Here is a 111,612-nt window from a genome sequence, read left to right on the forward strand (position 1 = left end):
CAGAGACAAAAAGGCCTTCCTGATGATACCCGCTTGACCAAACTCAACACAGTTGCTCGGACTTGATCCGAGGATCTCGTGTAGGCAAGCCGCGTCGAGAAGCCGAACGGAGTTCGGCCACCCAAGCTCCTCGGATCAAGTCCGAGGATGACGAGCATTTCTTTGAGCGGCTTATTCCGCCGCCGCGCTGCTGGCTTTCAGCGGGGCCGGAGGCGAGAGGATGTCGCGCAGGCGTTCGATCAGCTCATGCCCCTTGGGGGTCAGAGTCACCAGTTTGCGGCGGCGTTCGCGCGGATCTTCCTTGGCTTCGACCAGATCGAGACCGGGTTTGCCAAAAGAATGCCAGGCGCTTAGCGCCGCGACATTGCGCGAGGCTGAGCTTTGGGCGATGTCGAGGCGAGACGCAAGCTCGCCCAGCGACAGGCCCTCGTTCGATGCGAGTGTGAGAAACGACAGCGCATATTGGATGGGCAGGTCGGGGTCGAGCTTGCGGAACTCTTCAAGGACGCGCATCAAAATCGCGATCTCGTCGCGAGAATGCGGTCCAGGATGGGTGTGTTCACCCAGGACAACCGGCCGGGACGTCATTGGACGCCCTCGCGGGCAACCAGCCCGCCGGTGTGTAGATCAGATGCAAGCGACCAAGCCATATCAGGACCTCCCCTGAAGCGCGTCGTGCTTCCCAGAAGGGAGCATCGGACGGCAGACGGGCTACTTCGAGATAAAGCTTACGGCCGCCCGGAAGGCGGAAGAGCGTAGAGATCAACAACATTGGAACACCGACTCGTTTGGAATTGTGCCTGGGACGGGCAAACAGAACGGGCTTGATAAGAAGGCGACATGCGTCGGGCCTTATCGGCGATCGGGTTCATAAAAGTGATCAACATGAGTTTACTCCTTGGAAAAGGTTGGAAGGGACGCCTTAAGGCGTCACCAGCCCAGCTGACTGCCGGACGAGCGGGGAAATCTTCCGATGTCGGAAGAATGAAGGCAAGAAAAATCCCCGTGACGTGCCAATCCCATATCCTTTGCAAGATGGGGATTCAGCTTTTCGGGGTCGAGAAAGGGGACCCGCTGCGAAGAGGCAGCGTTCCGTCCCAGCCAAAGGCGAGACAGCAGCCCCCACAAACCGATGCTCATGGCGAGCTCCTTTTGCGGAAACGATGGGATGAAGATGCTTGAGGGAAATTAAGCGGAAAGGCGCCGTCCTCGCCGACCGCTATGTATCCGATATCGGATATATCCTCTGGTTGCAAGCGATTTCTTCGCGCCGCAATGTCATCCTGTCATAATAAGAAAGCAGGCTAGCCTTGCATTTGCTCCCGCATCGGGTTCTGCTCGGGTCAGCTAAAGTGCCGGACCGACCGGCCAAAAAATCGATGATGGGAAGAGACGAGGAAGATGGACCAAAGCAACCGTAAGGTGACAGACGCCGAAGCCCTGGCTTTTCATGCCCAGGGACGCCCCGGCAAGCTGGAAGTAACGCCGACCAAGGCCCTCACGACGCAGCGCGACCTCTCGCTCGCCTATTCGCCCGGTGTGGCGGTTCCCTGCCTGCGCATCGCCGAGGATCCGTCGACCGCCTATGATTACACGGCCAAGGGCAATCTGGTCGCCGTCGTGTCGAACGGTACCGCCGTGCTGGGCCTGGGCGATCTTGGCGCGCTGGCCTCCAAGCCGGTGATGGAGGGCAAGGGTGTCCTCTTCAAACGGTTTGCAGATATCGATGGCATCGATATCTGCGTCGATACCCGTGACGTCGATGAATTCGTAAATTCGGTGCGTTACCTCAGCCCGTCTTTTGGCGGCATCAATCTCGAAGATATCAAGGCGCCGGAATGTTTCATCATCGAGCAGCGCCTGCGCGAGCTGATGGACATCCCGGTTTTCCATGACGACCAGCACGGTACCGCCATTGTCGCCGCCGCTGGCCTCCTGAACGCCCTGCATCTGACCGGCCGCGACATCAAGTCGGCGCGCATGGTGGTGAATGGCGCGGGCGCGGCCTCGATTGCCTGTGTCGAGCTGATCAAGTCGCTGGGCATGCCGCATGAGAATGTCATCCTCTGCGATACCAAGGGTGTCATCTATCAGGGCCGCACCGAGGGCATGAACCAGTGGAAGTCGGCCCATGCGGTGAAGACCGAAGCGCGGACCCTGGCCGATGCCATGAAGGGCGCCGATATCTTCTTCGGCCTGTCCGCCAAGGGCGCGTTGACCGGACCGATGGTCGCCGGCATGGCCGCCAAGCCGATCATCTTCGCGATGGCCAATCCCGACCCGGAGATCACCCCGGAAGAGGTCGCGGATATCCGCAGCGACGCCATCGTCGCCACCGGCCGTTCGGACTATAACAACCAGGTCAATAACGTCCTGGGCTTCCCCTATATCTTCCGCGGCGCCCTCGATGTGCGCGCCTCGCAGATCAATGACGAGATGAAGATCGCGGCGGTGCATGCCATCGCCCGCCTCGCCCGCGAACCGGCGCCCGAGGAACTGGCCGCCGCCTATGCCGGGCGTAAGCTGATGTACGGGCCGGACTATATTATTCCCGTCCCCTTCGATCCGCGTCTGATCGCCACCGTTCCGCCCGCCGTTGCCAAGGCGGCAATGGACAGTGGCGTCGCCAAGAAGCGCATCGATAATCTCGATGCCTATTCCCGGGGGCTTGCGGCCCGCTTCGACCGTACCGGCGCCGCCCTCCAAGGGCTGTTCGACCGCGTGCGCGACAAGCCGCGCCGCGTTGTCTTCACCGAGGGCGAGGAGGAGCGGGTGATCCGTGCCGCGCTGGCCTTCCGGTCCGCCGGTTTCGGCACGCCGGTGCTGGTCGGGCGCGAAGACCGCGTGCAGGAAACCATCCGCACAGCAGGTCTTCAGGGCGCCGAAGACCTCGAAATCACCAACGCCAAGATCGCCCGCAACAACAAGCGTTATGCGGACTACCTCTATGGCCGTATGCAGCGCCAGGGCTTCATGTTCCGCGACTGCCAACGCATGGTGAACCAGGATCGCAACGTCTTTGGCGGCTGCATGGTCGCGCTCGGCGATGCCGATGCCATGGTGACCGGCGTGACCCGCACCTATACGACGACGCTGGAAGAAGTGCGCCGGGCCATCGACGTGCGTCCGGGCGAGCGGCTGTTCGGCCTGACGCTGGTCCTGATGCGCGGTCAGGCGCTGTTCATTAGCGACACCACGGTGCATGAGCTGCCGACGCCCGAAACCCTGGCGGATATCGCCGTGCAGACGGCGGCGCGGGCGCGCTCGATGGGGCATGAGCCGCGTGTGGCCATGCTCTCCTTCTCCAACTTCGGCAACCCGATGGCGGAAAAGGCCGAGCGTGTGCGCGATGCGGTCAAGCTGCTCGATGGTCGCAAGCTCTACTTCGAATATGACGGCGAAATGTCGGCCGAAGTGGCGCTGGACTATGATCTGATGCGCCAGCTCTATCCGTTCTGCCGCCTGTCGGGTCCGGCCAATGTGCTGGTGATGCCGGCGCTTCACAGCGCCTCCATTGCCTCGCAGCTTCTGGCCAAGCTGGGCGGCGGCGTGGTGATCGGCCCGCTGCTGATGGGGTTGGACAAGCCGGTGCAGATCGTCCCGATGGGCGCCTCTGTCTCAGACATCGTGACCATGGCGGCGATTGCCGCTTCCGAAGTGCGTAGCTAGTAGGGGCGTTGGAATGGCAGGCGATAGTTTTACGCAGACTCGCGGTCGCCTGCCATTCACCCGGATTGCCTTGGGCGTCACCCAACTCGTCGCGCCGATCTTTCTGCTGCTGATCGTCGGGGCTTGGCAGGGGGAGTTCGAGACGGGGACGACCTTTTTGCTCGCGGCGCTTTTTGTCGGCTGGTACACGCTGGTGGCGCGCCGCCACGCCCGCGCGCTTTATGATCTGCGGGATTTCGCCCAGCGCCTAGCCCAGGAACCGGCGTCTATCCCGTCAACCGCCCGCTTCGGCAGTCCGCCAGTCCGTGACCTTGCTCAGGCGGTGGCCGATCTTGTGAGTGACTTCCGCACCCGCACCGGGCAGCTGGAACATCTGCTGATGGCGCGTTCCGATATCCTGGATGCCGTGCCCGATCCTGTCTTTGCCTTCGATGCCCTGGGGCAGATCGTCGTTGCCAACAAGGCGGCGATGGATCAGTTCAAAGCCGGTCCGGGCCGCGACCTCTTTGGCCTGTTCCGGCAGCCCGATATCGTGACGGCCTTGCAGGCGGTCCTGGCGGGCGAGGGGCGGGCGGCTGCGACCTTGACCCTACCCGCCCCGATCGAGCGGGAATTCACCCTGATCGTCAGCAAGCTGGCCGATACCGGGCCCGACGATATGCGCGGCGTTATGACCCTGCATGATGTCACAACCCAGCGTCGGGTGGAGCAGACGCGCGCCGACTTCGTCGCCAATGCCAGCCACGAAATCCGCACTCCCCTGACGACCTTGTTGGGCTTCATCGAAACCCTGCAGGGCCCCGCCCGGGATGATGCCGCCGCGCGCGACAAGTTCCTCGGCATCATGCGCGAGCAGGCCGAACGGATGCGGCGCCTCGTGGTCGATCTTCTATCCTTGTCGCGCATTGAGCAGCGCGAACATGAAATCCCGACCGACAAGGTAATCCTGGACGAGGTGGTGGGCCGTACCGCCGCGGCTCTGCAGCAGATTGCCGCCGCGAAGAATACCACCCTGACCCTCGATCTCGACGGCAAGGCCGTGATTCTGGGGGATGGGGACGAATTGGCGCAGCTTGTGCAGAACCTGATCGACAACGCGATCAAATATGGCCGCACCGGTGGTCAGGTGAAGGTCCGCCTGTCGCAGACAGGTCAGGGGATCGTCCTCAGCGTCACCGACGATGGTGAAGGGATTGCGCGCGAACATCTGCCGCGCCTGACCGAGCGTTTCTATCGCGTCGATCCCGCCCGCTCGCGCTCGGCGGGCGGTACCGGCCTGGGGCTTGCCATCGTGAAACACATCGTCAGCCGCCATCGTGGTCGCCTGACCATTGATAGCGAGGTGGGGAAGGGCACCACCTTCACCATCCTCTTCCCCAAGGGGTAGCGCTCGACCTGAAGAGGCGTCTCTGCCTTTGCCTGCCGAGCTCGGTGCCGTCGCCTCTAAAACCCGCACAAACATGAACCGTCATCCCGGTGCGCGACACCTGGATCTTTCTCTAAATGGCTTCGCCATCCTTATCTGTGTGAAACTATCCAGCTACTTTAGCTTTGGCGGTTCTGCTGGCACCAGTCCGGCCGGGTCGACGGGAGTACGGCGCCAATAGACGCCCCAATGCAGATGCGGGCCGGTGGCGCGCCCGGTCATGCCGATCTTGCCGACGCTCTGCCCACGCTTCACCACATCCCCGACCTGGACGTCCACCGTCGACAGATGGGCGAAGACCGACTGCACGCCTTGGCCATGGTCGATCATGACCGTGCCGCCGGTGAAAAACAGATCCGCCTCTGCCAGCACGATGGTGCCATCCACGGGGCTCAAAGCGGGAGTTCCGGTCGGTGCCGCGACGTCGGTGCCATAGTGCGGCGTGCGCGGCTCGCCATTCAGCACGCGCTGACTGCCATAGACCCCGCTGATACGTCCGGGCGCGGGCCATTGCCACGCCTGGGCAAAGCCGGTTTGGGCGCTTTCCTTTTCGCGCGCGGCCCGGATCTTGGCGGCCTCCGCCGTGATGCGTTCGGTTACCGACGGATCGGGCGTCACCTTGTCCTGGGGCAGCCCGTCGACGCGGTCGATCTTGAAACTGCGGGTTTTGATCTCGTACCGCTTGGTCTCGGCGCCCGCCTTCAAGGTGACGCTGCCCTTGGCGTCGCGCCCGATGCCGAATACGAAATCGCCCGCCGGGCTGACGGTCAGAGGGCCGCCGTCGAGTGTCACCTTGGTACCCGGAGAGACCTTGCCCCGGATCAGCATCCCCTGTTCGGGCACACGGTCGAGATCGAGCGCAAGGGCGGGTGTCGCCAGCAGCACGCCAGCCATAATGGTTTTGAGCATTAGAGCAGGCTCCCCTGGCCTGGCGTTGAAGAGGGGGGCGTTGGAGTAGCGGGGCGCGGTTTTGAAGGAGTACCGCCGACAACCGCCTGCTTGCGTCCGTCCGCCAGTTCGATATCGACCGGCTGCCCGGATTTGAGGGCTGCGACCTCGGTCACCGCATGGCCGTTCGCATCGCGGATGACGGCAAAGCCGCGCGCCAGCGTACCTTTGTAGGAATAGCCTTCCAGCAGGCGGCGCAGCCCGGCCAGCCGTTCCTCCTCCCGCCCCTGCACCTGGGCGACCAGCAGCGGCAGGCGTCCGGCGAGCTTGGCGAGTTTATCCTGTTCGCGGGCGATTTCGGCGCGGATCGGCTCCAGCCGCAGGCGGGCCTGAAGGCCTTCCAGACGCGAGCGCGACAGGGCTAGTTGCGCCTGGGGGTGAGGCAGGCGGGCCGACAGGGTGGCGAGGCGATTACGGGCGTCGCGCGTCAGCCCCGCGACAGCCTGGGCCAGGCGTTCTGCACGGTCGTCCAGGCGCTGACGGGCCGTATCCAGTACGCTCTGCGGATCGGGCAGTCCGCGTGCCAAACCAGCCAGATGAGTTGCCTGCCGCTCCAGCTGGCGGCTGATCGACTGGGTCTGGCGGTGGCCGAGTTCCTGGATATAGCCGCGCAGCTCCGCCCGCACCGGCACCGCCATTTCGGCAGCAGCGGTCGGGGTCGGCGCCCGGCGGTCGGAGGCAAAATCGATCAGCGTCGTATCGGTTTCATGCCCCACGGCGGAGATCAGCGGAATGGCGCTGGCAGCTGCCGCGCGCACCACGATCTCCTCGTTGAAGGCCATCAGGTCCTCGATGCTACCCCCGCCGCGCGCGACGATCAGCACATCGGGCCGGGGGACGCTTCCGCCGACCTCAAGCCGGTTGAAGCCATCGATGGCGGCGGCGATCTGGGATGCTGCCTGCTCGCCCTGGACCAGAACCGGCCAGACCAGCACATGGCGCGGGAAACGGTCGGCGAGGCGGTGCAGGATATCGCGGATGACGGCGCCGGTCGGGGAGGTCACGACGCCGATGACCTTGGGCAGGAACGGCAGCTTCTGTTTGCGCGACGGATCGAACAGACCTTCGGCGGCAAGGCGGCGTTTGCGTTCTTCGATCAGGGCCAGCAGGGCGCCCTTGCCCGCCAGCTCCATCCCATCGACAACCATCTGATATTTCGACTGGCCGGGATATGTCGTCAGCTTGCCGGTGGCGATGACCTCCATGCCGTCTTCGGGTCGCATGGGCAGGCGGGCAGCGACCCCCTTCCAGCAGACCGAGCCCAGGACGGCATCCTGGTCCTTGAGGTTGAAATAGAGATGGCCGGAGGGCGCACGCTTGAAGCCTGAGATTTCGCCGCGCACCCGCACCCGCGCAAAGGCCTGTTCGACCGTGCGCTGCAGGGCGCCGGAAATCTGACCGACGGTGAATTCGGGGACGTTATGGGTAACCTCGGGTTCGCTCATGCCCCTCTTTTAGACCCTCGGACCTCCGAGGTCGAGTTGCAGGCGCTCCTCCACCATCTGAAATCCAAAAGCTTCATAGAGCAGGCAGGCCGACAGATTGTCCTGATTGGTGCCCAGCGTCACCTCGCCGATGCCATCTTCGGCCAAGGTGTTGATCAGGCATGACAGCACCGTCTTGCCCAGGAACCGACCGCGATGGGCGGGGTGGGTCAGGAAATTGCCGATGTTCGCTGCGCCCTTCGCCTGGGCCACGACCCCGCCGCAGGCCAGCAGCTGTCCGTCCTTGAACAGTCCGATGAAGGGCCCCTCCAGCATCCAGGGCGAAAAGATCGCCGCCGGATAGAAACTGTCGAAGAAATGCGACACCAGGGCATGATCCGCCGGGGTCAGGCGACGACACCGGGGATCGACCTCCATCCGTTCCGTCGGACGGGCGTAGTAGCGCAGGCCGCGGGTATTCTTGATCCGCCCGCTCAGCACGGATTTGGCAGCTTCCAGGTGGCGAGCCTCTAGGTGCAGTTCCCCCACCGTCGGCAGATTGGCGAGCGCGCGTATGATATCGTCAGGCAGCTCGCCGATCAGGGTACGGATGCCTTGTTTGGCAAAGCTGATCGCCAGCGCAGCACCCGTGCCATCATCCGAAAGGTATGCCGAACGGTTGCGTTCCCCGGCAGCGACGGCGGCATGGAAATAGAGGCGGAACACCGGGTGGGGCGCCAGCAGGCGCTCCAAGCCGGTCAATGTCGGTGCGGTGAGGTCCGGGAACTCGATCAGCAGGGCGCAATCCTCACGAATGGCAAGACATTCTCAACATCACCCATGCTACAAAGTCGCCCAGCCTGTGGGAAAGCCCAGTCTGCGGAAAAGCCCAGTCTACGGGAAAGCATTGGAAGTGGTGCCGAGATGAAGGTTCTGGTAGTCGGCGGCGGTGGCCGTGAACATGCGTTGGTGTGGAAGCTCAAGGCGTCGCCCCTGGTCAGTTCCCTCTATTGTGCTCCAGGTAACCCCGGCATCGCGAACAGCGCAACCTGTGTACCTATCGCCGCAAGCGATGTGGCTGGTATTGTCGATTTTGCCAAGCAGGAAGGCATCGGTTTCGTGGTGGTTGGGCCGGAAGAGCCGCTGACCCTGGGGATCGTCGATGCGCTGGCAGAGGCTGGTATCCCCGCTTTCGGGCCGGACAAATCGGCCGCCCGCCTCGAGGGCTCAAAAGGGTTCATGAAAGATCTGGCTGCCAAGGCCGGGGTCCCGACCGCAAAATATCAGCGCTTCACCGATGCCGAGGCCGCCAAGGCCTATATCCGGGCCGAGGGCGCCCCCATCGTTGTCAAGGCCGATGGTCTGGCGGCAGGCAAGGGCGTGACCGTGGCGCTGACGGTCGATGAGGCCATCGCTGCTGTCTCGGAAGCCATGGAAGACGGGCGCTTTGGGGCCGCCGGGGCCGAGGTGGTGGTGGAGGAGTTCCTGGAGGGCGAGGAAGTCAGTTTCTTTGCCCTGGTGGACGGCAAGACCGCGCTGCCGCTGATCGGCGCTCAGGATCACAAGCGCGCCTTCGACGGCGACCAGGGGCCGAATACCGGCGGCATGGGCGCCTATTCCCCCGCTCCTATCTTCACGCTGGAGATGGAGCGCCGGACCATGGAGGAGATCGTGCTGCCGACGGTGCGCACGATGGCGGCCGAGGGCTGCGCCTTCAAGGGCGTGCTGTTCGCCGGTCTGATGATCACCAAGGCCGGGCCGAAGCTGATTGAATATAACGTGCGCTTCGGCGATCCCGAATGCGAAGTGCTGATGCGCCGGATGCAGTCCGATCTGTTCCCGCTGCTTGTCGCCTCGCAGAAGGGTACGCTGGGCGATGTCGATGTTCGCTGGTGGGAAGATCCGGCGCTGGTCGTCATCCTGGCGGGCGCAGGCTATCCGGGCGAACCCAAAAAAGGCGGCGAGATCACGGGGATCGAAGCGGCCGATAGTGTTGATGGCGTGATGACGTTCCACGCCGGTACGACCACAAAGGACGGCAAGCTGGTCGCCAATGGCGGGCGCGTGCTGGCCGTGACCGCCATGGCACCGACCCTGGCCGAGGCGCGGACCGCCGCTTACGCCGGTGTCGATAAGATCCAGTGGGCGGACGGCTTCTGCCGTCGCGATATCGCCTGGCGCGCCCTGGGCTGATGTCGATGAGCGATCCAGCCACCGTCGATGTCGTCATTCTGGGCGCCGGTATGGCCGGGGCCTCGCTGGCCTATCATCTGGCGGGCAGGCGGTCGGTCGTGATTCTGGAGCAGGAGCTTGCGCCCGGTTTCCATTCGACGGGCCGGTCGGCGGCGATCTTCACGGAAACCTATGGTCCGGCGGTGATCCGGGCCCTGACCCGTGGCAGCCGCGCCTTCCTGACCACCCCGCCCACGGGCTTTGCCGATCATGCGCTGATCGGACCGCGCGGTGCGCTGGCCATCGCCTTGCCGGAGAAGCGCGCGACCCTCGATGCGTTTTTCGAGATGGGGAAGGCGCATGGCGCGGTGGAGCGGTTCGGTGTGGCCGAAACCCTCTCCATGGTGCCGGTGATCAAGCCGGAATATGCCGACGGCGCGGTTTATGAGCCCGGCGCCCTGGACATGGACGTCAACGGGCTGCACCAGGGTTATCTCAAAGGTGCGAAGGCGGGCGGGGTCGAATTGCGGTGCGAGGCTGCGCCGCGTGCTATCCGCAAGGTGGGCGATCTCTGGGAGTTGGAGCTGGCGAGCGGCATCCTGCGTACGCGGGTGCTGGTCAATGCCGCCGGGGCCTGGGGCGACAAGGTCGCTGAACTGGCGGGCATCGCGACGGTTGGGCTGATCCCCAAGCGGCGCACGGCGCTGCTGTTCGATCCGCCCGACGATGTCAAGTCGGCCAACTGGCCGCTGGTCGATGAGATCGATCAGGAATTCTACTTCAAGCCGGATGCAGGCCGGATCTTTGGCTCACCTGCCGATGAAACCCCGGTCGAGCCCTGCGATGTGCAGCCGGATGAATATGACCTCGCCGTTGCCGCCTATCGCATCGAGGAGGCGACGACCATGCCGATTCGCCGCCTGCTGCACAAATGGGCGGGACTGCGGAGTTTCGTGGCCGACGGTCTGCCGGTGGTCGGGTTCGAGGCGGCTGCACCGGGCTTCTTCTGGCTGGTGGGCCAGGGCGGCTATGGCATCCAGACCGCAGATGGGATGGCGCGTCTCTCGGCAGCCCTGATCCTGGGCGAGGCGGTGCCGGGCGATCTTATCGTTGAAGGGGTCGATCCGGCGGAACTGACCCCGGCCCGTTTCCGGGGGTAGACTTATGTCGGTTTATGACCGCTGGAGCCCAGCCTTCAACTCCACCGACTTCTGTTGCGCGAGCGCGGCTTCCTCAATGGTCAGAGTCGCGCGGATGGTGGTTTCGAACTCGTCGTAGATCTTCTGATCGGCGGCGGGCAGCGTGTCCTTGACGCCTTTAGTCAGCAGCAACCAGGCATAGGCCGTCACCGGATCGCGTGGGCGGCCAAGACCCCGGCCATGGATCTGGGCAATCAGCAGCATGCTCACCTGATAGTCCTGGCGCGCGGCGCGCAGAAACCAGTCGTAAGCGGCAGCGGTGTCCTTGGGAACATCCTTACCGTCGAGATAGATCAGCCCGAGGTTATGCTGGGCCAGCCGGTCGCCCAGCTCGGCAGAGCGGCGCCAGCGGGTGATGGCCTCTTCCTTGTCCACCGGCACACCAAGCCCTGCATAATAGGCGTAGGCCATCAGATTGCGCGCTTCGCCATCTCCCTTGCGGGCGGCGCTTTCCAGCCAGAAGGCGCTTTCGAACGCGTCCTTCTTCACCCCTTCGCCGTTGCGATAGAGCTTACCGAGTTCGCGCTGGGCAACCGGATTGCCGCGGTCGGCCGATTTGGTGACCCAGGCGGCGGCCTGGGCGACGTCGCGCTCAACTCCCTTGCCGGTGTGATAGAGGTGGCCCAGCAGCAGCTCGCCCTGGCTGTCGCCCTGCAGGGCCGCCTTTTCGATCCAGAGGCGCGCCGCGCCGTCATCCTGGGTGACACCTTGCCCATCGAGATACAGCAGGCCCAGATTGCGCTGGCCGACCGGATCGCCTGCCTTGGCTGCTGTGGTGAGCAGGCCGACGGCGCGCTCCAGATCGACCGGCACGCCATCGCCGCGCACAAGGCAGGCCCCCAGCATGGCGGTGGAGGGGATATGACCGAGCGCCGTGGCGCGGCTATAAAGGTCAATGGCGGTCTTGAAGCTCTGCTCGGTCCCGATGCCGAAATAATGCGCCTCGGCCAGCAGGGACATGGCCTCGGGATTACCGGCGGCGACCAGGGGCCGCAGCAGAGCGACCGCCCGTTCGGGATTGGAATCCTGGAACGCCATCTTGGCATCCGACAGACGGTCGGCCAGCGCCGGACCGGCCAGTAGCCCCAGGCATATCAGCAAAACGGCGCCCCCAAGCTTCCCCATCACATCCCTCGTTCCATCGGATGACGAACAAACTTATGGGATGCGCCGTGTAAGTTGAACTGGAAGAATCCAGGGGCTACTTAAGCGTGGCCTTAATGGTCTGGGCCTGCATGATCGCGTTGAACCGGCGGTCCGACGTGATGCGGTCATTTACCAGTTTGTAGACGTCCTGATAGATCTTGGTCTGGCTCGGAGTGAGCTCTGGATCCAGCCCCTCAGAAGCAAGCAGCCAGGCGAAGGCTTCTTGATCGTCGACGGCTTTGCTCACTCCGTTGGCATTCATGAAAGCAACCATGACCATGCTCATCCGATGGCTCTGATGGGCGGCTTTGGTGAACCATCCCAGCGCTTGTTGGAAATCCTTGGCGACACCGAGGCCGTTAAAAAGCATATAGCCGTATCCGAACTGGCTTTGATGGTTGCCGCGTTCTGCTCCGAGCTTGAAAAACTTCAGAGCCTGAGCCTGATCCTCGGGGAGCAGCGGCTTTGAAAGGTTAAAATAATGAAAACCCACGCGAGCGGCAGCGTCCGGTTGGCCGAGTTCGGCTGATTGTCGCCATCGGGCAAGCGCCGCTTCCGGATCTTTGGGAACACCATAGCCATCCGTATAGGCATGTCCCATCCAGTAGAGGGCTTGGACGTCTTGCCGCCGCGCGGCCCGCTCCAACCAGAACACCGCTTCCTGCGGATCCTTTTTCACCCCTGTGCCCATCCAATAGAGCTTGCCGAGTTCCCGCTCGGCTTCGGGCAACTCCTTATCGGCGGCTTTTGTATACCAATGGGCTGCCTGTGCCGGATCTTTCACTCCGCCCCGGCCCAATAGGAAGAAGTTCCCCAGGTGCCACTGTGCGAGTATGTCCCCCTGATCGGCTGCTTTCTGCAGCCATTGCCGGGCGAGCCCGGGATTTTCCTCGACCGCCCGCCCCTCATGATAGGTGATGCCGAGGTTGCGCTGCGCCATGGCAAAGCCGGCATTGGCCGCCTTTTGGAACAGTGCCAAACCTTTCTCGAAATCCGTTGCGACGCCAGTGCCCCGGAAATAGAGAAGTCCCAGCATGGTGGTGCCATAGGGATCGCCCATGTCGCCCGCCTTGCGGAAGTTTTCCGCGGCCGCTTCATAGTTCTGAGCAACTCCGACCCCATAGTAATAAGCGTCAGCCGTCACGCTATAGGCGCGGCCGTCTTTCTGGGCGATCAGCTCTTTCAGAAGCCGCTCGGCCCGGACCACGTCACCTTCGCGATAGGCGATGCGGGCATCATCCAACCGATCAGCAAAGACCGGCGTCGCAAACGGGGTCAGCAAAAGGCCGAGAGCGGCCCAAGTCGGAAATCTCATCATGGTGGATCGCGGGTCTTAGCAGCGGTGTCGGGGTGTATTTTCTACAATCAACGGCTGCAGGATGCTAGCGACCTTCAGCGGGGCGCTATCCGATATAGGGGTTCCGGGCGGGTGCGCCGTTGAGGTCGCTCCAACTGCCGCGCGGATCGGCTTCGTCGTAACGCAGAAGCAATCCATGATCGGGATAGGTGATGGTGTCGGCGGGGATACGCGTGCCGATGACGAGGAAGCGCACCTCGGTTCCGCTTCTGTTTTCGACACGATGGCCGACCGCGTCGCCCGCCTTGAAGGTGGCGGCATCGCCGGGATGCAGCAGGGTTGCGACATCCCCTTCGATGACGGTGACCTCACCGGCCAGGACAAAGATCATTTCATCCTCGCCCGCATGCCAATGCTTCAGGGAAGAACTGGAGCCGGGGGCAAGGATATGGACGAAGGTGCCGAACTGGGTCAGACCACCGGCATCGCCGATGATCAGCTTGCGGCTGGGGCCACAGGGATCGCCGGGGTGCCCATCCTCGACGATCATCTTGTTCGGAGTGATGATCGCCATGCTATCCGCCGATTAGCGCAGAGGATTGGCGGGCAGCGACTTCAGGTACTGAGTGCTGTTGCCGGTGCGGGCGATATCCATGATGCAGAGCGGCGCCGCCGTCTTGTCGCGGGTCAGGAAGCCCCCGTTGACCTCGTTCCCACCCACCAGGAAGGTCAGGACCTTGTTACGGGCATCCTTGACCTTGAAGTCGGGGCGAGTCCGCACGACCACGCGCACCGCCTCGGACCAGCCGATGGGAAGCTGCAGATCCTTGCCGTCGGCACCTTTGTCCCAGACCGAAACGCCGAAGATGCCGTCGATATTGTCCTGCAGGCCGGGGCAGCCCGCAATCAGGGCCTCGCCGCCCTTGCGGTTGCGGACAGGATCCCCGTGGGAGTTGATCGCGATGGCAAAATCCTTTGCCTGGACCAGGGTCGGCAGAGTTGCCAGGGCCAGAGTCAGTGCCAGGATGGTGCGCATCGGTTTTCTTCTCCTGTTCTTGATGATAGTCATCCCGGCCTTAGAGCCGGGATCTCTCTCAAGCGTTACCGCTTCGGATAGACCCCGCATCAAGTGCGGGGTGACGAGGGTTTGTGGCCCTTAAGCGGTCGTATCGACCTTGGTGGCGGTGTCATCGCCCTTGGCAACGCCAACCATGGCGGGGCGCAGCAGACGGTCGTGAATGGTGAAACCGGCCTGGAGGACCTGGACCACGGTCCCAGCGGGTTGGCCGGTGCCGGGGACTTCGAAGACCGCCTCGTGGAGGTTCGGGTCGAACTTCTGACCCATCGGCTCCAGCTTGCTGATGCCGCGACGCTCGAAGGCCGCCAGCAGTTCGCGCTCAGTCGCTTCGACGCCGGTCAGGATGTTGGCCAGGGTCTCGTCGCGGGCATCGGCAGCCGGGGCGGCGGCAATGGCGCGATGCAGATTATCGGCAACCGAAACCAGATCGCGGGCCAGCGAGGCGACGGCATATTTCCCGGCTTCTTCCTTTTCGCGCTCGGCACGGCGGCGGATATTCTCGCCTTCGGCCAGGGCGCGTAGGGCCTGATCCTTCAGCCGCGCCAGTTCTTCTTCCAGCTCGACGATCCGCGCCTCGGGCGAGACGGCGGCCGGTTCAGCAGCGGCAGCGGTATCTGCGGTCTGGTCGGGACGCCCGGTTTCGGGAGTGGTCTCTTCGGTCATAAGGTCTCTCGTTTCCTAATAGGCAAAACCATAAGTCAGCCCAGCATGCGCCCGATAACCTGGGCGGTATAATCCACCATCGGGACGATCCGGGCGTAATTCAACCGGGTCGGTCCGATGATGCCGATGGCACCGACGATCTGTTCGCGACTGTTTCTATACGGGGCAAGCACTACCGAGCAACCCGCCTGGGCAAAGAGCGGGTTTTCCGCCCCGATATAGATCTGCACGCCGTCTGCGGTCTGGGTCGCATCCAGCAGCTTCAGCATGCCGTCCCGTGCTTCCAACGCCTGGAACAACCCCCGGATACGCTCCAGATCCTCCAGCGCCGAGACGTCTTCGAGCAGGTTATGCTGCCCGCGCACGATAAGATAACCCTCGCGGCTGCTCCCCGCCGCTTCAGCCCAGACCGCCAGCCCCTGCTCCACCACACGCGAGGTGATCTCATCAAGAGCGGCGCGCTGATCGGCTGCTTCCTGAACGATGAACTGCCGCGTCTCGGTCAGGGTGCGACCCGCCAGATGGGCATTGAGATAATTGGCGGCGGTGGTGAGGGTGGAGGTCGGCAGTCCCAGCGGAACTTCGATGATCCGGTTCTCAACCAGCCCGTCCTCGGTCACCAGCACGACAAGCGCGCGGCCGGGGGCAAGCTGTACGAACTCGATATGCTTTAGGCCACCGTCGGAGGTCGGCGCCATCACGAGCCCGGCGGAACGGGACAGACCTGCCAAGGTGCTGGAAGCCTCTTCCAGAACCTGGGGCAGCGAGCGGCCGGAAGACACACATTGCGCATCGATCGAGGCGCGTTCGTCATCGGACAGACGCCCGACCTCCAGCAAGCCATCGACGAACAGCCGCAGCCCGGCCTCGGTCGGCAGGCGTCCGGCGGACGTATGGGGCGAGAAAAGCAGGCCCGCGTCTTCCAGGTCCGCCATGACATTGCGGATGGTGGCGGGCGAGAGATGCTGAGCCAGCTTGCGCGACAGGGTGCGGCTGCCAACCGGTTCCCCCGTCTCGACATAAGTGTCGACGATATGCCGGAAGATCTGCCGGGATCGCGCGTTGAGTTGGCTGATGGAGCTCATGGTACGAAGGTAGGGACCGCCATCCCTCCCGTCAACGGGCGCTCGGCGGGAGGGGCCATCTGCGTCGTTATCTGAAATGCTCGGTGCTCACGTACAGTCGTACGCTCCGCGCCTGCGCTCGAAAGCGCCTAGCATCTGACCCCTCCCGCCTTCGCTTCTACACTGAAAAATATCTGTCATCCCGGACCCCGCGCGCGTTGCGCGCTAACAATACGTTGGGCGGCAACGCCGCCGGGCCGGGATCTTGTGTGGACAAACTGCGTCGCCCCTAAGCGACTTCGGTCAGGACGTCCTGGAAGCGGTCGCGGATCGATAGCATGTGGGGCAGGTCGGCCAGGAACAGGTCGATCAGGCGCGGGTCGAAATGTTGGCCTGCGCCTTCTTCGAGCAGGGCGATGATCTTTTCCAGCGGCCAGGCCTTTTTGTAAGGCCGTTCGCTGGAGAGCGCGTCGAACACGTCGCAGACCGCGATGATGCGACCTTCGATGGGGATTTCCTCGCCCTTCAGCCCAGCGGGATAGCCGCTGCCGTCCCATTTCTCATGGTGGGTGATCGCGATCTTATGGGCGAGCTGCAGCAAGGGCGATTCGCTGTCGGCCAGGATCTGACCGCCGATCTCCGCATGCCGCTTCATGATCTCCCACTCGTCGGGGTCAAGCTTGCCGGGTTTCAGCAGAATGGCGTCCGGGATGCCGATCTTGCCCACGTCATGCAGGGGGGCGGCTTCCAGGATCAGCTGGGCATCCTTGGGCGAAAAGCCCGCCAGTTCCGCCAGACGCTGGGCAAAATAGCTCATACGGGTCACATGCTGACCCGTGTCGTTATCGCGGAATTCACCGGCGGTCGCGAGGCGGCTGATGATTTCGTGCCGCGTGCGCTCCAGCTCCGCCGTGCGTTCCTTGACCTTCTGTTCCAGAGTCTCGTTCTGCTCGGACACCTCGCGATAGAGCAGTTCCATCGACAGGGTGTTCTTGACGCGCAGCTGAAGTTCCCACAGCTGCAGCGGCTTAGTCAGGAAGTCGCGTACCCCGGCGGCCAGCGCCCGGCGGCGGGTTTCCTCGTCGATCTGCGCTGTCAGCACCACGACAGGCAGCGGGCGGACTCCATAGAGCGGGGTCGCGCGCTTGATGAACTCGAAACCGTCGATGCGGGGCATGCGGATATCGAGCAGGATCAGGTCGTAGAGCTGCGCCTCGATCATCGCCAGCCCTTCCTCGGGCGAGGTGGTGGTGTCGATAGCGGTATAGCCGGCATCGTCCAGCGCCTCGAAGACGATCTCCACATTATGCGGCGTGTCGTCGACGATCAGGATCCGGCTGCCCAGCAGCCTCTCGGTCCCGGTGAGCGGCATCAGACAGGCTCCTTCATCACCAGGATGTCGTCGATCGCGCCAAGGAAGGTCGGCACGTGCAGCGGTTTGGTCAGATAGCGCTTGAAGCCCAGGCTCAGGCCGCGCTCCACCTCACGCGGCAGGGCAGCCGCCGACAGGGCAATCACCGGGATATCCATGGTCTCGGGCAGTTGCTGCAGCTTCTGCAGAACCTCGAAACCGCTCATGCCCGGCAGATTGATGTCGAGGATGATCAGGTCGGGCTTCAGGCGGCGGGCCAGCTCGATCCCATCAATAGGGGCATTGGCGGTTGCCAGATCGATCCCATCCAAAGTTTCGCAGAGGTCGATCATCAGCTGCAGGTTCGACGGATTATCCTCGACATACAGCAGGCTGCGCGACCCGCTGAGGCGCTGAACCACGGCATCGGCCGCAGGAGCCGCCGACTGGAGGCCCGCCCCGAGGGGGACGGTCAGCGTGAAGGTCGAGCCAACGTCGATGGTGCTTTCCACCGTGATCTTGCCGTCCATCAGCCCCGCCAGACGCTGGGCGATGGTCAGGCCGATGCCAGTCCCCTCGATGGTCGAATGTTCCTGACCAAGGCGGCTGAAGGGCTGGAACAGCTCGCTCAGGCGGTCGGCTGGAATGCCCAGGCCGGTATCGGTCACATGGAACAGCAGGCGCTGGTCCTTGACCTCGGTCGATACCGTGACCGCCCCGCCGGGGCGATTGTACTTCAGGGCGTTGGAGCAGAAGTTCGACAGAATCTGCAGCAGGCGGGTGCGGTCGGCCCGGGCGGTCAGGCCGGGAGCATCCTTGAAGGCGATGGCGATACGATATTCGTCCGACATCGGCTGCAGGGTGGTGCGTAGCTGGTCGAAGAGGGCCGCTACCTCCACTTCTTCCACCGATACCGGCAAGGCGCCCGCTTCGATCTTGGAGAGGTCGAGAATATCGTTGATCAGGCTGAGCAGATGATGGCCCGCGCGGGAGATCTGAGCGACATGTTTGCCCTGCTTGGTGGTCAGGGGCTCTTTCTGGCTCATGGACAGCAGCTGGGTGAAACCCAGGATCGCATTGAGCGGGGTGCGCAGCTCGTGGCTCATGGAGGCCAGGAAGTCGGACTTCGCCTGATTGGCCTGCTCGGCCTTCTCTTTTTCCTCTTCGGCTGCCTGTCGGGCGCGCTCCAGATCCTCGGCCGTGGCGACAAGACGGTTGTTCGCCTCTGCCAGGGCACGGGTCCGCTCGGTTACCCGTGCTTCCAGTTCCTCGCGGGCGGTGCGTAGTTCGGCTTCGACGGCCCGGCGTTCGGCCACTTCATTCATCAGCTTCTGATTGGCCGCGCGCAGAGCCATGGCTTCACGCTCGTTGATCGCTTCGATCCGGCGGTCGATGAAGGCGGACCCCAGGGCAATGATCAGCAGCACGAAGAAGATCCCGGCGACCCCCAGGGCCAGCGTTTCCGGCTTCAGGCTGCCATGGACCGTCACCATCTCCGGCAGATGTTCGACATCGACGGCGGCCATGCCGGTGTAATGCATGCCGCAGACAGCAATCGCCATCACCACGGCGGCGGCCAACTTCTGGGCAACCTTCGACAAGGTGAAGGCCAGATAGAGCGCGGCGGTGGCGGCCACGACCGCGATCAGGACCGACACGATCACAAGCCCGGTGTCGTAATGCAGGCGCCCCGGCAGGCGCAGGGCGGCCATGCCGGTGTAATGCATGGCGGCGACACCCAGACCCACGATGGGGCCAGCGGTCAGCAGGCGGGGCCAGGACAGCTTGTACTTCTCGCCCGAATCGGCGACCAGGGCAAAACCGAAAGCAACAAAGGCGACGGCCAGCAGGAAGGAGACGATAGTAGTCGAGAGGTGGTAATCGACCGGCAGGCCCGTATCGAAGGCCAGCATGCCGATAAAATGCATGGTCCAGATACCGCCGCCCAGGACAAAGGCGCTGCCGTTGAGCCAGAGCAGGCGCGCGCGCCCTTCGGCCCGGCGCAGACGCTCGGCCATATCCAGGGCGGTAAAGGCGGCGAAAGCGGCGACGATGAAGGACAGAAGCACCAGCGGCATCGAATGACTGTGCTGCATCAGATGGCTAATGTTGCTGCCCATTGGGTCCATTCATCGAAGCTGAAACTTAAACGCTGAGAATAGCGCGAAATTCGAAAACGACCATGGGGCGTTTTGCCAGGGTTCGATGCCGAAAACGCAGATCTTCAGATAAAGCTTTCGAGGTCAAAAGATGTGTTTTCTGTCGAAGAAGGCAAGTCCGGCGATAGATTCTAATTTCATCAATCTTTAAATTGTGAATTCAACGCAGTGATTAGGGCTTGATTTACCAAATTCGGCGCTTCGATACTTGGTAAGTGTGCGGTATCCAGATCTACGCATACTGCGTTGGGGATTGTCTTTGCCAGTGCCGCTGTTCGCGCCACTATATGGGGAAAATCGAGCAGACCACTGATCAAGGTGGTCGGGTGTCTGATAAGGTGGAGGCTGCCGAAAGCCGACGGCATTTCCGGCAGCGGAACTGGCGGATGGCGCAGGGCGATGCCGTTCATATCAAGAAACAACGTGCGGGCTGCCCCCTGCACCCGTCCTTCTACTGACTGTGGGCCGTCGAGCCAGAGGTGCGCCTCAAGTTTATTCACCTGGTCCAGATCGCCTGCGGCTTCGGCCACATCAAGGCCGTCGATCAGTTCCTGGATCAGTGAGGGATAGTGGTCGGGGCCGGTCGCGCCGCTGATTGATGGCGCGATCAGGACCAACGAGGCGATCCGCTCGGGATGGGCAAGAGCGGCATCGATGGCGATCCTGCCGCCCTGGGAACAGCCGATCAGGCTTGCCTGCTGGATGTTCAGGTGATCGAGCAGGGCGAACAGATCGTCGAGATAACCCACGACCGAAGCATCGCAGCGCGTCTGGCCAAAGCCGCGCCGGTCATAGGCGATGACGCGGTGGGTGCCGACCAGGGCCTGCATCTGCTGGCGCCACATGCGCTGATCGGCGACACCGGCATGGAGAAACACCACGGGGGGACCGCTCCCCGCCTCTGTCACAAAAAGCTCGGCGCCCTTATGGGGAAACGAAAAGCTGCGGGCCGTCATCGACGGAATTCTCCAGAAAAGAAAAGCCCCCGCAGGAAGGCTGGCTCCATGCGGGGGCTCTTGATCTCGACGGCGTTTGCCTATCGCCCTTCGGGCTACTTGAGGCCGACGCTTAGATGTCGAACAGCAGGCGCTGCGGATCTTCCAGGGCGTCCTTGACCTTGATCAGGAAGGTGACGGCTTCGCGGCCATCGATGATCCGGTGATCGTAGGACAGCGCCAGATACATCATCGGGCGGATTTCGATCCGGTCGCCGCTCTTGTCGCTGATGACGACTGCGCGCTTCTGGATCTTGTGCATGCCGAGGATACCGGACTGCGGCGGGTTCAGGATCGGGGTCGAGAGCAGCGAGCCATAGACACCACCGTTGGAGATAGTGAAGGTGCCGCCCTGCAGCTCGTCCAGGCCCAGCTTGCCGTCGCGGGCACGCTTGCCGAGTTCCGCGATCTTCTTTTCGATCTCGGCATAGCCCAGCTTGTCCGCATCGCGCAGGACCGGAACGACCAGACCCTGTTCGGTGCCGACAGCGATGGCGATGTCGTAGAAGTTCTTATAGACCAGCTCGTCGCCCGAGATCTCGGCATTGACCGCCGGGAGTTCCTTCAGCGCGGCAACGCAGGCCTTCACGAAGATCGACATGAAGCCCAGCTTGGTGCCGTGCTTCTTTTCGAAGGCTTCGTTGTACTGCGCGCGCAGGGCCATCGCAGCCGACATATCCACCTCGTTGAAGGTGGTCAGCATGGCGGCGGTGTTCTGGGCTTCCTTCAGACGCTCGGCGATGCGCTTGCGCAGGCGGGTCATGCGGACGCGCTCTTCACGCGGGCCAGCGGCGACCGGAGCAGCAGCTGCAGCCGGGGCAGCGGCGGGGGCACCGGCCTTTGCAGCCAGGGCGTCGAGCACGTCGCCCTTGGTCACGCGACCGTCCTTGCCCGAACCGGCCAGGGCCGCGGCATTGACGTTATTGTCGGCAGCCAGCTTGGCGGCGGCGGGCATCGGCGCGTGACCTGCCGAAGCAGCCGGAGCTGCGGCGGGAGCCGGTGCGGGCGCAGCGGCGGGAACAGGAGCCGGAGCGGGCTGGGCCGGGGCAGTTGCAACGGCCTTGCCGTCGCCGCCGATGACACCCAGCAGGGCGCCGACGCCGACATTCGCGCCTTCAGGGGCGGCGATGTCGGTCAGCGTGCCGGCGGACGGTGCGTTGACTTCCAGCGTCACCTTGTCGGTTTCGAGTTCAAGCAGGGCTTCGTCCTGCTTTACGACGTCGCCGACCTTCTTGAGCCACTTGGCAACAGTCGCTTCAGAGACCGATTCACCAAGCGTTGGGACTTTGATTTCCGTCGCCATGATTTTCCTCGAATTTACGCGTCAGTTTAAAGGGTGAGAGCGGCGTCGACGAGCGCTGCCTGCTCTTGATTGTGGCGCTTGAGCAGACCGGTGGCCGGAGCTGCGGCATCGGGGCGGCCGACATAGACCGGACGCTTGCTCTTGTGACCCATGGCGATAAGGGCGCTTTCGATACGACGATCGAGGAAGTGCCACGCACCCTGGTTCATCGGCTCTTCCTGGCACCACACAACCTCTGCATTCGGGAACTTCGACAGTTCCTCGGTCAGCGGCTTGTGCGGGAAGGGGTAGAGCTGTTCGACGCGGCTGATCGCGATGTCGGTGAGGCCACGCTTCTCGGCTTCGGCGGCCAGATCGTAATAGACCTTGCCAGTGCAGAGGACGACGCGCTTCACATCGGCGCCCGCGACCGACGAGCTGCGGTCACGCAGCACGCGGTGGAAGGTTTCCGACGGCACGAAATCCTCGAAGTCCGACACGGCTGCCTTGTGGCGCAGCAGGGACTTCGGCGCCATGACGATCAGCGGCTTGCGGAAGTCGCGGCGGATCTGGCGGCGCAGGGCATGGAAGTAGTTGGCCGGGGTCGTGATATTGACCACCTGCATATTGTCTTCCGCGCAGAGCTGCAGGAAACGCTCAGGGCGGGCCGAGCTATGTTCCGGACCCTGGCCTTCATAGCCGTGGGGGAGCAGCATCACGAGGCCGGACATACGCAGCCACTTCGATTCGCCCGACGCGATGAACTGGTCGATCATGACCTGGGCGCCGTTGACGAAATCGCCGAACTGGCCTTCCCACAGCACCAGGGCATGCGGGTCGGCAAGGCTGTAGCCATAGTCGAAGCCCAGGACCGACAATTCTGCCAGCGGGCTGTCGATGACTTCGTAGCGGGCCTGGCCCGGACGGATGTTGTTCAACGGTTCGAAGCGGGTTTCGTTTTCCTGATCGATCAGCACCGAGTGGCGCTGCGAGAAGGTGCCGCGGCCCGAGTCCTGGCCCGACAGGCGGACCGGAACGCCTTCGACCATCAGGGTGCCGAAAGCCAGGGCTTCGGCGGTTGCCCAATCGAGGCCCTTGCCGGTTTCGAACATCTGGCGCTTGGCTTCCAGCTGACGCTGGATCTTGCGGTTGATGTTGAAGCCTTCAGGATATTCCGTGAGCTTGTAGCCAACCTCGCGCAGGATCGACGGATCGAGGCCGGTGGAGCCGCGACGGTCGTCTTCGGGCGCGCGCTTCAGACCGCTCCACGAACCTTCCAGCCAGTCGGCCTTGTTCGGCTTATAGGACTTGGAGGCTTCGAATTCGCGTTCCAGATCGTCGAAGAAGGCGTTCACTTCCTGCTCGGCGCCTTCGCGCGTCAGGTGGCCTTCCTGGATCAGACGATCTTCGTAGATCTGACGGGTCGTCGGATGGGTCGCGATCTTCTTGTACATCAGCGGCTGGGTGAACGCGGGCTCGTCGCCTTCGTTATGGCCGTGACGGCGATAGCAGACGATGTCGATCACGACGTCGCGCTTGAACTGCATGCGGAATTCGGTCGCGATGCGGGTCACATGCACGACCGATTCGGGGTCGTCGCCATTCACGTGGAAAATCGGCGCCTGAACGCCCTTGGCCCAGTCGGTGGGATAGGGGGTGAAGCGCGAATAGGACGGAGCCGTCGTGAAGCCGATCTGATTGTTCACGATGAAATGCACGGTGCCGCCGGTGCGATAACCGCGCAGTTCGGCCAGTGCCAGGGTTTCCGGAACCAGACCCTGACCCGCGAAAGCGGCATCGCCATGGAACAGCATCGCCATGACCTGGGTGCGGTCGGTGTCGTTCTTCTGATTCTGCTTGGCGCGCACCTTGCCCAGGACCACCGGATCGACGGCTTCCAGATGCGAGGGGTTGGCGGTCAGCGACAGATGGACGAACTGGCCGTCGAACTCGCGGTCGGCGGAGGTGCCCAGATGGTACTTCACGTCGCCCGAGCCTTCGACATCGTCGGGGGCGGCGGAATTACCCTGGAATTCGCTGAACAGTGCCTTGAAGGGCTTCAGCATGACGTTGGTCAGGATGTTCAGGCGGCCACGATGGGGCATGCCCAGAACAACTTCGCGCAAGCCCAACTGGCTGCCGCGCTTCAGCACCTGTTCGATCGCCGGGATCAGCGATTCGCCGCCATCCAGACCGAAACGCTTGGTGCCGGTATATTTCTTGTCGAGGAACCGCTCCAGTCCTTCGGCTGCGATCAGGCGGTTATAGATCGCCTTCTTGCCGCGCGGGGTGAAGTCGGTGGTGTTTTCCTGTTCGCCTTCGATGCGCTTCTGGATCCAGGCGCGCTGCTCGGTATCCTGAATGTGCATATATTCCACGCCGATGGTGCGGCTGTAGATGGCACGGGCGCGGGCGACGATTTCCTTGACCGTCGCCGTCTCGAAGCCCAGGGCCCCATTGACGAAGATCGGACGGTCGAGGTCGGCGGCGGTGAAGCCGAAGAATTCGGGCTCCAGCTCGGTATGGGCTTTGCGGGCGTCGAGCTGCAGCGGGTCGAGGGTCGCTGCGAGATGACCGCGCGAGCGGAAGGCGCGGATCAGCATCAGCGCGCGCGCGGTATCCATCGCAGCCTGCCGGGCCGATTCGGTCGAAACTTCGGCCTTGGCGGCATCATTGGCGGCGGGCTTGCCGCCCTTGCCCTTTGCCGGGGCAGCAGCGGTCGGATCTTCGGCGCCGATGATCTTGGAGCGGGACCGAGCCCAGCTTGCGCCTTTCAGTTCCCCTAGGACGCCGCGGGCGTCGTCGTCGAGACCGGCGAAAAAGCCCTGCCAGCTTTCATCGACCGAAGAAGGGTCGACGATATAGCGGGCGAACATTTCCGCGATGAAGGTGGCGTTGCCGCCGAACAGAAAGGAATTCGAAGAGGGCTGGGTTGCCATAGTTAAGATCGGCGGAGCGTCTTCCGCCCCGCCGCCTCGAGTTTGAGGTTAGCCTCGCATACGTTCCAGCATCGCGCTGCCCAGAGCCGCAGGGCTCTCGGCGACGGTGATGCCGCAGGACTTCATGACTTCGACCTTGAAGTCAGCCGTGTCGTTGCCGCCCGAAATGACCGCACCGGCATGACCCATGCGGCGGCCCGGAGGAGCCGTGCGACCGGCGATGAAGCCCACAACCGGCTTGCTGGTCTTGGAGTGCTTAATGAACTCCGCACCCTTGACCTCGGCGTCGCCGCCGATTTCGCCGATCATGATGATGCCTTCGGTTTCCGGGTCGGCCAGGAACATCTCGAGCGAGTCGACGAAGTTCGTGCCGTTGACCGGATCGCCGCCGATGCCGATGCAGGTGGTCTGACCCAGGCCGGCAGCCGTGGTCTGTGCAACAGCTTCATAGGTCAGGGTGCCCGAACGGGATACGATGCCGATCTTGCCACGCTTGTGGATGTGGCCCGGCATGATGCCGATCTTGCACTCGCCCGGCGTGATGACGCCCGGGCAGTTCGGACCGATGAGGCGGGTCTTGGAGCCGAGCAGCGCGCGCTTCACCTTCACCATGTCGAGGACGGGAATGCCCTCGGTGATGCAGACGGCGAGGCGGATTTCCGCGTCGATGGCTTCCAGGATCGCGTCAGCCGCGAAGGGAGGCGGAACATAGATCACGGTGGCATCGGCGCCGGTGATCTTCACCGCGTCGGCAACCGTGTCGAACACGGGCAGGCCCAGATGGGTCGCGCCGCCCTTGCCGGGGGTCACGCCGCCAACCATGCGGGTGCCGTAGGCAATGGCCTGTTCGGAGTGGAAGGTGCCCTGCGCGCCGGTGAAGCCCTGGCAGATGACCTTGGTATTCTTATCGACCAGAACGGCCATGTTATGCGGCCTCCTTCACGGCCTTGACCACCTTTTCGGCGGCGTCGGCGAGGTTGTTGGCGGACAGGATCGGCAGGCCCGATTCGGCCAGGATCTTCTTGCCCAGATCGACGTTGGTGCCTTCGAGACGGACGACCAGCGGCACATGCAGGCTGACTTCACGGGCAGCAGCGACAACGCCTTCGGCGATGACGTCGCAGCGCATGATGCCGCCGAAGATGTTGACCAGGATGCCGCCGACGTTCTTGTCAGCCAGGATGATCTTGAAGGCCGCGGTAACGCGTTCCTTCGTGGCACCGCCGCCGACGTCGAGGAAGTTGGCAGGCTCGCCGCCATAAAGCTTGATGATGTCCATGGTGGCCATCGCGAGACCCGCGCCGTTCACCATGCAACCGATGTTGCCATCGAGCTTCACGTAGTTCAGTTCGTGACGACCGGCTTCGATTTCCAGGGGGTCTTCTTCGTCTTCGTCGCGCAGCTCGGCCACGTCCTTGTGACGGAACAGGGCGTTGTCGTCGAAGTTCATCTTGGCATCAAGGGCGATGACGTCACCCGCGCCGGTGATGACCAGCGGGTTGATTTCGACGATCGAGGCATCGAGCGCGATGAAGGCTTCATACATCGCCAGCACGAACTTGACGCAGGCGCCGACCTGCTTGCCTTCCAGACCCAGAGCAAAGGCAACGCGACGGGCGTGGTGAGCCTGGAGCCCGGCGACCGGATCGATGGCCAGCTTCAGGATCTTTTCCGGATGGTCGTGGGCGACCTCCTCAATCTCCATGCCGCCTTCGGTCGAGGCCATCACGGTGACGCGGCTCGACGCGCGGTCGATCAGCATGCCGAGATACAGCTCGCGCTTAATGTCCGCGCCTTCTTCGATATAGAGGCGCTTAACTTCCTTGCCCGCCGGGCCGGTCTGCTTGGTCACGAGGGTGTGGCCCAGCATCGCCGCTGCGTTGGTCTTCACGTCATCGACGCTCTTGACCACCCGCACGCCGCCCTTGCCGTCCGGATCGCTCGTGAAGCGACCTGCGCCGCGACCACCAGCGTGGATCTGCGACTTGACGACATAGACGGGACCGCCCAGGCCTTTGGCGACTTCCGCCGCCTCATCCGGCGTATAGGCAACACCGCCGCGCGGCACTGCAACGCCAAACTTCGCCAAGAGCTGCTTGGCCTGATATTCGTGGATATTCATTCGTCCCCCCGTTGATCGCGACCGGCTTTTACCGACCGACCACCCCGACAGCGTCGAAGCTGGAGCCTAGAGTTAAGACCCGCCGCGTTGCAGGAAGATTTCCTTCAATGCGGCGAGCCAGAATTTTTCTGTCGCCAACCAGAACAGTCGGCGACGAAGTGACGGTCCGCACCTTACCACCGGGCAGCGACGGCTCATACCGCCTATTGCGTCGGGGCAGGGTTGCGGAACTCGTCATACAAGTTACGCCTTCTTGGCGTCGAGATCCTTGCAGATCTGGACCAGCTGGCGCACCGAATCGCAGCTCTTGTCGAAGCCGGCCTTTTCGGTGGCATCGAGCTGGATTTCCACGATGCGCTCGACACCACCGGCGCCGATGACGGTCGGGACACCGACATAGAGGTCCTTCACGCCATACTGGCCATCGAGGTAGGCGGCGCAGGGCAGAACGCGCTTCTTGTCCTTGAGGTAGGCATCGGCCATCTGGATCGCGGCCGAAGCCGGGGCGTAGAAGGCCGAACCGGTCTTCAGCAGATTGACGATCTCGGCGCCGCCATCACGGGTGCGCTGAACGATCTGGTCGAGCCTTTCCTGGGTGGTCCAGCCCATCTTGACCAGATCCGGCAGCGGAATACCGGCAACGGTCGAGTAGCGCACCGACGGGACCATCGTGTCGCCGTGGCCGCCCAGCACGAAGGCGGTGATGTCTTCGACCGAGACGTTGAATTCTTCGGCCAGGAAGTAGCGGAAACGTGCGCTGTCCAGCACGCCGGCCATGCCGACGACCTTGTTCGCGGGCAGGCCCGACTTCTGCTGCAGAACCCAGACCATCGCGTCGAGCGGGTTGGTAATGCAGATCACGAAGGCGTTCGGGGCATACTTCTTGATGCCTTCGCCGACCTGGGCCATGACGCCCGAATTGATACCGATCAGATCGTCGCGGCTCATGCCCGGCTTACGCGGCACGCCTGCGGTGACGATGATGACGTCGGCGTCCTTGATGACGCTGTAGTCGGAACCGCCCGACATCTTGGCGTCGAAGCCTTCGACGGGCGAGGCTTCGGCGATGTCGAGGGCCTTACCCTGGGGAACGCCGTCAGCGATATCGAACATGACGATATCGCCCAGTTCCTTGAGGCCAGCCAACAATGCCAGGGTGCCGCCGATATTGCCGCTGCCGACTAGCGCAATCTTATTCCGTGCCATGATGGAAACCTCGCCTTGAAATGCGATGGAAAAGGAGGGCCGCACAGGAGGCCCAGCCTTTGGTGCCGGACGTTGTCCGACACGGTCCACTAGGCTTCCCAGACGGGGGCTGACTACCCCGAATCAGGGGCTGAACGCAAGGAAAAGCAGGCATTGCCGCCATGCAAAAAGCGGGACGTGTTGTCGCGCCTTTCGCACTACATACCTGCTGCCGCTTATTTGTGCTTATAGACCGGGGCGCGCTTTTCGGAAAAAGCGTTCATGCCTTCCTTCTGATCCTCGAGCGCGAAGGTGGAATGGAACAGCCGCTTTTCCGCCCGCAGCCCTTCTGTCAGCGTGGTGTCGAAGGCGCGATTCACGGCCTCCTTGGCCATCATGACGACGGGGCGCGAGAAGGAGGCGATCTTTTCGGCGGCGGCCAGTGCCTCTTCCAGCAGCTTGTCCGCCGGGACGATGCGGGAGACGAGATTGCAGCGCTCGGCTTCTTGCGCATCCATCATGCGGCCAGTCAGAATCAGATCCATCGCTTTGGATTTGCCGATGGCGCGGGTCATGCGCTGGCTGCCGCCGGCTCCCGGAATGGTGCCGATGGTGATTTCTGGCTGGCCGAACTTGGCGGTATCGGCGGCGATGATGAAGTCGCACATCATGGCAACCTCGCACCCGCCACCCAGGGCGTAACCGGCGACGGCGGCGATGACCGGTTTGCGGCACAGGGTCACGCGCTCCCAGTCCAGCATGCCGATGAAGTTCTCGGCATAGGCCTCCTGGAAAGTCTTGTCCTTCATTTCCTTGATGTCGGCCCCGGCGGCAAAGGCGCGCTCGGACCCGGTCAGGACAAGGCAACCGATCTCCGGGTCGCTATCGAAACTCGCCAGCGCCTCGGCCAGTTCGGCGATCAGCTGCTTGCAGAGCGCATTCAGCGCCTTGGGGCGATTGAGGGTGATGAGGCCGACGCCTCCACGCTTCTCCGTCAGGATCATTTCGTAGGGCATAAGTCCTCCTCTTTATGTTGGCCTACCGCCCTTCGGGCTACTTGAGGCCGGGCTTTTTCTTTATGGCGCGGGTGCGATGGTGAAGCGCACGGTCAGGGCTTGGGGCGAGCCGCCGAAATCGAGGCGCAGGGTCTCCCCCTCGCGCTTGAAGGCAGAGGCTTCGCTGCGTTTCCAACCCAGCTGGGGCAGGCTGACGGCATAGAAGGCCAGCACGGCGGCTTCCGTGACGGGACCCTTGGCAAAGGCAACGACGATGCGGCCTTGCGGGCTATCGAAGGAGGTGCCGCCATCGACGGCCAGCAGGCCCGGCGCCAGCGGTACATCCTCGACCCCCGTCACATAGGTCTGGGCGGCCATCGCGGGCGTTGCGATCAGAAGCAGGGCGGCGAGCAGGGCGCGGATCATCGACATGACTATCGGTCTACCTGAGGGGGGTGACGCTGGCAACGGGTCTTAAGTGGGCTGGCAACTGCGGCAGAAAAAGGTGGTACGGCCGGTCTGTACCATCTGCTTGATGGGGCTGGTACAGGTGCGGCAAGGCTCGCCCGTCCGGCCATAGACCGTCCATTCATGCTGGAAATAGCCAAGCTCGCCATTGGGCTGCACATGGTCACGCAGGGTCGATCCGCCCACCTCGATAGCGCGGGCCAGCACCTGCTTGATGCAGATCGCCAGCAGATCGCAGTCGGCGCGGGAGAGCAGATTGGCCGGGCGGTCCGGCGCGATCTTCGCTTTATGGAGCGCCTCGGACGCATAGATATTGCCGATCCCGGCGACCACGGTCTGATCCAGGATCACGGCCTTGATCGGGCTGCGGCGGTTCTTGATCGCCTCGGCGAGCACCCCGCCGTCGAAACTATCCTCCAGCGGTTCCGGGCCGATATCCTTGATCAGCGGATGGTTCGGCCAGTCCTTGGAGGTGGTCAGATCGACGAGGCCGAAGCGACGGGCATCGTTGAACCGTAGGTTCCAGCCGCTGGCGCTTTCGAAGATCAGATGATCGTGCTTCTCGTAGGCATTCGGGCGGCCATAACTCATGACGACGCGACCGGACATGCCGAGATGCAGGATCATCACCTGCCCATCGTCGAGATCGACCAGCAGATATTTCGCCCGCCGCCGCACAGCCAGTACCTTGCGGCCGGTCAGGCGCTTGCCGAAATCCTTTGGAATCGGGAAGCGCAGGGTGTCGCGGCGCGCTTCCACATGGGTCAGGACATGGCCTTCCAGCGGTTGGATCAGGCCCCGGCGGACGGTTTCTACTTCGGGTAATTCAGGCATGGCGACAGTCTGCCGTTATCGGATCTGCGTGTCGAGACGGGTCGCCAGGGCCTTGAGCATCCGGGCGATGGCAGGCTCGGTCTGGGCGGCGAACTCATCTTCTTTCCACAGCACCGAAACGCCTGAGGCGACGACGCCGATCCGGGTCTTGGAGCCGCCATCGGCCGCAAGATCCACGCGGATGAAAAAGAGCCTGTCGAACCAGCGACCGAGCCCCGGCTTCACTTCCCAGGCCAGCCGGCCCGGCCGGGCTTCGATCCAGGTGCCGTTCAGAGGTTCGTCGGTGCCGTCTTCCTGGATGAAGACAAAATCCAGCGGGCCACGCACGACGGGCGGACCTTCCATCCAGGTCAGGGTCGGGTTCCAGCTGCGATAGTCGGAGGTTTCCGAGATCACCGCCCAGACCTGGGCCGGGGTGGCGGCGAGATCGATCTCCACATCCACCCGACGCTGCCAGTTGGCAAGACTCGCCAGCAGTCCGACCAGCAGAAAGGCCGCCAGCGTCTGGAGTGTCCCCCGCATCAGGTGCGGGGGGCGTGCTTGGCGAGGATGCGCTGCAGAGTGCGGCGATGCATGCGCAGGCGGCGGGCGGTTTCAGACACGTTCCGCTCGCACTGTTCGAACACACGCTGGATATGTTCCCAGCGCACCCGTTCGGCCGACATCGGCAGTTCGGGCGGCGCGGGCAGGCTGTCGGTGCTGTCCAGCAGAGCCGCCGTGATCGCGTCGGCATCGGCGGGCTTGGGCAGATAATCGACGGCGCCCGCTTTCACGGCAGCGACGGCGGTCGCGATATTGCCATAGCCGGTCAGCATGACGATGCGCATATCGGCGCGGGCTTGACGCAGGGCCGCGACGACATCGAGGCCGCTACCATCGGCAAGACGCAGATCGACCACGGCATAATCGGGCGGTGCTTCGTCGGCCTGGCGCACCCCTTCGGCCACGCTGGAGGCGGTATGGACAATGAAGCCACGCTTCTCCATCGCCCGGGCAAGGCGGTTCAGGAGGGGCTGGTCATCATCGACCAGCAATAGCGAACGGGCAGGCGCGTCACTCATCGGCAGCGATCCCTCAACTTCATTCTTATGCTCGTTAATTAGCCGGATTTGGTCGCAAACGCAGCAACTCGATGCGTGACCGTTCCCAGGTGATCAGAACGCGGGCGCCGCCTTCCTCGCGATTGAAGAACTGCACACGCCCGCCGGAATGGCTTAGCAGCGTCGTGGCGATGAAGACGCCCAGGCCCATATGGCCGCCGTCGCCAGCCCGGGTGGAGACATAAGGTTCACCCAGCTGCGCCAGCATCCAGGGCGGGAAGCCGGGGCCATCGTCATCGATGGCCAGCGCGACCTCCTCGCGGTCCCAATAGAGCCGCAGCTTCACCCCGCCCGAGGCGAACTGCGCGGCGTTCTGGATGAAATTCCCGATGCCATGGACCAGTTCCGGCGTGCGGGCCAGTTGGGGTTCCGAACCTTCGCAGTCATCCTCGATCACGATGGAAACGGGGACGGGCAGCAGATCGGCCTCGGACGCCAGCTCGGTGATCAGGGCCGACACGGCGGGTCGGTCTAGGACATTGCCGCTCTGATCGTCATGAGGCGCCTCGGACAGGCGGGCGAGGATATCGCGGCAGCGCGCGGCTTCGGACACCAGCAGATCGATATCGGCGCGCAGGGGATCGTCCAGTTCGACCTCCCGCGATAGTTCCTTGGCGACCACGGCGATGGTGGAGAGCGGGCTGCCCAATTCATGGGCGGCGGCGGCGGCCAATCCACCGACAGCTGAAAGTTGCTGTTCGCGGGCAAGCGCCATCTTGGTGGCGGAGAGGGCGGCGGCCATGGTGCGGGCTTCAGCCGCGACCCGCCAGGCATAGGCGCCGATGAAGACGGTGGCGGACGCTATGGCGACCCACAGGCCGCCTTGATAGAGGCGCGGCAGCTCGAACCCATCCGGCGTCGGCCAGGGGATGGGGCGATGCCAGAAGGCGAGCGCGGTGATCGACCCGATGGCCAGGGCGCCCAGGATGGCGGTGGAGCGCAGCGGCAGGATGGTGGCGCTGATCGTGACGGGCACGATGATGATGACGGCAAAGGGGTTGGTCAGGCCGCCGGTCAGATGCAGCAGGGCCGAGACCTGGAGAATATCGAAGGCGAGATGAGTGGCTGCCGTCCGCCTTCCCAGCCAATCCTGGCGCGAGCGGGACAGCAGCAGATGCAGGTTCATCAGGCCTGCCGCCGCGATCACCGACAGGCATTCCAGCAGGGGCAGCGATGCCTTGAGCAGCACCTCGGTCACATAGAGCGACAGCCCCTGGCCGACGATGGCGACCCAGCGCAGATAAAGCAGCGTGCGGACACGCACCGCGCCGCGCGTAGCAGGCAGCGCTTCGGCGGTCAGCGTGGCGGCTTCCCCGTCCTTGCGTTTACCCGTTTCGTCCAAATGTTTCGCCTCCGGCTGATCGGGCCGAGACTATGCCGGTTGTTCGCCTACGTCGATGCGCATGAAGCCGCAGGGGGGCGCTCGGCGGGAGGCATGATCTCCGTCGTTGTCGGAAATGCTCGGATCCTCACGTACAGACGTACGCTCCCGCGCGCGTCGCGCGCTGATTACGATAGGCGGCAACGCCGCCGGGTCCTGCGCTTCCCGCCGCCTAGTATCTCATGCCTCCCGCCGTCGCTTCTAAAGCCCAAAAAAAATCTGTCATCCCGCACTTGATGCGGGATCTCGTGTGGCCGAACTCCGTTTGGCTTTGCGACGCGGCTTGTCCACGGGAGATCCCGCATCAAGTGCGGGATGACGAGTCATTTTAAGATCAAGCCGCCTTCAGCCGCTCCACGAACCTTCCGACGGCATCTTTCAGGTCGGTTGCTTCCCGGCTTAGTTGGCCTGCGACATTCAGCACATGATCGGCGGCCGATCCGGTGCCGCTGGCGGCTTCGGTCACCTGATGGATGTGGCTGGAGACATCGTCGGTGGCGGTGCTCGCCTCGCTGACCGCGCGGGCGATCTCCTCGGTCGCTTCGCCCTGGTGGGTGACTTCGCGCACGATCTCGGCATTCAGGTCATCCAGGGTGCGGATACGCTCGGCCACATCGGCGACAGCGCCTGCCGCCGATCGCGTCATCGATTGGATCGCGGTGATCTGGGTTCCGATCTCGTCCGTTGCCCGGGCGGTCTGATTGGCCAGGGCCTTAACTTCAGACGCGACGACGGCAAAGCCCTTGCCTGCTTCGCCCGCGCGCGCTGCTTCGATGGTGGCATTGAGCGCCAGCAGGTTGGTCTGACCGGCAATCGCATTGATCATATCGACGACCTCGCCGATGCGGTCTGTCGCCTGGGCCAGGGTCTGCATCGCCTCGCGGATAGACTGGGTATCCTCAACCGCCACATGGGCCAGCTCGCCCGCCCGGGTTGCCCGGGCCGACACATCGGTGAGCGAGGCTGACAGCTGGGTCGCCGCCCCGGCAACCGATCCGACCGACCCGGCGGCGGCGCGGGAGGCAACAGTCACGGCCATGGCTTCATCGCGGGTCTCGCTGGCGGTCTGGGCCATGGTATGGGCCGTCGCTTCCATCTCGGTCGCGGCCTCTGACACGGTCTGCACCACATGGCGCAGACTGGTGTCGAGCTGGTCGGCGAGATCGAGCAGGAGGATGCGGCGCTCGGCTTCCGCCTGGCCCTTCATGGCTTCGGATTCCAGGGCCAGCTGCTGCTTGTCGAGGGCGTTCTGGCGGAAGACCACCAAGGCCTCGGCAATACGCCCCAACTCGTCCCGGCGCCCGGCGGAGGGGATCGGTTCACCGAGCGCGCCACCGGCAAGACGCCGCATGGCATCGGTCAGGGCGCGGATGGGGCGGGTGAGGCCGCGGGCAAACAGAATGCCTGCCGCGCCCAGCATCGCCATGATCGCGGCGCCCACGGCCAGCAGTTCATATTGCAGCTGACGGGTGGCGCTGCCGATCTCCTCCAGCGCCATCGATCCGACGACCGCCCAGCCAAGACCATTGCCGGTGACGGGGCGATAGGCGGCGATGACCGGCCGCCCCTGGGGATCGACGCTGGCCATGATGCCGCTCTCGCCTGCCAAGGCTCGGGCTGCGGCTTTGCCATTATCCTGGAGGGTCAGCACGGCATCGGCACCGACATCGCGCATGGCCGAGCGCAGCAAGCGGTCGGGGCCGACAAGATAGGTCTGGCCGGTCTCGCCCATTCCGGCGGCGACCGACAGCAAGGCGTCGATGCGCAACAGCGGGCTTTCGATAACCAGAATGCCCGCAAAACCGTCCGCGCTATGGATCGCGGTGGCGAGGAAGCCGGTCGGACGGTCGGCATAGGCGGCATAGGGCGCAATATCGGAGGCGCGGACCTCGGTCGACTCTGGGTTCTTGCGGATAATCTCCACCAGCTTGGCGAGGCTGCTGTCCTTGAAGGGGCCACTGGTGAAGGAGGTCGCGAAATCGCTAGCCTTGGCGACGGAGTAGATCAGGGCGCCCTTGGTGTCGAACAGCTTCACATCACCATAGCCGCGTTCGTCCCGCACGATCTTCAGCCAGGGGTGATGGGATTTATGGGCATTGGCGTAGAAATTCCCGCTGCCAGGATCGAGGATGGCGGCGCGCTCCTCGGGCGTCTTGCCGTCGATGAAGGCGGCCCGCAGTTGAGACTCACGGTCCAGACCGTAGGACTGCCAGCCGATGCCAAGATCGCTGGCGGCGCCGACAATGGCGGGGCTGGTGGCCAGGACGCGCATGTCGCGGGAGATATCGACCAGATAGCTGTCGATGGCGGCGGCGCGGCTTGAAACCAGCGCTTCCAGCTTGCCTTGCGCGGCAGCCGTCAATTGTTCGCCGCCGCGTAAGGAGGCGATAAGTCCGCTGGCAATGGCGGCGGCCAAAGCGCCGGAAACGATCAGGGCAGGAAGCTTCAGGCCGATGGACAGGTTCGAAAAGGAAAGCGCCACACTGCGTCTCCTAAAGATCGCGATTGATTGTGTGCGGCTATTTACGGGGTGTTTCGTGACAGCTTGCTGACCGTTTCAAAAAATGGTTAAGACGCCTGTGCATGGCGCCATGCGCGAAACTAACGAAAAATCCATGTGCGATTAGGGGACTTCGCCGTTGCGGGAAACGACGACCCGTCCTACATATCGCCTCGTGAACCCTAATGGGGATTGCCGAGGCGCCGATATCAGGTCGGTCGACCGGGCTGATAGGGCCGAGGCAGATCCGCCGAGAAAGAGGATAGACACGGTATGAGCAAGGTTATTGGTATCGATCTTGGTACGACCAACTCCTGCATCGCCATCATGGATGGCAAGAACGCACGAGTGATCGAGAACGTCGAAGGCGCGCGCACCACGCCGTCCATCGTCGCCTTCACCGAAGGTGAACGTCTGGTCGGGCAAGCCGCGAAGCGCCAGGCGGTCACCAATCCGGAAAACACTCTTTATGCCATTAAGCGCCTGATCGGTCGTCGCTTCGACGACGCGATGGTTAAGAAGGAAGCGGGCCTCGCCCCCTTCAAGATCATCTCGGGTGACAATGGCGATGCCTGGGTCGAGTCGCGTGGCAAGAAGTACGCCCCCTCGCAGGTCAGCGCCTATATCCTTGGCAAGATGAAGGAAACCGCAGAAGCCTTCCTGGGCGAAAAGGTCACCCAGGCTGTCATCACGGTTCCGGCTTATTTCAATGACGCCCAGCGTCAGGCGACCCGCGATGCGGGCAAGATCGCGGGCCTCGAAGTCCTGCGCATCATCAACGAACCGACCGCTGCCGCCCTGGCCTATGGCCTGGACAAGAAGGGTGCGGGCACCATTGCCGTCTACGATCTTGGCGGCGGTACCTTCGACGTCTCGATCCTGGAAATCGGCGACGGCGTCTTCGAAGTGAAGTCGACCAACGGCGACACCTTCCTGGGCGGTGAAGACTTCGACCAGCGCGTCATTGCTTACCTCGCCGACGAGTTCAAGAAGGACAATCCCGGCATCGACCTGCGCGGCGACAAGCTTGCCCTGCAGCGCCTGAAGGAAGCTGCCGAAAAGGCGAAGATCGAGCTGTCGACGGCGACCCAGACCGAAGTCAACCTGCCGTTCATCACCGCCGACCAGACAGGTCCGAAGCACCTCAACATCAAGTTGACGCGCGCCAAGCTGGAAGCCCTGGTCGACGACCTGATCGAGCGTACGCTCGAGCCGTGCCGCAAGGCGATGGCCGATGCAGGCGTCAAGGCTGCCGATATCGCTGAAGTGGTTCTGGTCGGCGGCATGACCCGCATGCCCAAGATCCTGGAGACGGTGACCCGCTTCTTCGGCAAGGAACCCCATCGCGGCGTGAACCCGGACGAAGTCGTCGCTATCGGCGCGGCTATCCAGGGCGGCGTTCTGAAGGGTGAAGTGAAGGACGTCCTGCTGCTCGACGTGACCCCGCTGTCGCTGGGCATCGAAACGCTGGGCGGTGTCTTCACGCGCCTCATCGACCGCAACACCACGATCCCGACCCGCAAGAGCCAGTCCTTCTCGACCGCCGACGACAACCAGACCGCTGTGACGATCCGGGTTGCCCAGGGCGAGCGCGAACTGGCTGCCGACAACAAGATGCTCGGCCAGTTCGACCTCGTCGGTATCCCGCCCGCACCACGCGGCGTGCCGCAGATCGAAGTGACCTTCGACATCGACGCCAACGGTATCGTCCAGGTTTCGGCCAAGGACAAGGCGACCGGCAAGGAACAGCAGATCCGCATCCAGGCTTCGGGCGGTCTGTCCGACGCCGAAATCGACAAGATGGTCAAGGATGCCGAAGCCAACGCCTCGGAAGACAAGAAGCGCCGCGAAGCCATCGAAGCCCGCAACAGCGCAGACGCTCTGATCCACACCACGGAAAAGAGCCTCGCTGAACACGGCTCGAAGATCAGCGCCGCTGAAAAGTCCGACATCGAAACCGCCCTGGCCGATGCCAAGGCCGTTCTCGACAGCGGCGATGCCGCTGCCATCAAGGACAAGACCGATGCGCTGGCCAAGGCGTCGATGAAGCTGGGCGAAGCCATGTATCGCGAACAGCCGGAAGGCGGTTCGGATGATGCGGGCGATGCCGGTGCCGCTCCCTCGGGCGATGCCGGTGCCTCGGCGCAGGCAGACAGCACCGTGGTCGACGCCGACTTCGAAGAAGTCGACGAACGCAAGAAGGGCCGCTCGGCCTAAGGCTTTACCGTACCGCCGCCGGGTCGAACCGGCGGCGGTGCTCCTTCTAGGGTAAGGCTCTGATGGCCAAACAAGACTATTACGAGCTTCTGGGGGTCGAGCGCGGTGCGTCTGCCGACGACCTGAAGCGCGCCTATCGCAAGCTCGCGATGCAGTATCATCCGGATCGCAATCCCGATGATAAGTCTGCCGAACAGAAATTCCGCGAAATCAGCGAAGCTTACGAAGTCCTGAAAGACGACGACAAGCGCGCGGCCTATGACCGCTACGGCCATGCAGCCTTCGAGGGCGGCATGGGCGGCGGCGCTGGTGGCGGCGGCTTTGGCGGTTTCGATTTCTCCTCGGGCTTTGCCGATATCTTCGACGAGGTTTTCGGCGAGTTCATGGGCGGGCGCCGGGGTGGCGGCGGTGGCGGCGGTTCGCGCGGCGCCGATATGCGCTACAACCTCGAGATCAGCCTCGAAGATGCCTATGCGGGCACCGAGACCCTGATCACGGTAGTCGCTAGCGAACAATGCGAGGTCTGTGAAGGCTCAGGCGCGGAAAAGGGCTCCAAGCCCGTGACCTGCCCGACCTGTTCGGGCCGTGGCAAGGTGCGCGCGCAGCAGGGTTTCTTCACCATCGAACGGGCCTGCCCGCGCTGCGGCGGCCATGGTCAGGTGATCGAGAATCCCTGCAAGAGCTGCGCTGGTTCCGGTCGTACCCGCAAGGAACGCACGCTGCAGGTCCAGATCCCGGCCGGGGTCGAGGATGGCACCCGCATCCGCATGTCCGGCCAGGGCGAGGCGGGTCTGCGCGGCGCACCGCCGGGTGACCTCTATATCTTCCTGTCGGTCGCACCGCATCGCCTGTTCCAGCGGGATGGCGCCAATATCTATTGCCGGGTGCCGATCCCCATGACGACGGCCGCCCTGGGCGGATCGATCGAGGTTCCGGCCGTCGATGGCAGCCGGGTCAAGATCGCGGTTCCGCCGGGCACGCAGACGGGACATCAGTTCCGCCTGCGCGGCAAAGGCATGTCGGTCCTGCGCTCGCCTGCCCGTGGCGACATGTATGTGGAAGCCCAGGTCGAAACGCCGATGAACCTCACGCCCCGCCAGATCGAACTGCTGAAGGAGTTCGAGAACGAGGGCGAGCAGGAACAGACGAACCCGCAGACGTCTGGCTTTTTTTCCAAGGTCAAAGAATTCTTTAACGACCTTGGCGGGTGAGTCTTCGGGCGCGATACGTCATGAAAACCCCGGGGCCTAGCTCCGGGGTTTTTATTTGAGCAGCGGCCAGAGGGTTGCCGCCAGCAGCAGGCCCATCGCGATGTTGAAATATTTGAGGCGTATGGGATCTGCCAGGAAGCCTTTCAGCGCCATGCCGAAGGCGGCCCAGACCGCGACGCTCGGAATATTCACGAGGGCGACGGTGGCGGTGATCATCGCCACCGACCAGAAGGGATCTGAGGCATTGGTATAGATCGCCATGATCGAGGTTGCGGCGACCCAGGCCTTGGGGTTGATCCATTGGAAGCTCGCGGATTGCAGGAAGCTCAGCGGCCGTTCACCGGCCTTGCTTTCCTTTGCCATTGATCGTGCCATGGCGATCTTCCAGGCGAGATAGAGCAGATAGCTGCCGCCGGCGACCTTGAGGGCAAGGCCCAGCGCCGGCCACGCGGTCAGCAGGGCCCCGAGCCCCAGGCCGACCGCCACCAGCACGCTGCTGAGACCGGCGGTGATCCCCAGGACCTGGGGGATCGTGCGGCGAAACCCGAAATTGGCGCCCGAGGCCAGCAGCATGAAATTGCTGGGGCCGGGCGAGATCGAGCCCACAAAGGCAAAGAGGGCGAGCGCCAGCAACAGATCGGGGGTCATGAGGCCTTCTCCGGAGGTTTTGGAAACGGAGAGGACTTTCGCCGAGGCGGCTTGTTTTGCCTATTGGCGTTTTTGACATCTTTGATAGTGTTATTGCCATGAAGCTGCAGGTCCTCGCTCTGGATGGTCTGCTCGATACCGGGCTTGCCGTCGTGCTCGACGTCTTCACGGCCGCCAATGAATTGGCGGCGATGCTGGGGCTTGCCGTGCCTCCTTTCGAGGTGCGGATCGTCGGCATCCGGACCCGCGTGAAGACGGCGCAGGGGCTGACGGTGCCGATTGCCGGGCGGCTGGATCCCGCTGCTGCCGATTGGCTGGTGGTGCCGGCGATCGGCTACAAGATGCCGGACCTGCTGGTGCCGGCGCTGGGCCGGGCCGATATCCGCGAAGCGGCGGGGGTTCTGCGGGAAAGTGGCCTTGCCGGGACACGCATCGCGGCGGCTTGCGTCGGCACCTTCGTGCTGGCGGAAAGCGGGCTACTGCAAGGGCGGGAAGCGACAACCACCTGGTGGCTGGCACCGCTCTTCCGGCAGCGCTATCCCGGCGTGGCATTGGAAGACGACCGCATGCTGGTGCGGTCGGGCGATCTGGTGACTGCCGGGGCGGCGCTCGGTCATATGGATATGGCGCTGTGGTTGGTGCGGCAGGTCAGCCCGGACCTCGCCAGCATCGTGGCGCGCTATCTGATCGTCGATCAGCGCCCGGCACAGTCGGCCTATGCCATTCCCGATCACCTCGCCCATGCCGATCCTATGGTTGGAAAATTCGAGCGCTGGGCGCGTAGCCATCTGGCGGAAGGTTTTTCGCTTGATGGCGCGGCGAGCGCGGTCGGAGCCAGTAAGCGTACCCTTGCCCGGCGTCTCGGCCAGGTGCTGGGCAAAAGCCCGCTCTCCTATTTCCAGGACCTGCGGGTCGAACGGGCAGTGCATCTGCTGAAGACCACCAGCAAAAGCCTGGAACAGATCGCGGCCGACGTCGGTTATGCCGATGGCGTGACCTTGCGGACTCTGCTGCGCCAACGTCTGGGGCGCGGGGTGCGTGAACTCAGATCCGGTACCGAAGGATAAGGAATGACTACAGCCGCCGATATCATCCGCCTGCTCGGCATGCAGCCGCACCCCGAGGGTGGGCATTATGTCGAGACGTTCCGCGACCCAGAGACTGATGCCGGCGGTCGTTCCCGCTCGACGGCGATCTATTTTCTGCTCCAGGCGGGCGAGCGCTCGCATTGGCATCGGGTGGATGCGGTCGAAACCTGGCATTGGCATGCCGGGGCGCCGTTGGTGCTGTCGATTTCGGAAGATGGGAAGGGACTGTGGGATATCCGCCTGGGTCCCGATCTTGCGGGTGGTGAGCGGCCACAGGGGATCGTGCCGACCGGAGCGTGGCAGGCGGCAATCTCCAGCGGCGACTGGACGCTGGTCGGCTGCACCGTCGCACCGGGTTTCGAGTTTTCAGGCTTTGAACTAGCCTTGCCGGGCTGGGAGCCCGGCTGACCTGTCTCGTGGGCCTACCGGGCTTTGCCCTGCTTGAGGCCGATTTGCGTTGGCCTATCGCTTCGCTACTTGAGGCCTAGCCCTTCGCGAACCATTCCTCAAGCGCGGCCTTGGTGCTTTCGCCCACATGCAGACCCAGCTTGGAGCGGCGCCAGAGCATGGCTTCGGCCGTGCCTGCCCATTCCACACGCTTCAGGTAATCGGCTTCCACTTCATAGACGCCGCCGCCGAAATCACGGCCCAGATCGTCGAGGCTCTTGGCGCCATTCAGCATGGTCGCCATGCGGGTGCCATAGGCGCGGGCATAGCGATAGGCCAGTGCAGGGGGCAGGAAGCCATAGCGGCCCGAGATTTCCTTGGCAAAGCCCTCGAAGTCCGCGCCGGAGATATCGCCGCCGGGCAGCGGCTGCATACCGCTCCAGGTCTTGGCGCTATTGCCCAGCAGGGGCTGCAGCTTTTCGACCGCATGTTCGGCAAGCTTGCGATAGGTGGTGATCTTGCCGCCGAAGATATTCAGCAGCGGCGCGCCGCCCTCGGCAGTATCGAGATCGAGCACATAGTCACGCGTGACGGCCGATGCGTTGGAAGAGGCATCGTCATAGAGCGGGCGCACGCCGCTATAGCTCCAGACCACGTCCGATGCCGTAATGCTCTTCTGGAAATAGCGGCTGGCGATGGAGCAGAGGTAGTCGGTTTCTTCGGGCGTGATGGCGACCTTGCCGGGATCGCCCTGGATCTCAATATCCGTGGTCCCGATCAGCGAGAATTTGCCCTGATAGGGGATCACGAAGACGATGCGCTTGTCGTCATTCTGCAGGATGAAAGCCTGATCGCCGTCATGCAGCTTCGGCACGACGATGTGGCTGCCCTTGATCAGGCGGATGCGCTTGTCCGAATTGATGCCCAGGCGGCTGCCCAGCACATCCATGACCCAGGGACCTGCGGCATTCACCAGGGCGCGGGCGCGCACCTCGAAGGTGGATCCGTCCGGGCGGGTGAGGGTGCCGATCCAATGGCCGCCGTCGCGGCGGGCCTGGGTCAATTTGGTGCCGACATGCAGCACGGCGCCGCGCTCTGCTGCATCGACGGCATTGAGGGCGACGAGGCGCGCATCTTCGACCCAGGCATCGGAATAAACGAAAGCCTTGTCGAATTCGTTTTTCACGCCCTGGCCATAGGAGTGCTTGGACAGGCGGATCCCTTCGGAGGCGGGCAGAATGTCCCGGCCGCCGAGGTGATCATAGAGGAAGAGCCCGGCGCGGATCATCCAGGCGGGGCGCAGATGGGGCTGATGGGGCAGTACGAAACGCAGCGGCCAGATGATGTGCGGCGCCATCTTCAGCAGAACTTCGCGCTCGATCAGGGCCTCGCGTACTAAGCGGAATTCATAATATTCGAGATACCGCAGGCCGCCATGGATCAGCTTGGAGGAGGCGGAGGAGGTCGCCGCTGCCAGATCGCGGGCTTCGCACAATACGACGGACAGGCCGCGTCCGACGGCGTCACGGGCAATACCCGCGCCGTTGATCCCGCCGCCTACAACCAGCAAATCGACCGTTTCCGCCATCGTTTGATCTTTCGTTTTTAGGTTTTCACGAAGCTATAAACGAAATTGCGGCGATAAAAAAGAAAATGGAACGCGAATCTGCTCCGCATTCCAGGCGGGTCAGACGGTCGCCGGTGAGGCTGGTTCTTATGAGAGCTTGAGGTCTGTCGGGCGCCCGACTAAACTGCCCGCCGTTTGTAAGACAGTTATCGAGTGTCATGGCCCATATTTCGACCCGTTTCCGTCTCGTCCGTATCGCTGCTCTGGCGGCCCTAGCCCTTGCTGTATCGGCCTGCTCGGCCGATCAACGGCGGTCGATGGGACTTCAGCGCACCCCGCCGGATGAATATGCGGTCGTGGCGCGCGCCCCCCTCGAACTGCCGCCGGATTTCGGCCTGCGTCCACCCCGTCCGGGGGCTCCGCGCCCGACCGAGCAGACCACGGCCCAGCAGGCCCGTGTCACCATCTTCGGCCCGGAAGCCAAACAGCCGGAAATGCTGGCCGGTCGCACGGCTGGCGAGGCAGCCCTGCTGCAAAAAGCCGGGGCGCCGAACGCCGACCCCAACATCCGTGAGACTGTCAATCGCGAGTCGACGCAGTTGGCCCGTGAAGAGACCGATTTTGTTGATAGCCTCGTCTTCTGGCGGGCCGCCGACCCCGCGGGTGTCGCGGTGGATCCGACTGCCGAAGCCAAGCGCTTGCGGGAAAATTCCGCCCTGGGTCAGCCGGTGACGGAAGGCGAGACGCCGTCGATCAAGCGCCGTAGGCGCGGCATTCTCGAAGGTTTGCTCTAGAATATTTCAGGAATAGTCTGCGGCCCGGACGGAAACCCGGCGGGCCGCTCTTTTCATCCGGTACCCGCGACGCTATCTCCATGGCGGGAACGCAAGGGAGAAGGCATGTCACTCAGCCGAAATCTGATCGCGGCTGCGGCCATTTTGGTCGCTGTGCCGATGGTGGTCTCGTCCGCCCAGGCCGAATTGTTTCGCCCCCAGACTTTTACCCTGGCCAATGGGCTGGAAGTAATTGTCGTCGAGCGCGCTGGCGCAGCGGCCGTTCAGCAACTGCTGGTCTATAAGGTCGGTAGCGCCGACGAGGCGGCCCAGCAGTCCGGGATCGCGCATTATCTTGAACATCTGATGTTCAAGGGTACCCCCAATACCCCGCCGGGTGTGTTCGATAGGGCGGTAGCGCGGCAGGGCGGGCGGCAGAATGCCTATACCAGCTATGATCAGACCGGCTATCACCAAACGGTGCCGACCGAGCAATTGCCGGAGATGATGCGTCTGGAAGCGGATCGCATGGCGGGTCTGGTCCTGAGCGACGCCAACTCCAAGCCTGAACTGGATGTGGTGCTGCAGGAGCGTCGCCAGCGCACGGATACGCCGCCCTCCGGCCGCATCGGGGAACAGGCGCAGGCCGTGCTGTTCCAGCATTCCGAATATGGCACCCCGATCATCGGCTGGGAGCATGAGATCCGGGCGCTCGATTGGCATATCGCCCAGGACTTCCATAAGACGTGGTACGCCCCGAATAATGCCGTGCTGATCATCGACGGCGGGGTATCGGCGGCGGATGTGAAGCGCTGGGCCGAGGAAACCTACGCCAAGGTTCCGTCCCGCCCGGTGCCGGAACGTATGCGCAAGGAAGAACCGCCCAAGGCCGCCGAAGTGCGCCTGGAACAGGAACATCCGGCCGTCCGTGATCCTTCTTTCAGCCGTCGTTGGCTGGCACGTGGCCTAGGGCAGCGGATTACGAACAATCAGCCGACGACAGAAAGCTATGCCCTGCAGGTCCTGGGCGAAGTCCTGGGCGGCGGGGCCAATTCGCGGCTCCATAAGGCCCTGGTGCTGGAGCAGAATTTGGCCAGCGGCGTTGCGGCCTCCTACGATCCTAATCGGCTTGGCTGGTCCAGCTTCGTGGTCTGGGGCAGCCCGGCCAGCGGGGTTGCGCGCGACAAGTTCGAGGCGGCCCTTGCCAAGGAACTGGAACGTCTGATCGCCGACGGCGTGACGGAAGCAGAAGTCGATGCCGCGACGGCCCGTATCGAAGCCTCCACCGCCTATAGCCTCGATGGCATCGGTGCCGCGGGGCGGATTTTCGCCTCCACCATTTCTGTCGGTATCCCCGTCTCCGAGGTTGAGGCATGGCCTGACCGTATTCGCGCTGTGAGTGCCGCCGATGTGACGGCGGCGGCGCGCGCTATTCTCGGTCAACCCGCTGTGACCACCTGGCTGAAGCCGAAGGAACTTTCGTGATGATCCGCCCGCTGCTTCTTGCCGTCTTGCTGCTGCTACCTGCGGCGGTACAGGCGACTCCGAAGATCCAGATGGTGCCGCTGAAAAACGGCCCCACTGCCTGGCTGGTGGAGGATCGCTCGGCCCCGGTCGTCACGATCCAATTTGCCTGGCAGTGGGCCGGCAGCCTCAGCGAGCCCAAGGATAAGAGCGGCCTTGCCCGCTTTACCATGGGGATGCTGGACGAAGGGGCCGGGGATCTGGACAGCGGGGCTTTCCAGGGGAAGCTTGATGATCTGAATGCGTCGATGGATTTCGGCGCTGGATCGGAAATTCTGAGCCTGACCGTGCGGTCGCTGTCGGCCAATCTGCCGCAGACCATGGCGCTGGTGGGTGATGCGCTCGCCAAGCCGCGTTTCGATCCGCCGGCCATCGAACGGGTGCGCGGCCAGCTGCGGCAGTCGTTCGCCCAGAGCCTGGAAAACGGCAATGCCCTGGCAGGCGAGGTGCTGTATGCCGCGCTCTATCCCGATCATCCTCTGGGACGAGGCACGCGCAACAGCTTTGCCGCCCTCGACAGCATCAAGCGCGAGGATCTGGTCGATTTCGCGCAGGATCGGCTGACCCGGTCCGGGTTGATCATCGCGGTTGCGGGCGCCATTGATGCGGAAACCCTGCGGGTAACTCTCGACGTGGTGCTGGAAAAGCTGCCCCAGGGCAAGCCCTATCCCAAGCCTGCCCCAGCCGCCATGAAGTCGGGCGGGCAGACTTTGGTCATGGAGCGGGCGCTGCCTCAAAGCGCGATTATCTGGGCCATGCCCGGCGTGCGACGCCTGGATCCCGATTATCTGCCCGCAGCCCTGCTGGCCCATACCCTGGGCGGCGGCACCTTCACCAGCCGCCTCAAAGATGCGGTGCGCGAGCAGAAGGGGCTGGCCTATTCGGTGTCCGCGGGGATTGCCGCATCCGAAGTGTCGCCGACGCTTTCGGGCGGGGCTTCGACCTCCAATGCCAATGCGGCGGCGGCGGTCGCGACGACCCGCGAAGTGCTGGAAGAGCTGCGCCAAAAGGGCGTGACGGCCGAGGAATTGAACGAGGCCAAGGATTATACTGTCGGAGCCATGCCTTTGCGGCTTGATTCCACCAGGGCAATTGCTGGAACGTTGCTCGGTCTGCAACTGGACGGGCTGCCGCCGAGTTATCTCGATACTCGAACGGCGGATATCAGAGCTGTGACCTTGGAACAGGTAAACAGCCTTGCTCGCCGTTTGCTGGACCCCGCGAAGCTGACCTTTGTCGTCGTCGGTCAGCCCGCAGGCCTCACCCCGACGACCCGCTTGCCGGAAGGATTCTGATGCCTTTCTCCATCGATACCCGGTACCTGCACCAGGGAACCGTTTCCGCTGCCCGCTATGCCGACGTGGCCAAGCGTGCGCCCAAGGCGCTCGATTGGTTGCGCGCTGCCAAGGATAGCGGCGCCCTGCCGCTGTTGCATCTGCCCAACCAGAGCGACGACCTGAAAGCGCTGGAGCCGCTGGCGGCCCGTCTGCGCGCCAACTTCGACCATGTGCTGGTGCTGGGCACCGGCGGTTCGTCGCTGGGTGGCAAGACCCTGGTTCAGCTGCAGGATCGCGGCTTCGGCCCGGTCAAGGGTTCGCCCAAGCTGCATTTCCTCGATAACGTCGATCCGACCACCTATGACGATTTCTTCGCCGCGACCGAAGGCTCGCGCGTCGCGGTGATCGCCATCTCCAAGTCCGGTACCACGGCCGAAACCCTCAGTCAGCTCATCACTGTGCTCGGCCGTCGGGGCGAAGCGGGGGCCAAGGACTGGCTGGTCGCGATCACCGAGCCGACCGATAATCCGATGCGCCGCCTAGCGACCCGCCTGGGTGCCACGGTGCTGGAGCATGACCCCAAGGTCGGCGGTCGCTATTCCGTGCTGTCGCTGGTCGGGCTGCTGCCTGCCATGGTCGCGGGTCTGGATGCCTATCAGGTGCGCGCGGGCGCCAAGTTCGTGCTCGACCGCGCCCTGGCTGCCAAGTCTGCCGAAGATTGCCCGGCTGCTGCCGGTGCTGTCTGGAACATCGCGGGCGAGGAAGAGGGCGGCAACACCACGGTCATCATGCCCTATGTGGATCGTCTGGCCGAATTCGGCCTGTGGTTCCGCCAACTCTGGGCCGAAAGCCTGGGCAAGGAAGGCAAGGGCACGGTGCCGGTGCGCGCCATGGGCACGGTCGATCAGCATAGCCAGGTGCAGCTCTACCTCGGTGGGCCGAACGACAAGCTCTATACGGTGGTGACCGAGCCGACCCGTAATGTCGGCGACAAGCTGACCAACGCGGGCGATCCGGCCCTCGATTATCTCGCGGGCCGCACCATGGGCGACCTGCTGGATGCCGAGGCCCGCGCCACCTTCGAGACCCTGGCTCGCAACAAGCGCGCCGCCCGTCTGATCGCGTTGGAAAAGCCCGTCGATGCCTATGGCCTCGGCGGACTGCTGATGCACTTCATGCTGGAAACCATGCTGGGCGCCCAGCTGCTGGGGATCGATGCCTTCGATCAGCCGGCCGTGGAAGAAGGCAAGATCCTGACCCGCCAGTACCTGAAGGATATGGGCGCCTAAATGGCAACCATCCGACTGCTGCCGCCGACGCTCGTCAACCGCATCGCTGCCGGTGAGGTGATCGAGCGACCGGCGGCCGCCGTCAAGGAACTGGTGGAAAATGCCCTCGATGCCGGGGCGAAGCGTATCGACGTCACGGTGCAGGAGGGCGGCAAGGCCCTCATCTCCGTGGCGGACGATGGCGGCGGCATGTCCGCCGACGAAATGCGCCTCGCCATTGAGCGGCATGCCACCTCCAAGCTGCCGACCGACGATCTCCTGGATATCCATACCCTGGGGTTCCGGGGTGAGGCACTGCCGTCCATCGGGGCGGTAGCGCGCCTCGGCATCACTTCCCGTCAGCCGGGGGCGGAGAATGCCTGGCGGCTGATGGTCGAGGGCGGCAGTGTGGGGGAGGTCGAGCCGACCTCCTTCAATATCGGCACAAGGGTCGAGGTTCGCGATCTCTTCTACGCGACGCCTGCACGCCTGAAGTTTCTCAAAAGCAACCGCTCCGAACTGGATGCCATCCGCGATATCGTCGAGCGGCTTGCCATGGCACGGCCAGAGGTTGCCTTCTCGCTGACTGATGGCGCCCGGAGCTTGCTGAAGCTACCGGCAGAGAGCGACGAGGCGGCGGGGCGTCTGCGCCGTCTGGCGGCGGTGCTGGGGCGGGATTTCGAGCCCAATGCCCTGGTGGTGGATGCGGAACGCGAAGGCGTGCGACTGACCGGCCATATCGGCCTGCCGACCTTCAACAAAGCGACATCGACCAGCCAATATCTGTTCGTTAATGGCCGTCCGGTCAAAGACAAGCTGCTGACCGGGGCGGTGCGCGGCGCCTATATGGATGTGCTGGCCCATGACCGCCATGCGGTGGTCGCGCTCTATGTGGATCTGCCGACCGAACTGGTGGACGTCAATGTCCATCCCGCCAAGACCGAAGTGCGCTTCCGGGAAAGCGGGCTGGTGCGCGGGTTGATCGTCGGGGCGCTGAAGCATACGTTGGCGGCAGCGGGTCAGCGGGCATCGACCACGGTCGGTCTGGCCGCCCTGACCGCCTTCAAGCCGGACGCGCCGGTGCAGACGAATTTCACCAGCTGGCGCCCCAGCGGCTATGCCTATTCCCCCAGCGTGCAGGCCAACGAGGCGGCACGGGAGTTCCAGGCACCTTGGGACAGCTCTCCCTCCTGGAGTGCGTCGCCCTCCGTTGGTTCTGCCGGAGATTTCGCGCCTGCAGCCCGCGTGGTGGAGGCCACGCCGGAGGGCTATGAGAGCTTCCCGCTGGGGGCTGCACGGGCGCAGCTTCACAATACCTACGTCCTGGCCGAAACCACCGACGGCATGGTGTTGGTCGATCAGCATGCCGCCCACGAGCGTCTGGTGTTCGAACGCTTGAAAGCCGGCTTGGCGGCCACCGGCATTTCGCGGCAGATGCTGCTGATCCCGGAGGTGGTGGAGGTCGGCGAGGTTGCCGCCGGTCGTCTGGCCGCTGCCGCCGAAGGCTTTACCCAACTGGGTCTTGTGATCGAGCCCTTCGGTCTGGGGGCGGTGCTGGTGCGCGAAACTCCGGCGATGCTGGGCGAGGTGGATGCCCAGGCTTTGATCCGCGATCTTGCCGAACAGCTTGAAGAACTTGGCGATGGCTTCGCCCTGGCCGATGCTGTGCAGCATGTGGCGGCGACGATGGCCTGCCACGGGTCGGTGCGGGCCGGGCGCCGCTTGACGGGACCGGAGATGAACGCGCTGTTGCGGGAAATGGAAAGCACGCCGAACTCCGGCCAATGCAACCACGGGCGGCCGACCTATGTACGGCTTACCCGCAGTGAAATAGAAAAACTGTTCGGACGCCGATAAGGTTGGTCTTTGTGGCCTACCGCACTTCGCGCTGTTTGAGACCGGATCGTAATTTATTCATAAGTTCTGAATATTAATGGCCTGTTTGTTGCTTTCGTAACAAAGGGGTTAATTGTTTTTGCACTTGGGAGCTAGGCGTGACGCAGCCGGAACGCATTATCGAACTATCTCGGCAGGTGGGGGAGATCGCCGAGAGCAAGATTTCGCAGATCAATCAGATTACCCGGGAAACCCGTATCCTTGCCCTGAATGCCCTGATCGAATCGGCCCGTGCCGGAGAGGCTGGGAAGGGTTTTGGCGTGGTTGCGTCCGAAGTGAAGGTGATTTCCGAGCGGATCACCCAGATCGCCCAGCAGCTTTCGACCGAACTTGCAGGCTCGATCACTGAACTGTCGGTGCTGGGCGAACGGCTGGTGCGCCATGTCCGTGGTCAAAGATTAAGCGACCTTGCCTTAAATATGATCGAAATCATCGACCGTAACCTCTATGAGCGGTCGTGCGACGTGCGTTGGTGGGCGACCGATGCTGCCGCCGTGGATGCTTTGGAACAGCCGGGATCCGATAGCGCGCGCCATGCCTCGCGCCGCCTGGGCGTGATCCTGAATTCCTATACCGTCTATCTCGATCTCTGGATTGCCGATGCCAGCGGCCGGGTGATCGCCAATGGTCGCCCGGAAACCTATTCGAGGGTTATCGGCGCCGATGTGTCGGGGACCAGCTGGTTCCGGGCCGGTATGGCGACCGCGTCGGGCGATCATTATGCCGCCTTCGATATCGAGCGCTCGGCCCTGCTGGATAACCGTCAGGTCGCGACCTATGCAACCGCCATCCGCAGGGGTGGCGAGAGCAATGGCGCGCCGATTGGCGTGCTGGGCGTCTTCTTCGACTGGGAGCCCCAGGCCGAAGCCGTGGTTCAGGGGAGCCATCTCAGCGATGACGAACGCCGGACTACCCGCTGCCTGTTGGTCGACAGCCAGCATCGGGTGATTGCCGCGTCCGATGGGCGGGGCGTTCTGTCGGAGATCGTGCCGCTTGATACCAGCCGTCAGAAGACCGGATTTATCCAGAAGGACGGCAAGATCACCGGCTTTGCCCTGACGCCAGGCTACGAGACCTATCGTGGTCTGGGCTGGTATGGCGTCGTTGTGCAGGACGCCGGGGTCGAGGAGTAGATCAAAGACATCGTCACCCCGGGACTTGATCCCGGGGTCTCCTCCGGTGAACCCTCTTATGCCGCGTCATCCTCGGGCTTGACCCGAGGATCCATCTTTCAGCGAGCCGTGAAGAGCCAGAGTTTGGCAACCACCCTGGATCCTCGGGTCAAGCCCGAGGATGACGAGACTTCTAAGGAAACGCCCTCGGAGGAGATACCGGCCTGGGATCAAGTCCCGAAGTGACGGGCTTCTTGCGTGAAATTACCCGAAGAGCGCGGCGCCCAACGCCAGCCCCACCAGCACCCAGATCGGCCAGGGGACGACGGCCCTGGAGTGTCGCTGTTCCTCCGCTCGCTCCAGGCTGGAGGGGTCGATGGCAGCGCCTTCCTTTTCCAACCGCTGGGTCAGGCGATCCATGGCAGCGACAAGGCGCGGCAGGCGTTCGACCAGGGCGATGCCGTCTTCGACCGCCTGACCAACACGGGCAGCAGGGCCGCGATGGGTCATCATCCAATCTTCGATCAGCGGCTGGGCCAGTTCCCACATATTGACGCTGGGGTCGAGCTGGCGGCCCATGCCTTCGGCCATCAACATAGTCTTCTGCAGCATCAGCAGCTGGGGCTGGGTTTCCATCTGGAAGGTTTCGGTGATCTGGAACAGCTGGGCCAGCAGACGCCCCAGGCTGATCTCCGACAGCGGACGCCCCATCAAAGGTTCGCCGATGGAGCGAACGGCCTGGGTGAAGAGCGGCAGCGACTGGTTGGCAGGGATGAAGCCGGCATCGAAATGCACCTGGGCCACGCGCTCATAATCGCCGTTCAGGAAGCCCAGCAGCATGTCCGCCAGGAAATAGCGGTTGCGCTTATCAAGGCGCCCCATGATCCCGAAGTCGATGGCGATGATCGCCCCGTCCTTGGGATCGACGAAGGCATTGCCCGCATGCATGTCCGCATGGAAGAAGCCGTCGCGGAAGACCTGATTGAAGAAGGCGCGCGAGGCATTGCCCAGGGCAATGCGCGGATCGACCCCGGCGGCTTCGAAAGCCTCCACATCGCCGACACGGATGCCAGACACACGTTCGAGCGTCAGCACGCGGCGGCCGGTGCGCTCCCAATCCACCTTGGGAATGCGGAAGCCGGGGTCACCCTCGAAATTCTCTGCCAGTTCGGAGGCGGCGGCGGCTTCGAACCGCAGATCCATCTCGATCTGTACCGATTCGCGCAAAGTTTCCACCACGGCGCGGGGCTTCAGGCGCCGGAACTTCGGTTGCCAGCGTTCGATCAGACGGGCGCCGAGGTCGAAGAGGTCCAGATCGTCGGCAAACTGCTTTTCGATCTGCGGGCGCAGGACCTTCACCGCTACCGGACGGCCATCGGTCGTTACAGCGAAATGCACCTGAGCGATGGAGGCGGCGGCGACCGGGACATCGTCGAACTCGGCGAAAAGCTCGCTCAAGGGGCGACCCAGTTCAGCCTCAATGGTGGCGCGGGCGGCCTCGGACGGGAAAGGTGGCAGGCGGTCCTGCAGTCCGGCGAGATCGATCGCAACCTGTTCACCCACCAGATCGGCGCGGGTCGAGAGGGTTTGTCCGGCCTTAATGAAACTCGGCCCCAGTTCCTGGGCGGCGAGCGCCAGACGCTGACCGATGCGCAGATGGCGGGTCTTGCGCGAGCGGAAGAAGGGGTTGAGCAGGCGCAACGCGCCGGGGGCGGCCCCCAACTCGATCAGGGCGCCGAGAATATCGTAGCGCGCGAAGATGCGGGCGATGCGGAACAGCCGCCGCGCCCGGCGGGACGCCGGGGCTGCCATGGCTTAGAGCCGCCAGCCGCGATGGATGGCTGCGATGCCGCCCGACAGATTGCGATACTCGACCTTCTCGAACCCGACGGCTGCCATGCGGGCTGCCAGTTCATCCTGCGGCGGGAAGCGGCGGATGCTTTCGACGAGATACTGATACGCCTCGCGGTCGCCCGCCACCTTGGATCCGATGTGGGGCAGGATATTGAAGGAATACCAGTCGTAGAATTTATCGAAGCCGGGCACCTTCACCTGACTGAATTCCAGGCAGAAGAACCGGCCGCCGGGCTTCAGGACGCGGCGCATCTCGGCCAGGGCCTTGTCGATCTCGGTGACGTTGCGCAAGCCAAAGGCGATGGTGCAGACATCGACGCTACGGTCAGGCAGCGGCAGAGCCATGGCATCGCCCACGATATAATCGAGACCCTTCAGCAAGCCCTTGTCGATCGCACGGTCGCGGCCGACCCGCAGCATCGCCTCATTGATATCGCACAGAGCGGCGGAAGCCGTCGGCGCACGCTCCAGGAAGCGGAAGGAGATATCGCCGGTACCGCCCGCCACATCCAGCAGGCGCTGACCAGCCCGCGGGGCAATCCAGTCGATGAGGTCGTTTTTCCACAGGCGATGGACGCCGACGCTCATGAGATCATTCATGAGGTCGTAGCGGCTGGCGACACTGTCGAAGACATCGCGGACCAGCGATGCCTTTTTCGACGGATCGACCGGCTTGAAGCCGAACCACTGGCCTTCGGCTCCGGAGACGGATCCGGCGGAATTCTGATGTGTGTTCTCGGTCATAGCGGCCGGACCTTATCCTGAAATCAGCCGCCGCGCTATGCGGCTGGTTGACCTGCCTGCCACGTCACACGGCTATTGTACCGCTTGCCGCGTTATGCGGCCGGATGAGCCGAAGGGGGCGGTGCCGTCGCAGGCAATGGCGCATCGATCACCTCAACCTTGGTGCCGACAGGAACCGTCGGGAACAAGGCGGCAATATGGTCGGGATGCATGCGGAAACAACCCGACGACGCGGCGCGCCCGATCGAGCGCGGATCGTTGGTGCCATGGATCGCGTAATAGGTCCATCCGAGATCCAGGGCAAAGGCCCCCAGCGGATTACGCGGGCCGGGCGGCACGGACACCGGCAGGCTCGGGTCGCTCTTGCGCATGGTCGGGGTCGGATGCCAGGTCGGATTGCGGCGCTTGCGCACCACTTCGGAGACACCAAACGGGATGATGCTGCGCTCGCGACCGATGGCCACCGGATAGGTGACGGGCTCGCTGCCATCTGCCGGGAAGTAGCGCAGTTTGCGCTGGGGCACCGAAATCACGATATAGCCAGGCGCCGGGTGCGCCTGGGCGGTGTTAAGTGGCGGCGCGCCGTCGGTATGAGGCAGCGGACTCGATGGGGCCGGGGTCACGGCCAGAGACTGTGGAGCCGGAGCGGCGGGGGCCGGAGTTGGCGCGGCAGGCGGTGCCGGCGGCGTCACCGTGATCGGCACGGCCTCGGGCAAGGGCGCACTTCTGGGCATCAGTGACGGCACCGGCGGCACGGCGCCCGGTTCGGGGATGAGATGCACCGGCACAGGATCAAGCCGTGGCGCAGGCGGTGCGGGCGGCAGGTTGCGCGATGCTTCGATCGGGGCGATGGCCCTGGCGGCAGGTGGCGCTGCTTGCGGAACAGGTGTCGATGCGAGGGGCGCTGGAGCCGATGGCACGGAAGCTGGTGGGGTTGGAGCGGGTGCCATGGCAGCTGCTGGTGGCGGTTCCTGCGGGGGCTGCGCCGGTTGGGCCTGCGGGGTGGCGGCGATCAGGGGCTGCTCTTCAGCGCCGGGCCGATCCTCGGGCGCGCCGCGATAGCCGTAATGCACCACAGTCTCAGGGTCGATCGTCTGTGTATTGCGGTCTTGCCAGATCAGCAGTCCGGTCCCGCCGACGAAAGCCGCCGCGAGCGTCCATAAGCCTGCAAAGATCAAAGTGTTACGAGTCGACATCACAGCATAGTATCAGCTTGAAACTGCGGGCGCATCGATAAATGCGTTAAGATTTTTCGACGGTACTTGTCTGACAAGTTGGCGGCGGCTAGGGTGCTGATCCCCCCTGTGGCGCTGGATATTTCCCGACATGATGCCGATTCTTGATCCCTTGTTTTATCTGTGCGCCATTCCGGCTGTCCTGATCATGGGCATCAGCAAGGGTGGCTTCGGGACCGGTTTCGGCATTGTCGCAACGCCGCTGATGGCCCTGATGGTCGGCCCGACCGAGGCAGCGGCGATCATGCTGCCGATCCTGTGTGTCATGGATATCGTCGGTCTGAAGACCTATTTCGGGAAGTGGGATAACCGGAACATGAAGATCCTGCTGCCTGCAGCGGTGGTGGGGATCGTGATCGGCCATTTCACCGTGGATCTGCTGTCCGAACGCTGGATCCTGCTGCTGCTGGCCGGGCTGTCTTTCGGGTTCCTGGCCTTCCGGGCGGTCGCTTACAAAATCGCGCAGCTCGATCCCAAGCCGCCGCGTCTGGTGCCGGGTTTCATCTGGGGAGCACTGTCCGGCCTGACCTCCTTCGTTGCCCATGCGGGCGGGCCGCCGGTCGTGATTTATCTGATGCCCCAGCGCCTGGATAAGCAGGTTTATGTGGCGACCAACGTGATCTTTTTCGCGGTGGTGAATTACGTGAAGCTGATCCCCTATTTCCTGGAGGGGCGCTTTCCGATCCAGACGCTGGCGACATCCGCCGTGCTGATGCCATTGGCGCCGGTGGGGGTGATTCTCGGCATGCGGCTGGTCAATTGGCTGTCGGACCGCTGGTTCTATGGCCTCTGCTATATCCTGTTGGGATGCACGGCTGTCAAACTGGCCTGGGACGGCATCTTCTGGACTAGTTGACCACCGGGATACCGGGTCGATAAAACAGCCCCATCTGTAGCCCACGCGCGATCATGTCCGCCCGGTTGACCAGTTCATCGGCCAGAGGCGGGGTGAAGGTTTCGCGTGCCACTTCCCCGAAATGACCCAGCCATAGCGGGAAATGATCTGGACTGATACCCGGAACCGCCATGTGTGCCGGCATTGGGCGGCCATTATACAGCTTGGTCTTCAGCAGAATATCCGACCAGAAGTCGACGAGCTTCTCGAAATGCTCCGACCAGTCGCCATCGCCTAAGCGCCCGACAAAGATCGGCCCCAGGTCGGGGTCGGCACGCAGGCGCGTGTAGAAATTGGTGATCAGGCGGTGCAGCGACACGCGGGAGAATTCATCGTCCATTCCTGCAATATCGGAACAGGGATCACGGCGTTCAAGCGCCAGTCTTACGCTCAAGCTGATTATGCGATTTTTTTTGGTTAAGCCTTATTACGGGTATGGGTTTTTTACTTAAAGACTTCAGAAGATATCGCAAGGGTTCGTGTATTGTTGATTAGTTAAATTCTATTAATAATAATAAATTAAGTAAAGAAAGAGTTATATTTCGCATAGTAAATAAAAACTGGCAATCAATTCATGATGTGAGTAACGCTATTACACAAGAGGATCAGTAACAATGGTCCGACAATGCAATTGGGGGTGTGTAATATGCGTTTGGCTGCTACTCTTTTTTTCGCGGTGCTACTTGCGCCGGCCTTTGTTTCTGCAGAAGAGTTGCAACTGGTAACAGGCAATGAGTATGAGCCTTATACCGATCAGAAGCTGCCCGAGGGCGGTCTTGCGACCGAAATCGTGCGCGCGGCTTTCGCCAAGGAAGGCCATACGGTGAAGGTAGAATTCGCGCCCTGGAAGCGTGGCGCCGAACTGGCGGCCAAAGGCGAAGTGGCGGCGACTTTCCCTTATGTCATCAGTGAAGAACGCCAGAAAACCTACAATTACTCTGAACCGATGCTGTTTTTGCAGCAGATCCTGAAGGCCAATCCCGCCTCGGGCATCACCAGTGCCGATCCTGCCTCCCTTAAGGGTAAGCGTATCTGCCTGCCGCTGGGGTATTCGACTGTGAAGACGGTGCAGCCGCTTGTCGATTCCAAGGAAATCATCCGCAGTGAACTGCCGGATATGAAGTCCTGCATGCAGCATGTGGCGAGCGGCCGCTCGGACTTCCTGATCATCGACAAGATCTCCGGCGCCATCGCCATGTCGGCGGCCCAGCAGACCGAGGCTTCGTTCAAGTCTTTCCCGGTCGAAAACGCCACCAACACGCTGCATCTGATCGTGGGCAAGGAGCGGGCCGATGGGGCGAAGGTGCTTGCCGCTTTCAATGCAGGTTTTGCCAAGCTGAAGAGTGGGGGCGAACTGGCCGCCATCATAAAGAAACACGTCCCGGGTTATACGGAGTAATCCGGCGAATTGAGGCGACGTATGCCGATCTCTTGCCCGGTTAAAGAGATCGGCATCCTTTCGGGACATTGAGCATGAAGATCAATCTACAGGCCCGCGTGGCCGCCCTCATCTCGCTGGTTGTAGCGATCATCCTGATCGCGGCAGGCGTGCTGCTATACAACCGCGCCCAAGCAGAGCGAGAAGCCGCGCTGAAGGCGATCCTGGTCCAGGTGACCGAGATGCAGGCCGGGGCGATGGCCCGCCCGCTCTGGGATTTTAACACAGGTCAGATCGAAGCCATCCTTGCCTCCCTGGCAGGGGATCGGAACTTCGTGGCCGCCACAGTTTTCGATGCCAAGGGCAAGCGCACGGCCGGTAAGGGCGACGAGGCGAAGTCCGAGGGTATCCTGGTCCAGGAAGCGGACATCATCTATGTCGAGGAGACCAAGAAGGAATCCCTCGGCAAGCTGAAGGTCATCTACAGCACCGACGGCATCCGCAAGGCGCAGTCCGAACTCTTCTCGACCATTGCCATCGGCCTGCTGATCGTGCTGGCGGCAACGGCTATTGCCGTGACCATGGCTTTCCAGATGATCGCCCGCCCCCTGCGTCAGATCATCGGCGTCATGGGCGAACTGGCCTCGGGCCGCAAGGAACAGGATATCCCGGCCCTGGGGCGCCAGGACGAGATTGGGCAGATCGCCCGTGCCGTCCAGGTCTTCAAGGAAAATGCCCTCGAAATCGACCGGCTGAATGCATCGGCGGAAGCCGAGCGCATCCAGACCGAGGAGAACCGCAAGGCGGTGCTGGCCCGTCTGGCAGATCGTCTGGTTGCTTCGGTCGGTCAGGTGGCCAAGGACGTCTCCAATGCCTCGGGCGCCATGACCCAGACCGCGCAGGGTCTGGTCGGTACGGCGGCCCTGGTGACCGAACAGGCATCGGTGGTGGAAGCCTCGGCCCGCGAAGCTAGCTCCAACGTGGAATCGGTGGCGGCAGCGACGGAAGAATTGCGGGCCTCGATCTCCGAAATCACCAGCCAGCTTGGCCATTCGTCCAATATCGCCGGCAGTGCGCGCAATCAGGCCGAACAGGCCGGGCGGACCATCACCGGTCTCGTCACGGCGGCGAAGGAGATCGGCGACGTCCTGGGGCTGATCAACGCGATTGCGGCCCAGACCAATCTGCTGGCACTGAATGCGACCATCGAAGCGGCGCGCGCGGGCGAGGCGGGCAAGGGCTTTGCGGTCGTGGCGTCGGAAGTGAAGAACCTCGCCGGTCAGACCGCCAATGCAACCGACCAGATCGCCCAGCAGATCTCGGCCATCCAGACCGCAACGCGGGCAGCGGTGGGCGATATCGAGGCTATCCATACCACCATTGAAGAGCTGAATCAGATCGCGGCCTCGGTCTTCTCCTCAGTTGAGATGCAGGATGCCGCCACGGCGGAAATCGCCCGCTCGATCCAGGAAGCCGCCCGCGGCACGGGTCACGTCTCGTCCGGGATCGGCGAGGTCAATACCGCCGCCCAGGACGCCAGCATGGCCTCGGGCACGGTGCTGTCCGCCGCCCAGACCCTGACCAGCAGCGCCGATACCTTGCAGGTTCAGATGCGCGACTTTGCTGAGCAGATCAAGGAAGCCTCCTGACACCCATCCTCCCTGTTGGGTAAACTCAAGCCGTCCGGCAGCGATGCCGGGCGGCTTTTCTTTTGAGGAAGGGTTCGGACGATGAGCACCGGACGTAAGTTGATAGTTCTTGGTGTCTTGTCCCTCCTGATTGGAGGCGGCTTTGCCTATCTGGCGTCAACGGCGGGCTATGGCCGTTGCGTTCAAAGGGAAGCCGGTCACGCAGCGCTTGATCTTTGTTTCGATAGTGGCGCCCTGTCGCTCCTGGTCTGGTTTGCCCTAGGCCTGATGGTTACAGGTGCTTGTGGTTTGATGTGCTGGGGGCTCTGGGCTGTTCGACGTTATTTGCCCGGGGAGCGTTTCACGGCATGTACTGCGATCTTATGCGTGGTGGGTGCGATGCTGTTGGCTGCCTATGGGTTAGGTGAAGACTTCTGGGCCATCGACAGTTGCCTCGATGGAGGTGGGCTCTGGAATTACGACGAGAGAACCTGCGAAGGGGCGGCACCATGAAATGGGTGACGGCATCAGCGTTCTGCGTCGGCTTGATCGTCGGTGTGCTCTCCCTGATGGTAGCCTTCTCGCATAACTCCCAGGGTGCCTACATCGACACCGAAACTGGTTCGGTGGACCTAAGCCAAAGCGCCATTCTTTTTCTGGTGAACGGCGGTATCGCCTTCGTGCTGGCCTGGGGTCCAATTGCCATTCTGGCCAGCCTCTTTCTTTTCATTAGACAGCGGTTTGGCCAATGACGTTACGCCTAGCCGTTTCCGCCCTCGCCTGGGGGAAGACCGACGATCCGAAGATGCTGGCGCGGCTGGTTCAGGCGGGCGTGACGGGTATCGAGGTTGCGCCGTCCAAACAATGGGGGCCGGAGTGGCACCTGTTGACTCGGGCGGAATGGCGGGCGTTTGCGGCGCGACTGGCCGATACCGGGTTGAAACCGGCGGGTATCCAGTCGCTGCTCTATGGGCTCCAAGGCTCGATCTTTGGCCCGGAGGCTCCTGCAATTGCCGAGCGGTTGAAGCTTTGCCGCGAACTGGCGCTGGAGATCGGGGCGCCGCATCTCGTCTTTGGGTCGATGAACAGCCGGAAGCGGGGCGATCTTTCGCCGGAAGAGGCGATGGAGCGGGCGGCGGCGTTCTTCGCTCCGCTAGCAGACGATGCCTGCCCCTTGCTGATCGAGCCGATCCCGAGCGCCTATGGCTGCGACTTCATCAATACCACGGTTGAGGCTGCGGCTTTGGCGGTGGTGGGAAAGATGGGGCTGCATCTCGATAGCGGCACCAGCCTGATGTCGGGCGAGGATCTGCCCGCAATAGCGCGCGACTATGGGGTGCAGGCGGCCAATGTGCAGATCAGCGGACCCCAGTTAGGCGCACTGGACGGCGATGTCGAAGGCTTTGTCAAAGGGCTCCAGCGAGCCGGTTATCGGGGCTGGATATCCGTCGAAATGCTGGAGACGGTGGGTATAGAGCCTTGGTCACAGCTCGCACCCGGCATAGCGCGGGTCAGCGCCGCAGCTTCTGCTGCTTGCGGGCAATGACGCAGCCTTTTATGCTCGCGCGGTTTTTGGAATTCTCCGTCGGCGCCAAAGGGGCGAATTAGAATGTCGAAGAAAGTTAAGAAGGTCGTTCTGGCCTATTCGGGCGGCCTCGATACCTCGGTCATCCTGAAGTGGCTGCAGGAAACCTACGGCTGCGAAGTCGTCACCTTCACCGCCGACATCGGCCAGGGCGAAGAGCTGGAGCCGGCGCGCAAAAAGGCCGAAATGCTCGGCGTGAAGCAGATCTATATCGACGATCTGCGTGAAGAATTTGTGCGCGACTTCGTGTTCCCGATGTTCCGCGCCAATGCGCTCTATGAAGGCTGCTATCTGCTCGGCACCTCGATTGCCCGCCCGCTGATCTCCAAGCGTCAGATCGAAATCGCCCGCGAAGTCGGCGCCGATGCGGTGGCCCATGGCGCGACCGGCAAGGGCAACGATCAGGTCCGTTTCGAGCTGACCTATTACGCGCTGCAGCCTGACATCCAGGTCATCGCGCCCTGGCGTCTCTGGGACCTCAACAGCCGCACCAAGCTGATCGAATACGCCGAGAAGAACCAGATCCCCATCGCCAAGGACAAGCGCGGCGAAGCCCCCTTCTCGACCGATGCCAACCTGCTGCATATCTCGGCCGAAGGTAAGGCGCTGGAAGATCCGTGGCAGGAAGTCGAAGAATTCGTCTATTCCCGCACCGTTTCGCCCGAACAGGCACCGAACGAGCCGGAATATGTCGAGATCGATTTCGAAAAGGGCGATCCGGTTGCCGTCAATGGTATCCGTCTGTCGCCCGCCAACCTGCTGGCCAAGCTGAACGAGCTGGGCGGCAAGCATGGCGTCGGCCGTCTCGATCTGGTCGAAAACCGCTATGTCGGCATGAAGTCGCGCGGCGTTTACGAGACCCCGGGCGGTACCGTCTGGATGACCGCGCGTCGCGGGTTGGAAAGCATTACGCTCGACCGTGGCGCGGCTCATCTGAAGGACGAGCTGATGCCCAAGTATGCCGAGATGGTCTATTTCGGTTACTGGTATTCGCCGGAACGCGAAATGCTGCAGGCGATGATCGACAAGAGCCAGGAACGCGTCACAGGTACCGTCCGCATGAAGCTCTACAAGGGTTCTGCGACCGTTGTCGGCCGCAAGTCGCCCTTCAGCCTCTATCGCCAGGACTACGTTACCTTCGAGGCCGACCAGGTCTATAATCAGAAGGATGCCGAAGGCTTCATCAAGCTCAGCGCCCTGCGTCTGCGCCTGCTGGAACTGGCCAAGCAGCACCAGAAGGGCTAAGGCCCGGATACTGCTGAAAAGAAAAGGGCGCCGGTTTCGGCGCCCTTTTTTTGTTTATTGCACAACGCACCTTTGCGCTTCAGCCAGCCACTTCCCGCCCAGTTCGAGACAGGTTCCCCCGGCATCGCTGGTCCACATGTCGATGGCCTGAAAGCCGATGAAAATCAGCAAGACGGCGATGGCGGTATAGCCCCCGGCAAACAACACAAAGTTTCGATATGCACTAAGACGTCCCGACGGCGCGAGAGCACCCGTCGGCCTATGATAAGCAGACATTGCAAACGCTCTCCCCCAACGGCCTCTGACCAGGCCGTATGCAATTTCAGCTGATTCTGAATATTCTATTATTCATTTTCCCAGACGGAATCTTTGTAACTTTGACGGGAATCGCTGTCAACCGTTGGTGATGAGATCACATCCCGCCTGGGACATCTGCAACTGGGCGGCGGCAAGGGAGCCGTTGAGATCAATCGCCCGGCAGCTATGCAGCAATACGCGGACCTTGAACCCGGCCGCCCTGGCATCCAGGGCTGTCCAGGCGACGCAGAAGTCGGTGGCAAGCCCGCAGATATCGACGCTATCAACTCCTAAAGACCGCAGATATCCCCCCAGTCCGGTGTCACTGGTCCGGTCTGCCTCCTGGAAGGCGGAATAGCTGTCGACACCCTTATGGATGCCCTTGCGCAGGATCAGGCGGGCATGCGGAATATCGAGGGCTGGATGAAATTCCGCCCCAGAAGTTCCCTGGACACAGTGATCCGGCCACAAGACCTGGGGGCCATAGGACAGGGAGATTTGTTCGTATGGCGAACATCCCGGATGGGAGCTTGCAAAAGAGGCATGCCCCGCCGGATGCCAGTCCTGGGTCAGGACGACATTGGCATAGTCCCGTGCCAGCCGATTGATCGACGGAACGATGCTGTCGCCATCGGGAACCGCCAGCGCACCGCCGGGGCAGAAATCATTCTGCACATCCACAACGAGTAGCGCCGTTTTGCGTCGGCCTACCGCGCTTTGCGCTGCTTGAGGCCGCTCCATCCTCAAATCCCCAGAACATCGCGCATGGAGTATTTGCCGGGCGCCTTGCCCTTGGTCCAGAGGGCGGCGCGCACGGCACCAGCGGCGAAGATATCGCGGCTGGACGCCTTGTGGGTCAGCTCGACCCGCTCACCTTCACCGGCGAAGATGGCGGTATGCTCGCCAATGACGTCGCCGCCGCGCAGGGTCGCAAAGCCGATGGTGCCTTCGGGGCGGGCGCCGGTATGGCCATCGCGCGAGCGCACGGATTGTTCGGCCAGATTGACCCCGCGCCCGCGTGCGGCGGCTTCGCCCAGATACAGCGCGGTGCCCGACGGCGCGTCGACCTTGTGGCGATGGTGCATCTCGACGATCTCGATATCGAAATCCGTGTCGAGGGTGCGGGCCACCTGCTCGATAGCTGCCGACAGCAGCACCACGCCGACGGCCATGTTCGGCGCCTGGACGATCACCGTCTGGTGGGCGGCGCTATCGATCGAGAATTGCTCGTTCGGGCCGATGCCGGTGGTGCCGATGACCAGCGCGGTCTTATGCACCCCTGCCAGCACGGCATGGCTGGCGGTGGCGACCGGGGCGGTGAAGTCGATGACGACATCGGCGGCAGCGAAGACGAGCGCTGGATCGCCGGTCATGGCGACGCCGATATGGCCGATGCCCGCCTGCACACCGGCATCCTGGCCGATGAGGGGGCTGCCCGACCGCTCCAGCACGCCGACAAGATCGACACCCTTCGTCTTGCGGACCTGGCGAATGAGCATCTGCCCCATCCGGCCTGCGCCGCCGCAAATTCCGATCTTCATGGCCTGCCTCCCTTAAGACTTTGGGGCGATCCTAATCATGGTGACAGCAGGGCTGCAACCCGCGTGCGCAGGATGGGCACCACTTCTCCCTCAAACCAGGGATGTTTACGCAGCCACAGGCGGTTGCGGGGGCTGGGGTGCGGCGTTGGCAGAAAGGCCGGACCATAGTCCCGCCAGTGCGCAACCGTTTCTGCCAGGGTCTTGTGACGCCGGTCTCCCAGATAATAGGCCTGGGCATAGGCGCCGATCAGCAAGGTCAGCTCCAGTTTCGGCAGCAAAGGCCGCAACCGTGGATGCCAGCGTTCGGCGCATCCCGGCATGGGCGGCAGGTCGCCCGACTTGCCCCGGCCCGGATAACAGAGCCCGGAGGGCAGGATCGCGATCTTCGATGCATCATAGAAAACCGCGCGGTCGATCCCCATCCAATCGCGCAAGCGGTCGCCCGAGGGGTCGTTGAAGGGCAAGCCGGTGCTATGGACTTTTGTTCCCGGCGCTTGGCCGACGATCAGAATGCGCGCCGTCTCCGACGCCTGGGCCACCGGGCGGGGACCGAGCGGCAGATGATCCGCGCAGACGGTACAGGCGCGGATGTCGGCAAGCAGGCGGTCGAGCGATTCTGGCATTTTGTGAGACCAAAGAACTCGTCATCCCGCACTTGATGCGGGATCTCTAAAGATGGCGTCCGGACGGGGCAGAGCAAGCATCGGGACTCAGTTTCTGTAAGGTCGTTGCCTCAGAATATCATCGACCAGCCTGGGCAAAGCCTCGCTCGCGGGGCCCTCGTAAATTTCGTGAAAATGCGGATTGCCGGACGGCTCGGGATTAACCTCGATGCAATGGGCGCCCGCGTTTCGCGCTTCGGCGACAAAGCCTGCGGCGGGATAGACGGTGCCGGAGGTGCCGATGGCGATGAACAACTCGCAGTCGGCGACCGCCTGAGCGATCTCATCCATGAAATAGGGCATCTCGCCGAACCAGACCACGTCGGGGCGCAAAGACCCCATGGTTGCGCAGACAAGACAGCTATCGGAGGTTAAAAGGTCATCTTCCCATTGTTCTTTGGTGCCGCAGGCCGTACAGGCCCGCTTGAGAAGCTCCCCATGGATGTGCCGGAGATTTTTGGAGCCCGCGCGTTCATGCAGGTCGTCGATATTTTGGGTGACGAGCAGGAGTCCGCTGCCGCAGAGGCCCTCCAACTGGGCCAAGGCAAGATGACCGGGATTGGGGGCGACGGAGGGGTCCTTCAGCTGAGCGCGCCGTGCATTGTAGAAGGCCTGCACCCGATCCGGGTCACGGTGGAAAGCTTCCGGCGTCGCCACATCCTCGATCCTGACCTGTGACCAGATTCCTCCAGCGTCACGAAAGGTGGCGAGGCCGGAGTCGCGGCTGATGCCAGCGCCGGTCAGCACCACAATTTTGGGCTCTAAAGGGAGCCGTAAATCGCGCAGCTTCATGCCCATTCCTCATCCGGGTCCCAGTTGCCGCCGATCAGCGGATAGTCCGCTTCCAGCCGGTAGTAAGGGCCTTCGTCGGTGCGATGGCTGGAATAGAGGCCGAAGCGGTCCAGTGGAAGATCGCCTGCCTTGAACGGCTCGTGAGTCGTGCACCAGTCCAGCAGCCGGTCGGGTGGTGTGCGCTTCAACCAGGCCAGCGTGATATGGGGCGCATATTTCCGCCCCTCGGGCGGCTGGCCGGACCGCACGACGGCGCTTTCGACCTTGTCGCGCAGATGCAGGAGGCCGGGTTCCTTCTCGACCCCCGCCCAGACGCCGCGGGCATTCTCGGCCGATCCGAAGAAACCAAGGCCGGAGACGGCGACCAGCCCGGCAGGCTCCTGGATGGTTTGCAAAGCGGCATCGATATCGGCGGCCTGCCCCTCGTTTACCTCGCCGATGAAGCGCAGGGTCAGATGGAAGCTGGCGGGCGGCACCCAGTTGGCGCCGGGCAGGCCAGCTTGAAGCGGGGTCAGAAGCGCCGCCATTTCGGGCGGGACGGGAACGGCGATGAAAAGGCGTAACATGCCGCCATGCTGCCTTGGCATTGTGGCGCTTGTCAGCCGGAAAAGCGGTTAGCCATTCCTAAAGCCGTCATCCCGTGGCTCGACCACGGGATCCCCTCCGGGAGATTGTCCAATATTTACTCGGACAGTGTGGAAACGCCCTCGGAGGAGATCCCGGGATCAAGTCCCGGGATGACGAAGGAGAGGGGATGGGGCCTTACGGGCAGGGGTTCGGATTGTCCTGATGGACCTTCTCGATCTCTGCCAGGACCTCGGGCGCCAGCTTTATGTTGATTGAATCAATGTTGATTTTAAGCTGATCGACACTCGTCGCCCCGATGATGTTCGAGGTGAGGAACGGCCGGGAATTGACGTAGGCCAGCGCCATCTGCGCGGGATCGAGGCCGAACTGCTTTGCAATCCCGACGTAACGTTCTGCCGCTGCTGTGCCACGCGGGCCGGAATAGCGTTTGAAGCGCTCGAAGAGGCTTAAGCGCGATCCCTTGGGCATGGCGCCGCCCAGGTACTTACCGGTGAGCACGCCCATGGCCAGCGGCGAATAGGCCAGCAGGCCGGTCTGCTCGCGGATTGACATCTCAGCCAGGCCGACTTCATAGGAACGGTTCAGCAGGCTGTAGGGATTCTGCACCGACACGATGCGCGGGATACCCGCCTGTTCGGCCAGACGGATGCATTCCATCAGACCCCAGGGGGTTTCGTTGGACAGGCCGATATGACGGATCTTGCCCGCCTTCACGAACTCGGCCAGCACCCCCAGGGTTTCGGACAACGGCACGGCGGTTGGGGTTTCCACATGTTCGTAGCCAAGCTGGCCAAACATATTAGTCGATCGGTCGGGCCAATGGATCTGATAGAGGTCGATATAATCGGTCTGCAGACGCTTCAGGCTCTGTTCCAGCGCCTCGGTCACGCCCTTGCGGTCGGGGCGCTGATAGCCATTGCGGATATGGGCCATGCGGCGGGCAGGCAAGGCATCGCCGCCCGCGACCTTGCTGGCCAGGATGAGTTTGTCGCGCTTGCCTTTGTTCGCCGCGATCCAGGTGCCGATGAAGGTTTCGGTCAGGCCCTGGGTTTCGGCACGCGAGGGCACGGGATACATCTCGGCCGCATCCATGAAATTTATACCCTGGGCCAAGGCATAATCGATCTGCGCATGGGCTTCGGCTTCGGTATTCTGCTCGCCCCAGGTCATGGTGCCGAGGCAGATGACGCTGACATCGAGATCGGTGCGGCCGAGGCGGCGATACTGCATCGTTAATTCCTTATCGTTAGGCGGAAGCGGAACCTTGGGCTAGGATGCCCGCAAAGCGTGTCTTAAGGGCCGGAAAAGATGGACGAAATCGTACTGATACTGCTCGTCGTGCTGGTTCTGTTTGTCGGCCCATGGATCTTAATATTTACCACCCGCAGCCGATTAACCACGGTGGAGATGCGTCTGCAACAGGCGGAGGCCACCCTGCGGCGCCTGACCGCCGCGCCGCCCGCTGTCACGGTCGCGCCTGAGACGGCTACCCCAGTTCAGCCGCCGGTGCAAGAACCCGCACCCCAACAGGTTACAGAAACGCCGGCTTCGCCGCCGCCTGTTGAACCTGTCGCCGCCAAGCCCGTTGCAGCCAAGCCCGTTGCAGCCGCGCCTGTTCCTGTCAAAGCGGCCGAACCGGCAAAGCCCACCAAACCTAAGCAGTCTCTGGAAGATTGGCTGACCGGAAAGCTGGGCGTGATCGTCGGCGCCATTGCGCTCGGGTTCGGCGCGATCTTCCTGGTGAAATATTCCATCGAGGCCGGGTTGCTCGGTCCGGGCGCGCGGGTGACGGCTGGTATTGTCACCGGCATCCTGCTGCATCTGGCGGCGGAATGGACGCGGCGTCGTCCCGGCAAGGATGGCCCTGGCTATGTTCCGTCTGCCCTGGCGGCGGGCGGATCGGTTGCAATCTATGGCGCGCTTTATGCCGCCCATGGCCTCTATGGCATGCTCCCCTCTGTCATCGCTTTCCCGCTGCTGGCCTTAACGGCAGTGGGGACGGCGGCAGCGGCTTTGCTGCATGGACCGGCGGTGGCGGCCATCGCGGCGGGCCTCGTCTATCTGGCCCCGCTGTTGATCGAAAGCACCAAGCCGAACCCCGGCGTGCTGTTCGGCTATATCGCCATCGCGGGGGCGGGCTTCCTGCTGCTGGCGCGCTGGGGCGCGTGGCGCTGGCTGACGGCGGTGGTGGTCGGCGCTACGGCCCTTTGGCATATCGTCGGGCTGATCACTTTCGAAGATAAGGCCTGGTTGGAAGCGTCGCTGGCTCTGATCGTTCAGGGTGGATTCACGGCCTGGTTCCTGACCCGCCCGCCCTTGGGCAACGTGCCGGTCGGCCGATTCGGGCCGTTGGCCCTGCCGATGCCGGCCCTCGTCGCGGTGATCTCCACCGGCGTCCTGAGCGCGCTGCTGGGCTTCTGGCTCTGGGCCGCCGGGATCGGGGGCGAGGTCGCGATGATCTGGCAGTTCGCCATCGTCGGCATTCTGCTGCTGGCCCGCCGCCGCAGCGCCCTGCTGGTGATGGTGCCCTGGATGGGGATCGGCACGGCGGCGCTGGCGCTGCTCTGGCGGGTGCCGGGACCGATCGAGCAGGCCTATCAACCCTGGTTGCTGACCGGGACTCTGGTGCCAGGGGCGATCCAGGGCTATCTGACGCCGCTGATGGTCCTGGGTGCGACCTGGGCCGTGCTGGCCGGAACCATTGCGTTCGAGGTCAACCGCAAGGCGCGCGGCCTGTGGGCGACTGTCTCCGTCGCGGTGCCGTTGCTAGTCTTCGCCTTCGCCTATACACGGGTCACCGGCCTTGATACCTCGCTGCCTTTCGCCGCCGTCGGGTTGGCGCTGGCCGCAGCCTGCTTGGGCGCAGCCGAACGGATGGCGCGGCGCTTCTGGACCGATGAAGGCAATGACGAGAATGCAGCTGCCCTGGCGGCCTATGCCGCCGGCGTGCTCTGCGCCCTGTCGCTTGCCGCTGCCATGGGTCTGCGCGATAGCTGGCTGACCCTGGCGCTGTCCTTGCCCTTGCCGGGTCTCGCATGGCTGCACCAGCGTCTGAAGGTGCCGGGCCTTGGGACCTTGGCGGGTCTGTTGGCGGGTGCAGTGACGATCCGCCTCGTGCTTAATCCCGAGGTGATTGACTATGGGCTCGGTCCCTGGGGCGTGCTCTGGACTTTCGGCGCGCCTGCCATTCTGGTCGGGTTTGCGGGCTGGCTGTTCGGGGCGCTGCCGAGGCTGGCCGATGGGCTGAAGAGTGCGGCGCTGGTCTTCGTCGGTTACCTGATCGCGGCCGAGGCTCTGGTGCTGACCTCCGGCACTGTCAATCCCGAGAGCACCAGCTTCGCCTCCGCGGCTTTGACCTTCAATGGCTGGCTTGCCATCGCCCTGATCCAGCAGCGCCTGGGCCGGACCATGACGGCGCTGGTCATCCAGACGATTGCCTCGGCCTGCGTCATCTTCGGACCGCTGCTGCCGCTCAATCCGCTGTTCACCGGCGACCTGGTCGGCACGGTGCCGGTCTTCAATCTGCTGGGACTTGCCTTCGGCATGCCCGCGATCCTGTCGGCTGCCCTGGCGATCCATTGGGAGCGCTCTGGCCACGGCATTGCCGCCAAACTCTCCGGTACCTTCTCCCTGGCCCTGCTCTTTGTCTGGATCACGCTGGAGGTGCGCCGCGCCTTCTCCGGCCCGGATCTGTCGGCGGCGGATATGGCGGATGCCGAGTTCTACGCCTATTCGGCGGTCTGGCTGCTGTTCGGGCTGGGGCTGCTGGGGGCCGGTCTCTGGCGGCGGGTGAAGGCGCTGCGCCTGGGTGGCCTCGTTCTGGTCACGCTGGCGGTGGCCAAGGTGTTCCTGCTGGATATGTCGGCGCTGGAAGGGCTGATGCGCGCCCTGTCCTTCATGGGCCTGGGCGCGGCGCTGGTCGGCATCGGTTATGCCTACCAGCGCATTGCCCGCCGCTAAGACTTAGCGGGGCAGGGCCAGCATGTCGCGGGCGAGGGCCTGATCGCGCGGGTCGGGCTTTTGCGACAGGGCAGCGGTCACCCCGTCGAAATCCTCGGCGGGGCGATTCTGGCTCAGCTTAGCCTTGCCCTCGATGCTCTCGATTTCGAGGCTAAGACCGACAATCCCCTTCATGTGGGCCGCCAGGAAATCCGGCGGTGCGTCTGCCGTGCTCCAGGGCTTAGGCTCACCTGCTTCATGCCGGTTGGTCAGACTGTTCAGCAGGGCCAGCAGCCGCTCGCTGTCGCTAAAGGGCATCAGGCGGCCTGTGACCCGGATGATCGAATAGTTCCAGGTCGGTACGACCTTATGGGTCAGGGCCTTGGCGGCGTACCAGTTGGGCGAGATATAGGCGTCCGGCCCCATGAAGACGACGCTGGCGGGAATACCCTCGGCGGGGATCTTGGCGTGCGGATTGGCCTTGGCCACATGGCAGGTGAGGGCGCTGTTATCCGCCTCCACATGCCAGGGGACGGGGGTCAGATCGGGCGGGGCGCCATTCTCGCCATTGGTCAGCAATAATCCCAGCCGCGCCTCGCGAATGGCCGACAGTAGTTTTTCTTTGTCGTCGACACGAAAGGCGGGTGGGATATACATGATTTTCAGCCTTGGGAAAGAAGTTGGCGAACGGCGGGAAGAATACGCCGTACAACTTCTTCCACGCCAGCTTCATTCGGATGGATGCCGTCTGGCTGATTAAGGCTGCGCTCGGCCGCGACGCCGTCGAGAAAAAACGGATACAGCGGAACAGCGTGCTTTTCAGCCAATCTCGGGAAAGCACTATTGAAGGCGGCCGCGTAATCCTTGCCGAGGTTAGGCGGCGCCAGCATACCAGCCAGAAGCGTGGGGAGCTTCGCTGCCTTTAATTTAGTCAGAATCTGGTCGATGTTGGCTTCCATCTGCTTGGGCTCCAGCCCCCGCAGACCGTCGTTGGCACCGATCTCGACGATCACATGGGTAGGCTGATCGGCCAGCGCCCAGTCCAGGCGGTCGCGTGCGCCCGCCGATGTGTCGCCGGAAACGCCGCCATTCAGGACGGTGACATCCTCTCCGGCAGCCTTCAGGGCGGCTTCGAGGCGCACGACAAAGCCCTTGTTTGTCGGCAACCCATAGCCCGCAGCCAAGCTGTCGCCTAGGATAAGCAGGCGCTTTGCCCCCTGGGCCTTCAGGGGACTTGGCAGAAGTTGCATAAAACCGAGGGCGAGGAGGCTTCCCAACAGCCGCCTGCGTCCCCACTTCTCTTCGGTTACCGCTGATAAGTCGAGGCTTGGCATATTCATGATCGAACTCCGTGACGTCCATGTGAAGCTGGCGAGTGCAGCCGGCGAGGTCAACATCTTGCGGGGAATTGATCTGACGGTCGGGGCCGGCGAAAGCGTCGGCGTGGTCGGTCCCAGCGGCGCTGGAAAGTCTACTATGATGATGGTGATCGGCGGATTGGAGCGCGCCAGCAGCGGTTCAGTTACGGTTGCGGGTGCCGATCTGACTGGCCTCGATGAAGATAAGCTGGCCCTCTGGCGCCGGGACGCGGTGGGGATCGTTTTCCAGGCTTTCCGCCTCGTGCCGACCATGACGGCGCTGGAGAATGTGGCGGTGCCGCTGGAGCTGGCGGGCCGCGCCGATGCCTTCGAGCGGGCGGCGGCAGCGCTTGCCGATGTCGGCCTTGGCCATCGGTTGGACCATTATCCCGAACAGCTGTCGGGTGGCGAGCAGCAGCGCGTGGCGCTGGCCCGCGCCTTCGTGATCCGCCCGAAGCTGCTGATCGCGGACGAGCCGACGGGCAATCTGGATGGGGCGACCGGCAAGCAGATCATCGAACTGATGTTCAAGATGAAAGAAGAATTCGGCACCACGCTGCTGCTCATCACCCATGATCCGGCCCTCGCCCAGCGCTGTGACCGGGTCGTGCGCATTTCCGATGGCCAGCTCTCCACTCTGGAAGCTGCGGCATGAACGGCTGGGGGCTGGCCTTCACCTATGCACGTCGCGAGCTGCGCGGCGGCATCAAAGGTTTCCGCATCTTCCTGGCCTGCCTGTTCCTGGGCGTCGCCGTCATCTCGGCGGTCGGCAGCCTGTCCAGTGCCATCGTCGGCGGTCTTGCCCGTGACGCGCGCTCGATCCTGGGCGGCGATGTCGCCATCCGCCAGATCCATCAGGCGATAGCGCCTGAACAGCTCGACTGGTTGCGGCGCGAAAGCGCAGGCGTGGCCGAGATGATCGAGATGCGCGCCATGGCGATCCGGCCCGATGATGGTCGTCGGACTCTGGTGCAGCTGAAGGCGGTCGGCGACACTTACCCGCTGGTCGGGACGCTGACCTTTGCCAGCCAATTGCCGGGATCGGTCTTTGCCGTGACCGATGGCACCGTGGGCGCGGCGATCGAAAAAACTCTGGCAACCCGCCTGGATCTGAAGCTGGGTGACCGTCTGAAGGTGGGTGAGGCGGCCGTCGAAGTGCGGGCGATCCTGGATAAGGAACCCGACCGCTCCGTCAGTGCTATCGACTTCGGTCCGCGCCTGATGGTGGGGCTTGCAGCCATGCCCGCGACCGATCTGCTGCAGCCCGGCAGCCTTGCCGAATATCACTATAAGATGGTGCTGAAGCCCGGCGACACGATTGCCGATTTCCGCGCCCGCCTGCTGGCCGCCTTCCCCGATCCGCAATGGCGGGTGCGGGATCTGGGGCAGGCCTCGCCGCAGATCGAACGGTTTGTGGAGCGTATCGGCCTGTTCCTGACCCTGGTTGGTTTGACGGCCTTGCTGGTCGGCGGTGTCGGGGTTGGTAATGCCGTGGGTTCCTACCTCTCCGGCAAGACCTCGACCATCGCCACCTGGAAGGCTCTGGGTGCCCCGGCCGGTCTGATCTTCAAGACCTATCTGATGCTGGTGATGGCGATGGCGCTGCTGGGAACCCTCGGCGGCACGCTGCTGGGGTCCGTCGCCCCCTTCGCCGTCGAAGCGTTTTTCGGTGCGATCCTGCCGGTGCCGATCGCGGCTGGGTTCTATCCGGTTCCGCTGCTCAGCTCGCTTGCCTTCGGCATTCTGACCGCCCTGGCCTTCAGCCTATGGCCGCTGGGGCGGGCGCGTGAGGTTCCGGCGGCGGCCCTGTTCCGCGATGTCGTTGCCCCCCGAGGCGGGCGACCGCGCTGGACTTATCTGACCGGGATTGCCGTCTCTTCCGTTCTGCTGGCGGGTCTCGCGATTGTCGGCGCCGCCCGCCAGGATCTTGCGGCCTGGTTCGTGGGCGGCGTGGTCGCGAGCTTCATCCTGTTTCGTCTTGCAGGCCGTGGTTTGATGGCGGCGGCAAAATTCATCGGGGAGCGGCGGCGCAATCCGCGCCTGCGCCTCGCGCTCGCCAATCTTCACCGGCCCGGCGCGCCGACCGGCAGCATGGTTCTGTCCCTCGGGTTGGGGCTGACCGTGCTGGTGACGGTCGCCCTTTTGGAGGGCAATCTCAATAATCAGGTGGCCGAGCGGCTGCCGGAGCGGGCGCCCAGCTTCTTCTTCGTCGATCTCCAGTCGAGCCAGGTGGCGGATTTCGAACAGTTGGTGAAGGCGACACCGGGGCAGAGCGATCTACAACGCACGCCCACCCTGCGCGGCCGTATCATCAAGGTGAATGGCGTTCCGGCCGATCAGGTACGGGCTACCAACGATCAGGGCTGGGTGCTGGACAGCGACCGCGGCCTCACCTATTCGGCGACCATGCCGGAAGGCTCCAAGATCGTGGCCGGGCAATGGTGGGGTGCAGACTATAGCGGCCCGCCCCTCATCGCCTTCGAAAGCCGTGCGGCTGCAGGCCTGGGTGTCGGAGTCGGCGATACGTTGACCGTGAATGTCCTGGGGCGCGAAGTGACCGGCAAGATCGCGGTCTTGCGTGAAATCGAATGGGGTAATCTGGCGCTCAACTTCGCCATCGTCTTTTCACCGGGTCTGCTGGACAAGGCCCCGCATACCCATATTGCCACCGTCCATGTGCCGCCTGCCCAGGAAGAAGCGCTGCTGCGTAGCGTCACCGACCGTTTTCCCAATGTGACGGCGGTGCGGGTGCAGGATGCGCTGGATGCCGCGACCGAGGTGCTGGAAGGCATCGCGGCTGCCGCCCGCGCCGTGACCCTGCTGACCCTGTCCGTCGGCACCCTTGTGCTGGCGGGAGCCATGCTGGCGGGTCACCATCGGCGGGTCTATGACGCCGTGGTGTTGAAAGTCTTAGGTGCCACGCGACGCGATATCGCCGGGGCTTTCCTGTTGGAATATGGGCTGCTGGGGCTTGGTACGGGACTGGTCGCGGCGGCGGTCGGGATCACGGCATCCTGGGCGGTCACGGTTTTCCTGATGCGAGCGCAATGGGTCTTTCTGCCCGGCACCGTGATGGTGACGATCCTGATCTGCCTGGCGCTGACCTTGGCGATTGGGTTTGCCGGGACCTGGCGGGCATTGGGCCAGAAGGCCGGGCCGCTGCTCAGGAATGCTTAAACAGGTTGACCTGTGGCGTTCACGATCAGGTGAACATAGAGCAGGATGGTCTGGACGCTGTCTCCGCCGCGTGAAAACGGCAGGAACAGCGTCTCTATCTCCAGGTATTTGCCGTCGCAGGATTGGGCTTCTTCCCAATCCAGCATTGGGCGCCTTGCGCCAATGACGGTCGTGTAATTGGTAAAGACCTCTTCCAACGAGCGACCGTAGTAGCCTTCGCCGACAGTCCTGCCGACCGGATTCTTGCCCCGCAGGCTGATAAGCCGTTCGGCCATAAGGCGATAGGTGAGCGTCAGCTCGGGTTCGTAGGAGACTTCCACCTGCCCCAGGTTGTTGATCCAGGGTTTCAGGACGGCAGGATCGAGGCGGCGGCGGTCGGGGATCGTGTCATTCCCTCGCAACTCGTGCCAAAGATCAATCAGGGCCAGGGTCTGCGGAGCGGCACGACCAGCAATCACCAGTGGATCGGTCGAGCGGGGATAGGCCACCCCCACTTCTGCCGTCACCTGCTTTGCCAGCATGTTAACCTCTTCGAAACCATAATTCGGACCGAACGACTGTCTGCCAATATTGGCAAGATGACGACTGTCAGGTCTGCGAGGGTAACCTTTTATTAAGAAAGCTTCAAGACTTCGGCGGGGCTTTCCTTGACTGCGGATGGAATGCCTGATGTCAGTGGAATATCCAGCTGTCCACTGGCCATAGTCTGTCGAAGCAACAGTGCGACCCCGGCGCAGGCGCGGCCAAAGGCATCGACGGCGTCTTTGCTGTTCAGGAAATGACCCAGGAACAGCGCGGCAAACATATCGCCCGATCCGTCGAAGCGCCGCTCGAATGCCGGTTGCCGGACGAGCCAGGCGCCGTTGGCGTCGACCATCAGGGTTTCCAGAATTCCGGCTTCGGTGGCGGGGGTTTTCAGCGAGGTGACGAAGACTCGGGCGGGACCGAGGGAGCGCGCGGCGGCGATAGCGGCAGCCGTATCGGCGAGCGGACCGCCCGTCAGATATTCCAGCTCGAACTGGTTCGGGGTGGCTATATCCGCGATGGGCAGCAGGTCCTGGCGGATGGCGGGCGGGACGGTCGGGCGGACATAGAGGGCGCCATGATCGCCGACATCATGGTCGCCCATGACGGGGTCCAGCAGATAGAGCGCGTCCGGATTAGCGCGCTTCACGGCGGCAACACTGGCGGCGATGGCGGTCGTATTGCCCGCATCTCCCAGGTAGCCGGAGATCACCGCCTGACAGCGGGTGAAGATCTCCTGCTCCTCTAGGCCCAGCAGTAGATCTGCAACCTCGGCCGGCGGGGTCACCCGCCCGCGAAATTTGCTGCGGCCAGGGTGGTTCGAGAAGGTAACGGTATCCACGGCCCAGACCTCATGCCCCAGATACTGCAGGGGCAGAACGGCGGCGGCATTGCCGACATGGCCTTGAATGACGCGGGATTGGATCGAAAGGACGGACACGGGCAACGCTCATCCAAGGGGTCGATGAAACGCTTATAGACCGCCTATGACTACCCCGCGCCAGGAAAATTGTCCTGATCCGCCATGCGATTGTGTCGAGAGCGCGTATAAGCGCGTATAAGCGCTATGGTCGTATGAAAAAGGGATTGGGAAGAATGAACTTGGAGATTTTGGGCCTGGGCGAGGCGATGGTTGAATTCAATGCCGCCCGTGGCGAAGCCGGTCAATTTCTCCAAGGGTTCGGGGGTGATACCTCCAACACTGTTATCGCCGCCAGCCGTCAAGGCGCGACGACGGGCTACCTGTCCGCCGTCGGCAACGATGTCTTCGGTGGGATGCTGTTGGATCTCTGGCAGGCTGAGGGTGTGTCGCACAAGGCGGTGGAGATTTCCGAAACCGCCCCGACTGGCATCTATTTTGTCACCCATGGTCCGAACGGCCATGAATTCACCTACTATCGCGCCGGTTCGGCTGCGGCGGCCCTGCAGGCGGACAAGCTACCCCGGACGGCCATCGAAGCAGCGCAGATTCTTCACCTGTCCGGTATCAGCCTTGCCATTTCCGCCGAGGCCTGCGACGCGGCATTGGCCGCCATTGCCATCGCAAAAAAGGCTCGCCGTCTCGTCTCCTTCGATACCAACTTGCGCCTGAAGCTTTGGCCGCTGGACCGGGCCCGCGCGATGATCCATGCGGTTGCCGCTAAAGCCGACATTCTGCTGCCCTCGGTCGATGAAGCCCGCACCCTGACCGGCCTTATTCAGCCTGAAGAGATCGCCGATTTCTATCTGGGCCTGGGGTGCCCGCTGGTAGTGATGAAGCTGGGCAAAGAAGGCGCATTGGTCAGCGATGCCTCCGGTAAAGACCGGATCGCGGGGCTGCCGGTCCAGGCTGTGGATGCCACCGGCGCGGGCGATACGTTCGACGGGGCGTTCCTGGCCGAGTATCTGCGCACCAAAGATGCCCGCAAGGCCGCACGCTACGGTAATGCCGCCGCCGCTCTCTCGACCCAGGGATACGGCGCCGTCGCTCCTATTCCCCGCCGAGAAGAGGTAGAGGCGTTCCTAGCCAGCCGGGGCTAACCGAAGATCAGGTTATAGATCACCGGAATCAGGATCGCGGTCGCCAGGGCATTAAGCCCCATGGCGAGGCCGGAGAAGGCGCCCGCGACCTCATTCACCTGGATGGCGCGGGCGGTGCCGATGCCATGGGCGGCGACGCCGGTGGCAAAGCCACGGATCCGCCAGTCCTTGATCCGCAGTAGATTGAGTGTTCCGGTCGCCAGCATCGCCCCGATGATGCCGGTCAGGATGACGGCGACGGCGGTCAGCGACGGCAGGCCGCCTAATTGCTCCGAAACGCCCATGGCGACAGGCGTCGTCACGGATTTAGGCGCGAGGCTGCGCAAGGTGCGCTCGCTCGCCCCCAGTAGCCAGGCAATGCCGACGGCCGAGGCGGACGCAGTCAAAGATCCGGCGATGATCGCCAGCAGCATGGCCTTGGCCGATTTCTTCACCTGCTGAAACTGGCGATAGAGCGGAATGGCGAGAGCGACGGTCGCCGGACCCAGCAGGAAATGCACAAACTGTGCGCCGGAGAAGTAAGTGCGATAGTCGGTGCCGGTGGCCAGCAGCAGCGCCACCAGCAACACCACGGCGATCAGCACCGGATTGAGCAGCGGGTTCATGCCACCCCGTCGATAGAGCCAGATCCCGACCTGATAAGCGATCAGCGTCAGGGTGAGCGCCAGCAGGGGGCTGGTCGAAAGATAGACCCAGACTTGGGTGAAATCGCCGTTCATGGCTGCTTCTCGCCGCTGGTACCCTTAGGCAGGGTCAGCTTCATCACCAGCGCAGTGACCGCAATCGTCACCACGGTCGAGATGATCAGCGATCCTGCAATCGGCAGCCATTCTTCGCGGATCAGCGCCAGATGGGCCATGACCCCGACCCCGGCGGGAACAAACAGCAGCGACAGATGCTGCAGCAGGAAGCCGCCGACTTTTTCGATATCCTTTGGCACGCCGCCCCGGATCACCAGGCCGATGAACAGGATCAGCATGCCGATTACCGGACCCGGTAACGGCAGGGTACGAAATCTTACCAGCGCCTCGCCCGCAAGTTGGCAGATCAAAAGCAGGGTCAAGGCGGGCAGCATTGTAGATCCTTATGTCTGGGCAGGCGTTTTACCCTGGCCCATTGCGCTCCGACTGTCAGGCGTGATTTTCTGGAAGTTGAGGAAACGGTTATTGTGGGCGTGCAAATAATATGGTCGATACACCATCCTGGTCTCAAGGCTACGTCACGGATACGGGCTATACTCACGGCTTCTATCGCGAGTTATCGCCAGCGATCATAACCTACGCCCTGCGCCTGGCGGGCCGCCGCGCACCGGATATCGATAAGCCCTTCACCTATTGCGAATTGGGGTTCGGCCAGGGGATGACCCTCAATGCGCTCGCCGCCGCTTTCCCGCATGGTGAGTTCTGGGGCACCGACTTCAATCCCGACCATGCCGCCCAGGCCAAAATGATGGCCGATGGCGCCGGGCTGTCTAACCTCAAGGTCTTCGACGCCTCCTTCCAGGATTTTGCCGAGGCGGCAACGCCGCAGTTCGACTTCATTGTCTTCCATGGCATCTGGTCGTGGATTATCCCCGAAGCACGCCAGGGGATTCTCGATTTTGTGCGCAAAAAGCTCAAAGTCGGCGGCGCCGTCTATATCAGCTTCAATGCCCTGCCCGGTTGGGGGCCTGCCGCGCCCCTTCGGCATCTGCTCTATGAATTCGGCCGCACCCAGGGTGGCGGCACGGTTGATAAGATCGATAAGGCGCTCGATTTCGCAACCAAGCTTGTGGAAAGCAAGCAGGGTTTCTTCGGGTCGGTCGGCGGTCTCGACAAGCGGGTCGAACAGATCCGCAAACACAACCGCCGCTATGTCGCCCACGAATATTTTAACGAAGCCTGGACGCCGGATTATTTCTCCGACATCGCGGCCTCCATGGGCGAAGCCAAGCTGTCCTATGCCGGGTCGGCCAATCCGCTCGATGGGTTCGACCATCTCAATCTGTCGGCGACGGCAAAGCCATTGCTGGCAGAGGCAAAGGACCCGATCTTCCGCGAGGTTCTGCGCGACTTCCTGCTGAACCGTCAGTTCCGGCGCGATCTGTTCCTGCGGGGCAACCTGACGCTGCCGACCCAGGAGCGTTCAGCCCAGTTGCTCGGCACCCGCTTTGTTCTGACCGTTGCCCGTTCTTCCATCCCTGAGAAGGTCAAGCTGCCGCTGGGCGAAATGCAGTTGAAGGCGGAAATCTACGATCCGCTGCTCGACGCCCTGGCCGCCGGGCCGGTTATGCTGTCGAGCCTGATTGGAAAGCCAGAGTTCGCCAAGATCACGCCTAACATGCTGATAGAAGCCTCAGCCGTGCTGACGGGTCTGAATTATGCCCATCCTGTGGGGTCGGAGAGTCTGATCGCGGCCCGTAAGGCGCTGGTCGGCCGCCTCAACCAGATGATGCTTGGCCAGTTCCTGGCGGGCGAAGCGGGGGATCGTCTCATCTCTCCCGTCACTGGCAGTGAAGTGGTGGCGTCGGTCAATGACCGTTTGTTCGTCGAAGCCTTGCAGGCTAAGGCGAAAGATCCGGTCGCCCATGCTGCAAATCGTCTGACGCGCCTTGGACTCTCGCTCAATGCGGGCGAAAAGCGTCTGACCACGGTCGCTGACATCGTGCCGGTCTTAACCGGAGTCTATAAGACATTCACCGAGAAGACGTTGCCGGTCTATAAGCAGCACGGCATCCTCTAGTTGCTATAGGCGAAGCGTCATCCTGGGATCTCCTATGGCGGTTGTTTCCCGTTAGGCGTTTCCTCGGGCTCGACCCGAGGATCCAGCTTTCCGCAAGCCGCACTGGAGCTCTGAAGAGTCAAAAGGCGGCCTCGGGTTTTCCTGGGCCGCCTTCATGATTCTTACCAATATTCGTGCTGGAAAAAATCAGACCGACAAGTCGAGCCTATGCTGATTTGCCTGATCGATATCTTCCTGCCGTTCCTCCTCACGCTCCCACTGGGACTTGCGCCAGACCTTCTCCGACGCCTCGGCAGGCTTGGCTGCCCGGCGTATGATGGTCGGCGCTGCCGCCGGAGTCGCTTCTTGAGGGCGCACTTGAGCGGCACCCGCTAAAGCATTGAGAACAGGATTAATCGGGGGTGTAATCACCATTTGCCAATCCTTCTATTCTGGCCGGATCGACCGGTATTTCTCGATTACTGAAGCTCTACAATACCACGACTTAAGGGCGATTTTGAGTCAATTTCTGCGGGCAGGGGCGGTGTAGCTGACACGCCAGATGGTACGCGAGGTATCGTCGGCGATCAGCAAGGCGCCGTCGGCCGCCACCGCCAGACCGGCCGGGCGTCCCCAGACCTCGGCCCGCTCCGTCCCGCCGGTGCGGAAGCCGCTGGCAAAGACTTCATAGCCACCCTTGGGTCGCCCGTTTGCGAAAGGCACCCGCACGATCTGATAGCCGCGCGGCGATCCTGCATTCCAGGAACCGCGCAGGGCGACAAAGGCATCGCCGCGCATCTCGGCCGGGAACATGCGGGCATCATAGAAAACCAGACCGATGGGGGCGGAATGGGCGCGGAAGAGCAGATCCGGCATTTGCGTCTTGGCGACCAGATCCGGGCGACGTTCGGCAAATCCCGGCTGCGGGTTGGGGCCAAGGTAGGCATAGGGCCAGCCATAGAATGCACCGGGGGCCACCTGGGTCAGGTAATCGGGGACAAGACCGTCGCCCAAGCCATCCCGCTCGTTGACGACGGTCCAGAGGCGGTCGGTTTCGGGATAGATCGCCATGCCGACCGGGTTGCGCAGGCCCGAAGCGACCAGACGCCGGTCGCTGCCGTCGGCGGCAAAGCTGATGATGCTGGCGCGGGGGGCTTCCTCTTCCTCCACGTTGGATCGGCTGCCAACCCCGACATAGAAGCGGTCGCCGGTCGCATTGAAGGCGAGGCTGCGGGTGGAATGTCCGGTGCCAGAACCCAGCGCGCCGCTGGCCGTGATCCGCTGGGGCGGAGAGGTCGGGGCCTGCTGCCCTGCGCGATAGCTGGCCCGCCAGACCCCCTCGGTATCTGCGACATAGAGCGTATTGCCCTGGAAGGCCATGCCGAAGGGGCGGTTCAAGCCGGTCATGAAGGCATTCGCCCGGTCGGCGCGACCGTCGCCATTCTCGTCGCGCAGGATGCTGATCTGTCCTGCCGTGCTCTCCGCCACCATCACCGCGCCGTCGGGGGCAATCGCGATGTTGCGGGGATGCAGCATATTGTCGGCGAAAACCTGGGCCTTGAAGTTCTCCGGCACCTGAAGCCCGGCGCCCGAGGGGCGGGGAATGATGCGCGGTCCGTTGGTGGCGCTGGGGGTCGCATAAGGCGCTGGCAGCTCACGCGGATTGACGGTGATCGCCGTGCCCGGTGCCTCCTGGGCCAGGGCCGGACCTGCAAGGGCAGCCGCGAGGGCCAAGTATAGGGCGGAGGGGACCAGATGCTGTTTCATGGGGCTGAAAGTTGTCTTCCCGCTATCTTCCGTCAAGTCTTGGCTGAAGGTTGCGGTAAATTCAGTACCCGGTCCGGTTTAGGGCTGGTATTGTCCGCCCACTTTCAGACCGATGTCGGCGCCCCGATTTCGGCCGCATTTAAGAAGAAAAATTGATCCGTGCCGCCGATCTTAAAGCTCCTTCGTCCCCATCAGTGGGTTAAGAACGCCTTCATCCTGGCGCCGTTGTTCTTCACACCGGCGGCCGTGAACGCGCAGAATTTCGGCCGCATCGCGCTGGGCGTGATCGCCTTCTGCGCGCTCGCCAGTGCGGTCTATATCCTCAACGACTATATGGATCGGGAAACCGACCGGCAGCATCCTTCCAAGCGCAACCGGCCGCTGGCGGCTGGGACCGTGTCGGAAGTGGCGGCGCTGATCCTGATGGTGGTGCTGGCGGCCTGGGGTCTGGTGATCGCCGGGCTGCTGAATACGACCTTCCTGTTCATCAGCATCGGCTATCTGGTGGTGAACCTCGCCTATTCGACGGCACTGAAGCGGGTCGCGATCCTCGACGTCATGCTGGTCGCGCTGGGCTATGTGCTGCGTGTGGAAGGCGGGGCGGCGATCATTGGCGTCCCGGCCAGCGTCTGGATCCTGGTCTGCACCGGCCTTGTGTCGCTGTTCATCGCGCTGGCCAAGCGCCGCGATGATATCGTCAAGGACCTGGGCGCCGGACACCGCCAGTCGCTGGCGGGCTATAATATCCCCTTCCTCGATACCTCGATCGCCATTGTGCTGGCGGGCCTGCTGGTCAGCTACCTGATCTATACGACCGAGCCCGAGGCGGCGCTGAAGTTCGGCACCGACAAGCTGTATCTGACCACGCCGTTTGTGATCATGGGCGTGTTGCGCTACCTCCAGATCGCCCTGGTGGAGGAGCGGTCCGGCTCGCCGACCCAGATCGTGCTGACCGACAAATTCCTCATCCTGTGCGTCGTCGCCTGGGCGGCGACTTTCGCGGCGCTCATCTATGTCTGAAAAAATGGGCGACGGGCGCCTCAAGCGCCTGGAGTTCGCTGTGATCCTGGCCGTGATCGCCTTCGTCGCGATCATGGGCGGTGTCGCGATCTGGCGCGGGGCCGATCAGATCCTCGCCCATGTCTATAGCGTTCCGGGCACGATCATCGCTGCGCTGCTGGGCCTGTCGGTCTTCAATTACGCCGTACGGGCGATCCGCTGGCATGTCTTTTCGACCAGCCTTGGCGTGCGCCTGCCGTTTTTCCAGAATGCGTCGATCTTCGTCGGCGGTTTTGCGCTGACCACGACCCCCGGTAAGGCGGGCGAGGCATTGCGCCTCTGGCTGCTGGAGAAGGGGTACGGCTACAGTTACAGCCGGGTGACGCCGCTGTTCGTCGGCGACCGCCTGTCGGACATGCTGGCAATCCTGGTGCTCTGCATCGCGGGCGTCGGCGCCTTTTCCGCCTATGCCAACTGGATCTTCGCGATTGCTGTCGGCATGACGCTGGTCATGATCCCCTTCCTGCGTCCGGCTACCCTCGATTGGGTCGTCAATCGCCTGTGGGGGCTGGTGGGGCGGCGCAAGCCGCGCCTGTTCGCCAAGATCCGCGCCGCCCTACGCGGGACGGCAGCGCTTTTCACGCCCAAGCTGTTCGGGACCGGCTTTGCGCTGGCGCTGATCGGCTGGCTGGCGGAGGCCTGGTCGTTTCAGCTGCTGCTGCAGGCGCTGGGCTATAACCTCAGCCTGCTGCAAGCAATGTTCGTCTTTACCTTCGCCCTGATCGCCGGAACCCTGTCGATGCTGCCCGGCGGTCTGGGGGGGGCCGAGGCGGTGATGATGGCTTTGCTAACCTCCCTGGGTGTCGGGTTCGACGAAGCCCTGGCCGCGACCGTGATCATTCGTCTGACCACCCTCTGGTTTTCCACCGCGCTCGGCTTTGCGGTGCTGCCCTGGCCGTTGCGGCGGGCACGGCGCGGCCGGGCTTAAGGAGCGGATCTATGCGCGCTAAAACTCTGCAGCTTTCCGGCTGGGGTCGCCGCCCCGTCGCCCAGGCCGATGCCTACCGCCCGGAAAAACTGAGCGAAGCCAAGGCGGTGCTGACCACGACCGAAACCTCGCTGCTGGCGCGCGGCAATGGCCGCTCCTACGGCGATCAGGCGCTGAATTCCGGCGGCGTGGTCATGCTGACCGAGCGTCTGGACCGCCTGATGAGCTTCGATGCCGAAACGGGCGAGCTGGCAGCCGAGGCCGGTATCTCTCTGCGCGATATCCAGCGCCTGTTTGTCCCGCGTGGCTGGATCCTGCCGGTCAGCCCCGGCACCGGCTTTGCCACCCTGGGCGGCGCCATCGCCAATGATGTCCATGGCAAGAACCACGATCACGTCGGTAGCTTCGGCAGCCATGTGACCTGGATCGAGCTGCTGCTGGCGTCTGGCGAGGTGAAGCGGATCACGGCAGAGAGCGATCCCGCCCTGTTTGCCGCCACCCTCGGCGGCTGCGGCCTGACGGGGGTCATCCTGTCGGCAGGCGTGCGTCTGGCAAAGGCGCCCAGCAACGCCTACCGCGTGACGGAACGCCGGATCGGTGATCTGACGAGCTTCATGGCAGCGCTGGAAGAGGCGCGGCACAATTCGGCCTATTCGGTGGGCTGGATCGACGGTATGGCGCGCGGCGCGCATCTGGGGCGCGGCGTGCTGGAGACGGCGGATTTCGCCCCGACCTCCCTGCCCGAACAGCAGAAGCACGCCAAGCGGGTGCCGTTCGATTTCCCCGGCTTTGCCCTGAACGGCCTGTCGGTCAGCCTGTTCAACAAGTTCTATGACCGCCGGGTCCCCGTGACTGGGCGCGAGCGCACGACCTATTACAGCAATTTCCTCTATCCGCTCGATGCCTTGCGCGACTGGAACAAGATCTACGGCAAGAAGGGCTTTGTGCAGTTTCAATGCGTGATCCCCGACGTCACGGCGGCTGAAGGGCTGAAGTGGCTGCTGGAGGAGATCAGCGCCGCCCGTGCCGCCTCCTTCCTGGCTGTCCTGAAGACGCTGGGCGGCGATGGGCGCGGCATGCTGTCCTTCCCGACCCGTGGCTATACGCTGGCCCTGGATTTCCCCTGGAAGGACGCCAGCACGACCGATCTGATGCGGCGGCTTGAGCGCATCACCCTCAATCACGGCGGCCGGATCTATCTGGCCAAGGACAGCGCCTTGAGCGCGGAAGGCTTTGCCGAGATGTATCCGCGCCTTGGCGAATTCCGCAGCGTGCTGGAGGAGGTGGATCCCCAAGGCCGCTTTGCCTCCGACCAGTCCCGCCGTCTGAAGATCCGGAGCGCATCATGAGCAGCAAGGCAATCGCAAGCCAGACCGGCCGCACCTGGCTGATCCTTGGCGCAACCTCTCCCATCGCGCGCGCCTTTGCCCGCCATGTCGCCGAAGCCGGTGGCCGCGTGCTGCTGGCCGGACGCGATACCCAGGAACTGGCGCGGATCGCAGGCGATCTGACTATTCGCGGTGCGCCCGAGGTCCTGGCCCTGCCGTTCGATGCCGCCGACATGGGCAGCCATGCCGGTTTTGCCAGCGCCGTAAAGGAAGCGGCCCCCGCTGGCAGCCTCGACATCTACCTTGGGTTCGGCGTGATGCCGGAACAGACGGATATGGAGGCCGATCCTGCGCTCGCCTTGAGCTGTATCGCAGGGAACTATAGCGGCGCCGTCTCCGTGCTGCTGCATCTGGCGCCGCACCTCGAAGCCGGGCACCAGGGACGGGTGGTGGTGGTTGGCTCGGTCGCGGGTGACCGTGGCCGTCTCAAGAACCATATCTACGGGTCGGCCAAGGCGGGTCTTGCGACCTTTGCGGCGGGTCTGCGCAACCGCTTGAACAGGTCGGGCGTCACGGTGACGACGGTGAAGCCGGGCTTCCTCGACACCGGCATGACCTGGGGGCTGCCGGGGATCTTCCTGGCCGCGGCGCCCGAAGATGCAGCGCGTGCGATGCTGAAAGCGGCCCTGAAGGGCAAGGAAGTGGTCTATGTCCCGTTCTTCTGGGAACTGATCATGCTGATCATCAAGTCGGTGCCGGAGAAGATCTTCAAGAAGCTCGCGATCTGATAAACGGGGCGACCGCACGCTGGGAGACGGCGTGGTAGAGGCTCGCCCCGGACGCCGTAACCAGCATCGCCTGGATCAGAACGCTCAAGACTATGACGTCTCGGGGGGCTGCCGAGAAATAAAGCCCGACCCGCGTCAGCTGGACGACGCTCAGCACCAGAAGTATGCCTTTGATCATTCGCAGCTCAGGCACATTCCAGCAGGTCGCGAGCGAGATGATGACCAAGGTCGAGGTGAAGACCGGCGAGATGCCTGAAAAGGTCGTGGTTTCCCAGCCGAGGCGTTGACCGATGAAGGCGGTGATGCCCCCTGCCAGCGACCAGCCGAAGATCTTGAAATGCGAGAGATCCGGAAGACCCCGCCAACGCATGAGGCCCCGCCAATACAGCGCTGCGGGCAGGATCCCTAAAGCAACGAGCACCGGTGTCAACCAGACCAGATCCCACTCAGGACGACGGATCTGCAGGATCAGGCTGTTCATCACATAGACCAGCAGCATCACCCCCCATTCACCGGCGCCGACGGCGGGTCTGCGGCTCAGCAGCAAGAGACCGATAACACCCGTGCACATCACGAACAGGAGAGTGAGCATGGTAATGATGGTTTGGGCGTCGAAAAGGGACCACATGCTGCGGACTTTGTCTTAGAATTGACCCAGGGTACACCAGTTTTTATTCATCGCACCTTGTGAGGGGCTGTGGTGCTCACTTACTGAAATCTTTGAGGTCAGGAGCGCTCGTTCAGTGCTTCGGTACGGCGAGCGACTGCGCGGTAGAGGGCGATACCCTGAACCATCACCAGAGCCGCGAGCGTCAGAAGCAGGATAATCTGTAACAGCGGTTCAGGGGGTATCAGATACATACCGACGCGGACCACCTGTACGACGGCCAGAACGGCCAGGAGGCGCGAGCAGAACTCAAGCCCGGGGCTGCGCCATGCCTGTCCGGCGGCATAGCCTAGGATGACACTGGTGAAGGCTGGAGAAACCGCCAAATCCATATGACCAGGCGCCAAGCTGACACGCACGATATTAAGGACCAGAAGAGTCGTCAGCGGTACGAAGATGAGCGTACGGCGCGACGGCGTCAGCCCATTCCAACGATGGATGCCGTTCAAAACCAGCATGCAGGTCAGAACGGCCAGTCCGATGCCGATGTTCAGGGGGAGCCAGTCGAAGCGCGGTTGACGGATCAGCAGCAGCATCGTGCTGGCAACATAGAGCAGCAGCCCGAACCCCCACTCAGCAGCCCCCGGCGTTGGCCGACGGCTGAGCAGCAGCAACCCGACAACGCCGGTGCACATTGCCAGCAGCAAGGCGACCAGAGTGACGGAAGTCCGCGCATCGAAGATTGACCACATGCCGCAGGCTAGCGCTTTTTCGCGCCCGCCGCACCAGACTTGAGCGGGTATCTGGGTAAGTTCAGTTCGTATTAAGTGCCAGCGCGCGGCTGGGCAGTAGGATCCGCCAGCGTTGGGTCAGCAGGACGGTGTCGTTGCCATAGGTCGTCAGCAGCATGACGGCAAAGGATCGACCTGATTTCGAGGGTGGTAGCAGGTCCACGATCTCGGCTTCCACCCGCAGCTCCTCGCCCGGCAGCATGGGGCGTTTGAAGCGGATATCGTTGACTTCCGCCCCTATCAGCGGGGTGCCGCCCAACCAGTCGGCCTCTGCCGCCAGCCGCATGGTCAGGCACAGGGCCTGCCAACCGCTGCCGACCAGCTGGCCGAAAAAAGTATCCTTGGCGGCTTCTTCGTCGAGATGCATCGGCTGCGGGTCATAGGTCGCAGCGAATTCCTTGATGCTATCGGCGGTCACATGGGCGATGCCGGTCGAAAAACTCTGACCGATCAAAAGGTCTTCGAAATAAAGCGGATCCCTGACAGCGCTCATCATGCGGAAGCCTCTTTGGATAAAAGAAGAGGGCCTCCCGTGTTCAACACCAGGGGGCCCTCTTCCATAGCGCTTACATATTGATCGTTCTGCCGTTGGCTGCCAAGCCCGCTTCTTTGATCACTTCACTGACCGTCGGATGGGCGTGGCAGGTGCGGGCGACATCTTCACCCGACGCGCCGAACTCCATCGCCAGCGTCAGTTCGGCGATCAGGGTGCCGGCTTCGGCGTGAATGATATGGCCGCCGAGGATCTTGTCCTTGTCGTCGGTCAGGATCTTCACGAAGCCTTCCGAATCGCCGTTGGCGCGGGCGCGGGCGTTGATCGAGAAGGGGACCTTGCCGATCTTGTAGGCGATGCCCGCGGCTTTGAGTTCCTCTTCGGTCTTGCCGACCGAGGCGACTTCCGGCGCGGTATAGATGACCGACGGGATCACGTCGTAATTCACGTGACCATGCTGGCCTGCCAGGATCTCGGCAATCGCGACGCCTTCTTCCTCGGCCTTATGGGCCAGCATCGGACCGTCGATCACGTCACCGATGGCGTAGACGGACGGCACGTTCGAGCGGAAATGCTTGTCGACCTTCACCCGGCCCTTGGCATCGCGCTCGACACCCACCGTGTCGAGGCCGAGGCCATCGGTGTAGGGCTTGCGGCCGATGGAGACCAGAACCACGTCGGCTTCCAGGGTTTCGGCGGCACCACCGGCGGCCGGTTCGACCGTGACGGTCGCGCCCTTCTTGGTCTTGTCGATCTTGGTGACCTTGGTCGCCAGTTTGAAGTCCATGCCCTGCTTGGTCAGGATGCGCTGCAGCTGCTTGGAAATCTCGCCGTCCATGGTCGGGGTGATCTTGTCCAGGAACTCCACCACGGTGACCTGGGCGCCCAGGCGCTGCCAGACCGAACCCAGTTCCAGGCCGATGACGCCGCCGCCGATGACGATCAGCTTGCCCGGCACCTTCTCCAGGGTCAGCGCGCCGGTCGAGGACACGACGGTCTTTTCGTCGATCTCGACACCCGGCAGGCCGGTCACGTCCGAACCGGTGGCGATGATGATGTGCTTGGCTTCGATCGTCTGGGTGCCGCCTGCGTTCAGCGTCACTTCGATGGTGTTCGGGCCGGTCAGCTTGGCCGCGCCGACGATGCCGGCGACCTTGTTCTTCTTGAACAGGAACTCGATGCCCTTGGTGACGTCGGTGACGACCTTGTCCTTGCGGGCCAGCATCTTGGCCAGATCCAGCTTCACGCCACCCAGGGTGAAGCCATGGTCTTCCAGGCCGTGCTGGGCGTGATGATAGAGTTCCGACGACTTCAGCATCGCCTTGGACGGAATGCAGCCGACGTTCAGGCAGGTGCCGCCGAAGGCCCCGCGCTTGTCGATACAGGCGGTCTTGAAGCCCAACTGGGCAGCGCGGACCGCGCCGACATAGCCACCTGGGCCGCCACCGATGAACACAACGTCGAAGCTCTGATCCGCCATAACCGTTTCCTTCACAAAGGCAGCGTAACTGTCGGCCTTTGATTACCTCAAGGCAGGCCAGAAGGAAAGCGACGAGGCGGCAAGGCTGGCGTGCCTTGCCATCTATTGAATTGCGGGCGTCCTGTTGCGGGCCTATCGTCACGGGAAAATAAACGGAGGAAACCATGGGCCGAACCGGCTGGATCGTCTTAAGCGCGGGCATTTTCATGCTCATCATCGCGATGGGTATCCGGCAGAGCTTCGGCATTTTTGTCCCGGTTCTCTCCATGGAGCTCGACGTTGGGCGCCAGTCGATCAGCCTGGCGCTCGCCTTGCAGAATCTCCTCTGGGGTGTGGCGCAGCCGGTGACGGGCTATTTCGCCGACCGCTGGGGCGCAGTACGCATGGGGGTGATAGGCGGCATTCTCTATGCGGGCGCCCTGATCCTCGCCCAGGCCTGGGGCAGTCCGCTCGGCCTGCAGATGACCATCGGCATCATGGTCGGTGTGGCACTGGCCGGAACCACCTACGGCACCGTGCTGGGCGCCGTGGGCAAGGCCGTGCCTGCCGAAAAGCGCACCATGGCTTTTGGCATCTGCACCGCCGCCGGGTCCTTCGGGATGTTCGCCGTGGTGCCGGGTGCCCAGGCGCTGCTGGATATCCTCGGCTGGTCGATGGCCTTTACCGTTATGGCTGCTGCTGCCGTGCTGATGGTGCCGCTGTCCTTCGGTCTGGGGCTGAAGTCAGCCCCGGTGGCCGTCGGGGCTGTAGCCGATGCCGGTATGGGGCCGACGGTGCGCGCGGCCCGCAAGTCGGGCTCCTACTGGCTGCTGAATGCCGGATTCTTCGTCTGCGGTTTCCATGTCGCCTTTGTCGCTGCCCATCTGCCAGCCTTCCTCCGGGACCAGGGGATGGCGACCAGCGTGACCGCCTGGTCGCTGGCGATGATCGGGCTGTTCAATATCTTCGGCAGCTACCTCATGGGGGTGCTGGGCCAGCGCTATTCGCCCCGCATTCTGCTGAGCATCCTCTATCTGGCGCGCGGCGTGGTGATTGTGCTGTTCATCGCGTTGCCGGTGACGCCGCTGACCGCCATCGCCTTCGGGGCCGGCATCGGCTTCCTGTGGCTTGGCACCGTGCCGCTGACGTCGGGCATCGTCGCCCGGATGTTCGGCGTGCGCTATATGTCGATGCTTTATGGCTTTGTGTTCATGTTCCATCAGATCGGCGCGTTTATCGGCGTCTGGGGAGCCGGTTGGGCCTATGACCTGCTGGGCAGCTACGACATCATCTGGTGGTCGTCCATTGCGCTCGCCATCTTTGCCGGGATCGTGCATCTGCCGATCCGCGATCAGGCAGTCGCCATCGAGAGGCGTGCTGTGGCCTGATGGACGAGCTCGTCTGCTATCGCGGTGACCGCTTAGGCGGGCGACTGCTCAATCTGCTGGTGGCCTGGAATTTCGCACGGCGGCACAAGCTGCGCCTGAAGGTCGTCTGGACCGACCTCTCGATGCCGGTGATCGATTATACCGACAGCAGGTATGACCTCGGCAATCTTTTCGACCTCGAGGCCACTGCCGCGCAATCACAAGATATTGCCTTCGCCGGGCCGGAGGAGATCGCACACTATCGGACCTATATCGCGCGAGATGCCAGGAAGATCCGGACCAGCCTACGCAAGACACGCTACGTCTGCCGGGATCTGAAGGATCTGGAGAGTCGCGGCCACTATCTTTTTGGAGGTTGGCGCCCATTGCGTCGCCCGGGTTGGACAGCCTGGGGCGTAAAGCGGGCTTGCCGCCGGTTGTTTTCAGAACTGCGATTGACGGCAAGGGTCGAGGCGGCACTGGCAACTCTCGACGTCGGTGGCAAGACCGCGATCCATATTCGTCGCGGCGACCTATTTGCTTATGGACTTAAGGCAATCGAATGCGCGCAGGCGGGCGACAAGTCTCAGGCGCACAATAACTTCATCAATCTCTATGAAAAATCCATCCCCCTGCAAACCTATATCGCGGCAATGGATAGGCGCCGCTGGTGGGAATTCGGTAAGAGGCGATATCTGCTTTTCTCCGACAGCCCTGACGTCGGCGAAAAGCTGAAAGCCCTGATGCCGGAGCTGGATATAGAGGTTTTTCGCGATGACCCCTCGCTAGCACCTATTCAGCAGGCCTTTGTCGCTGTTGTAGCCATGTCCCGCTGCCGCAGGATCATTGGCGGCGGCAGCGTTTTCACCCGGCTTGCCGCGATCATCGGCAACAAGCCTTTCACCCATCTGGGACGCAGGCTGACGAAGCAGGCCTATGTCGCCATGATCGCCGACGAAATAATTCCGGCGGTTGCCGACGAGGACAAACGGGCGGATTATCTAAAGTCCCTGCCCATCCTTGCAGAGATGGTGACCTGAGATGGTGATTGCGCTGAAAGGCTTGGCGGTTCTTCTGACGATGACCGGGATCGGCGGTGGTCTCTGGCTTTGGAAAGATTACGGCGCCGTGATCGCTCTGATCGACGGCGCCGCTGGGTGGTGTATGCCTGGGCTTTGAACGACTCATTAGTTAAATCGATGAGTCGTCTGGCTATGATCTATTTAATAGATCAGTCCCCCGACGCGATCCGCTCAACAAGCTGCTTCACGGTCGGAACGAACCCGTTCGAATAGAAGGGGTCGTCGGCGAAGCGATAGGCATTGTGACCGGCGAACATCAGTTGATGATCGACGTCGTCGGAATGGCTGATGCGCTGCAGGGTCTTCTGGATGCAGAAGCTGCGCGGATCGGGGGCCTTGCCGGTGGTGCCTTCCTCGTTCTGCGACCAGTTCGAGAAACCGCAGGCCGACAGGCAGCCCATGCAGTCGATTTGATCCTGACGGATGATGACGCTCTGTTCCGGGCGCACGAACACCAGGGTCGATTCCGGCGTGCGCATGGCTTCAGTGAAGCCCGCCGCGATCCAGCCTTCCGCACTGACCTTATCGTGGGCGGTGACATAGACCGCACGGCCACGGGCACCGATCTTAAGTTCGGTGTCATGATCGGCATGGGGGTGCGGCGTGTAGGCGATCTGCCGTTCCGAGCGACCCTTGAGGTCCTGCAGGAACGGGTTTTCGACGGCCGAGGAATAGAAGCCGGTCGGCGAGAAGCGGTTGAGGTAGACGTCGCCCTTCTTGAGATTGAGCAGACGCTTCTTCCAGGCTTCGGAAATCGGCGATTCCTGGGTCAGCAGCGGGCGCGTGCCGAACTGGAAGCCGATCGGGCCGATATCGGGATTGTCGAGATAATGATCCCATTCGCGCAGGTACCAGACGCCGCCCGCCATGATGATGGGGGTCTGGTTCAAACCGAACTCGTTCATCTGCTTGCGCAGCTCGACAAGGCGCATGTAGGGATCTTCGGGCTTCAACGGGTCTTCCGAATTCGACAGACCGTTATGGCCACCGGCCAGCCAGGGATCTTCGTAGACCACGGCGCCCAGCAGGCTGGGGAAGCGGTGATAGGCGCGTTTCCACAGGGCGCGGAAGGCGCGGGCCGAGGAGACGATCGGATAATAATAGATGCCGTAGTGGGCGCAGATCTCGGCGACCTTATAGGGCATACCCGCGCCGCAGGTGATGCCGTGGATCAGCCCCTTGGCGCCTTCCAGGACGCCGTTGAGGATGACTTCGGCGGCGCCCATCTCCCACAGGATGTTCATATGGATGCGGCCCTGGCCGCCTGCCATCTCGTGGGCGATCTTTGCCTGCTCGATACCGCCGGTGATCGAATAGGCGATCAGTTCCTCGTGCCGCTCACGGCGGGTCTTGCCGTTATAGACGACAGGAATGATGTTGCCATTCTCATCGTAGCTATCGGCATTCACGCCGGAGAAAGTACCGATGCCGCCGGCAGCTGCCCATGCGCCCGAGCTCTGTCCGTTGGAGACAGCAATACCTTTGCCGCCTTCGACAACGGGCAAAACTTCGCGGCCCGACATAACAATGGGGTTAAGCGCCTTCAACGGCTCCTCCTGAGCACTTGTTTGGGCAGCCCGATATAAAGGCTGGGCCGCCTTATTCCCTTCCGTACCCGTCTATATAGGGGCGAGGCTCCGTTGGAAAGAGTCTCGACCCCATTCTTCTTACGCGCGGACGATATCCGGCCTGTCGGTTATCACAGCAGTGACGCCCGCGGCCAGCAATTCAGACGCCCGCGCGGGGTCATTCACTGTCCAGACCAGAATCGGCAAACCCGTTGCTTTCGCAGCCTCCAGGTCTGCCGGACCCAGTTTATTGGTATTTAGATTGAGGGTCGCGCATTCAAGACCCGCCACCACCTGCTGCCACCCAGGGGTGAATTCCTCGCATAGGTAACCACGGGGCAGATGGGGGGCGACCTTCTTGGCCTCGTCCAGCGACTCCATCGAAAAAGACGACAGCAGGGGCGGTTCGCGATCCTTGGGCCAATGCTTCTCGACAATCGCGCAGACGGCGGCGGCGGTTTCGCGCTCGCGGCCCTTGCACGGCTTGATCTCGATATTGATGCCCCAGTTCTTCTCGATCAGCAGGTCAAGCAGTTCGACCAGGGTCGGGATCTGGACCACGCCCTGTTCGGGGAAGGGCTTGCCCGCATCGACCTTCCGGATATCGGCAAAGCTGGTCTTGGCGACCTCGCCCGTGCCCGTCGTGGTCCGCTCCAGCGTCGCATCATGCATGATGATCACTTCGCCGTCGGAGGTCAGCTTGGCGTCGACCTCGAAATAGGTCACGCCATGCGTCGCTGCGGCCAGAATGCCCGGCAGGGTGTTTTCGGGGGCAAGGCCACGCGCGCCGCGATGACCGACGATCTTGGGAATGGTGAGTTGGGTCATGATGCGGCCAAGGTGCCGCAAGCGCGCGACAACCTCAACATCAATAGAAGGCTTCCATGAAATAGAGGCCGTCCGGCGGGGCGGTCGGACCACCTGCAGCGCGGTCTTTGGCCTCCAGCGCGCGGGTTACATCATCCGCGCTCCATTTCCCAAAGCCGACCATGGCCAGGGTGCCGACCATGTTGCGCACCTGGTGATGCAGGAAGGAGCGCGCGCTGGCGTGGACGTGGATTTCGTCGCCCAGCCGCTCGACACTCAAATGCTCCAGGGTGCGCATTGCGCTGTTGGCCTGACATTGGGCCGCGCGGAAGGTGGAAAAATCGTGATGGCCGATCAGGCGCTGAGCGGCCTCATGCATGGCGGCGGCATCGAGCTTGGACGGCTGAAACCAGACCCGGCCGATTTCCAGCGCAGGCAGACCCCGGCGGTTGAGGATGCGGTAAACATAGCGGCGCCCGATGCAGGAGAAGCGCGCATGCCAGTCGATGGGCATTTCCTCGACGCTTAAGATGCTGACGGGGTGCGGGCGCATGTACCAATTGAGTGCGCCTTGCAGTTTATTCGGATGCCAGGTGCGCTCCAACGTCACATGGGCCACCTGCCCACGGGCATGCACCCCTGCATCGGTGCGACCCGAGGCATGCATGCGCGGCGTTTCGGTGAATTTGGCGAAAGCGTCCTCAATCACCTGCTGGACGGTGACAATGCCGTCTTCCTGACGCTGCCAGCCCGCAAAGGCGCCGCCGTCATATTCGATGACAAGCTTGTAGCGGGGCATCAGCCGATCCGGGTTCCCGCCGGAACCGACCAACCGCGCAGAACGTCCTTGGCGGCAAGAGGCTTGCCGCCCGCCCGCTGAATCTGGGTCAGGCGCAGGGCCCCGTCGGCGGTGGCGACGGTCAAGGCGTCATCAAGCAAGCAGCCGGGCTCGCCGGTGCTCTTAACGATCTCCGCCGCCAGCACCTTCACCCGCTCGCCCAGGATCTCGGTAAAAGCGCCGGGACGGGGTGCAAAGACGCGGATGGTGCGGTCGAGTTGATCGGTCGACAGCGACCAATCCAGGCGCATCTCGGCCTTATCGATCTTGGCGGCGTAGGTGACGCCTTCTTCAGGCTGCTTCACCGGCGTCAACGCGTCGATTTCCGCCAGCGTCTCGGCCATCAGTTGGGCGCCCAGGATGGCCAGCTGATCATGCAACGCGCCGCCGGTGGTGACGGGGGTGATCGGCACCCGGCCGATCTTCAGCATGTCGCCGGTATCGAGGCCGACATCCATCTGCATGATGGTGACGCCGGTTTCCGTGTCGCCTGCCAGGATCGCGCGATGGATAGGTGCCGCCCCGCGCCAGCGCGGCAGGATCGAGCCATGGATGTTGAAGCAGCCGTATGTCGGCGCGTCCAGGATCTCCTGCGGCAGGATCAGCCCATAGGCGGCGACCACGGCGGCATCGAGCTTCAGATCGGCAAAACGCTGGATCTCTTCGGCATCGCGCACCCGCTTGGGCGTGCGAACCTCCAGACCTTCGGCGGTCGCCAGTTTTTCGACGGCGGAGGGCTGGGGCTTCTGTCCGCGCCCGGCAGGACGGGCGGGCTGGCAATAGACCGCAGCAATCTCGTGACCGGCATCGATCAGGGCGCGCAGGGCAACGGCGGCGAAATCCGGCGTGCCCATGAAGGCGATGCGCATGGCAGAAACTCCTTAAGAAGCGAGCTTCTTCTGTTTCAGCAGCTTGCGCAGGATCATGTTCCGCTTCAGCGACGAGATATGGTCGAGGAACAGGATGCCGTCGAGATGATCGATCTCGTGCTGAATGCACACGGCCAGCAACCCATCGGCCGAAATCTCGACCTTCTTGTTGTTTTGATCGGTGTAGCGCACGCGAATGGCGGCCGGGCGCACGACATTGGAATAATGTTCAGGCACCGACAGGCAGCCTTCCTCATATTCCTGGTCTTCCTCGGACACCCAGACGATCTCCGGGTCCGCCATCTTCAGCGGGGTCTTCTCTTCGCCTTCGCGGGAGATATCCACCACGATCACGCGCTTCAGCACGCCGACCTGGGGCGCGGCAAGACCGATGCCCGGCGCCTCGTACATGGTCTGCAACATATCATCCATCAGCTGGACGATCTGGGGCGTGACGGTGCCGACCAGCGTCGCCTTCTGCTTCAGGATGGGATCGGGTGCGATCAGGATTGGAAGAATAGCCATGAGGGGGATGTAAGCCGCAGAAATCCTGTCGTCAAGACGTGAGACACGGCAGGGGTGATCTGCGGTTTACGCCTACTCGGTTTCCAGCTCCGAATCCCAATAGAGATAGTCGCGCCAGGAGGCATGCAGGAAGCCCGGCGGGAAGCGCCGTCCGCGTTCCTGCAGCTGGTAGGTCGATGGCTCGTGCGGGGTCTGGCGCGGGAACATCTTGATCTCGCGCGGCAGGTGATTGCCCTTGCGCAGATTGCAGGCCGAACAGGCGGCGCAGACATTTTCCCACGACGTACGCCCGCCCCTGGATCGCGGGATCACATGGTCGAAGGTCAACTCGTGTGTGGGGTAGTGGTTGCCGCAATATTGGCATTCGAACCGGTCGCGCAGGAACACATTGAAGCGGGTGAAGGCCGGACGCCGGGAGGTTGCGACATATTCTTTCAGGGAAATGACGCTCGGCAGCCGCATCTCGAAGGAGGGTGAGCGGATGGTCTGGTCGTCATATTCCGACAGGATATTGACGCGATCTAGGAAGACTGCCTTGACCGTTTCCTGCCAGGACCACAAAGACAACGGAAAATAACTCAGCGGACGGAAATCCGCGTTCAGCACCAACGTCGGACAGTGATCAATCGACACGCTTACCGCCTCCCCAACTTCTTGCAGGGGTTCACGCGGCGCGCGAGGTCGGGGCAACAGCCCGTTGCAGTCGAAGACTCGACATAAGGCGGCGGCCTTCCGGCCTGGCCCGCGCGAGGGAATTTTTAACCTAAACGGGGGCGTATCACAAGAAAGGGCATAAAAAATTCATCTCACCCCCAAGGTCTAGGGGGAGGGGGCTTTGGTTTCGAAGACAATCGTCACCCCGGGACTTGATCCCGGGGTCTCCAACGGGAGCGTTCCCCTAAGGGTCGTCATCCTCGGGCTTGACCCGAGGATCCATGGCGGTTGCCGAACCACCATTCTACGCGGTCTGCTGAAAGATGGATCCTCGGGTCAAGCCCGAAGATGACGCGGTATAAAAAGGCGAAGACCAGGACACTCCAGTTTCAAGCCCTGGGATGACGAGGTCTTCTGGAGAACCGGCCTCAAGCAGAATCAGCCCGGCAGCACTTCCTTCAGGAACGCCAGCCCGGCATCCAGGCCCGCTTCATCGATGGAATGGCCGACGCCGGGGCAGGCGAGGGTCTTGGCCTCGACCCCATTGGCGTCCAGCGCGGCCTTGGCCAGGGCCAGACTGTCGAAAGGAACCACGGGGTCGGCATCGCCATGCACCAGCAGTACCGGCGGCTTTACCTTGATTTCGGCGGGCAAGGCGCCCGGATTGATCAGGCGACCGGCGTATCCGATGACTCCGCCGATGCCATGTTCGCGCCGCAGGCCCACGTGCAGTGCCATCATCGTGCCCTGGCTGAAGCCGACCAGTACGACGCGATCCGCCGGGATCGACAGGCGCTCCATGATGGTATCGATCAGCTCGTCCAACAGTTTGGCCGAAATCTTCACTTCCTCGACGATCCGGCTTTCGACCCGGTCACGCAGGGAAAACCACTGAAAGCCCATCGGTGCCATATCGTAATTGAAGGGCGCATCGGGCGAGATGAAAGCCACATGGGGCATATCCTTGGCCCAGAAAGGCGCTAGCCCCAGCAGATCTTCGCCATTCGAACCGACGCCATGCAGCAGCAGAACGGCTGCGGTAGGTGGGGTCTCGTCCTGCGGCGGCAGCATCAGGACATTGGTGAAGGCGCCATCGGTCATGCCGGTTCCTTTTCTGGGGAGGCCGCTTTGGTTGGATCGGCCAGAACGGCGTCTCGGGCGGTCAGATGATGATAGTAATGCCACATGAAAAGCGCCGCTGCACCTTTTGCGGGTGCCCAACGGTCGGCAATTTCTCGCGCCGCTTTGCCTCTTAGGCGTTCTTTCAGCCGCCGCAGACGTCCGGCCCCCACCTGGAGCGCCAGATCGTCGGCGGGCCAGACATCGATCCGGCCCAGGGCGAACAGCAGATAGACCTCGGCCGTCCAGCGCCCGATACCGGGCAGGGCTGTGAGCTGCGTGATGATGGTTTCGTCGTCGTGCCGGTGCAACCCGTCGATATCCAGGCCGCCGTGGCAGGCATCGGCCAGCGCGCGGACATAGCGGGTCTTGGCGCCCGACAGCCCGCAGCCGCGCAACTCCTCGTCACTCAAGGCACGAATGGCGTCCGGGGTAAGTGGGCCTGTGCGGGCCAGCAGTTTGGCCTGGATCGCCCGCGCCGCCTGAGCCGACACCTGCTGCCCCAGGATCGAGCCGACGATGGCGCCAAAGCCGGGCGGCGAGCGGCGCAGGGCGGGCGGGCCGATCAGCGCCAGAGCTTTGCCGAACGGCTTGTCGCGGGCGGCGATCTTCAGAAGCGCCGCGTCGAGGTCGGCTTGGGTATCGAGGCGGGTCGGCCAGGGCGTGCGAACAGACATGGCGCTACCCTGAACGATTGGGGAACGACTGTCCAGGTCCCGACTCATGAGTCAGATAGATCAATCGCCTGCAAATCATTAGTTTTATAGATCGATCCCGAGAGCGCAGAGGCTCTGGCGAAGTCCAGCGACGGTGGTCACGTCGGCATCCGGGATTTCAATCAGGCTGCGGGGCTTTTGATGCCGGTGGCGGCCGATGCGCAGGCGGATGGCGGTGATGCCCAGGCGACGGGCGGGGGCGATATCATTGTCGATCCGGTCACCGATCATGATCGCCTCTCCTGGCGTGGCGCCCAGCCCTTCCAGAACGGTCAGGAACAGCCGGGGATCGGGTTTGCGCAGGCCGAGCGTATCCGACACCTCGCCATAGGATAGGTACGGGGCGAGCGGGCTTTGGGCCAGAACCTCACGGGCAGCAGCGACCTGATTGGCGCAAAGGCCGATCCTGAGGCCCGCCCTATGGCAGTCGCGCACCAGCGCCAACATGCCGGGGCGCAGGACAAAGGGCGGTCGGCCCTGCGCGACGCGGCGGAAGCGTTCCGTGACGCGCTGGGTCAGCGCGGGATCGCGGTTCGCCAGGTCGAAGATCACCGCGTCATAGAGATTCTGGGCAAAGCTGTTCACGGCCCGGCGATTGGCGCCTGCCAGACGGGAGGCAACGTCTTTCCCTTCGGCCTGGAAAGCGGCCAGGATCTGACGATCCTTTTCCGCTTCCTGAGCCCGTTCATCCTCCAGCGGGCCGCCGACATCCAGTAGCAGGGCGCGGTATTTCATGGGGTCTCTCCGGCAAGGCGGGCTTTGAGGCGCGGGGTCGCGAAATCGAGGAAGGCGCGCAGCTTCAAGGGCAACAGGCCCTGGGCGGCATAGACGAGACTGACGGGGCGGGGCGGTGGTTCGTGGTCGGTCAGCAGACGCATCAGCCTGCCGTCGGCCAGGGATTGGGCTGCCTGATAGGAAAGAACGCGGGTGATGCCGAGCCCCAGGCACGCTGCATCGACGGCGGCCTCGGCAGTATTCACCCTCAAACGGGGCTGGATCGCCACCGCCTCGGCCCCGAACATCCAGCGATCATTTGTATGGATGATCTCAAGGTTGATGCAGTCGTACCCACTCAGATCTGCTGGAATGCAGGGCGTGCCGTGCTGTGCCAGATAGGCCGGGCTGGCGCAGGTTACCTGGCGGATCGTCCCGAGGCGGCTGGCGCGCAGGGTGCTGTCGGGCAGATCGCCGATGCGCAAGGCCAGATCCACATGCTCCTCCAGCAGCTGCACGAAACGGTCGCTGAAGGAAAGGCGCACGTCGATTTCTGGGTAAACTTGGAGAAAATCGGCGACGACAGGCAGCAGATGCAGGCGTCCAAAAGCGACCGGGGCCGTGATGGTAAGATCGCCGCGCGGATTGGCATATTCGCCCGCCGCCGCCTTCTCTGCCTCTCCCACCTGTTCCAGGATGGTCTTGCAGGCCGCGACATAGCTGCGCCCGGCATCGGTCAGGGCGAACTGGCGCGGGGCGCGGATCAGCAGGCGCGCCTTCAGATGCTCCTCTAGCTCTGCCACCTTGCGCGAGACGGTAGCGAGCGGCATGCCGAGACGTCGGCTGGCGGCTGAGAGACTTCCCGCCTCGACCGCGGCCAGCAGCACCGACATGGCGTCCAGACGATCCATGGTCTTCCGTAATTTGAGAGGATGATTGCCAATATTGGCATCTACTGACGGAATATGGAAAGAAGCATCTTTGAGCGGCACCCTTTCTAAGGAAGCCGCCATGGCCCATTTTTCCAGCGACGTTGCCTTCACGCCGGTCGTCAAGGATATCCAGACGCGCAAAGGATCCCGCGCGACCTATGCCCGGCAGGAGGCGTCCGGCGGCTGGCGCACCCAGATCACGCCCGACCTTGCCGGTTTCATCGAGGCGCAGATCAGCGTTTTCCTCGCGACCGCCAATGCCGACGGTCAGCCCTATATCCAGCATCGTGGCGGGCCGCCGGGGTTTCTGCGGGTGCTGGACGAGCACACCATCGGCTTTGCCGATTTCAGCGGCAACCGCCAGTACATCACCCAAGGCAATCTGTCGGAGAATCCCAAGGCGCATCTGTTTCTCATCGATTACGTCAACCGGCGCCGGATCAAGATCTGGGGCGAGGTGCGGGTGGTCGAAGGGGACGATGTGCTGCTGGCCGATCTGATGCCGGAGGGCTATCGCGCCCGGCCCGAACAGGTGCTGCTCTTCACCGTGACCGCCTGGGACGTCAATTGCCCCCAGCATATCCCGCAGCGGTTCGAAGCCGCCGATGTAGCCGCCGCCCTGGAGGAGCGCGAACAGCGTATCGCCGAACTGGAGGCGGAGGTCGCCCGCCTGAAGGCCGGTTCGGCCTCCGCTTGACAATATATCCGATATCGGAAATATTCGGCCGCCTTATGTCACTTTAGCGGGCAATGCCTGCAAAATCGGCAAACTCGCTTTGCCGCAGAAGGATAGAGGTTCGCCATGTCGGCCCCCAGCATCTCCCAAACTCCGATCCCCAGCGGTCATCGCGGCCTGATTGCCGAGATCGCCCTGTTGCTGCGCTTTGCGGCGCCGGTGGCGCTCAGCCAGCTGCTGATCATGGGCATGCATGTCTCGGATACGATTATCCTGGGGCGACTGGGTGCGGATGCCTTGGCGGCGGCCGCTCTGACCGGGTCGATCTTCATCTTCGTGCTGATCTTCGGCCTTGGCCTGATGATGGCCATCGCGCCGCTGGCCTCCCAGGCCCATGGCGCGGGCGACCTGAATGAGGCTGGCGTCCTGCTGCGCCAGATCACGCTGCTGGCCCTGCTGACCGGCTTCATCCTGGCGATCATTTTGGGACCGTCCGAAACTTATCTGCTGTGGTTGGGTCAGGATCCGAAGCTGGCGGCAGATACCGCGACCTATCTTGGCAGTCTACGCTGGTCGCTGCCCGCCGTAATGGTGCTGGTGGCGGGGCGCAATTTCCTATCGGCTATCGGGCGTCCCGGTATGGGGCTGGTCTTCGTCAGCTTCGATTTCTGCGTCAATATCGTGCTGGCCTTGACCTTCGTGCTGGGCTGGTTCGGTTTCCCGGCCATGGGACTGTTCGGAGCTGGTCTGGCGACGGCGGTGACCGCGACGACCGGCAGCATCCTGATGATGGCGACCATCGCCACGGCCCCTAGCCTCAAGCCCTATTGGCAGGCTGGCGGATCCTGGCTGCCGGACTTCAAGCGTCAGCGTCAGTTACTGACCCTTGGGTTGCCGATCGGCATCACGATGGTGATGGAAGTCGGCCTGTTCGCGATCTCCACCCTGCTGATGGGCTTCTTTGGAGCGCTGCCGCTGGCGGCCCACCAAGTGGCGCTGCAGATCTGCTCCATAACCTTCATGGTTCCCTTTGGTGTCGGTCAGGCATCGACCGTCCTGATCGGGCAAGCCATCGGCGCGGGCGACCGTCGCGAGGCACGCCGGGCGGGCTGGATCTCCATCGGCTTTGGCCTCAGCTTCATGAGCCTCATGGCGGTGATCATGCTGATCTTCCGCGAGCCGCTGTTGAACCTGTTTCTGTCGCCCGACGATCCGCGCAGCCCTGCCGTGCTGGCCATCGGCGTCGGTTTCCTGGCGTTCGGCGCGCTGTTCCAGATTGTCGACGGCTTGCAGGTTGTGGGCTCCTGCGCCTTGCGCGGTTTGCAGGACACCCGGTTGCCGATGGTCTTCGCGATGATCGGCTTCTGGGGTATCGGCCTGACGGCGGCCTATGTGCTGGCCTTCCCGGTCGGCATGGGGGGCAATGGCATCTGGTTGGGGCAGGCTCTGGGATTGGCGGTTGTGTCGATCCTGATGGTGTCGCGCTTCCATCTTCTGACGAAAGAGTGATCGCGGCAGGCGGCGGGATGCGTTAAGTTTCCGTTCACCTTGTCTGAATGGAAGCTTACATGACCGCTGCACCATTGCCCGCGACTGAAGCCGAACGTCTGGCCCTGCTGCGCGACTATCAGATCCTCGATACCCCGGCCGAAGAGGTGTTCGACCGTATCGTGCGGCTGGCGAGCAATCTGATCGGTACGCCGATCGCGCTGGTCAGCCTGATCGACGAGACGCGCCAATGGTTCAAGGCCAAGGTCGGGCTCGATCTGGAAGAAACCTCGCGCGATGTTGCCTTCTGCTCCTACGCCATCCTGCTGGATGACGTCATGGAGGTGACGGACGCCACGCAGGACGAGCGGTTCAAAGACAACCCTTACGTCAAAGGCGAGGCGAACGTCCGCTTCTATGCCGGGGCGCCGTTGTCGGCCCACGGGCAGAATGTCGGCACTCTTTGCGTCATCGATACCAAGCCGCGCACCCTGAGTGAGCGGGATCGTAACGTCCTGCGCGATCTCGCGGCCCTGGTCAGCGAGGAAATGGAACTGCGCCGAGCCGGGCGCCATGTGGTGGCCGATGCCCGCCACCGCGATCAGATCCTGACGCCGCTTAAGACCATCCTGAGCCTCGCCAACGCCATCTCGTCGAGCAGCGCCGATCAGGCCAGCCGCGAGCAGGCGGTGGAGATCATGAAGGAAGCCGAAAGCGTGCGTCGCCGCGTCGGTGGGACACCGCTTTAAGAAGCGGCTATTCTCCCATAAGGCGTCATCCCGTGGCTCGACCACGGGATCTCCTCCGGCAGCTTGTCCAATTCTGACCCCGGCGGCGTGGAAACGCCCCCGGAGGAGACCCCGGGATCAAGTCCCGGGGTGACGGAAGCATTTACCCGACCTTCAGCCCGGCCTTGACCAGGGCCGTCCAGGCCTCATCGGCCGTATTGGCATAGGTCAGCAGACCCAGGTCCTTCTTGGCGATCATGCCGGTTTCGACCAGCACGTCGAGATTGACGAGGCTTTTCCAGAACTGCTCGTCGAACAGCACCACCGTGCGCGCGCCGGCCTTGCCGGTCTGCACCAGGGTGATGATCTCGAACAGCTCGTCCAGGGTGCCGAAGCCGCCGGGGAAGACCACCAGCGCCTTCGACCGCATGGCAAGATGCATCTTGCGCATGTTGAAGTAATGGAAGCGGAAGGTCAGGGACGGGGTCGAATAGGGGTTCGGCTCCTGCTCGTGCGGCAGGGTGATGTTGTAGCCGATGGAGGGCGCGCCGACGTCATGGGCGCCCCGGTTGGCCGCTTCCATGATGCCAGGGCCGCCGCCGGTGGCGATGACATTCTCACGTGCGCCATCGATAGGGCGCAGGGCGCCGCCCTGTTCGGAAGCGAGGCGGCCAAAGGCGCGGGCCTCGTCGTACCAGCGGTTGCCTTCCCGCACGCGGGCGCTGCCGAAGACGACGATGGTCGAATTGATGCGCTCGTTGCGTAAGGCTTCCTCGACCTTGGCATATTCCATCAGGAAGCGGACACCACGCATGCTGTCGCCCATCAGGAAGTCGGGATCCTGGGCCGACAGCCGATAGGCGGGGGACGCGAGATGGGCGGAAACGTCTGGTTTGGGCGTGCTCATGCCATCAGATTAGGGGGCGAGGTCGCATCGGATCAAGAAGCCTGCTGCCCCCATCACGATAATCCATTGGGCGGCACGGCCGCCGCGGGCGCAAATGACGGCGGAGGTGCCCCATGGCAGAACATCGTGTGGTTTTCGATTTCGAGGTGGATTTTTCCAATGGCGGCGGCATCCAGGGCCAGGAGTTCCGCCTGGATATCGAGGGCACCGACATCTCCGATGCCGAGCTTGCGGATTATATCGTCCGCGACATGCGCCTGCTGATGGTGGGTGCCGTGCGGATCGTGAAGAAGCGTGTCATCGAGGAAGCCCATAAGCGGGTTTAGACCCCCACTAGGCTTCCTCGGTCCCCACGACAGTATGGAATTCCGCAATCTCATCGCGGTCTAAGCGCAGCTCCATTGCCGGATTGAACTGTCGCAGCACCAGTTCGGTTGAGGTCGCTTCGACGAACTCCTTGATCAGGACGGCATTGTCCTTCTTGTAGACCACTACGCCGTTTTCGCGCCGAGGCGGCTTGAAGGGGTTGATGTGCAGCAGGTATCCGGGCCGATAGCGCGGGGCCATGCTCTCCCCCACCACATAGATGGCATAGGCATCGCGCACATTCCGCAGCACGGGCGGACGAGGGCCGTAGTCGATCGGGCCATCTTCCAGGAACATCCGCTGCTCGTCCCCGCCGCGCGCTGCCGAGCGCACCGGAATAATGTCCTGATTTGGTGCAATTTGTGCCGGAGCGGGTGAGGGGGGAGCTGCCGTCTGAGATTCCGGCAGCAGATCCTTCGGCTCAACCCCGAGCGGCGGTGCAAGGCGCACCATCCAATCCACGGTTAAGCGACGCTCACCTTTTTCCAGGCGCAGAATCTGCTGATGGGAGGTTCCTGCGGCGTCGGCCAATTGTTCGAGCGTCAGGCCGCGGGCGAGGCGAAGGGAGCGGAGTTTGTTCTGCATGCCTACAGTTTAAGGGAAAAACTGATTTGGTGCAATAAACACCATATTGACAGATTTGCACCAAATCGGCACAGTTATGGCGTGCAAAGAAAGGCGCTGACCCAACCAACGGGAGTTGCTTCGTGCACGGTCAAAAGGTGAAGAGTGGGAGAGTCTCATGGTCGTTATCGTTGGAAAGAAACGGAAAAGCCCCATTTTGCAGCATCGCGCCATGAGCAAGATCGAGAGTGTCCGCCTGTATCGTAGTGACGTGGGGAGCGCTGCTTGCCCCGCCGGACTCAACCCTGAAGTTCCCCCGATTGTGGTGGAAGATGTCCCGCTCGCCGGGCGCCATGAATTGCCGCTGGATCGTTATCGGCGGCAACGGCTGATCTCCACAGACTATTGGCAGGCAGGACTGAAGCTCAGGGAAGACTTCGGCGGTGGCGAGTTCGAGCGGCTGGCCCGGTGCAACTACGATGGGCTACCGATACCGCCGCAGGGTGATGAGGATGCGGACCTGTCCGTCCAGTCGTGCCTTGCCCGCAAACGCTATGTTGCCGCCATGCGGTCGCTGTCGCCGAGACTCTCGCCAGTGATCGTGCATGTGTGCTGCCTCGGTTTGCCGGTCGAGGAGTGGGCCGTCCTGAAGCGCGTGGCAGAACCGGACGCGGTAATGCTACTGCGCCGGGGGCTTGCCCAACTGGTCGAGCATTACGGGCGGTAGTGGCAATAACCGTCATCCCGTGGCTTGACCACGGGATCTTCTCCGGGGGCGCTTCCACGTGGCCGCGGCAGGATTGGACATGCTCCCGGAGGAGATCCCGGGATCGAGTCCCGGGATGACGAGTGAGGTGGCGGCGGCCTCAAGTAGCGCGAAGCGCGGTAGGCCAACACAAACCGGCCTCAAGCAGCGCGAAGCGCGGTAGGCCAGCGTACAAAACCCACAAGACGCCTCAGCGTCTTGTGGCGCACACGATGGTGAGGTCGTCGTCGAGGGGGCGGATGCCTAGGTCCCGCAGGCCCGCCATCCAGACGCCCGGCACATCCTGCTGCGCGGCAAGGGCGGTCGAGCGGGTTGCCGACAGGTCGGCATCGGTGATCCGTTCGCTTCCTTTGTAGGCTTCGGACAGGGCGTCGGAATAGATCAGCAGATGGGCGCCCGGCTGAAACTCGAAATGGCTGGTGCGATAGCTTTCGTCGCTGGAAATACCGAGCGGCAGCCCGTCGCCGAACAAGGGGGTTTCACTGCCGTCCGGTGCATGGATCAAGGCGCACTCCCAACCGGCGGCGGCATAGGCAAGCGGCTTGCCCGGCTGGATGACGGCATAGGCGGCAACCGCGAACTGCCCAAGCGGCAGGATGTTGGCCAGGCGCTGATTGAGGGCGGTCAGGAAGACGCCGGGATCGTCCGCCACATGGGACAGGGTGCCGAGCAGGGTGTGCAGGCGGAAAGCATTCACGGCCGCTACCACGCCATGGCCGGTCAGGTCGCCCAGGAACAGGCCGACGCCATGGTCGCCCACCGGGAAGGCCGACCAGAGATCGCCGCCGACTTCAGACGAAGGCTCGAAGACGGCAGAGAGGTCGATGCCTGCACGCTGGCCAAGCTCGCCCCATTCATCGGCGGGTGGCGCCAGTTCCATCTGCATATGGCGGGCGACATCCAACTCGTCGGTCAATCGATCCTTGAAGTCGGTGAGTTCGCGCAGGAGGCGGCGGTTTTCGACCTGAAGATTGGTCGAATGGCGCAGGTTGCGCACAAAGAGATTGAGGATATTGCGGACAAGGCCGTTGGAGCCCTTGACGCTTTCCTCGAGAATCGAGCGCGGGAAGAGACGGCAGACGGTCGGCTTCAGCGCGACCACCGAAGCGCTACGCGGGCTGTCGTCGATCAGCGCCATTTCCCCGAAGATATCGCCTTCGCCCATGCGACCCAGGCGATGGGCGCCATCGGGGCCGGTCTTGGTGACCTCGACCTCGCCGCGCTCGATCAGGAAGAAGCTGTCGGCGGCATCGCCCTCGGCAAGGATGGTCGCTCCGGGCGCATAGGTGCGGCGTTCGACAAGATCGTCTTCAGGTAGGCTCATGGCTCGATTCTAGAATGCATTCAAAAAATACGAAAGCCGGGAGGGTTCCCGGCTTTCGCTTATTTCCAAACTCGTCCGCTAAAAGCGCTTTCGAAGCTTAATCGAGCTTCAGGCCATAGCGCACAAAGCCGTTCTCGCCATCGCCGATCTTCGAGGAGCCCTTGATGTTGCCGAGGTATTTTTCGGCCGTGGCGGAGCTGTCGAAGACGATGGTGACCGGCTTGCCGACCTTGGCGAAGCTCCAGTTCTTGTCAGCCGACGGGTTCACGGTTTTCTTTTCCGAGATGTAGTCGATCAGCACCTGACGGTTTTCGTCCGGGCTCTGCAGGATCACGTTCTTGCCGTCGACGCCGGGGAACTTACCGCCGCCCGAGGCACGGTAGTTGTTGGTGACGACGACGAACTCCTGCTTGTCGTCGATGGGCTTGCCGCCGAAGGAGAGATTCTTGATGCGGCGGGCATCGGCGGCCACCAGCTTGCCGTCGTTGTCATAGCGGCGGGCCTGGGTCAGGTCGACCTCATAGGTCACGCCATCGATGACGTCGAAGTTGAAGCTGGGGAAGCCATTGTCGATGACGTTCTGCGGCTCTGTCTTGGTCGCGTCGATCTTGTTGAAGATGCCGACCGACATTTCCAGCCATTCGCGCACGCCTGCGCCGTTCATGGTCACGATCTGCAGGGTGTTCGGATAGAGGTAGAGATCGTTGGCGTTCTTGATTGCGATCTCGCCGGCTGCGACGTCGGTGTAATAGTTGGCGCCGCCACGGCCACCGGCCTTGAAGGGGGCTGCTGCCGACAGGATCGGCAGGCTTTCGTACTTGGTGCCCTTCAGCGCCTTCTTGGCGTACCAGATCTGCGCATCGGAGACGATCTGCACGGAGGGATCGTCCTGGACCAGCGAGAAGTAGGAGAAGATCGGCGCTTCGATCTTGCCAAACGGCGCGCGGATGTACTTCAGCGTTTCCTCATGGATCTGCTTGGCCATCGCCATGACTTCGGCGTCATTCTCGACCAGCGGGACGATCTTGCGGTTTTCGTCGCGCTTGGAGATCGGGCGCAGGGTAGAGGCGGCATCGGCCACCGTCCATTTGCCGTCCTTCTTGGCCAGCTGGATGTCGATCACGCCGAGGTGGCTGCCCCAGAAGCCCGGCATCGACACCGGCTTGCCGTTCACAAGACCGCGGGTCGCATCGGTGTTGGGCAGATCCTTGAAGCCGCCGGGGAAGGAGAGATGCTGGTGGCCGGTCAGAACAACGTCGATGCCCGGCAGCAGGGTCAGGGCATAGCCGACGTTTTCGGCCATGTCGCCCTTCTTGGTGTCAGGAATGCCGATGCCGGTATGGGCAGCAACAATGACGAGATCTGCACCGGCCTGACGCACGACCGGCACCATCTTTTCAACCGCATCGATGATGTCGGTGGTGTTGAGCTTGCCTTCCAGATGGCCCTTGTCCCACTGCATGATCTGCGGCGGCACCGCGCTGATCACGGCGATCTTCATCTTCTGATCGGCGCCGGTGTCGTCCTTGAAGGTCCGCTCCAGCATGACGTAGGGGCGTGACCAATGTTCCTGGGTCGAACCCTTGAAGATATTGGCGGCGGAATAGGGGAATTTGGCGCCCTTCACGGCGTTTTCGATGAAGGGCAGGCCATAGTTGAATTCATGGTTGCCGAAGGAGGCGACGTCATAGCCGAGCGCGTTCATCGCGGCATACATCGGGTGAACTTCGCCTTCCTTCAGGCCCTTCACCTTGGCGACATAATCGGCCAGGGGCGTGCCCTGCAGCAGGTCGCCGCAATCGATCAGCAGGCTGTTCTGCACTTCGGCGCGGGTCTGGCGGATGACCGTGGCGGTCTTTGAGAAGCCGAAATCATGGGCTTCGGCATCTTTATAGTAGTCGTAGTTCACCAGATTGGTGTGGAGGTCTGAGGTCTCCATGATGCGCAGCTTGGCGGTCTGGGCGTTGGCGACGCCCGCCAGGAGCGATCCGGCGAGGAGGGCGAGCACAAGAGAGGAGCGGCGCATGGGAGGTCCATCCACTGGTTAAGAAATGGTTGCGATGAATTTTACGGTAGCTCGCCGTGATGACGGATACCAGCACGGAATGTGACGTTTTCATGACATGCTGACCGAATGGTCGGGTTTCCGCCTGAGGAACAGAGGAAACCCGACACTGGGCCTATCCGCCAAATAACGCGAAGAACTCTTCCGGCCCGTCGACTTCGACCAGCCGCTTCTTCTCGATCAGCCAGAAACGATTGGCGACGGTGCGCACAAAGCTGCGGTCATGGGAGACCAGCAGACAACTGGCCTGGTGATCCAGCAACTCGTCCTCCAGCGCTTCCTGCCCTTCGATATCCAGATGGTTGGTCGGTTCGTCGAGCAGGTAGAAGTTCGGCTCGGTCAGCCGGAGTACCAGCATGCCGAGGCGCGCTTTCTGCCCGCCGGAGAGATTGCTGGACGGCTTGGCCTGCCGGTCAACCGCGATGCCTGCCCCGGCCAGCAGGCTGCGTGCCCGCTGCTCACCCAGCGAAAAGCGCTTCAGCAGGATATCCATCGGGCTTTGCTGATCGGGCAGGGTCGCCAGCGCCTGATCGGCATATCCCAGCACCAGGGACGGGGTGACTTTGATGTCGTCCTGTCCCGTTCCCTCGATGGCCGTGCGGAGTTTGGAGACAAGGCGCGTCTTGCCGGTGCCATTGCGGCCCAGCAATGCGATCCGGTCACCCTGGCGGATGAACAGGCGACCGGTGCGGAACAGCGGCTTGCCGTCCGGTGTCTCCACCATCTGGTCTTCCAGGGTGATCAGGACCTTGGCGTGCGTTCCGCTATTGGCGAGCTTGATGGCCCCGGCGGATCGTTCCTGATGGGCGGGCCGCGACGCGGTTTCCAGCTTTTCCGCGCGCTCCTTCAGCTGCTTGGTCTTCACCACCAGCAGATCGCTGCCGGAATTGATGCCGATGTTGTTGAGCTTGGCCGCCTGTCTGCGCAATTGATCGGCGGTTTTCATATCCTTCTCGTAGCGTTTGGCATCGGCATCATCCACCTCCGCCAAGGCCGCCCGCGCCCGGCTGTAGGGCAGGGCGAAATCCTTTGAAGCCTCGGGCCGCAGGAACAGCGTCCGGTTGGTCACCGCATCCAGGAAGGCGCGGTCATGGCTGGCGATTAGTACCGGCAGTTCGCGCGGCAGGCCCTTCAGCCAGGCTTCCAGCTTGGCGATGCGGTCGAGATCCAGGTGGTTGGTCGGCTCGTCCAGCAGCAGGGCGTCGGGTTCCAGCACCGCGACGCGGGCCAGCAGGGTCGTGCGCTGCCAGCCGCCTGAAAGCTCGGCCAGCCGCTTGTCGTGGAAGTCGAGGGGAACCGAGAGCGCGTCGAGAATGACATCGACGCGCCATTCCTCCATTTCCGCCTGCTCGGGCGGCAGGGCGTCCAGGACGGCGGCCCGCAGGCTCATGCCCATCAGGCGATCCGGCACATGCTGTTCGACATGGCCGATTTCCAGGCCGCGCGCCTTGATAATATCGCCGGTGGTGCTTTCAGCCGTGCCCGCGATACAGCGCAGCAGGGTGGATTTGCCGCGCCCGTTGGCGGCGATGATGCCCAGGCGATTACCTGCATCGATGGAAAGGTCGAGGCCGGTGAAAAGCGGATTGCCCAGCGTTACGCCGAGATTGCGGAGAGCGATAAGAGTCATGGGGGGTATCTCTGGTCTGCCGAGCTTGAACGCTCGGTAAGGATCAAGGGACGCGTGGTAACGCGCCCATCAAAGGGCAGACCAGGGGAGCTTCTAATCCCGTACTCTGATCAGCCCTGCAAACGCATCTGCAGGGCGTGAACGGGGCCGCGCTGGCGATGGTGCCGGAAAAACGTCTTCATGTCGCAGCCCTCCTTTCCGTCTCGGGTTTAAAGTGAGCAGAGGATGCCATCGGGGAACCGACGGCGCAATGGTCTTGCAGACTGGGGCTACTCTCGGCCCGGTCGCAGCAGTTCGTACGGCTCGACACCCAAGGCCCTGGCGATCCGTTCGATGACGGCAAGCGTGGGATTGCGGACGGAACGTTCCAGACCGCCAATATAGGTGCGGTCGACCTGAGCCAAGTCGGCCAGATCCTCCTGGCTCAGCCCCGCCCCGGCACGGAGCATGCGCAGATTTTTGGCAAGGATGTCATGAGATTGCATGCCGAATGTTTTCGGCATATGCGACTGTCGGGCCACGGCTTATAATCATCTTTATGATGATTATTGTCATCATTCATCTTGTGATGGCATAGTCCGGTAATCGCATCAACCGGTCGTGCGGTCTTTCGGTATGTCACTCAACTCCCTTTCTGACTCTCTTGTCTTCGCACTGGCAATTGCGGAGAGACCCTATCTGCAAAAGTTGCAGCATCCCGGACATGCGGAGCTTTTGGTCGCCTGGGCGCGTGCGGTGGAGGAGGGGGATTTACCGGGTTTCGCGGAATTATCGGCAGGGGTCGGGCTGGAATATCGCGGCGGGCTGGGCGTGGTTCTGCCAGGGATTTCCCCCATCTTGGGGGGGCTGGCAGGGAGCCGACGCATCCAGGCACCCGATCTATCGGGAAATTCCGCTTGTGTCCGGCGGCATCGGGCTGCTCGGTGTCCCGATTCTGGACGAAAAGCGAGAGCAGCAGCTGATCGCCGTCGGCATTTTTGGCATCTCTCGGGCCTGGCACCCTGCCAACGACCTGCTGCCACGCTTTCCTGGAGCGTGATTCCAGAGTCGCCTGAGTGGCGGGCAACAAACAAAATCTGTCATCCCGGGCCTGACCCGGGATCCGGCCGAAGATGGGTGCAGACCTCCGGCGCCGACGATTGGCCATGCAGGCGGCCGGATCCCGGCTCGGAGACCGGGATGACAGCGAGGGTGAGGACAGGTCCCCGGAGGAGATCCCCCGATCAAGTCGGGGGATGACGACAGAAACGGAAAAGCTTGGAGATCCCCCGATCAAGTCGGGGGGTGACGACAGAGACGGAAAAGCTTGGAGATCCCGTGGTCAAGCCACGGGATGACGGTAGAAACCGGAAATCCAGCCCCTCTCTGGGGGTGCTTAATCATCAAATTAAACATGTATAACTTTATCGCATACCAGATCTCATTTGCTGATTATCCAAAATTTAACCGAGCGCGCCCATTTTCCAGGCAATCATTCACGAGGGTTTCCACATGTTGAAGGTGTATTTATCGGTTCCGCTCTGGCAGCGGGTGTTGGCGGGTCTGGTGCTCGGCGGCCTTTTTGGGGTTCTGGCACCGGCGACCGCGCAGCTGGTCGGCAAGCCGATCGGCGATGCCTATGGTGCGCTGATCCGTATGATCGTCACGCCGCTGCTGTTCGTCTCCATCGTCGTGTCGGTCGGGGCACTGCGTCACAGCGCCGGGGCGGCGCGCCTGGGTCTGCGGACGCTCGGCTGGTACGTCATCACGGCGGCGCTGGCGGCCATCGTCGGTATCGGCTTTGCGCTGGTGCTGGAGCCGGGCCATAGCGTCACCGGCCTTGCGCTGTCGGAAGTGAAGCCCAAGCTGATCCCTGGATTTGTCGAGGTGCTGGTCGGCCTGATCCCGGCTAATCCGGTGAAGGCCTTTGCGGACGGCAATGTGCTGCAGATCCTGGTGCTGGCCCTGATCGTCGGCGCGGTGCTGGCGGGCATGGGCGAGGCGGGCGACCGTCTGCGTGGCGTGTTCGAAGATGCCAACAAGCTGATCATGCGCGTGGTGCGCATCGTCCTACAGGTGACCCCCATCGGCACCTTCGGCCTGATCGCGGCGGTGGTCGGCAAGTTCGGCCTCGACGTGCTGGCGCCGCTGGGCGATTTCATCATCGCCATGTATCTGGCC

At 62.9% G+C, this 111,612-nt stretch carries 106 protein-coding genes (1 of these 106 only partly in view); 40 read left to right on the plus strand and 66 right to left on the minus strand.

All coding sequences use genetic code 11. The features are described from left to right. Positions 1-171 precede the first annotated feature (171 nt). Positions 172-513 (minus strand): MarR family winged helix-turn-helix transcriptional regulator, encoded by a 342-nt coding sequence (locus tag ACFSM5_RS01900; protein ID WP_379874537.1) that lies wholly within the window; start codon positions 511-513, stop codon positions 172-174. Between the two features lie 888 nt (positions 514-1,401). Between ACFSM5_RS01900 and ACFSM5_RS01905 the strand changes: the two genes are divergently transcribed. Then, a complete protein-coding gene (locus ACFSM5_RS01905; RefSeq protein WP_379874538.1) occupies positions 1,402-3,669 on the plus strand; it encodes an NADP-dependent malic enzyme in 2,268 nt (755 codons plus the stop codon). A 13-nt stretch (positions 3,670-3,682) separates the two neighbouring features. Further along, positions 3,683-5,056: a phosphate regulon sensor histidine kinase PhoR gene (gene phoR, locus ACFSM5_RS01910; protein ID WP_379874539.1), complete on the plus strand. Its 1,374-nt coding sequence runs from the start codon at positions 3,683-3,685 to the stop codon at positions 5,054-5,056. A gap of 153 nt (positions 5,057-5,209) precedes the next feature. On the opposite strand, the gene ACFSM5_RS01915 is transcribed toward phoR, so the two are convergent. Genes ACFSM5_RS01915 through ACFSM5_RS01925 form a run of 3 tightly spaced genes read right to left on the minus strand, consistent with a single transcriptional unit; the run spans position 5,210 to position 8,229 of the window. Continuing rightward, positions 5,210-6,004 carry a M23 family metallopeptidase gene (locus ACFSM5_RS01915; RefSeq protein ID WP_379874540.1) on the minus strand — a complete coding sequence of 265 codons (795 nt, stop codon included), beginning with the start codon at positions 6,002-6,004 and terminating at the stop codon, positions 5,210-5,212. Beyond that, on the minus strand, positions 6,004-7,488 hold the full coding sequence (gene xseA, locus ACFSM5_RS01920) for an exodeoxyribonuclease VII large subunit (RefSeq protein ID WP_379874541.1): 1,485 nt from the start codon (positions 7,486-7,488) through the stop codon (positions 6,004-6,006). The genes ACFSM5_RS01915 and xseA overlap by 1 nt, the downstream gene beginning before the upstream one ends. Before the next feature lie 9 nt (positions 7,489-7,497). Then, entirely contained in the window at positions 7,498-8,229 is a 732-nt protein-coding gene (locus ACFSM5_RS01925) for a GNAT family N-acetyltransferase (RefSeq protein ID WP_379874542.1), read from the minus strand. Positions 8,230-8,391: 162 nt separating this feature from the next. Between ACFSM5_RS01925 and purD the strand changes: the two genes are divergently transcribed. Continuing rightward, positions 8,392-9,660 carry a phosphoribosylamine--glycine ligase gene (gene purD, locus ACFSM5_RS01930; RefSeq protein WP_379874543.1) on the plus strand — a complete coding sequence of 423 codons (1,269 nt, stop codon included), beginning with the start codon at positions 8,392-8,394 and terminating at the stop codon, positions 9,658-9,660. A gap of 5 nt (positions 9,661-9,665) precedes the next feature. Beyond that, the gene (locus ACFSM5_RS01935) at positions 9,666-10,799 is read left to right on the plus strand and encodes an NAD(P)/FAD-dependent oxidoreductase (protein ID WP_379874544.1); all 1,134 of its coding nucleotides are present in this window, start codon (positions 9,666-9,668) and stop codon (positions 10,797-10,799) included. A gap of 12 nt (positions 10,800-10,811) precedes the next feature. On the opposite strand, the gene ACFSM5_RS01940 is transcribed toward ACFSM5_RS01935, so the two are convergent. From ACFSM5_RS01940 to ACFSM5_RS02040, 21 genes are all read right to left on the minus strand, one after another. After that, positions 10,812-11,963: an SEL1-like repeat protein gene (locus ACFSM5_RS01940; protein WP_379874545.1), complete on the minus strand. Its 1,152-nt coding sequence runs from the start codon at positions 11,961-11,963 to the stop codon at positions 10,812-10,814. A gap of 76 nt (positions 11,964-12,039) precedes the next feature. Continuing rightward, entirely contained in the window at positions 12,040-13,302 is a 1,263-nt protein-coding gene (locus ACFSM5_RS01945) for a tetratricopeptide repeat protein (protein WP_379874546.1), read from the minus strand. A gap of 85 nt (positions 13,303-13,387) precedes the next feature. Continuing rightward, positions 13,388-13,855, minus strand: a complete 468-nt coding sequence (locus ACFSM5_RS01950; RefSeq protein WP_379874547.1) for a cupin domain-containing protein — start codon at positions 13,853-13,855, stop codon at positions 13,388-13,390. 12 nt (positions 13,856-13,867) lie between these two features. Beyond that, entirely contained in the window at positions 13,868-14,317 is a 450-nt protein-coding gene (locus ACFSM5_RS01955; RefSeq protein WP_379874548.1) for a hypothetical protein, read from the minus strand. Positions 14,318-14,437: 120 nt separating this feature from the next. Next, a complete protein-coding gene (gene grpE, locus ACFSM5_RS01960; protein ID WP_379874549.1) occupies positions 14,438-15,022 on the minus strand; it encodes a nucleotide exchange factor GrpE in 585 nt (194 codons plus the stop codon). Positions 15,023-15,057: 35 nt separating this feature from the next. After that, positions 15,058-16,107, minus strand: a complete 1,050-nt coding sequence (gene hrcA, locus ACFSM5_RS01965; RefSeq protein WP_379874550.1) for a heat-inducible transcriptional repressor HrcA — start codon at positions 16,105-16,107, stop codon at positions 15,058-15,060. A gap of 268 nt (positions 16,108-16,375) precedes the next feature. Further along, entirely contained in the window at positions 16,376-17,458 is a 1,083-nt protein-coding gene (locus ACFSM5_RS01970; RefSeq protein WP_379874551.1) for an HD domain-containing phosphohydrolase, read from the minus strand. Further along, positions 17,458-19,557: an MHYT domain-containing protein gene (locus tag ACFSM5_RS01975; RefSeq protein WP_379874552.1), complete on the minus strand. Its 2,100-nt coding sequence runs from the start codon at positions 19,555-19,557 to the stop codon at positions 17,458-17,460. The genes ACFSM5_RS01970 and ACFSM5_RS01975 overlap by 1 nt, the downstream gene beginning before the upstream one ends. A 179-nt stretch (positions 19,558-19,736) precedes the next feature. After that, positions 19,737-20,552: an alpha/beta fold hydrolase gene (locus ACFSM5_RS01980; protein WP_379874553.1), complete on the minus strand. Its 816-nt coding sequence runs from the start codon at positions 20,550-20,552 to the stop codon at positions 19,737-19,739. Between the two features lie 112 nt (positions 20,553-20,664). Further along, a complete protein-coding gene (gene odhB, locus ACFSM5_RS01985; protein ID WP_379874554.1) occupies positions 20,665-21,894 on the minus strand; it encodes a 2-oxoglutarate dehydrogenase complex dihydrolipoyllysine-residue succinyltransferase in 1,230 nt (409 codons plus the stop codon). A gap of 26 nt (positions 21,895-21,920) precedes the next feature. Next, positions 21,921-24,812: a 2-oxoglutarate dehydrogenase E1 component gene (locus tag ACFSM5_RS01990; RefSeq protein WP_379874555.1), complete on the minus strand. Its 2,892-nt coding sequence runs from the start codon at positions 24,810-24,812 to the stop codon at positions 21,921-21,923. 48 nt (positions 24,813-24,860) lie between these two features. Next, complete coding sequence (sucD, locus tag ACFSM5_RS01995; protein ID WP_379874556.1) at positions 24,861-25,736, minus strand: succinate--CoA ligase subunit alpha; 876 nt, start codon at positions 25,734-25,736, stop codon at positions 24,861-24,863. Between the two features lies 1 nt (position 25,737). Then, a complete protein-coding gene (gene sucC / locus ACFSM5_RS02000; RefSeq protein WP_379874557.1) occupies positions 25,738-26,934 on the minus strand; it encodes an ADP-forming succinate--CoA ligase subunit beta in 1,197 nt (398 codons plus the stop codon). A gap of 243 nt (positions 26,935-27,177) precedes the next feature. Then, positions 27,178-28,140, minus strand: coding sequence for a malate dehydrogenase (gene mdh, locus ACFSM5_RS02005; RefSeq protein WP_379874558.1), 963 nt, complete (start codon positions 28,138-28,140; stop codon positions 27,178-27,180). A gap of 215 nt (positions 28,141-28,355) precedes the next feature. Next, positions 28,356-29,135 (minus strand): enoyl-CoA hydratase, encoded by a 780-nt coding sequence (locus tag ACFSM5_RS02010; RefSeq protein WP_379874559.1) that lies wholly within the window; start codon positions 29,133-29,135, stop codon positions 28,356-28,358. Between the two features lie 60 nt (positions 29,136-29,195). After that, the gene (locus ACFSM5_RS02015; protein ID WP_379874560.1) at positions 29,196-29,546 is read right to left on the minus strand and encodes a hypothetical protein; all 351 of its coding nucleotides are present in this window, start codon (positions 29,544-29,546) and stop codon (positions 29,196-29,198) included. Positions 29,547-29,588: 42 nt separating this feature from the next. Further along, complete coding sequence (mutM, locus tag ACFSM5_RS02020) at positions 29,589-30,416, minus strand: bifunctional DNA-formamidopyrimidine glycosylase/DNA-(apurinic or apyrimidinic site) lyase (RefSeq protein WP_379874561.1); 828 nt, start codon at positions 30,414-30,416, stop codon at positions 29,589-29,591. A 15-nt stretch (positions 30,417-30,431) separates the two neighbouring features. Next, positions 30,432-30,938, minus strand: coding sequence for an SRPBCC family protein (locus tag ACFSM5_RS02025; protein WP_379874562.1), 507 nt, complete (start codon positions 30,936-30,938; stop codon positions 30,432-30,434). Beyond that, positions 30,938-31,477, minus strand: a complete 540-nt coding sequence (locus ACFSM5_RS02030; protein ID WP_379874563.1) for an ActR/PrrA/RegA family redox response regulator transcription factor — start codon at positions 31,475-31,477, stop codon at positions 30,938-30,940. The genes ACFSM5_RS02025 and ACFSM5_RS02030 overlap by 1 nt, the downstream gene beginning before the upstream one ends. A gap of 34 nt (positions 31,478-31,511) precedes the next feature. Continuing rightward, complete coding sequence (locus ACFSM5_RS02035; protein ID WP_379874564.1) at positions 31,512-32,858, minus strand: ActS/PrrB/RegB family redox-sensitive histidine kinase; 1,347 nt, start codon at positions 32,856-32,858, stop codon at positions 31,512-31,514. Between the two features lie 373 nt (positions 32,859-33,231). Next, positions 33,232-35,379, minus strand: coding sequence for a methyl-accepting chemotaxis protein (locus tag ACFSM5_RS02040; RefSeq protein WP_379874565.1), 2,148 nt, complete (start codon positions 35,377-35,379; stop codon positions 33,232-33,234). Between the two features lie 291 nt (positions 35,380-35,670). Between ACFSM5_RS02040 and dnaK the strand changes: the two genes are divergently transcribed. After that, a complete protein-coding gene (gene dnaK / locus ACFSM5_RS02045) occupies positions 35,671-37,614 on the plus strand; it encodes a molecular chaperone DnaK (protein ID WP_379874566.1) in 1,944 nt (647 codons plus the stop codon). A 62-nt stretch (positions 37,615-37,676) separates the two neighbouring features. Continuing rightward, positions 37,677-38,825: a molecular chaperone DnaJ gene (gene dnaJ, locus ACFSM5_RS02050; protein WP_379874567.1), complete on the plus strand. Its 1,149-nt coding sequence runs from the start codon at positions 37,677-37,679 to the stop codon at positions 38,823-38,825. Positions 38,826-38,876: 51 nt separating this feature from the next. On the opposite strand, the gene ACFSM5_RS02055 is transcribed toward dnaJ, so the two are convergent. Then, positions 38,877-39,473 (minus strand): LysE family translocator, encoded by a 597-nt coding sequence (locus ACFSM5_RS02055; protein WP_379874568.1) that lies wholly within the window; start codon positions 39,471-39,473, stop codon positions 38,877-38,879. A gap of 98 nt (positions 39,474-39,571) precedes the next feature. Between ACFSM5_RS02055 and ACFSM5_RS02060 the strand changes: the two genes are divergently transcribed. Both ACFSM5_RS02060 and ACFSM5_RS02065 read left to right on the plus strand, forming a co-directional pair. Continuing rightward, the gene (locus ACFSM5_RS02060; RefSeq protein WP_379874569.1) at positions 39,572-40,540 is read left to right on the plus strand and encodes a GlxA family transcriptional regulator; all 969 of its coding nucleotides are present in this window, start codon (positions 39,572-39,574) and stop codon (positions 40,538-40,540) included. Between the two features lie 3 nt (positions 40,541-40,543). Beyond that, positions 40,544-40,969, plus strand: coding sequence for a cupin domain-containing protein (locus ACFSM5_RS02065; RefSeq protein ID WP_379874570.1), 426 nt, complete (start codon positions 40,544-40,546; stop codon positions 40,967-40,969). A 76-nt stretch (positions 40,970-41,045) separates the two neighbouring features. Here the strand turns inward: ACFSM5_RS02065 and glpD are convergent, their stop codons facing one another. Further along, complete coding sequence (glpD, locus tag ACFSM5_RS02070; protein ID WP_379874571.1) at positions 41,046-42,536, minus strand: glycerol-3-phosphate dehydrogenase; 1,491 nt, start codon at positions 42,534-42,536, stop codon at positions 41,046-41,048. A gap of 197 nt (positions 42,537-42,733) precedes the next feature. On the opposite strand from glpD, the gene ACFSM5_RS02075 reads away from it, so the two are divergent. The 6 genes from ACFSM5_RS02075 (at position 42,734) to ACFSM5_RS02100 (ending at position 50,386) form a co-directional block, all read left to right on the plus strand. Next, positions 42,734-43,309, plus strand: a complete 576-nt coding sequence (locus tag ACFSM5_RS02075) for a DUF3035 domain-containing protein (RefSeq protein WP_379874572.1) — start codon at positions 42,734-42,736, stop codon at positions 43,307-43,309. A 105-nt stretch (positions 43,310-43,414) separates the two neighbouring features. Next, the gene (locus tag ACFSM5_RS02080) at positions 43,415-44,773 is read left to right on the plus strand and encodes a M16 family metallopeptidase (RefSeq protein WP_379874573.1); all 1,359 of its coding nucleotides are present in this window, start codon (positions 43,415-43,417) and stop codon (positions 44,771-44,773) included. Then, entirely contained in the window at positions 44,773-46,107 is a 1,335-nt protein-coding gene (locus ACFSM5_RS02085; protein WP_379874574.1) for a M16 family metallopeptidase, read from the plus strand. The genes ACFSM5_RS02080 and ACFSM5_RS02085 overlap by 1 nt, the downstream gene beginning before the upstream one ends. Further along, complete coding sequence (locus ACFSM5_RS02090; RefSeq protein WP_379874575.1) at positions 46,107-47,378, plus strand: glucose-6-phosphate isomerase; 1,272 nt, start codon at positions 46,107-46,109, stop codon at positions 47,376-47,378. The genes ACFSM5_RS02085 and ACFSM5_RS02090 overlap by 1 nt, the downstream gene beginning before the upstream one ends. After that, positions 47,379-49,214, plus strand: a complete 1,836-nt coding sequence (gene mutL / locus ACFSM5_RS02095; protein WP_379874576.1) for a DNA mismatch repair endonuclease MutL — start codon at positions 47,379-47,381, stop codon at positions 49,212-49,214. Positions 49,215-49,351: 137 nt separating this feature from the next. Beyond that, entirely contained in the window at positions 49,352-50,386 is a 1,035-nt protein-coding gene (locus ACFSM5_RS02100; protein ID WP_379874577.1) for a methyl-accepting chemotaxis protein, read from the plus strand. 243 nt (positions 50,387-50,629) lie between these two features. On the opposite strand, the gene ubiB is transcribed toward ACFSM5_RS02100, so the two are convergent. The 3 genes from ubiB to ACFSM5_RS02115 all read right to left on the minus strand — a co-directional run bounded on the left by ubiB (position 50,630) and on the right by ACFSM5_RS02115 (position 54,159). Continuing rightward, entirely contained in the window at positions 50,630-52,177 is a 1,548-nt protein-coding gene (gene ubiB, locus ACFSM5_RS02105) for a 2-polyprenylphenol 6-hydroxylase (protein ID WP_379874578.1), read from the minus strand. A gap of 3 nt (positions 52,178-52,180) precedes the next feature. Then, on the minus strand, positions 52,181-52,963 hold the full coding sequence (ubiE, locus tag ACFSM5_RS02110; protein WP_379874579.1) for a bifunctional demethylmenaquinone methyltransferase/2-methoxy-6-polyprenyl-1,4-benzoquinol methylase UbiE: 783 nt from the start codon (positions 52,961-52,963) through the stop codon (positions 52,181-52,183). A gap of 92 nt (positions 52,964-53,055) precedes the next feature. Further along, positions 53,056-54,159 (minus strand): L,D-transpeptidase, encoded by a 1,104-nt coding sequence (locus ACFSM5_RS02115; RefSeq protein ID WP_379874580.1) that lies wholly within the window; start codon positions 54,157-54,159, stop codon positions 53,056-53,058. Between the two features lie 130 nt (positions 54,160-54,289). Here ACFSM5_RS02115 and ACFSM5_RS02120 point away from each other — a divergent pair, with 130 nt between their 5' ends. Beyond that, positions 54,290-55,054 (plus strand): sulfite exporter TauE/SafE family protein, encoded by a 765-nt coding sequence (locus tag ACFSM5_RS02120; protein ID WP_379874581.1) that lies wholly within the window; start codon positions 54,290-54,292, stop codon positions 55,052-55,054. Here the strand turns inward: ACFSM5_RS02120 and ACFSM5_RS02125 are convergent. Then, positions 55,047-55,433, minus strand: a complete 387-nt coding sequence (locus ACFSM5_RS02125; protein WP_379874582.1) for a group III truncated hemoglobin — start codon at positions 55,431-55,433, stop codon at positions 55,047-55,049. The genes ACFSM5_RS02120 and ACFSM5_RS02125 overlap by 8 nt on opposite strands. Positions 55,434-55,739: 306 nt before the next feature. On the opposite strand from ACFSM5_RS02125, the gene ACFSM5_RS02130 reads away from it, so the two are divergent. From ACFSM5_RS02130 to ACFSM5_RS02155, 6 genes are all read left to right on the plus strand, one after another. Next, positions 55,740-56,492, plus strand: a complete 753-nt coding sequence (locus ACFSM5_RS02130) for a substrate-binding periplasmic protein (protein WP_379874583.1) — start codon at positions 55,740-55,742, stop codon at positions 56,490-56,492. 74 nt (positions 56,493-56,566) lie between these two features. Further along, positions 56,567-58,120: a methyl-accepting chemotaxis protein gene (locus ACFSM5_RS02135; protein WP_379874584.1), complete on the plus strand. Its 1,554-nt coding sequence runs from the start codon at positions 56,567-56,569 to the stop codon at positions 58,118-58,120. 81 nt (positions 58,121-58,201) lie between these two features. Continuing rightward, positions 58,202-58,612: a hypothetical protein gene (locus tag ACFSM5_RS02140; protein ID WP_379874585.1), complete on the plus strand. Its 411-nt coding sequence runs from the start codon at positions 58,202-58,204 to the stop codon at positions 58,610-58,612. Beyond that, positions 58,609-58,851: a hypothetical protein gene (locus tag ACFSM5_RS02145; RefSeq protein ID WP_379874586.1), complete on the plus strand. Its 243-nt coding sequence runs from the start codon at positions 58,609-58,611 to the stop codon at positions 58,849-58,851. The genes ACFSM5_RS02140 and ACFSM5_RS02145 overlap by 4 nt, the downstream gene beginning before the upstream one ends. After that, on the plus strand, positions 58,848-59,645 hold the full coding sequence (locus ACFSM5_RS02150; RefSeq protein ID WP_379874587.1) for a sugar phosphate isomerase/epimerase family protein: 798 nt from the start codon (positions 58,848-58,850) through the stop codon (positions 59,643-59,645). Before ACFSM5_RS02145 ends, ACFSM5_RS02150 begins: the two co-directional genes overlap by 4 nt. A 63-nt stretch (positions 59,646-59,708) precedes the next feature. Continuing rightward, positions 59,709-60,929: an argininosuccinate synthase gene (locus ACFSM5_RS02155; protein WP_379874588.1), complete on the plus strand. Its 1,221-nt coding sequence runs from the start codon at positions 59,709-59,711 to the stop codon at positions 60,927-60,929. Between the two features lie 54 nt (positions 60,930-60,983). Here ACFSM5_RS02155 and ACFSM5_RS02160 read toward each other — a convergent pair whose 3' ends face one another. The 7 genes from ACFSM5_RS02160 to ACFSM5_RS02190 form a co-directional block, all read right to left on the minus strand. Then, the gene (locus tag ACFSM5_RS02160) at positions 60,984-61,136 is read right to left on the minus strand and encodes a hypothetical protein (RefSeq protein ID WP_379874589.1); all 153 of its coding nucleotides are present in this window, start codon (positions 61,134-61,136) and stop codon (positions 60,984-60,986) included. A gap of 186 nt (positions 61,137-61,322) precedes the next feature. Then, a complete protein-coding gene (gene pncA / locus ACFSM5_RS02165; protein WP_379874590.1) occupies positions 61,323-61,967 on the minus strand; it encodes a bifunctional nicotinamidase/pyrazinamidase in 645 nt (214 codons plus the stop codon). Positions 61,968-61,969: 2 nt separating this feature from the next. Further along, a complete protein-coding gene (gene dapB / locus ACFSM5_RS02170) occupies positions 61,970-62,767 on the minus strand; it encodes a 4-hydroxy-tetrahydrodipicolinate reductase (protein ID WP_379874591.1) in 798 nt (265 codons plus the stop codon). A 35-nt stretch (positions 62,768-62,802) separates the two neighbouring features. After that, entirely contained in the window at positions 62,803-63,390 is a 588-nt protein-coding gene (locus ACFSM5_RS02175; RefSeq protein ID WP_379874592.1) for a uracil-DNA glycosylase family protein, read from the minus strand. 87 nt (positions 63,391-63,477) lie between these two features. After that, a complete protein-coding gene (locus tag ACFSM5_RS02180) occupies positions 63,478-64,221 on the minus strand; it encodes an NAD-dependent deacylase (protein WP_379874593.1) in 744 nt (247 codons plus the stop codon). Continuing rightward, positions 64,218-64,787 carry an RNA 2',3'-cyclic phosphodiesterase gene (gene thpR, locus ACFSM5_RS02185; protein ID WP_379874594.1) on the minus strand — a complete coding sequence of 190 codons (570 nt, stop codon included), beginning with the start codon at positions 64,785-64,787 and terminating at the stop codon, positions 64,218-64,220. The genes ACFSM5_RS02180 and thpR overlap by 4 nt, the downstream gene beginning before the upstream one ends. Before the next feature lie 196 nt (positions 64,788-64,983). After that, positions 64,984-66,039: an NADP(H)-dependent aldo-keto reductase gene (locus tag ACFSM5_RS02190; protein WP_379874595.1), complete on the minus strand. Its 1,056-nt coding sequence runs from the start codon at positions 66,037-66,039 to the stop codon at positions 64,984-64,986. 78 nt (positions 66,040-66,117) lie between these two features. On the opposite strand from ACFSM5_RS02190, the gene ACFSM5_RS02195 reads away from it, so the two are divergent. Then, positions 66,118-68,769, plus strand: coding sequence for a DUF2339 domain-containing protein (locus ACFSM5_RS02195; RefSeq protein ID WP_379874596.1), 2,652 nt, complete (start codon positions 66,118-66,120; stop codon positions 68,767-68,769). A gap of 3 nt (positions 68,770-68,772) precedes the next feature. Here ACFSM5_RS02195 and ACFSM5_RS02200 read toward each other — a convergent pair whose 3' ends face one another. Continuing rightward, positions 68,773-69,405 (minus strand): FMN-binding negative transcriptional regulator, encoded by a 633-nt coding sequence (locus ACFSM5_RS02200; RefSeq protein WP_379874597.1) that lies wholly within the window; start codon positions 69,403-69,405, stop codon positions 68,773-68,775. Positions 69,406-69,410: 5 nt separating this feature from the next. Beyond that, complete coding sequence (locus ACFSM5_RS02205; protein ID WP_379874598.1) at positions 69,411-70,088, minus strand: arylesterase; 678 nt, start codon at positions 70,086-70,088, stop codon at positions 69,411-69,413. Between ACFSM5_RS02205 and ACFSM5_RS02210 the strand changes: the two genes are divergently transcribed. Beyond that, on the plus strand, positions 70,087-70,761 hold the full coding sequence (locus tag ACFSM5_RS02210; protein ID WP_379874599.1) for an ABC transporter ATP-binding protein: 675 nt from the start codon (positions 70,087-70,089) through the stop codon (positions 70,759-70,761). The genes ACFSM5_RS02205 and ACFSM5_RS02210 overlap by 2 nt on opposite strands. Then, complete coding sequence (locus tag ACFSM5_RS02215; RefSeq protein ID WP_379874600.1) at positions 70,758-73,283, plus strand: ABC transporter permease; 2,526 nt, start codon at positions 70,758-70,760, stop codon at positions 73,281-73,283. Before ACFSM5_RS02210 ends, ACFSM5_RS02215 begins: the two co-directional genes overlap by 4 nt. On the opposite strand, the gene ACFSM5_RS02220 is transcribed toward ACFSM5_RS02215, so the two are convergent. Together ACFSM5_RS02220 and pdxY are read right to left on the minus strand one after the other, a co-directional pair. Beyond that, positions 73,280-73,804, minus strand: coding sequence for a PAS domain-containing protein (locus tag ACFSM5_RS02220; RefSeq protein ID WP_379874601.1), 525 nt, complete (start codon positions 73,802-73,804; stop codon positions 73,280-73,282). The genes ACFSM5_RS02215 and ACFSM5_RS02220 overlap by 4 nt on opposite strands. Positions 73,805-73,896: 92 nt before the next feature. Continuing rightward, positions 73,897-74,748: a pyridoxal kinase gene (gene pdxY, locus ACFSM5_RS02225; protein ID WP_379874602.1), complete on the minus strand. Its 852-nt coding sequence runs from the start codon at positions 74,746-74,748 to the stop codon at positions 73,897-73,899. 155 nt (positions 74,749-74,903) lie between these two features. Between pdxY and ACFSM5_RS02230 the strand changes: the two genes are divergently transcribed. After that, complete coding sequence (locus ACFSM5_RS02230; RefSeq protein WP_379874603.1) at positions 74,904-75,827, plus strand: sugar kinase; 924 nt, start codon at positions 74,904-74,906, stop codon at positions 75,825-75,827. Here ACFSM5_RS02230 and ACFSM5_RS02235 read toward each other — a convergent pair. Together ACFSM5_RS02235 and ACFSM5_RS02240 are read right to left on the minus strand one after the other, a co-directional pair. After that, positions 75,824-76,546: an LrgB family protein gene (locus tag ACFSM5_RS02235; protein WP_379874604.1), complete on the minus strand. Its 723-nt coding sequence runs from the start codon at positions 76,544-76,546 to the stop codon at positions 75,824-75,826. The genes ACFSM5_RS02230 and ACFSM5_RS02235 overlap by 4 nt on opposite strands. Further along, positions 76,543-76,902 carry a CidA/LrgA family protein gene (locus ACFSM5_RS02240; protein ID WP_379874605.1) on the minus strand — a complete coding sequence of 120 codons (360 nt, stop codon included), beginning with the start codon at positions 76,900-76,902 and terminating at the stop codon, positions 76,543-76,545. Before ACFSM5_RS02240 ends, ACFSM5_RS02235 begins: the two co-directional genes overlap by 4 nt. A 110-nt stretch (positions 76,903-77,012) precedes the next feature. On the opposite strand from ACFSM5_RS02240, the gene ACFSM5_RS02245 reads away from it, so the two are divergent. After that, positions 77,013-78,548, plus strand: coding sequence for a class I SAM-dependent methyltransferase (locus ACFSM5_RS02245; RefSeq protein WP_379874606.1), 1,536 nt, complete (start codon positions 77,013-77,015; stop codon positions 78,546-78,548). A 186-nt stretch (positions 78,549-78,734) separates the two neighbouring features. On the opposite strand, the gene ACFSM5_RS02250 is transcribed toward ACFSM5_RS02245, so the two are convergent. Together ACFSM5_RS02250 and ACFSM5_RS02255 are read right to left on the minus strand one after the other, a co-directional pair. Next, positions 78,735-78,962 (minus strand): hypothetical protein, encoded by a 228-nt coding sequence (locus ACFSM5_RS02250; protein ID WP_379874607.1) that lies wholly within the window; start codon positions 78,960-78,962, stop codon positions 78,735-78,737. Positions 78,963-79,049: 87 nt separating this feature from the next. After that, positions 79,050-80,294, minus strand: a complete 1,245-nt coding sequence (locus ACFSM5_RS02255; RefSeq protein ID WP_379874608.1) for a PQQ-dependent sugar dehydrogenase — start codon at positions 80,292-80,294, stop codon at positions 79,050-79,052. A gap of 159 nt (positions 80,295-80,453) precedes the next feature. Here ACFSM5_RS02255 and ACFSM5_RS02260 point away from each other — a divergent pair, with 159 nt between their 5' ends. From ACFSM5_RS02260 to ACFSM5_RS02275, 4 genes are read left to right on the plus strand one after another with little or no spacing between them, the layout of a single operon-like run. Continuing rightward, positions 80,454-81,314, plus strand: a complete 861-nt coding sequence (locus tag ACFSM5_RS02260; RefSeq protein WP_379874609.1) for a decaprenyl-phosphate phosphoribosyltransferase — start codon at positions 80,454-80,456, stop codon at positions 81,312-81,314. Continuing rightward, on the plus strand, positions 81,307-82,281 hold the full coding sequence (locus ACFSM5_RS02265; RefSeq protein ID WP_379874610.1) for a lysylphosphatidylglycerol synthase transmembrane domain-containing protein: 975 nt from the start codon (positions 81,307-81,309) through the stop codon (positions 82,279-82,281). Before ACFSM5_RS02260 ends, ACFSM5_RS02265 begins: the two co-directional genes overlap by 8 nt. An 11-nt stretch (positions 82,282-82,292) precedes the next feature. Then, on the plus strand, positions 82,293-83,630 hold the full coding sequence (locus ACFSM5_RS02270; protein WP_379874611.1) for an FAD-binding protein: 1,338 nt from the start codon (positions 82,293-82,295) through the stop codon (positions 83,628-83,630). Next, entirely contained in the window at positions 83,627-84,397 is a 771-nt protein-coding gene (locus ACFSM5_RS02275; protein WP_379874612.1) for an SDR family NAD(P)-dependent oxidoreductase, read from the plus strand. Before ACFSM5_RS02270 ends, ACFSM5_RS02275 begins: the two co-directional genes overlap by 4 nt. Here ACFSM5_RS02275 and ACFSM5_RS02280 read toward each other — a convergent pair. From ACFSM5_RS02280 to lpdA, 4 genes are all read right to left on the minus strand, one after another. Further along, positions 84,378-85,025, minus strand: coding sequence for a hypothetical protein (locus tag ACFSM5_RS02280; protein ID WP_379874613.1), 648 nt, complete (start codon positions 85,023-85,025; stop codon positions 84,378-84,380). The genes ACFSM5_RS02275 and ACFSM5_RS02280 overlap by 20 nt on opposite strands. 98 nt (positions 85,026-85,123) lie before the next feature. Continuing rightward, positions 85,124-85,756 (minus strand): hypothetical protein, encoded by a 633-nt coding sequence (locus ACFSM5_RS02285; protein ID WP_379874614.1) that lies wholly within the window; start codon positions 85,754-85,756, stop codon positions 85,124-85,126. A gap of 61 nt (positions 85,757-85,817) precedes the next feature. Further along, complete coding sequence (locus ACFSM5_RS02290) at positions 85,818-86,288, minus strand: MaoC/PaaZ C-terminal domain-containing protein (protein WP_379874615.1); 471 nt, start codon at positions 86,286-86,288, stop codon at positions 85,818-85,820. 73 nt (positions 86,289-86,361) lie between these two features. Beyond that, complete coding sequence (gene lpdA, locus ACFSM5_RS02295; protein WP_379874616.1) at positions 86,362-87,768, minus strand: dihydrolipoyl dehydrogenase; 1,407 nt, start codon at positions 87,766-87,768, stop codon at positions 86,362-86,364. 164 nt (positions 87,769-87,932) lie between these two features. Here lpdA and ACFSM5_RS02300 point away from each other — a divergent pair, with 164 nt between their 5' ends. Genes ACFSM5_RS02300 through ACFSM5_RS02310 form a run of 3 tightly spaced genes read left to right on the plus strand, consistent with a single transcriptional unit; the run spans position 87,933 to position 90,293 of the window. Beyond that, on the plus strand, positions 87,933-89,135 hold the full coding sequence (locus tag ACFSM5_RS02300) for an MFS transporter (RefSeq protein ID WP_379874617.1): 1,203 nt from the start codon (positions 87,933-87,935) through the stop codon (positions 89,133-89,135). Further along, positions 89,135-90,154, plus strand: coding sequence for a hypothetical protein (locus ACFSM5_RS02305; RefSeq protein WP_379874618.1), 1,020 nt, complete (start codon positions 89,135-89,137; stop codon positions 90,152-90,154). Before ACFSM5_RS02300 ends, ACFSM5_RS02305 begins: the two co-directional genes overlap by 1 nt. Position 90,155: 1 nt before the next feature. Then, the gene (locus tag ACFSM5_RS02310) at positions 90,156-90,293 is read left to right on the plus strand and encodes a hypothetical protein (protein ID WP_379874619.1); all 138 of its coding nucleotides are present in this window, start codon (positions 90,156-90,158) and stop codon (positions 90,291-90,293) included. 52 nt (positions 90,294-90,345) lie between these two features. Here the strand turns inward: ACFSM5_RS02310 and ACFSM5_RS02315 are convergent, their stop codons facing one another. From ACFSM5_RS02315 to ACFSM5_RS02360, 10 genes are all read right to left on the minus strand, one after another. Beyond that, a complete protein-coding gene (locus ACFSM5_RS02315; protein WP_379874620.1) occupies positions 90,346-91,743 on the minus strand; it encodes an NAD(P)H-dependent flavin oxidoreductase in 1,398 nt (465 codons plus the stop codon). Positions 91,744-91,863: 120 nt separating this feature from the next. Continuing rightward, positions 91,864-92,592, minus strand: coding sequence for a glycerophosphodiester phosphodiesterase family protein (locus ACFSM5_RS02320; protein WP_379874621.1), 729 nt, complete (start codon positions 92,590-92,592; stop codon positions 91,864-91,866). A gap of 40 nt (positions 92,593-92,632) precedes the next feature. Further along, positions 92,633-93,370 carry a tRNA pseudouridine(38-40) synthase TruA gene (truA, locus tag ACFSM5_RS02325; protein ID WP_379874622.1) on the minus strand — a complete coding sequence of 246 codons (738 nt, stop codon included), beginning with the start codon at positions 93,368-93,370 and terminating at the stop codon, positions 92,633-92,635. Beyond that, positions 93,370-94,278 (minus strand): methionyl-tRNA formyltransferase, encoded by a 909-nt coding sequence (fmt, locus tag ACFSM5_RS02330; protein ID WP_379874623.1) that lies wholly within the window; start codon positions 94,276-94,278, stop codon positions 93,370-93,372. The genes truA and fmt overlap by 1 nt, the downstream gene beginning before the upstream one ends. Before the next feature lie 12 nt (positions 94,279-94,290). Continuing rightward, positions 94,291-94,803, minus strand: a complete 513-nt coding sequence (gene def, locus ACFSM5_RS02335; RefSeq protein WP_379874624.1) for a peptide deformylase — start codon at positions 94,801-94,803, stop codon at positions 94,291-94,293. A 72-nt stretch (positions 94,804-94,875) separates the two neighbouring features. Beyond that, complete coding sequence (locus ACFSM5_RS02340) at positions 94,876-95,436, minus strand: HNH endonuclease (protein WP_379874625.1); 561 nt, start codon at positions 95,434-95,436, stop codon at positions 94,876-94,878. A 459-nt stretch (positions 95,437-95,895) separates the two neighbouring features. Continuing rightward, positions 95,896-96,558: an alpha/beta hydrolase gene (locus tag ACFSM5_RS02345; RefSeq protein ID WP_379874626.1), complete on the minus strand. Its 663-nt coding sequence runs from the start codon at positions 96,556-96,558 to the stop codon at positions 95,896-95,898. Continuing rightward, positions 96,555-97,253 (minus strand): DNA-3-methyladenine glycosylase family protein, encoded by a 699-nt coding sequence (locus ACFSM5_RS02350; protein ID WP_379874627.1) that lies wholly within the window; start codon positions 97,251-97,253, stop codon positions 96,555-96,557. The genes ACFSM5_RS02345 and ACFSM5_RS02350 overlap by 4 nt, the downstream gene beginning before the upstream one ends. Positions 97,254-97,337: 84 nt before the next feature. After that, positions 97,338-98,027 carry an HAD family hydrolase gene (locus ACFSM5_RS02355; RefSeq protein WP_379874628.1) on the minus strand — a complete coding sequence of 230 codons (690 nt, stop codon included), beginning with the start codon at positions 98,025-98,027 and terminating at the stop codon, positions 97,338-97,340. Beyond that, a complete protein-coding gene (locus ACFSM5_RS02360) occupies positions 98,024-98,917 on the minus strand; it encodes a LysR family transcriptional regulator (protein WP_379874629.1) in 894 nt (297 codons plus the stop codon). The genes ACFSM5_RS02355 and ACFSM5_RS02360 overlap by 4 nt, the downstream gene beginning before the upstream one ends. A gap of 100 nt (positions 98,918-99,017) precedes the next feature. Here ACFSM5_RS02360 and ACFSM5_RS02365 point away from each other — a divergent pair, with 100 nt between their 5' ends. The 3 genes from ACFSM5_RS02365 to ACFSM5_RS02375 all read left to right on the plus strand — a co-directional run bounded on the left by ACFSM5_RS02365 (position 99,018) and on the right by ACFSM5_RS02375 (position 101,851). Next, entirely contained in the window at positions 99,018-99,635 is a 618-nt protein-coding gene (locus ACFSM5_RS02365; protein ID WP_379874630.1) for a pyridoxamine 5'-phosphate oxidase family protein, read from the plus strand. A 105-nt stretch (positions 99,636-99,740) separates the two neighbouring features. After that, positions 99,741-101,123 (plus strand): MATE family efflux transporter, encoded by a 1,383-nt coding sequence (locus ACFSM5_RS02370; RefSeq protein ID WP_379874631.1) that lies wholly within the window; start codon positions 99,741-99,743, stop codon positions 101,121-101,123. Between the two features lie 59 nt (positions 101,124-101,182). Next, entirely contained in the window at positions 101,183-101,851 is a 669-nt protein-coding gene (locus ACFSM5_RS02375; RefSeq protein WP_379874632.1) for a GAF domain-containing protein, read from the plus strand. A 142-nt stretch (positions 101,852-101,993) separates the two neighbouring features. Here the strand turns inward: ACFSM5_RS02375 and ACFSM5_RS02380 are convergent, their stop codons facing one another. After that, positions 101,994-102,737 (minus strand): LOG family protein, encoded by a 744-nt coding sequence (locus tag ACFSM5_RS02380; RefSeq protein ID WP_379874633.1) that lies wholly within the window; start codon positions 102,735-102,737, stop codon positions 101,994-101,996. Between the two features lie 113 nt (positions 102,738-102,850). On the opposite strand from ACFSM5_RS02380, the gene ACFSM5_RS02385 reads away from it, so the two are divergent. After that, complete coding sequence (locus tag ACFSM5_RS02385) at positions 102,851-103,063, plus strand: cyclase (protein WP_379874634.1); 213 nt, start codon at positions 102,851-102,853, stop codon at positions 103,061-103,063. A 7-nt stretch (positions 103,064-103,070) separates the two neighbouring features. On the opposite strand, the gene ACFSM5_RS02390 is transcribed toward ACFSM5_RS02385, so the two are convergent. Then, positions 103,071-103,688, minus strand: coding sequence for an XRE family transcriptional regulator (locus tag ACFSM5_RS02390; RefSeq protein WP_379874635.1), 618 nt, complete (start codon positions 103,686-103,688; stop codon positions 103,071-103,073). Between the two features lie 211 nt (positions 103,689-103,899). Here ACFSM5_RS02390 and ACFSM5_RS02395 point away from each other — a divergent pair, with 211 nt between their 5' ends. After that, on the plus strand, positions 103,900-104,394 hold the full coding sequence (locus tag ACFSM5_RS02395; protein ID WP_379874636.1) for a DUF6456 domain-containing protein: 495 nt from the start codon (positions 103,900-103,902) through the stop codon (positions 104,392-104,394). A gap of 229 nt (positions 104,395-104,623) precedes the next feature. Here the strand turns inward: ACFSM5_RS02395 and ACFSM5_RS02400 are convergent, their stop codons facing one another. The 4 genes from ACFSM5_RS02400 to ACFSM5_RS02415 all read right to left on the minus strand — a co-directional run bounded on the left by ACFSM5_RS02400 (position 104,624) and on the right by ACFSM5_RS02415 (position 109,937). After that, a complete protein-coding gene (locus tag ACFSM5_RS02400; protein ID WP_379874637.1) occupies positions 104,624-105,757 on the minus strand; it encodes a PP2C family protein-serine/threonine phosphatase in 1,134 nt (377 codons plus the stop codon). A 97-nt stretch (positions 105,758-105,854) separates the two neighbouring features. Then, the gene (locus ACFSM5_RS02405) at positions 105,855-107,783 is read right to left on the minus strand and encodes a bifunctional 2',3'-cyclic-nucleotide 2'-phosphodiesterase/3'-nucleotidase (RefSeq protein WP_379874638.1); all 1,929 of its coding nucleotides are present in this window, start codon (positions 107,781-107,783) and stop codon (positions 105,855-105,857) included. Between the two features lie 154 nt (positions 107,784-107,937). Beyond that, complete coding sequence (locus tag ACFSM5_RS02410) at positions 107,938-109,452, minus strand: ABC-F family ATP-binding cassette domain-containing protein (protein ID WP_379874639.1); 1,515 nt, start codon at positions 109,450-109,452, stop codon at positions 107,938-107,940. 269 nt (positions 109,453-109,721) lie between these two features. Next, positions 109,722-109,937, minus strand: a complete 216-nt coding sequence (locus ACFSM5_RS02415) for a helix-turn-helix domain-containing protein (RefSeq protein ID WP_379874640.1) — start codon at positions 109,935-109,937, stop codon at positions 109,722-109,724. A gap of 413 nt (positions 109,938-110,350) precedes the next feature. On the opposite strand from ACFSM5_RS02415, the gene ACFSM5_RS02420 reads away from it, so the two are divergent. Then, positions 110,351-110,491 (plus strand): hypothetical protein, encoded by a 141-nt coding sequence (locus ACFSM5_RS02420; protein ID WP_379874641.1) that lies wholly within the window; start codon positions 110,351-110,353, stop codon positions 110,489-110,491. Between the two features lie 452 nt (positions 110,492-110,943). Then, positions 110,944-111,612: the 5' portion of a dicarboxylate/amino acid:cation symporter gene (locus ACFSM5_RS02425; protein ID WP_379874642.1), read on the plus strand. Its footprint extends 594 nt past the window's final position; only the first 669 of its 1,263 coding nucleotides appear in the window; it begins with the start codon at positions 110,944-110,946; the stop codon falls past the right edge of the window.

Source organism: Lacibacterium aquatile (assembly GCF_042683105.1).
Lineage (GTDB): Bacteria > Pseudomonadota > Alphaproteobacteria > Elsterales > Elsteraceae > Lacibacterium > Lacibacterium aquatile.

Excerpts from the sequence above, each read along its gene's own strand:
- ACFSM5_RS01900 (WP_379874537.1), bottom strand. The coding sequence starts at position 513 with ATGCGCGTCCTTGAAGAGTTCCGCAAGCTCGACCCCGACCTGCCCATC.
- ACFSM5_RS01905 (WP_379874538.1), top strand. The coding sequence starts at position 1,402 with ATGGACCAAAGCAACCGTAAGGTGACAGACGCCGAAGCCCTGGCTTTT.
- phoR (WP_379874539.1), top strand. The coding sequence starts at position 3,683 with ATGGCAGGCGATAGTTTTACGCAGACTCGCGGTCGCCTGCCATTCACC.
- ACFSM5_RS01915 (WP_379874540.1), bottom strand. The coding sequence starts at position 6,004 with ATGCTCAAAACCATTATGGCTGGCGTGCTGCTGGCGACACCCGCCCTT.
- xseA (WP_379874541.1), bottom strand. The coding sequence starts at position 7,488 with ATGAGCGAACCCGAGGTTACCCATAACGTCCCCGAATTCACCGTCGGT.
- purD (WP_379874543.1), top strand. The coding sequence starts at position 8,392 with ATGAAGGTTCTGGTAGTCGGCGGCGGTGGCCGTGAACATGCGTTGGTG.
- ACFSM5_RS01935 (WP_379874544.1), top strand. The coding sequence starts at position 9,666 with ATGAGCGATCCAGCCACCGTCGATGTCGTCATTCTGGGCGCCGGTATG.
- ACFSM5_RS01940 (WP_379874545.1), bottom strand. The coding sequence starts at position 11,963 with ATGGGGAAGCTTGGGGGCGCCGTTTTGCTGATATGCCTGGGGCTACTG.
- ACFSM5_RS01945 (WP_379874546.1), bottom strand. The coding sequence starts at position 13,302 with ATGATGAGATTTCCGACTTGGGCCGCTCTCGGCCTTTTGCTGACCCCG.
- ACFSM5_RS01950 (WP_379874547.1), bottom strand. The coding sequence starts at position 13,855 with ATGGCGATCATCACTCCGAACAAGATGATCGTCGAGGATGGGCACCCC.
- ACFSM5_RS01955 (WP_379874548.1), bottom strand. The coding sequence starts at position 14,317 with ATGCGCACCATCCTGGCACTGACTCTGGCCCTGGCAACTCTGCCGACC.
- grpE (WP_379874549.1), bottom strand. The coding sequence starts at position 15,022 with ATGACCGAAGAGACCACTCCCGAAACCGGGCGTCCCGACCAGACCGCA.
- hrcA (WP_379874550.1), bottom strand. The coding sequence starts at position 16,107 with ATGAGCTCCATCAGCCAACTCAACGCGCGATCCCGGCAGATCTTCCGG.
- ACFSM5_RS01970 (WP_379874551.1), bottom strand. The coding sequence starts at position 17,458 with ATGCCGCTCACCGGGACCGAGAGGCTGCTGGGCAGCCGGATCCTGATC.
- ACFSM5_RS01975 (WP_379874552.1), bottom strand. The coding sequence starts at position 19,557 with ATGGGCAGCAACATTAGCCATCTGATGCAGCACAGTCATTCGATGCCG.
- ACFSM5_RS01980 (WP_379874553.1), bottom strand. The coding sequence starts at position 20,552 with ATGACGGCCCGCAGCTTTTCGTTTCCCCATAAGGGCGCCGAGCTTTTT.
- odhB (WP_379874554.1), bottom strand. The coding sequence starts at position 21,894 with ATGGCGACGGAAATCAAAGTCCCAACGCTTGGTGAATCGGTCTCTGAA.
- ACFSM5_RS01990 (WP_379874555.1), bottom strand. The coding sequence starts at position 24,812 with ATGGCAACCCAGCCCTCTTCGAATTCCTTTCTGTTCGGCGGCAACGCC.
- sucD (WP_379874556.1), bottom strand. The coding sequence starts at position 25,736 with ATGGCCGTTCTGGTCGATAAGAATACCAAGGTCATCTGCCAGGGCTTC.
- sucC (WP_379874557.1), bottom strand. The coding sequence starts at position 26,934 with ATGAATATCCACGAATATCAGGCCAAGCAGCTCTTGGCGAAGTTTGGC.
- mdh (WP_379874558.1), bottom strand. The coding sequence starts at position 28,140 with ATGGCACGGAATAAGATTGCGCTAGTCGGCAGCGGCAATATCGGCGGC.
- ACFSM5_RS02010 (WP_379874559.1), bottom strand. The coding sequence starts at position 29,135 with ATGCCCTACGAAATGATCCTGACGGAGAAGCGTGGAGGCGTCGGCCTC.
- ACFSM5_RS02015 (WP_379874560.1), bottom strand. The coding sequence starts at position 29,546 with ATGTCGATGATCCGCGCCCTGCTCGCCGCCCTGCTTCTGATCGCAACG.
- mutM (WP_379874561.1), bottom strand. The coding sequence starts at position 30,416 with ATGCCTGAATTACCCGAAGTAGAAACCGTCCGCCGGGGCCTGATCCAA.
- ACFSM5_RS02025 (WP_379874562.1), bottom strand. The coding sequence starts at position 30,938 with ATGCGGGGGACACTCCAGACGCTGGCGGCCTTTCTGCTGGTCGGACTG.
- ACFSM5_RS02030 (WP_379874563.1), bottom strand. The coding sequence starts at position 31,477 with ATGAGTGACGCGCCTGCCCGTTCGCTATTGCTGGTCGATGATGACCAG.
- dnaK (WP_379874566.1), top strand. The coding sequence starts at position 35,671 with ATGAGCAAGGTTATTGGTATCGATCTTGGTACGACCAACTCCTGCATC.
- dnaJ (WP_379874567.1), top strand. The coding sequence starts at position 37,677 with ATGGCCAAACAAGACTATTACGAGCTTCTGGGGGTCGAGCGCGGTGCG.
- ACFSM5_RS02055 (WP_379874568.1), bottom strand. The coding sequence starts at position 39,473 with ATGACCCCCGATCTGTTGCTGGCGCTCGCCCTCTTTGCCTTTGTGGGC.
- ACFSM5_RS02060 (WP_379874569.1), top strand. The coding sequence starts at position 39,572 with ATGAAGCTGCAGGTCCTCGCTCTGGATGGTCTGCTCGATACCGGGCTT.
- ACFSM5_RS02065 (WP_379874570.1), top strand. The coding sequence starts at position 40,544 with ATGACTACAGCCGCCGATATCATCCGCCTGCTCGGCATGCAGCCGCAC.
- glpD (WP_379874571.1), bottom strand. The coding sequence starts at position 42,536 with ATGGCGGAAACGGTCGATTTGCTGGTTGTAGGCGGCGGGATCAACGGC.
- ACFSM5_RS02075 (WP_379874572.1), top strand. The coding sequence starts at position 42,734 with ATGGCCCATATTTCGACCCGTTTCCGTCTCGTCCGTATCGCTGCTCTG.
- ACFSM5_RS02080 (WP_379874573.1), top strand. The coding sequence starts at position 43,415 with ATGTCACTCAGCCGAAATCTGATCGCGGCTGCGGCCATTTTGGTCGCT.
- ACFSM5_RS02085 (WP_379874574.1), top strand. The coding sequence starts at position 44,773 with ATGATCCGCCCGCTGCTTCTTGCCGTCTTGCTGCTGCTACCTGCGGCG.
- ACFSM5_RS02090 (WP_379874575.1), top strand. The coding sequence starts at position 46,107 with ATGCCTTTCTCCATCGATACCCGGTACCTGCACCAGGGAACCGTTTCC.
- mutL (WP_379874576.1), top strand. The coding sequence starts at position 47,379 with ATGGCAACCATCCGACTGCTGCCGCCGACGCTCGTCAACCGCATCGCT.
- ubiB (WP_379874578.1), bottom strand. The coding sequence starts at position 52,177 with ATGGCAGCCCCGGCGTCCCGCCGGGCGCGGCGGCTGTTCCGCATCGCC.
- ubiE (WP_379874579.1), bottom strand. The coding sequence starts at position 52,963 with ATGACCGAGAACACACATCAGAATTCCGCCGGATCCGTCTCCGGAGCC.
- ACFSM5_RS02115 (WP_379874580.1), bottom strand. The coding sequence starts at position 54,159 with ATGTCGACTCGTAACACTTTGATCTTTGCAGGCTTATGGACGCTCGCG.
- ACFSM5_RS02120 (WP_379874581.1), top strand. The coding sequence starts at position 54,290 with ATGATGCCGATTCTTGATCCCTTGTTTTATCTGTGCGCCATTCCGGCT.
- ACFSM5_RS02125 (WP_379874582.1), bottom strand. The coding sequence starts at position 55,433 with ATGGACGATGAATTCTCCCGCGTGTCGCTGCACCGCCTGATCACCAAT.
- ACFSM5_RS02130 (WP_379874583.1), top strand. The coding sequence starts at position 55,740 with ATGCGTTTGGCTGCTACTCTTTTTTTCGCGGTGCTACTTGCGCCGGCC.
- ACFSM5_RS02135 (WP_379874584.1), top strand. The coding sequence starts at position 56,567 with ATGAAGATCAATCTACAGGCCCGCGTGGCCGCCCTCATCTCGCTGGTT.
- ACFSM5_RS02140 (WP_379874585.1), top strand. The coding sequence starts at position 58,202 with ATGAGCACCGGACGTAAGTTGATAGTTCTTGGTGTCTTGTCCCTCCTG.
- ACFSM5_RS02145 (WP_379874586.1), top strand. The coding sequence starts at position 58,609 with ATGAAATGGGTGACGGCATCAGCGTTCTGCGTCGGCTTGATCGTCGGT.
- ACFSM5_RS02150 (WP_379874587.1), top strand. The coding sequence starts at position 58,848 with ATGACGTTACGCCTAGCCGTTTCCGCCCTCGCCTGGGGGAAGACCGAC.
- ACFSM5_RS02155 (WP_379874588.1), top strand. The coding sequence starts at position 59,709 with ATGTCGAAGAAAGTTAAGAAGGTCGTTCTGGCCTATTCGGGCGGCCTC.
- pncA (WP_379874590.1), bottom strand. The coding sequence starts at position 61,967 with ATGGAGCGGCCTCAAGCAGCGCAAAGCGCGGTAGGCCGACGCAAAACG.
- dapB (WP_379874591.1), bottom strand. The coding sequence starts at position 62,767 with ATGAAGATCGGAATTTGCGGCGGCGCAGGCCGGATGGGGCAGATGCTC.
- ACFSM5_RS02175 (WP_379874592.1), bottom strand. The coding sequence starts at position 63,390 with ATGCCAGAATCGCTCGACCGCCTGCTTGCCGACATCCGCGCCTGTACC.
- ACFSM5_RS02180 (WP_379874593.1), bottom strand. The coding sequence starts at position 64,221 with ATGAAGCTGCGCGATTTACGGCTCCCTTTAGAGCCCAAAATTGTGGTG.
- thpR (WP_379874594.1), bottom strand. The coding sequence starts at position 64,787 with ATGTTACGCCTTTTCATCGCCGTTCCCGTCCCGCCCGAAATGGCGGCG.
- ACFSM5_RS02190 (WP_379874595.1), bottom strand. The coding sequence starts at position 66,039 with ATGCAGTATCGCCGCCTCGGCCGCACCGATCTCGATGTCAGCGTCATC.
- ACFSM5_RS02195 (WP_379874596.1), top strand. The coding sequence starts at position 66,118 with ATGGACGAAATCGTACTGATACTGCTCGTCGTGCTGGTTCTGTTTGTC.
- ACFSM5_RS02200 (WP_379874597.1), bottom strand. The coding sequence starts at position 69,405 with ATGTATATCCCACCCGCCTTTCGTGTCGACGACAAAGAAAAACTACTG.
- ACFSM5_RS02210 (WP_379874599.1), top strand. The coding sequence starts at position 70,087 with ATGATCGAACTCCGTGACGTCCATGTGAAGCTGGCGAGTGCAGCCGGC.
- ACFSM5_RS02205 (WP_379874598.1), bottom strand. The coding sequence starts at position 70,088 with ATGAATATGCCAAGCCTCGACTTATCAGCGGTAACCGAAGAGAAGTGG.
- ACFSM5_RS02215 (WP_379874600.1), top strand. The coding sequence starts at position 70,758 with ATGAACGGCTGGGGGCTGGCCTTCACCTATGCACGTCGCGAGCTGCGC.
- ACFSM5_RS02220 (WP_379874601.1), bottom strand. The coding sequence starts at position 73,804 with ATGCTGGCAAAGCAGGTGACGGCAGAAGTGGGGGTGGCCTATCCCCGC.
- ACFSM5_RS02230 (WP_379874603.1), top strand. The coding sequence starts at position 74,904 with ATGAACTTGGAGATTTTGGGCCTGGGCGAGGCGATGGTTGAATTCAAT.
- ACFSM5_RS02235 (WP_379874604.1), bottom strand. The coding sequence starts at position 76,546 with ATGAACGGCGATTTCACCCAAGTCTGGGTCTATCTTTCGACCAGCCCC.
- ACFSM5_RS02240 (WP_379874605.1), bottom strand. The coding sequence starts at position 76,902 with ATGCTGCCCGCCTTGACCCTGCTTTTGATCTGCCAACTTGCGGGCGAG.
- ACFSM5_RS02245 (WP_379874606.1), top strand. The coding sequence starts at position 77,013 with ATGGTCGATACACCATCCTGGTCTCAAGGCTACGTCACGGATACGGGC.
- ACFSM5_RS02250 (WP_379874607.1), bottom strand. The coding sequence starts at position 78,962 with ATGGTGATTACACCCCCGATTAATCCTGTTCTCAATGCTTTAGCGGGT.
- ACFSM5_RS02255 (WP_379874608.1), bottom strand. The coding sequence starts at position 80,294 with ATGAAACAGCATCTGGTCCCCTCCGCCCTATACTTGGCCCTCGCGGCT.
- ACFSM5_RS02265 (WP_379874610.1), top strand. The coding sequence starts at position 81,307 with ATGTCTGAAAAAATGGGCGACGGGCGCCTCAAGCGCCTGGAGTTCGCT.
- ACFSM5_RS02270 (WP_379874611.1), top strand. The coding sequence starts at position 82,293 with ATGCGCGCTAAAACTCTGCAGCTTTCCGGCTGGGGTCGCCGCCCCGTC.
- ACFSM5_RS02275 (WP_379874612.1), top strand. The coding sequence starts at position 83,627 with ATGAGCAGCAAGGCAATCGCAAGCCAGACCGGCCGCACCTGGCTGATC.
- ACFSM5_RS02280 (WP_379874613.1), bottom strand. The coding sequence starts at position 85,025 with ATGTGGTCCCTTTTCGACGCCCAAACCATCATTACCATGCTCACTCTC.
- ACFSM5_RS02285 (WP_379874614.1), bottom strand. The coding sequence starts at position 85,756 with ATGTGGTCAATCTTCGATGCGCGGACTTCCGTCACTCTGGTCGCCTTG.
- ACFSM5_RS02290 (WP_379874615.1), bottom strand. The coding sequence starts at position 86,288 with ATGAGCGCTGTCAGGGATCCGCTTTATTTCGAAGACCTTTTGATCGGT.
- lpdA (WP_379874616.1), bottom strand. The coding sequence starts at position 87,768 with ATGGCGGATCAGAGCTTCGACGTTGTGTTCATCGGTGGCGGCCCAGGT.
- ACFSM5_RS02300 (WP_379874617.1), top strand. The coding sequence starts at position 87,933 with ATGGGCCGAACCGGCTGGATCGTCTTAAGCGCGGGCATTTTCATGCTC.
- ACFSM5_RS02305 (WP_379874618.1), top strand. The coding sequence starts at position 89,135 with ATGGACGAGCTCGTCTGCTATCGCGGTGACCGCTTAGGCGGGCGACTG.
- ACFSM5_RS02310 (WP_379874619.1), top strand. The coding sequence starts at position 90,156 with ATGGTGATTGCGCTGAAAGGCTTGGCGGTTCTTCTGACGATGACCGGG.
- ACFSM5_RS02320 (WP_379874621.1), bottom strand. The coding sequence starts at position 92,592 with ATGACCCAACTCACCATTCCCAAGATCGTCGGTCATCGCGGCGCGCGT.
- truA (WP_379874622.1), bottom strand. The coding sequence starts at position 93,370 with ATGCCCCGCTACAAGCTTGTCATCGAATATGACGGCGGCGCCTTTGCG.
- fmt (WP_379874623.1), bottom strand. The coding sequence starts at position 94,278 with ATGCGCATCGCCTTCATGGGCACGCCGGATTTCGCCGCCGTTGCCCTG.
- def (WP_379874624.1), bottom strand. The coding sequence starts at position 94,803 with ATGGCTATTCTTCCAATCCTGATCGCACCCGATCCCATCCTGAAGCAG.
- ACFSM5_RS02345 (WP_379874626.1), bottom strand. The coding sequence starts at position 96,558 with ATGACCGATGGCGCCTTCACCAATGTCCTGATGCTGCCGCCGCAGGAC.
- ACFSM5_RS02350 (WP_379874627.1), bottom strand. The coding sequence starts at position 97,253 with ATGTCTGTTCGCACGCCCTGGCCGACCCGCCTCGATACCCAAGCCGAC.
- ACFSM5_RS02355 (WP_379874628.1), bottom strand. The coding sequence starts at position 98,027 with ATGAAATACCGCGCCCTGCTACTGGATGTCGGCGGCCCGCTGGAGGAT.
- ACFSM5_RS02360 (WP_379874629.1), bottom strand. The coding sequence starts at position 98,917 with ATGGATCGTCTGGACGCCATGTCGGTGCTGCTGGCCGCGGTCGAGGCG.
- ACFSM5_RS02365 (WP_379874630.1), top strand. The coding sequence starts at position 99,018 with ATGGCCCATTTTTCCAGCGACGTTGCCTTCACGCCGGTCGTCAAGGAT.
- ACFSM5_RS02370 (WP_379874631.1), top strand. The coding sequence starts at position 99,741 with ATGTCGGCCCCCAGCATCTCCCAAACTCCGATCCCCAGCGGTCATCGC.
- ACFSM5_RS02375 (WP_379874632.1), top strand. The coding sequence starts at position 101,183 with ATGACCGCTGCACCATTGCCCGCGACTGAAGCCGAACGTCTGGCCCTG.
- ACFSM5_RS02380 (WP_379874633.1), bottom strand. The coding sequence starts at position 102,737 with ATGAGCACGCCCAAACCAGACGTTTCCGCCCATCTCGCGTCCCCCGCC.
- ACFSM5_RS02385 (WP_379874634.1), top strand. The coding sequence starts at position 102,851 with ATGGCAGAACATCGTGTGGTTTTCGATTTCGAGGTGGATTTTTCCAAT.
- ACFSM5_RS02390 (WP_379874635.1), bottom strand. The coding sequence starts at position 103,688 with ATGCAGAACAAACTCCGCTCCCTTCGCCTCGCCCGCGGCCTGACGCTC.
- ACFSM5_RS02395 (WP_379874636.1), top strand. The coding sequence starts at position 103,900 with ATGAGCAAGATCGAGAGTGTCCGCCTGTATCGTAGTGACGTGGGGAGC.
- ACFSM5_RS02400 (WP_379874637.1), bottom strand. The coding sequence starts at position 105,757 with ATGAGCCTACCTGAAGACGATCTTGTCGAACGCCGCACCTATGCGCCC.
- ACFSM5_RS02405 (WP_379874638.1), bottom strand. The coding sequence starts at position 107,783 with ATGCGCCGCTCCTCTCTTGTGCTCGCCCTCCTCGCCGGATCGCTCCTG.
- ACFSM5_RS02410 (WP_379874639.1), bottom strand. The coding sequence starts at position 109,452 with ATGACTCTTATCGCTCTCCGCAATCTCGGCGTAACGCTGGGCAATCCG.
- ACFSM5_RS02415 (WP_379874640.1), bottom strand. The coding sequence starts at position 109,937 with ATGCAATCTCATGACATCCTTGCCAAAAATCTGCGCATGCTCCGTGCC.